The sequence below is a fragment of the Flagellimonas ochracea genome, from assembly GCF_009903685.1.
Classification (GTDB): Bacteria; Bacteroidota; Bacteroidia; order Flavobacteriales; family Flavobacteriaceae; genus Flagellimonas; species Flagellimonas ochracea.
This window is the reverse complement of sequence record NZ_JAAABI010000003.1, coordinates 173,014-255,124: the sequence shown is the minus strand read 5'-3', so window position 1 is coordinate 255,124 and position 82,111 is coordinate 173,014. Positions and strand designations below refer to the sequence as shown.

The following is an 82,111-nucleotide window of genomic DNA, read 5'->3' as shown; positions in this document are numbered from 1 at the left end:
CAACGAGATACAGGACCTTGATCTGAACACAAACACACTTTCGCTTTCAGGCGACCCCACTACCGTTGACCTGTCCCCCTACCTTGATGACACCACATTGGACGAGGCGGCCGTGGACGCCTTCGTTGCCAACAACGGATATCTTACCGCAGAAGTGGACGGAGACGCTTCCAACGAGATACAGGACCTTGATCTGAACACAAACACACTTTCGCTTTCAGGCGACCCCACTACCGTTGACCTGTCCCCCTACCTTGATGACACCACATTGGACGAGGCGGCCGTGGACGCCTTCGTTGCCAACAACGGATATCTTACCGCAGAAGTGGACGGAGACGCTTCCAACGAGATACAAAACATATCAGCTGGAACTGGAATTACCGTCACTCCTTCTGGCCAAGATTTTACTGTAGCAGTTACCAATTCTGTAATTGCAATGGGAAAGATAAATTTAGATGGTACTTCAACCAATATAACAGGAGCTACAGTTATAAGAAATGGTGTCGGTTCTGGAAACTATACCGTTACCTTTAACGTAGGAGTTACAACAGATGCCAATTACATTGTTCAACTTACCTTATTGGGTGCAGGTCCAGAAGCAACTATCGAAATATTAAATGTTCCTGCAACTGGAAGTTTTGATGTTCAAATCTCCCAGCTAAGTGTTGGGGCTGGGCCTTCTTTAACCTCATCTCCACTAGATGCACAGTGGTACTTCACTGTAACCGATTTCTAATTTTGAAAAAACTCCTCTACATACCATTTTTGTTCTTTGCAGTGATAACCAACGCCCAAAACGGCCTTTACAATGGTAGTGGAAACATCCGCATCCATACCGATGGCAATTTGGGTTTTCATACAAACCTCATCAACAATGGGCCATTTGATCAAAACCAAGGTTTGGTCGGTTTCTATGGAGGGAGTGCGCTGCAGGTATTGGGAAATACGGTTGCATCATTTAACGATATAGAAGTCATGGCTCCGGGCAGTGTGATTTTACAAAACGCCATGGCGGTAGAAAACAACATGAACTTTGTGGATGGGGATATTATAAGTTCCAAAGGAGACAAAAACATATTCCTCAATTTTGGCGATACGGGCTTTTTTACCGGAGAAAATGACGATTCTAAAGTAACAGGTTTTGCGGCCATAACAAATCAAGATTTTTTCTCCTTTCCCGTTGGGGATGTGGACCAATTAAGACCTTTAGTTTTGGAGTCGGAGAATCCACCTCCCATGGCTCTTTGTGCTTATTTTTTCGAGGACCCCTCAGACCCTCCTTCTCTGCTTGAGAGTTTTAATGTCTTCGAAAAAAACAGGGAAATTGGAAATGTCTCCAATAGGGAATTTTGGGTCGTGGAAAGCAATGTCCCAGGAAGGGTAACCATCAGTTGGAATGCAAGAAGTGCATTGGGCGGCATTCCCAATATTACTTTCGAGTCCATAATCGCTGTCGGTTGGAGCAAAGTGACCAACCGATGGGAAATAATCGGAAACTTTGCACAAAGTGGGGACATCAATCAAGGTTTTTTAACATCCCAAACCTTTGTGCCCAGTGATTATGCCGCCATTACCTTTGGAACGGTTCCGCTGCCCAAGGACACATTTGCCGTGAACAACCCAACCTTGGGCAACTACTTTTTGAGTCCCAATGGAGATGGGGTCAACGATTTTTTGATTATTGACGGTATGTCTGATTCTCCCAATAACAACATCCAAATCTATAATCGCTTTGGCCAAAAGGTCTATGAAAGAAATAATTATGTGGATGAGTTTACGGGAACAACCAATACTGGTAGTTTAATAATGAGTCAAGATATAGGGTTGCCTGAAGGCATCTACTATTATTTGGTCTCCTTAAACGATTTGGAACTGCAATACACAGGATTTGTTTTTCTAGACCGTTGAGTCTAAAAACAACATCGGCCATATCTGAACTATTTTCTTAAACTTTTGGTTATCTTTGTAGCAACATGCAAAATGCATGTTTTATCTCCGCTACTACTAAACATTTTTTACCTCAGCCTTACGTTTAATCATGGACAAATGAAAAAAATTCTTTTTCTATTGGCCTTGGTAGGACCCATGGCTGTTTTTTCTCAAGTTAAAGTAGGTGCCAATCCGGAGATTATTGACCCTGGTTCCATCATGGAATTGGAAAGCACCAATAAAGCTTTGGTACTCACTAGGCTCAACAATGAGCAAATGGCAAATCTAAATCCACTTAATGGCGCATTGGTATATAATGTAGACACATCCTGCTTGCATTATCACACCGGGAACCAATGGGTAAACCTTTGTGAACTTTCTTCAGGTATCTCATTCACCAATAATGGGGACGGGACAGTGACTCTGGTAGACGGTCAAGACAATGAAATAACCTTTAATGGTGCCGAAGAAACCATCACCACACTAACTGATAATCTGAACAGTACTTATACCTACACCAATGAGGCAGGAGACCAGACTCAGATAACAACCAATGATTTTGATGGTGAGTGGGCATCTCTTAGTAATATCCCTCCTGATATTGTTGATGGAGACGACAATACCGTCACGTCGCTGACTCAAGATAACGTTACCGGCTTAATTACATATACCAATGAATCTATGGTCAACCAAACAGCAGAAGTTGTTTCAGCTGATGCAAACAACGAGATCATTCCAGGATCAAATGGTGGTGCTTTTTATCAAAGTCCAATAAAGGCTTTTGGAAAAATCGCTGGAGATGGTACCTCCGTTCGGGTTACACCTGGGGTTACCGTGACCAAACTTGCTGGCGCTGGACATTATCGGGTAAATCTACCAATAGGGTTGGTCGTTGATGCTGACTACATCATCCAAATTGCACAACCAAGTAGGGAAGGCACTGGAAACGATGACCCCAGCATCTCATACCTAAACCAAACCAATGCTGGTTTTGAGGTAATAATTGGTGATAACGACAATGGAGGAACCGACACAGGTAGGTTTGACTCGGAATTTATGTTTACCATATTTGATTTATGAATTCTTTTAGCACTATTCATCAAACTAAAAGGAAGTGGCTTTTTGTCGTCTCAATGACATTTGGCATTACAATGACAATGGCCCAAGAGGCCTTTCACAACTTCGGTAGCCTCCAGCTTCATGAGAACGCCTTGGTTGGGTTTCATACCAATTTGACCAATGATGGCCCCTTTTACAACAATCGGGGACTTGTAGGGTTTTATGGGGCGGATGCCTTGGAATTTTCAGGAGTCATTACACCCGTTTTTAACGACTTGGAAATAGTTGCTGAAAAAGGCCTGAATTTATCCAATACAATGCGTGTTGCCAATAATGTTAATTTTATTTTAGGCAATCTTTCCACACAGAAAAATGCATCTAGCATTGGTATCAATTTTATGGATTCGGCGTTCTTTGTTGGCGTGGGAAATGCTTCGCATATAAATGGGTATGCAAGTGTGACCAATAAAGAACTCTTTACCTTTCCTGTGGGCGATGGAGCTCGACTGCGAAGCCTTACCCTGGCTTCAACAGCCGTCAACGAATTGGCCAAATGTGCCTATTTTAATGAGAATCCCAATAATCCAACTTTGTTGGATGAACAATTTGGTACTGCATTAAAAGAATCTGAGGAATTGCAAATAAGCGAAGTGGAGTTTTGGAAATTGGAAAGCAATCTCCCTTCTGTGGTTACTTTTCGGTGGGAACCGGAAAGCCTTGCATCCCTTTTGTCCGATGATGCTCAAAATCTAACTGTGGTCGGTTGGAGCAAAACATCTAACCAATGGGAGAACTTAGGAAAATCTGCCATTACCGGAGATTTAGAAAGCGGAAGTATCACTTCAGAAATTTTTATACCAGATAACTACGCAGTCCTTGCTTTGGGTGGATACAGAGACCCTTTGGAAACGCTTTCCACAACATCAAACAACTACATCATTACTCCTAACCATGACGGTATAAACGATTTTTTGAAAATAGAGGGTCTTGAAAATAATCCAAACAACATCCTGAATATTTATAACCGATATGGCATTTTGGTGTACTCCAAGATTAATTACGCCAACGAATTTGACGGTATATCCAACCAAAATATGGTCATCAATAGAAATGCTGGATTGTCAAGCGGAGTATATTTCTATTTTCTTACCCTAAAGGACAAACAAGAAAAAATGCAGGGTTATGTTTACATAGCTCGATAATGGCACCATCCTTGCAACCGATTTAATCAGAATCGCTTACTGAAAAATTGTTATTAACTTCGTTTTAAAATCATTTTCATGAAAAGAAGGACATTCCTTAAAAACACATCCCTATCTGGTTTAGCATGCACCTTACCCCCTTTTTTTGTCACAAATCAAGAAGTGGATTACAGCACTGGGGAATTAATGGGCAAAGCTGATATAGAACTCTTTGGAGAGGGCATCAATCTGAGGAAAGAAGCTTATGAGGCTTTTGTGAAAATGAAAAAAGCCGCCTATTCCGATGGTTTCGATATAAAAATGATATCCAGTTATCGGGATTTTTACAGGCAAGAGGGTATATGGGAGCGCAAATACCTCCGATTTACTGAAGATAGCGGTATAGCTCCTTTGGAGGCCATTGATAAAATTATTGAATATTCCACGATTCCAGGAACCAGCAGGCATCACTGGGGTACTGATATCGATATAATAGATGGATACCCCAAAGTATCTGGAGATGTGTTGGTTCCCGAAAAATTTGAAAGTGGAGGTCCTTTTGAAAGCTTCAAACTTTGGTTGGACCAACATTCGGAAGAATATGGATTTTATCTGGTGTATACCGATGACCCCAGACGTCGGGGATTCAAATATGAACCCTGGCATTACAGCTACGCCCCACTTTCCATACCCATGCTCACGGCTTATCGGAAGCTGAACGTGCTAAAGTTGATGCAAAAAGAGGAATTTTTGGGGTCTGAACACTTCACAACGGGCTTTATAAGAACCTATATCCAAGACAACATTTTGGACATTAACCCCGCACTTTTATAACCCTTTTTTTGTATCTTGAGATAACCTTCAACCACCGTCGCCATGAGAAGAGGAAGCTGGAAAATCCGAATTTTAATTGGACTTGCGATAGTCGCTTTTGCACTCATCCAACGTTGCAATAATCAAGAGGAAAACCCATATACCGGGAGAGTGCAAAACATAAATATGACCGAGGAACAGGAAATTGCGATAGGGTTGCAAAGTGCACCCCAAATGGCGCAACAACATGGTGGACTTTATCCAGATGAACGCATGCAAGCCTTCGTGGACGCGGTAGGTCAAAGACTTGTAAATAACAGCATTGCGCGAGAAACTCCTTATCAATACGATTTTCACCTGTTGGCAGATGACAGCACCATTAATGCCTTTGCCCTGCCTGGGGGACAATGTTTTATTACCTATGCCCTTTTTTCACAATTGAATGAAGCCCAGTTGGCCGGAGTGCTGGGGCATGAAATTGGACACGTAATCGGTAGACATTCCGCTGAGCGTATTGCAGAGAGCAGTTTTTGGCAAACGTTGGCTACGGGTGCTTCGGTGGGTGGTGATATGGGCAACCTGGTTAGTGGTATAGGGCAAAATACGTTGCTCAAAAATGGACGGGGCGATGAATTGGAGAGTGATGAGCTTGGTGTGCTCTTCATGATCCAATCCGGATACGATCCTTACGAAATGATCAAGGTGATGGAAATACTTAAAACGGCAGCCGGACCAAATCGGGTGCCGGAATTCCAGAGTACCCATCCAGACCCTGAAAACCGAATAGAAAAAATAAAAGAAGCTATCAAAAAATATTCAGGTCGATAGATTCGGCACGTTCATCGATTATAGCGTAGAGTTGATCAGATTTCATTAACTTTGGGTAACCTCAAGTCTTTACCTGTTTCTTATTATCCCATTTGTGCTGTGCAATACGAGAACATATGGGAACACTTTTACACTTTAAACATCTGTATACAGAAGCGTTTGATGATTGCAAGCCGGGATATTTGGTATTATTCTTAAAAGGATATTCCATTTTTTGTGCAATAATGCTGTTTATTGCTTTTTACGCTTTTTTGTACAGGGCATTTACCGGTTTTGATTTTTAAAGCATTGTTTTGTTATACTCTTTTACAAGAACACTGATACGTAAATGAGCCAAAAAGGCCCATCCGATCGGATGGGCCTTTTGTTTTGGATGAATAAACTCCTTTTCTATTTTTTCATAGCCGTTTCAATAACTGCCAAGGATTCCGTTGCATTGGACATTTCAGCATGTTTTTTTGCCGTATATCCCTTGCTGCAACGTTTATTTAATTTAGCGCCATTTTCAATAAGCAGCTCAAGAATTTCTGCCTGGTTGTAACGTGCAGCAAAGTGAATTGGAGCCATGCCCAAAGACCTTCGGTTTACGTCTTCTCCCGATTCAATAAGTTTTTTAACGGTGTCTACATCGCCTTGCATGACTGCTTTGCACAGCGCATTGGGCTCTACAGAAACAGTTGTGGACTCACTGTTTGCTGATAATTCAATTTCGGCGGCTTGGACACCGGTGACAACCAACATACAGATGGCTACCAATGATAACATTGTTTTTCTCATGATGAATAATTTTTGATTATAGATTAACTGATATAAAAGTAGACTGGAATTACCGGCAGATGTTACAGCATTAACAGTTAAATAACCGAACTTTAACAAAGTCACATTTTTTCTTACGAAAAATTAACAAATCCATATTCAGAAAACCGCCTAAACACTAGGGGTTTGCGTCAAATCGTCCTATTTTTGAAATTCAACTTGCTAGCATGAACAAAAAAGTAATCCTCATGATTTTGGATGGATGGGGCAAATCTCCAGATCCAAAAGTTTCGGCCATTGAACAAGCCAACACCCCTTTCATTGATTCGCTTTATAACCAATACCCAAATGCCACGCTTTTAACGGATGGCATGAACGTGGGATTGCCCGAAGGTCAAATGGGTAATAGTGAAGTAGGACACATGAATCTGGGCGCAGGGAGAATTGTATATCAGGATTTAGCCAAAATCAATAAGGCTGTGCTAGAAGACACGTTGAAAGAAGAGCAGGTGCTCAAAGAGGCCTTTTCCCATGCTAAAACCAATAACAAAGCAGTTCATTTTTTGGGCCTTGTAAGTGACGGTGGGGTCCATAGCCATATAAATCACCTAAAAGCGCTAATAAAGGCCGCCCATGATACCGGTGTGAAAAAGTCCTTTGTGCATGCCTTTACCGATGGTCGGGACGTGGACCCAAAAAGTGGAAAAGCATTTTTAAAGGATATCGTTGACTACTGTGAAGATAAGAATACCCAATTGGCCACAGTTGTTGGGCGTTATTACGCCATGGATCGTGACAAACGTTGGGAGCGGGTCAAATTGGCCTATGATGTAATGGTCAACAATGTGGGGAAAAAATCCAGTGATGTGGAAAAAGCCTTTCAAGGGAGTTATGATGAAGGTGTGACGGACGAATTCATAAAGCCACTGGTTTTGATTGACACCCAGGGAGAACCCATAGCTAAAATAAAAGAGGGTGATGTGGTCATCTTCTTCAATTTTAGAACGGATAGAGGACGAGAACTTACCCTGGCCCTAAGTCAACAGGATTTCCATGAGCAAAACATGCATAAATTGGATCTCTACTATGTGACCATGACCAATTACGACGACACCTTCGAAAATATCAAGGTTGTATATGACAAAGATAACATCAAAGAAACCCTGGGAGAAATACTTGCCCAACACAACAAAAAACAGATTAGGATAGCTGAGACTGAAAAATACCCTCATGTCACCTTTTTTTTCAACGGCGGTCGAGAAGAACCTTTTGATGGCGAAGAGCGAATCCTTTGCCCTTCCCCAAAAGTGGCCACCTACGATCTGCAACCTGAAATGAGTGCTTATGAAGTGCGTGATGCCATCGTAGCCGAATTAAAGAAAGAGGAAGTAGACTTTGTTTGTCTCAACTTTGCCAACCCAGATATGGTAGGTCATACAGGGGTTATGGAAGCGGCCATTAAAGCTTGCGAAACCGTAGATGAGTGTGCGAAGGAAGTTATAACCACTGGCCTGGAACACGGGTATTCCACTATCGTAATAGCCGACCATGGCAACTGCGACACCATGGTAAATCCCGATGGAAGTCCCAATACGGCGCATACCACCAATCCTGTACCACTGATTTTGGTTGATGATGACATCAAAACAATCAAAAGTGGGATTTTAGGGGATGTGGCACCTACCATACTAAAACTCATGGGCATATCCCAACCCAAAGCAATGACTCAAGAATCCCTTGTATAAAACCATTAAAATGAACAAGCTGTTTTTATCCCTTCTGTGCATGATACCCATTTGTGCACTTTCGCAAGAACTGGTATCCCCAAATTCCCAACTTACCATGAATTTTGAGTTGGAGAATGGCGTTCCTACCTATCAACTGTCTTTAGAGGGTAAAGAAATCATCAAACCAAGTAGTTTAGGTTTTGAACTCAAGGATATAGAAAATCTGTTGGACGGTTTTTCGGTTGTGGATACAGAGTCAACCACCTACGACGAAACGTGGCGTCCGGTTTGGGGAGAACAATCGGAAATAAGAAATCATTACAAAGAACTCTTGGTCAAATTAAAGCAAGATGCTACAGACCGCTACATGAACATTCGATTTAGGCTATTCGATGAAGGATTGGGTTTTCGATACGAATTCCCGGAACAGGCCAATTTGATTTATTTTGTCATTTCTGAAGAGAAAACGGAATTTGCACTTACGGGAGACCATAAGGCCTTTTGGATACCGGGTGATTATGATACCCAAGAATACGATTACACCACATCCAAGCTTTCCGAGATTTCCAGTCTCATGAACAAGGCAATCACCCCAAACGCTTCTCAAACGCCATTTTCAAAAACAGGGGTACAAACAGCACTCATGTTGAAAACGGATGATGGCATTTACATCAACATTCATGAAGCTGCTCTCGTGGAATATGCATGCATGCATTTGGAGTTGGATGAGGATACTTTTGTTTTTGAGTCCCATTTGACCCCTGATGCTGTAGGCAATAAAGGATATATGCAAGCGCCAAGGAATACACCATGGCGCACCATTATGGCCAGTAAAAATGCCGGTGATATCCTATTATCAACTATTACTTTGAATCTAAATGAGCCTTTGGCCTATGAAGATACCTCTTGGATTAAGCCTGTAAAATATATTGGTGTCTGGTGGGAAATGATTACCGGAAAAAGTACTTGGGCCTATGCTGACGTACCCAGCGTAAAGTTGGAAGATACCGATTTCGAAAATTTAACGCCGAACGGGAAACACGCCGCCAATACGGGAAAAGTTAAACGCTATATAGATTTTGCGGCCGAACATGGATTCGCCCAGGTTTTGGTTGAAGGCTGGAACGTAGGCTGGGAGGATTGGATTGGGAAATCCAAAGATTATGTCTTTGACTTCTTGACCCCGTATCCAGATTTTGATTTGGAAGGACTGCGGGATTACGCGGCCCAAAAAGGAGTACGTTTAATGATGCACCATGAAACTTCCGGCTCTATCAGAAACTACGAACGGCACATGGATGCAGCTTATCAATTTATGGTAAACCACAATTATAATGCCGTAAAAAGTGGCTATGTGGGCAATATTATCCCCAGAGGAGAGTACCACTATGGCCAGTGGGCGGTCAATCACTATCTGTATGCCGTAAAAAAAGCCGCTGAATATAAAATCATGGTCAATGCACATGAAGCGGTGCGCCCGACGGGCTTATCCAGGACCTATCCCAATTTAGTAGGAAACGAATCTGCAAGGGGCACTGAATTTGAGGCCTTTGGTGGAAACAATCCGGACCACACGACCATTCTTCCGTTTACAAGGTTGATCGGTGGACCTATGGACTATACACCCGGAGTTTTTGAACAGGACATGAGCGTTCATAATCCAACAAACAATTCGTGGGCCAACACTACCATCGCAAGACAATTGGCACTGTATGTCACCATGTACAGCCCTCTGCAAATGGCAGCCGATCTTCCCGAAGTATATGAAAAGCACATGGACGCTTTTCAATTCATCAAGGATGTTGGATTAGACTGGGATAAGAGCATAGTTCTTGAAGCAGAGCCTGGTGACTACATTACCTATGCTAGGAAAGAGAAGGGCAAGAACAATTGGTTTGTTGGGCGTACCAACGACGAAAAACCCAGAACATCCAATATTTCTTTTGATTTCCTGGATGATGGCAAGGAGTACCTGATGACCCTTTATGCTGATGCCAAGGATGCCCATTACAGGAAAAATCCCAAGGCGTATCAGATTGCCAAGTATAAGGTCAATAGAAAGTCCAAGTTGAACCAATTCTGTGCTCCAGGCGGTGGATATGCCATTAGTATCATTGAGGTTGACAAAGACAAATTAAAAGGACTTAAACGACTTTAAACTTCCGTTGGAATACAGCTAAATTTATTTTTCTAAATCCATGTATCTTTGCAGCCATGGTAAAAATCAAGACTTCGGAAGAAATTGAATTGATGCGTGAAAGTGCATTGGTAGTCTCACGTACGCTTGGTCTGTTGGCCTCCGAAATAAAGCCCGGGGCCAATCCCCTGCAATTGGATAAAATGGCCGAGGAGTTTATTCGGGAACAAGGTGCTGAACCTGGATTTTTGGGAATGTACGACTTTCCAAATACTCTAAATTGGAGTCCCAACGCCCAAGTGGTCCATGGTATTCCCAATAGCGAACCCCTAAAGGAAGGTGATATCATTTCAGTTGATTGTGGTGCCCTAAAAAACGGGTTTTATGGAGACCATGCCTATACTTTTCAAGTAGGTGAAGTAGCCGAAGAGACAAAAAAATTATTGCGGGTGACCAAAGAATCGCTATATGTCGGAATCCGACAGTTTAAAGAAGGAAACCGTGTAGGCGATGTCGGTTATGCCATCCAAAAATATTGTGAAGACCATGGATATGGTGTTGTTCGGGAACTGGTAGGTCACGGTCTTGGTAGGGAACTGCATGAGGATCCACAAATGCCCAACTATGGAAAACGAGGCCGTGGAAAGAAATTCGTCAATGGAATGGTCGTTGCCATTGAGCCTATGATCAATATGGGAACTAGACGTATCAAACAATTAAAGGACGGTTGGACCATTTTGACCGCCGATGGAAAACCTAGTGCCCATTTTGAACATGATGTGGCCCTGATAAATGGGAAGCCCGAACTGCTTTCCACATTCCAGTATATTTATGATGCATTAGGAATTACTAGCGATGAGGAAGATGAATTTAGAAGCGAAAGGTTGGTCCTGTAGACACGAGTTTTCTGAATTTCCCAAATCAAAAAGTAGTTTTGTAATTTTTAGAGCAAATTTGTGTGATTCGTGTCAAACATTTTCAAGTTTTTTTTAAATCTAATTCCAAGACCCTTACTTATTCGATTAAGCTATTGGGTGCGACCTTTGGTTGCTTTTTTTCTTAAAGGAAATACCTATACAGACCCCATCGATGGAAAAAGCTTCAGAACCTTTTTACCATATGGCTATGAAAATCCTCGAGAGAACGTGCTCTCCCCTTCCACCCTCTCTTTGGAACGACACCGCCTTTTATGGCTATATTTAAAAAATGAAACGGATTTCTTCACCAATGAACTCAAAGTGCTTCATTTTGCTCCTGAGCAGGCTTTTTATGAAAGATTCAAAAAGCTAAAAAAAATTGATTATACGACCACGGACCTGAATTCACCCTTAGCTGATGTAAAAGCAGATATATGCAACCTTCCCTTTGAGAACAATGAATTTGACGTAATTCTGTGCAACCACGTCTTGGAACATATTCCCAATGACATCCAAGCCATTCGGGAATTACATCGTGTTATGAAGCCAGGTGGCTGGGGTATTTTTCAAATACCACAAGACCTCAGCAGAGCAAAAACCTTCGAAGACGATTCCATCACCGACAAAAGAGAGCGTGCCCGTATTTTTGGGCAATATGACCATGTTCGAATTTACGGAAGGGACTATTTTGATAAACTTAGGTCCGTTGGGTTTACTGTGGAAGAAGTTGACTTTACCCAACAATTTACTCAAAAAGAAATCGAGAAGTACAACTTGGCCAAAGGGGAAATTATACCCTTGGTCCGAAAATAATTATCTAACAATAAGTTTTTTGAATCCTTCGGTCATGTATTCTTGTACATTCCCCTCCTCATCTAAGTAGATGATATAACCCTCCAATTGCGCTTGATTTTCCAAAACTTCTTTGGAATCGGACAAGTCCATCGCCATAAACGCGGTTGCAAAAGCATCTGCTTCTGCACAGGTGTCAGCTACAACGCTGGTAGCCAAAACATAGGAGTTTTTGGTATAACCCGTTTTTGGGTCAATGGTGTGTACATACTTTTCTCCTGTTTCAGGGTCTACCCTAAACTTTCTATAATTCCCCGAAGAAGCCATCGCCTGGTCTTCCAATGCAACCATTAGTTTGAGCTTTCTACCCACTTCCGCTTGCGGGTCATCAATTCCTACGGTCCATTTTTTTCCAGATACCAGATTGGTACCCTTGGTCAAAACTTCCCCTCCGACTTCCACCAAATAGTTTTCGATACCTTGGGCGTCCAAAAGAGCTCCCACACGATCTATGGCATATCCCTTGGCAACGGCATTAAAATCAAATCGGACGCTTGGATGGTGCTTTTTTATAGTATGGTTCTCCATCAATTTCACCTTATCCCAACCCACATAATCCAAGAGACTATCCACGCGGAGACTATCCAACGCTAGCTGTTTTCCTGGCCCAAACCCCCAAGCATCTGCCAAAACGCCCACGGTGGGGTCAAAATATGCATTGGACACTTTATGGACTTTACTTGAAATTTCAAATACTTCTTGAAACATATGGTCCACCACAATGGTGGAATCACCGTCATTAATTTTTGAAATGTCCGAAGTGGGAATGTAAGTTGAAAGTGATTGGTTGATTACTTGAAATACGGAGTCAATTTCCTTTTGAAAATCCAACAGTTCCTCAGAAATATATAGGATGGAATACGTGGTTCCCAAGGCATTGCCCCGATTTTGGTTTTTTACCCACTGGGTCTCACATCCGAATAACAATATGGCAATTGCAAATAGGGGTAAAGTCTTTCTCATCTATATTTCAATTAATCCTTGATAGTCCACAATATACTCCTCATTTAAGTAGACCGGCTCGTTTTGGTCGGAGGCATTGGAGAGCCCTACTCCGGCAAAGTAGGTCTTGGCCTCAAATTTCAAAGCGTGGTCTTTAACTTTCTGCATGAGCTGTTTATCGTATTGTTTCGGATTGTCTGGATATGCGACGTTTCTAACTACAATAAAGTGAAGATGTTTTTCTTTAAGACACACGTATTGTGGGTTTTTTTTAAGCTTACTGTTGATGGCCATAAATTCAAATCCATCGGCTTCCAACTCCCTGCCCACAATATTCATGGCCAAATTATGAAGTTCTTGTTCTGATAGTTTTCGTCCCATAACTAATGATAAAAAAACCGATACTTTAATGGGTATCGGTTCTATTTTATTAAGATTCCTGCCTTCGCAGGAATGACCAATCAAACATTATCCTCCAAAATCATCGAATCTGATATTCTCATCTGGAATACCAAAATCCTCTCCCATTTTTTGAACAGCCTTGTTCATCAACGGTGGTCCACAGAAATAAAGTTCGATGTCCTCAGGGGTTTCATGATGATTGAGATAGTTGTCTATCACACAATTGTGAATAAATCCAACAAACCCATCGCCTTCTTCATCATTAATGTCTTTTTTCACTTTCCAATTGTCTTCCTCCAAGGGCTCTGAAAGGGCCATGTAGAATTTGAAATTTGGGAACTCTTTTTCCAACTGCTTAAAGTGGTCGATGTAGAACAACTCTCTTTTCGAACGCCCGCCATACCAATAGGTTACTTTTCTATCTGTTTTTAAGGTCTTGAACAGGTGATAAAGGTGCGATCGCATCGGTGCCATTCCTGCTCCACCTCCTACATACAACATTTCGGCATCGGATTCGTTAATAAAGAATTCGCCAAATGGACCCGATATGGTCACTGGATCACCTTCTTTAAGACCGAAAATATAAGATGAAGCGATACCAGGATTTACATCCATCCAACCGTTTTTAGAGCGATCCCATGGCGGTGTGGCTATACGCACATTTAACATGATTTCTCGTCCTTCTGCAGGATAAGAGGCCATGGAATAGGCGCGTTCAACAGTCTCTGGATTTTTCATCACCAAGGGCCAAAGATTGAATTTATCCCATTCTGCTTGAAATTTATCAGGGGTTTCATGCTCTTTTGGGTGGGCAGTGATATCGATATCCTCATACTTCACTTCGCAGGGTGGTATCTCAATTTGGATATAGCCCCCTGCCTTGTAATTCATCTCTTCCGGAATTTCGACCACAAACTCTTTGATGAAAGAAGCCACGTTATAGTTACGCACTACCTTGGCATCCCATTTTTTAATACCAAAGACCTCTTCAGGAATGGTTATTTCCATATCCTGCTTCACCTTTACTTGGCAAGCGAGCCTGGCACCTTCGTTCAATTCCCTTTTGGAAAAGTGTGGGGTCTCCGTTGGTAGGGCCTCTCCCCCTCCAGAAAGGACATGGCACTCGCATTGAATACAGGTTCCTCCACCACCACAAGCAGATGGCAAAAACACTTTCTTGTTTCCTAGTGTGGTCAACAGGGAGTTCCCCGATTCCACTTCAATTTCTTTTTCCCCGTTGATGGTAATGGTGACAGGACCTGATGGAGATAATTTTTCTTTAGTGAACAATAGCAGGGCCACTAATAATAAGGTGAGCACCAAGAATGCCACTATAGTGATTAAAATAGTACCTCCGGTTGATGTAGCTAATATCATTTTTATTCTTTTATAGCATCATTATAAGAGATTGCTTTCTCTTCGTTTTCAATCTCTTCCTTAACTTCTTTTTCTTCTACGGTCTTGGCTGTCGTCGTTGATTCTGGTGTTTCTGGTGGCTCATTATCGCCAGTCAACATGCCCCCAAAACTTTGAAAGCCTATTCCCATTAATCCGGTGATGATAAAGGTAATGCCCAATCCTCTCAACGGCGCGGGTACGTTAGAATATCTGATTTTTTCACGAATCGCGGCAATGGCTAAAATTGCCAAGAACCAACCGATTCCCGAGCTGATTCCATAGTTTAATGCAAGGCCTAGGGAAGGGATTTCGCGAGCTTGCATGAAAAGTGAGCCTCCCAAAATTGCACAGTTCACAGCAATCAATGGCAAGAAAATACCTAAAGAATTATAGAGGGCAGGGGAAAATTTCTCCACCACAATTTCAACCAATTGCACCATGGTGGCGATAGTGGCGATGAACAGGATGAAGGAAAGAAATCCCAAATTATAGTCTGCATATTCAGGTCCCAACCATGCTAAAGCACCGTCACGCAATAAATATTGATCTAATAGCCAGTTCAAAGGAACAGTGACCCCGAGCACAAATATTACGGCAGCTCCAAGACCTACGGCTGTACTTACCTTCTTCGACACGGCCAAATACGAGCACATTCCCAAGAACACGGCAAAAACCATGTTATCTATAAAAATGGACTTAAAGAATAATTCTACATGTTCTAACATAATACCAATATTTATGCTTCTTCGATTAGTGCTCTATTTCTGGAACGTTGTACCCAGATAATAATTCCTACAACAATCAACGCCGCAGGCGGGATAATCATAAATCCATTGTTCTCATAACCGATGGAATACAAACCGGTTTTTGCGATGGGGTCTCCCAGTACAGGAATTCCAAATAGTGTTCCGGAACCCAAAAGTTCCCTAAAAAAGCCAACGATAATAAGAATTACCCCATAGCCCAGGGCATTACCAATACCGTCCAAAAACGATCTGCGAATGCCATTACCCAGGGCAAACGCTTCAAAACGTCCCATGATAATACAGTTTGTAATTATCAGTCCAACGAATACTGAGAGTGTTTTGCTCAATTCGTAAGCAAAAGCTTTTAAGACTTGATCTACGATAATCACCAAGGTAGCAACAACAATAAGTTGTACGATAATTCTAATTTTTGAAGGGATTACATTCCTTAGCAAGGAAATCACCACATTCCCAACTCCCATTACAAAGAGTACGGATATGGCCATTACCACCGAGGCCTTCAATTCTGCGGTTATCGCCAGTGCAGAGCAAATACCCAATACCTGGATAGTAATAGGGTTATTGTCCGCCAAGGGATCTAGAATAAGATTTGCATCTTTTTTTGAAAGTAGTGCCATCCTAATTTTTTCTGATTGTTTCTAAATACGGTTTGTATACGTTCAAGGTTTCCTTGATCATGGCAGAAACTCCATTGCCAGTAATTGTAGCCCCAGCCAAGGCGTCGACTTCATTGTCGTCTTTGTTGTTGTTCAATGGATCGTTGTTTCCTTTTGCAACATCTATTCCAGCATAGCTATTTCCCTCCAATAAAGACTCTCCTTTGAAATCGTCCATGAAAAAGCGCATTTTAATATTAGCACCCAATCCAGGGGTTTCGGCCTTATGGTCAAAATACACCCCCTGAACTACCATATTGTCATCCACAGAGATGAAACCCCATATGGCGTCCCAAAGTCCTTTTCCATGCATGGGAAGGATATATGACTTTTCACCATTCTTTTCACCTACAAAGACAGGCAACCTTGCATCGTTACCATTTTTGATCTTGTTCAATTCTTTTTTCATGTCTATTAGAAAGGCTTCATCATTCGGAACTTTTTCACCATTGACCAACACGTATTGTTCTATGATATACTCATTGAACTTTTCTTCCACGATGTCAGTTGGAACAAAGTTGACCCCACTATCTGGGGTGTTCTCGTTCACGCCCATGGCGTACAGAATGTTCTGTTGCTTTTCAAACCTCTCGTTTTCGTCAATTCTAGGTCTCAATCCTGATGCCAGATAGGCCAGAATGGAACCAACGACCACTACCATAACGATGGCAAATATGACAGTGTAGCTGTTTTTTTCGGTATTCATCGCCATAATTTATACAGTTTCAGCTTTTAATTCAGCTCCGGCACCATCCACGGTATCCGGCAATATGGTTGCATTTTTCATACGTTTCATTCGTCGCCTTACGTTGCCACGTATTACATAATGATCAATGGTTGGTGCAAAAACATTCATTAGCAGAATGGCCAAGAAAACACCTTCGGGATAACCAGGATTGAAAACCCGGATCATCACGGAAATAAAACCGATCAGGAATCCATAAATCCATTTTCCCTTGTTGGTCTGTGAACCGGTTACGGGGTCCGTGGCCATATAAACAATTCCAAATGCCAATCCGCCTACAATAAGATGCTGCCAGAAATCAAAACTCATCAATCCGTAGAACTTGCTGTATTCGGGAATCCAGCCAAAATCTACCACCATATTGAAAATTAAGCCCATGGCCAAAGATCCCAGTACGGCGCTCAACATAATTCTCCAACTTGCTATTTTGGTGAAAATCAGAAAGAGACCTCCCAGAAGTATTAGTAAAGTTGAAGTTTCTCCGACAGAACCGGGAATAAATCCAAAAAACATTTCGGAAAGGTCGTATTTGGCATACATTTCTGTATTATTTCCTTGTGCGAGATAACCTAGAATGGTCTCTCCCGAAATTGCATCGGCCGTTCCTGCGCGTTCAACGGCATCGTGCACCCATACTTTATCACCGCTCATCCACGTAGGATAGGCAAAAAACAGGAAGGCCCGAATGGTCAAGGCAGGATTCAAAATGTTCATACCCGTCCCCCCAAACACTTCTTTTCCGATGACGACACCAAAAACAACTGCAACAGCCAACATCCAAAGCGGTGTATCAATGGGCACGATCAACGGAACCAACATTCCAGTTACCAAATAGCCCTCTTCTACTTCGTGGCCCTTGATCACGGCAAAAATAAATTCCACTAACAATCCCACCCCATAAGAAACCACAACTAACGGCAAAACCGTTGTCGCTCCCAAAATGAAGTTTTCCCAATTGATAAAATGCTCAAAAAGCGAGAAGTTTTCTGGGAAACCATTAATGGCTGAATAATGTTGATATCCTGCATTGAAGATTCCGAACAACAAGCAAGGAACCAAGGCCAAAATGACCGTGTTCATGGTACGCTTCAAATCGTCCACTGCTCTTAAGTGACTACCTGAGTGTGTCGTTTCATTAGGTGTGAACAAAAAAGTATGGAAGGCATTAAAGGCTGGAGCCATTTTTTTGCCCTGATACTTTAATTTGATTTCATGCATTTTTTCTTTCAATCCCATAACTTATCCTATTTCTTCTTGTAATAAATCCAATCCTTCCCTGATTATTTGTTGATGTGGTTGTTTTGAGATACATATAAATTCAGTTAATGAAAAGTCCTCGGGCGCCACTTCGTAGAGTCCCAATTGTTCCATTTCATCCAAATCCTTTACCATACATGCCTTTAAAAGTTGCAAAGGATAAATATCCATTGGGAAAACCTCTTCATAGCGGCCCGTTACCACAAAAGCTCGGTGTTCTCCATTGGTATTGGTATCCAAGTCGTATTTCTTATTGGGTTGCAACCAAGAGAAGGTCAATGCCCTTGTCGAGGAGATTTTATCAAAAACAGGTTTGTTCCACCCAAAGAATTCATAATCGTCGCCTTCTGGTATCGCCGTAACGGTATTGTTGTAAAACCCTAAATATCCTTCTGTATTTGTTTTTGATCCGGTGAGCACATCACCGTTGATCAATCGGAATTTTTCCTGCTTTACACCACTTGCATATAAGAATGTGGAAATCTCAGCACCAATTTTAGTGACATAGTATTTTGGGTTCTTAATTACCGAACCCGCCAAGGCCACAACACGTTCTGCATTGAACTTTCCTGTCAACAACAATTCGCCCATAATCACCAAATCCTGTGGGGTGATGGTCCAAACGACCTCTCCTTTGTTCACTGGATCAATTTTATTGATTTGGGTACCCACCAAACCTGCAGGATGAGGTCCAGAAACCTTGTGGAGTTCAACACCTTTCATTCTTTCCAAAACAGAATCTCCTTTCTTGCCCACTGAGACATGTATCTTTCCAGGGGTGAGCTTGGCAAGTGCTGTAATGGCCGCTTGCATTTCTTGTCTTTTATCCTGCAATACATAATCCAACTCGGCTGCCAAAGGTGCTGTGGTATATCCGGAAATAAAAATCGCCTTTGGGGTTTTTTGGGGGTTTGCGATAATGTCATAAGGACGTTGTTTGATGAAAGGCCATCCTCCTGTCTGCAACAAATAGGTTTTGAGCTCTTCAGCATCCGCAGTATCCAAATCAGGAACTTTGTGAATCATGTAATCCTGCTCTTTGTCAGCCAATACTTTGAGCGTAAGTATACGTCTTCGTGCCCCGCGCACAATCTCCACCAATTCTCCGCTCACCGGGGAAACAAAGTGCATATCCTGCATTTTTTTGTCATAGAACAAAGGCTCCCCTGCTTTCACCTCTTCTCCTTCTTTAACCAGCATTTTGGGAGTAATCCCGTGAAAATCGTTTAGGTTTAGGGCATATGTGTTGCTAGAAACGGCTTTGGAAGTAGTATGTTCTGCTGCCCCTACGAGATTGATGTTCAACCCCTTTTTAATCCGGATGTCTTTGGACATATTGTTGTAGACCTTTTGTTATCGAAATTGGCGCAAATTTAGTACTTAAAGGATTGTTTTCATAATTATTATCCATTAAAATTGGAATTACATCGAGTCAAATTTGATGGGCATACTTTTTGTTTACCTTTACCTCCAAAATATGCCCTAAATGCGTTTTTTGATCAAACAAGTTTTATTGGTTTTTTGTGCTACAGGACTTTTTGCCCAGGTGCAGGAAGAAGTCAATCCCCCATACCATATTAAAACAGTTATTTTCAAAGGCCCTACCGAAGATCAATTTCCAGTGGTGCAACTCGGCGAGAATATTTTGCTTGAATTTGATGATCTTACGGCCAGTGAGCAAGACTACTACTATAAAATAATCCATTGCGACTACGACTGGACCCCATCCCAACTGTTGAAATCGCAATACCTGGTTGGTATGGACAATCAAAGAATCATCAACTACGAAAACAGTTATAATACCCTTCAGCCCTATTCCAATTACCGATTGACCCTTCCCAATGAAAATGTACGGCTTAAAGTAACTGGAAATTATGTCTTGGAAATTTACAACAGCTATGGGGAAATACAGTTTTCGAGACGTTTCGTAGTATACCGCAATCCAGTTTCGGTCTCAGGTACGGTAAAGCGTTCCCGGGATTTTAACTTCTTGATGGAGAAACAGGTGGTTCAGTTTTATATCAATACGGCTGGCTTCCCTGTGGTCAATCCAAAAAGAGAGATAAAGGTTGCCATAATCCAGAATCATTTTTGGCCTACAGCACGCTACGACATAAAACCACAGTTTACCATTGGTACCGAATTGGTGTATAAATACGATCAAGAAACGAGCTTTTATGGTGGAAACGAGTTTTTGAATTTCGACACCAAAGACCTTCGGTCTCCCACTTTTGCCGTTTCCAAAATTGAGTTTAAGGAACTCTACCACCACTATCTTTTCCCGAACGAATACCGCTATGATCAGTCTTACACCTACTTTCCGGACATCAATGGTGATTTTGTGGTGCGAACGTTACAGGGAGAGGATGATTCCCGCGAAGCCGAGTATTCCAAAGTGCATTTTAGCCTGCCCTATTCCAATGAAATTGGTTTGGACAATGTTTTTGTTATCGGAAAATTCAACAACTATGATCTTGGGGAAGAGAATAAGATGGTCTTCAATCCAGAAAGTGGCAACATGGAACTTACCTTAACCATGAAACAAGGCTTTTACAATTATAAATATGTGGTTGAACGTTCTGATGGCAACATTGACCTGAACTATGTGAGCGGCAATTTTCATTTCACCGAGAACAACTACCTTATTCTAGTTTATTATAGGGATTTCGGTGAGCTCTATGACAGCATCATCGGGATTGGTTCGGTCAATTCTAGAAACATCAGCAATTAATTATCTTTAGGAAAAATATTTTTCCGTGGGCAAAAAAAATGGTTTAATCTCCAAAGGAAGGTACGAACTCAAATTTAGGGGTACGGAATGCCTAAACTGTGGCCACATTTTGGATATAAGCGATAAATACTGCCCCAACTGCTCTCAGGCCAACAGTACCAAGAAACTGGTTCTTAAGGATTTTTTTGATGAGTTTTTTTCAAGCCTTATCAACTACGATTCAAAGCTGCTAAAGACACTTTATTCCCTTTTGCTGAGACCCGGCAGCATCACAAAGGACTATGTACTGGGAAAACGGGTGACCTACACCAATCCATTTCGATTTTTGTTAAGCCTGGCTTTCCTTTATTTTTTGATGTTCAGCTATAACAACAGTTTCAGTAGCTGGGACAAAGCAGCGAAGAGCTTAGAGGGAGGACCAAACAATAGCAATCCTTTTTCTTTTGATATGTCCACCGGTAAAATCTCTGCGGATAATGCTGAGATTCAAAAGCAAGCAGAGAAAGCACTCCTGAAGCTCGATTCCTTGGGTGCCAAAAATGCCGAGGTAGTGCAAACGATGGAGCAACTGGATTCCTTGGGAGTTTTTGAGGCCAACATACAGGAAATTGAGCGAGATTCTTTAATGCTGGCCGACCCAAGGGGCTACTTTCAAACCATTAAGCATGGTTCTGGAGTCAATGGATTATCTTCCAAAATGGAATTTTTCTCAAATATGATACGCCATGATGGACTGGAAAGTTTTGATGATTCCATGGAAAAGTATGGTGTCGACAATACGTTGAACAACAAAATGGCATTCAATTTCTCCAGCAGTCTGTTGAAGGTTATTCGGCAACCGGGAAGTTTCATCAATGCAACCCTGTCCAAGCTGCCTTTTGTTATATTTTTCTTTTTGCCGATCTTTGCGGTGTTCATTTCGTTGGTCTACATCAGAAAAAAATATACCTACACCGATCATCTGATCTTTAGTTTCCACAACCAATCATTATTGTTTATATTGCTTCTCCTTAGCTTGATAATAGACACAATTTTTGATACATCGACCGCTGGTATTTTTTTGTTGGTTTTCGGAATATATCTGTACAAGGCGATGCGAAAATTTTATGGGCAAGGAAGATTTAAAACGATTTTGAAATACCTCTTTTTGAACACGGTGTTTACCATTTTGGCATTGTTTGCGGTAATCATGTTGTTAACTGGGAGTGTTTTTACCTATTGAATTATGTTCACGCAAGTTACCAAAGGGATAAAGGTTTCGGTTAAAACCACATTTGAAGGCACTTTTTTTAAAAACTACAAAATGCACTATGCTTTTGGGTATAACATTACCATAGAAAACCTAAGCAAAGACACCGTTCAATTGACCGCAAGACATTGGGACATTTTCGATGCCCTTAAAGAAATGGAGACCGTAGATGGCGAGGGTGTTGTTGGCAGAAAACCAGTAATCAAACCTGGAAAATCCCACACCTACAGTTCTGGCTGCCTTTTAGCCTCTCCCATTGGTGCCATGCAAGGGTTTTATCAAATGGTGAACTTTACCACAACCGAAGAATTTGAGGTGGACATACCCACTTTTAAGTTTGCTGCTCCTTTTGCCATAAACTGATCAAAGATCTTTTTCTATTCGCTGTTCGATTCACTACCTTTGATGGAATTTTTAACACCAAAAAAGCAACATCATGGGAAACGGTTTTTTTCAAGTTCCAACAGCCTTTAACGAACCTGTAAAAAGTTATGCCCCCGGCACACCAGAACGGGAAGAAGTCCTTCAACAATACAATGCCTATTATACGGGAAATGTGGAAGTTCCCCTTTATATTGGGTCCAAGGAAATAAAAACAGGAAACACCAAACCAATGTCCCCACCTCACGAACATCAACACGTGGTCGGGCAATACCATTTGGCTGAAAAAAAACATGTTGAGGAGGCCATTGCCAATGGGCTTGAAAGCAGAGAAGCGTGGGCCAACCTGCCTTGGGAACAACGTGCCGCCATCTTCTTAAAAGCAGCCGAGTTATTAGCAGGTCCCTATCGGGCAAAAATAAACGCCGCCACCATGATGGCGCAATCCAAGACCATCCACCAAGCAGAAATAGATGCGGCATGTGAGCTCATTGATTTTTTGCGCTTCAACGTGGAGTTTATGTCCCAGATATATAATGAACAACCTGAATCCTCCGAAGGTATTTGGAACCGTGTGGAATACCGTCCGTTGGAAGGCTTTGTTTATGCTATAACCCCATTCAATTTTACGGCCATTGCGGGTAACCTTCCGGCCAGTGCGGCCATGATGGGCAATGTGGTTATATGGAAACCCAGCGATAGCCAAGTTTTCTCTGCAAAGGTCATCATTGACGTATTTAAAGAGGCCGGACTTCCGGATGGTGTAATCAATGTACTTTTCGGTGATCCGGTTATGATTACGGACACCGTACTTTCCAGCCCCGATTTCTCGGGACTACATTTTACGGGTTCAACATTTGTATTCAAAGAACTTTGGAAACAAATCGGGACCAATATTCATACCTATAAAACCTATCCTAGAATTGTTGGGGAAACAGGAGGCAAAGATTTTATTATTGCCCACCCCTCAGCAAAACCAAAGCAAGTGGCGACCGCCATTACCCGTGGTGCTTTTGAACTACAGGGGCAAAAGTGTAGTGCCGCTTCAAGGGTCTATTTACCAAAGTCCATTGCCAATGAAGTATTAGAATTGGTAAAAGCGGACGTTGCCTCTTTCAACAAACCGGGATCTCCGGCAGATATGAGCAATTTTGTTACAGCCGTAATTCATGAAGGCGCTTTTGATAAACTGGCCAAATATATTGATCAAGCCAAAAAGGATAAAGATGTTGAAGTTATTGCTGGTGGCGTTTACGACAAGTCTGTGGGTTATTTTATTGAACCCACTGTGATCTTGACCCAAGATCCAAAGTATACCACTATGTGTACTGAGCTTTTCGGTCCGGTTGTGACAATTTACGTTTATGAGGACAAAGATTGGTCCGATACTTTGAAATTGGTAGATGGCACTTCGGAATATGCTTTAACAGGAGCTGTATTATCCACAGACCGCTATGCCATTGAAGAAGCTACCAAAGCATTGCAAGACTGCGCTGGTAATTTTTATATCAATGATAAACCCACTGGTGCTGTTGTGGGTCAACAACCATTCGGTGGAGCACGAGCATCGGGCACCAACGATAAGGCAGGTTCAGCACAGAATTTGTTGCGCTGGGTATCTCCTAGATTAATCAAGGAAACTTTTGTTACTCCCGAGGACTATAGATATCCGTTTTTGGGATAACACTTTAACTAATTCATGCGTGCTTTCTTCCTTGTTCCGCCCGAAGTCCAGCTTTTGGACATCACTGGTCCGGCCCATTTATTTTATGAGGCCAGGGAATATGGAGCTGAAATAGAAACGCATTACCTAGCGATGGGCAATAGCGTTGAAGAACGATCCAGTGCAGGAATTGCATTGGGCAATCTTCAACCCTATTCCCATTTTTCTCTTTTACAGGACGATTTACTTTTCATTCCAGGGTTGGAATCATACCTTCTTTTTGCTAGCAGTTTTAAAGAAAAAAATCAGCGTTTTTTTGATTGGCTCCAAATTCAGAATCAAAATAAAGCCAAAATTTGTTCTATATGTACTGGGGCCTATGTTTTGGCCATTGCTGGATTATTGGATGGAAAAGAATGCACTACCCATTGGAAGTATTTCGAGGATTTTGCCCAAAAATTCCCAAAGGTTAACCTTTTACAGGACCGATTACTGGTAAAAGATGACAACTTGTATTCCAGCGCAGGGGTATCCTCAGGAATTGATTTGGCTCTTTTTATACTAGAGGAACTCTATGGTTCGGTCTTTGCTTCCAAAATTGCCAAAGAAGTGGTCATCTATCTTCGTCGTTCTCCAAGCGACCCCCAACTCAGTGTTTTTTTACAGTACCGCAATCATATTGAAACTCGAATCCACCAAGTGCAAGATGCCTTGGCCCAGAATCTGGACATAAAAAAATCCATCGAAGATTTGGCCGAAAAGGTACACATGAGTCCCCGAAATCTTACTCGCCTCTTCAAAAAAACCACTGGAATAACCATTGGCAACTATCTGGATAAACTTAGGGTGGAAAAAGCGGTGCAATTACTTTCCAAAGGAGAAAAGGTAAGTGCCGTATCACTGGCATGTGGGCTAAGAAGCACTACTCAACTTCGGACACTACTCAAAAAATATACGTCTTCCCTACCTAAGGAATTAGCACTCTAAAATGTCCTTATTCTGAGGACGGTTGTCTCTGCAATTTTGATGACCGTGGTCTAATTTTGCTTTCTAAATAATCAAAAAATGAACAGGTTCGTTTACATATCTCTTTTCCTTTTAAGTATTGGTTTTGCAAAAGCACAACAGGCTCAGGCTACTGAATCAAAGTACATCTGTCCTCCCTGTAACAGTGAATGTGATGAGGCGGTACATGACCAGCCTGGAGTTTGTTCACACTGCAATATGGTTTTGGTCAAAAAAAGTGATTCAAAAACCATTGCCTTTTATCTTCAAGATGGTGTGGAAGTATTAGATTTCGCTGGACCAATGGAGGTTTTCTCATATGCCGGATACAAAGTATTTACAGTTTCGGAAACCAAAGCCCCCATTAAATCGCAGGGCATTTTAAACGTAGTTCCCGATTATAGTATTGAAGATGCACCGCAAGCGGATATCTTGGCTTTTTTCGGCGGCAATGCATCAAGCGCAGCTCAAAACCCAGAGGTGATTGAGTGGGTCAACAACCAGAAAGATGTACAATATCACTTTTCAGTATGCACCGGAGCCTTTGTATTGGCAGAAGCAGGAATTCTTAATGGAAAAACCGCAACCACTTTCCATAGTGCATTGGACAACCTGGAATCCAGCTATCCTAAAATAGATGTGAGAAAAAATGTTCGATTTGTGGACAATGGCAACGTAATCACCACTGCGGGCATATCTGCAGGTATAGATGGAGCACTTCATATGGTTGCAAAACTACAAGGGCTGAATGCCGCCAAAAGAACGGCATACTATATGGAGTATGATAATTGGAAAATTGGTGATGGACTCATCTTGACCCAAGAAAACCCTTATAAAAAAACCATTTCAGCGACCGATCTGAAACCATTTATAGGCCGTTATGAATTTGAGGATGGCTCACATGTTGAAATTAGGTTAAATGACCAAGATGTGCATCTTTATGCCCGAATTCAAAAGGTGAATTATCCCATTTATCACGAAGTGGGCGATACTTTCTCCAATGTATTGAATGAGCCTGTTTTTTTCAAGAGGGATATTTCCAACCAGGTCATCGGATATGCCTTGTCGCAAAATGGAAAGGTTTACAAAAAACTGAAATAAGAAAGACAACACTCCGCTTATAGGGTATCCTCTTCAGGGCTAATGACCAGCATTTTGTCAATTGGGATTTCCCCCTTGGATTTGATTCGAGCATATTGTTAAAAGCTTTCAATCTAAATCTTCATGTTCCAAGCATTAAATCGATATATTTGGGTACAACCATAATCATTTAAATCGAATCAAATCTCAAGAAAATGAAAAAACTAACAACCCTGTTATTCAGCTTGGTTTCACTTGTGGCATTTGCCCAGGGTGACAACACGGTCCAGGCTTCCATTAAAAACATGCTTGCCTATAATCAAGGACAGGTAATTCAGCTTGCAGAAGCTTTCTCGGAAGAACAATATGATTGGAGACCCATGGAAGGGGTCAACTCCGTCGGAGAAGCATTGATGCACATCGCAGGAGCCAACTATTATCTGGCCTCAAAAATGGGATTTGCCCCTCCTGAGGATGTAGATATGATGAATCTTGGAAAAGTTACTGGAAAAGAAAACATCATAGCCGCCCTAAAAAAGTCGAACGAGTTTGTTCTTGACAAAATTGGGATGGTGGAATCTGAAAATTTTGATGAAGAAGTAGACTTCGGCTTTGGCAAATTTAACCGACTTTCAGGCCTGCTCATTATTATGGAGCACAATGGAGAGCATAAGGGGCAATTGATAGCCTACGCTCGTTCCAACGGTGTGGTTCCGCCTTGGAGTGCAGCTCAATAGTGTTAAAGCCCCATTCTGGGGCTTTTTTGTTCAAATTAAATATTGATTCTCGAATAAGGCAATCATTTGATTTCAGAGTCCTCCTGACAATATCACTCTTCTTGATTTCAATTTTTTAAAAACAATTTCATTTTTTATCGTTAAGTAATTGTAAGGAAATTGTAAATTCATTGCTCCAGATGTAACAGGTTTTATGCAATACGGTTTTGGAGAAATAGTAACCTTGCTAGGTTCGCTTGGATTGTTTCTTTATGGAATGAAGGTCATGAGCGATGCGCTCATGGAGGTTGCCGGTGACAAAATGAGGCAGTTTTTGGCCTCCATGACCTCTAATCGGGTCTTTGCAGTTTTTACGGGGTTTTTGATTACTTCCGTAATTCAGTCCTCTTCTGCCACTACTTTGATGGTGGTAAGTTTTGCCAATGCTTCCTTGCTCACCCTCACAGAATCAATTGGTGTAATTATGGGGGCGAATATTGGAACTACGGTAACCGCCTGGTTGATTACACTTTTGGGTTTTAAGGTAAATATTGGTGCAATAGCCCTTCCTTTGGTTGGGCTTGGTTTCATTTTTACTTTTTCAAAGAAAAAAAAGGCAAATCAATGGGGGCGTTTCATTATTGGCTTTGCCATTTTGTTCATCGGACTTCAGTTTTTAAAAGATGCCGTACCAGATATTGGTAGTAACCCCGAGGTTCTTGCTTTCTTGTCAAAGTATACCCAACAGGGCTTTTGGTCTGTGCTTCTTTTTTTGTTGATTGGCACCTTGTTGACCGTCATCCTGCAATCTTCAAGCGCAACCATGGCCTTGACACTTGTAATGTGCTATGAAGGTTGGATTCCCTTCGATATGGCCGCTGCAATGATTCTAGGCGAAAACATCGGTACAACAATCACGGCTAATCTCGCTGCTTTGATCGCTAATTTTGAAGCCAAGCGAACCGCTGCTGCACATTTAATCTTTAATATAATTGGTGTAATATGGGTACTTCTTCTTTTTTACCCAGTTTTGAACACCATTGAATGGTTCGTCACCAGGGACGATGGATTATCACCGTTTGTAATGGCAACTGCCATACCCGTGGCCCTATCGGTATTTCACACTGCATTCAATATTACCAATACCTTATTGTTGATTTGGTTTGTTCCAGTAATTGCGAAAATTGTTGAAAAGGCAATCCCGGAACGTATCGACCCGGAAAAGGAGATTGACCAACCGATGTACCTAAACAAGGCTGATCTAAAATACCCTCAAACAGGTATTGCCGCATTATTAAAAGAATCTACCAGACTATTTGAGAAATCGGCCTACAAAGCGATTGCCCATGGCATTCATGTGCATAGGGAAGACATTCAATCTGAAAAAAAGGCCAAGGCCATTGTAAAGGAAAAGGAAGAGATTGAATTAGACCTGGACGAGTTATACTATCTCAAGATCAAGTTGATCTACAGTAAAATTGTAGAGTATGCAACCATTCTTCAGAGTCGATTTGAGTTGAATAAAAATCTCATTGAGGTAATTCGGAACATTCTTATCGCGAACCGACATATAGTTTCGGTGGTTAAAGCCATGAAACCAATCCATAGAAACCTTGCTAAGTACATGGATTCTGAAAACCCCTATGTAAAGAAAGAGTATGACAAGCTCCGTAAAATAATAATCAAGGTTATGCGCATTATTACGGATATACAGAAATCTGAGAATCCATCAGCTTATCTGGCCAAAATGGACAAATTAAGGGACAAGGCCGATAAGAGCGATGTTATCATGAATGGCTCCATTAACCAACTGATTCGGGAAAATCGCATTACCAATGAAATGGCCACTTCATTGATCAACGACAGTGATACGGTGATTGAAATGGTCAAAGATTTAATTTCAGTTGTTGAACTTTTGTACATCACCAAGGATTCCATCTTAGAAGAGTCAAAACTACCGGAACAACTGGAGTTTGAAAAAGGTATCTTAAGTGAGAATGGTCAGGATTCGGTGAGTTCCGAGGTACATTCATCTCCTAATTAAAAGATTTTATCAACCCTACCGATAAGACATTTCAAAGAACAAAGTGTCTGGCCAACCTCTATTGAATTTTGTAAAAAAACATCCAATTCGACGTAGTTCCACAATTTATATGTAAATTTAACGTTAATTAATTGTTTATTTAACGTAACCCAATTAATTCGATAGATAATGGCAAAGCTAATTCACTCGCGGATACAAGTGATAACCGACAGGCTTGAGCGTGTTTGGAGCGACCTTAAAACCTACTCAAGAAAATGCAGGGGCGTATACCATAGGGTATTGAGCACTTAACGTTTTTGGTACTTTCTGGGAAGGTACACGACCTTTTTGGTTTCAAAAAAATCCTCGTCAAAATATTCGTTCAAATCAAAGATTTGAGCGGATTTGTATTGCTTTAACTCCTCCGTCAAATCACCCCCTTTTAGATACAGGATTCCATTTATGCGTTCATGGGCAGAATCCTTTTTTATCTTTCCCTTGGTCCAGTGCACAAAAGTGGGCATGGCTGCAACCGCTCTGCTGATAATGAAATCGAACTGTCCATCTATATCCTCAACCCTGGAGTGCAATGCCGTTACGTTGTCCAACTGCAACCCCTTCACAACATCCTGTACTACCTTAATTTTTTTACCTATCGCATCGACCAGAGTAAATTGTACTTCTGGGTACAGAATGGCCAAAGGAATCCCAGGAAATCCACCACCGGTGCCCACATCCAAAACTTCGGCTCCCTCATTAAAGCGCTGAATTTTTGCTATGCCCAACGAATGTAGTACATGACGTAGGTATAGCTCATCGATATCCTTTCTGGAAACAACATTTATTTTTTGATTCCAGTCTTGATAGAGGGCTTCCAAACGGACAAAAAGGTCTCTTTGTGCATCCGTAAGACCATCGAAATATTTGAAGATGATATTGGCGTCCATAATAAATCCTGTTAATTTATTGGTAAAACTAATACTTTTGGACACCTTTACAGCGTTCAATAAGGTGATTGTCCGTCTTGATGGATCAATATTGGTTACCTTTACAAAAAATTATTTTATGGATAAGAATACCATCCGGTTTTCAAGAAAAGATTCAGCGCAGTTTTTTAGAACCTTGAACAAGCGAGTTAATGATTATTTCAACGAAAACAACATAAAGAAAACCGGCAACTGGAAACTTCACCTAAAGACCATAGTGATGTTTTCCATTTTTTTGGCCCCCTATTTTCTAATATTGACCCTTAACTTGCCCTTTTGGGCCTATCTCCTATTGTCCATTGTGATGGGAGTGGGAATGGCTGGTGTGGGAATGAATGTAATGCACGATGGCAATCATGGTTCCTATTCCAACAAAAAGTGGGTGAACAAGATAATGGGCAGCAGCATTTATATTTTGGCAGGTAATGTTTACAACTGGCAGGTGCAACATAATGTGCTCCACCATACCTATACCAATATCCATGAGCATGATGAGGACATGGAAGCAGGAAGAATATTACGCTTCTCCAAACATGCTGAATGGCAAAAACACCATAGGTTCCAACATTATTACTCGATATTTCTTTACGGTCTTTTGACCTTTAATTGGGCCATAACCACGGATTTTCAGCAAATGTACAGGTACATGAAAAGAAAACTTTCCTACGGAAAGCTGCCAAACCCCGTAATCAATTGGAGCACATTGGTCATTACCAAGGTCCTCTATATTACTGTTTGGATTGTGTTGCCCTTGATTTTCGCCAATATCCTTTGGTGGCAGGTACTTTTAGGATTTTTCATCATGCATTATGTCGCCGGAGTCATATTAAGTGTCGTGTTTCAATTGGCACATATTGTGGATGACGCGGAAACCCCGCTCCCCGATGAGAGTGGCACCATGAAAAATACATGGGCCATCCATCAGTTGTTTACCACCGTAAACTTTGGTACAAAAAACAAAATTGTCAATTGGTTCACGGGGGGACTCAACCATCAGGTGGAGCACCATATTTTCCCTAATATCAGCCACGTTCATTACACAAAAATCTCCCAAATTGTGAAACAAACGGCGAGGGAATTCAATTTACCTTATAACGAGTACAAAACTACCAGAAAAGCTATAATTTCGCACTTCAAACATTTAAGGGAGCTGGGTAAGAATCCAGCAGTTCAGTACCAATAAAATAGCACATCGATGAGCAACCATCTATCTGATCGGGTCCAAAAAATGTCCACATCGGCTACGTTGGCTATGGCCGCAAAAGCTAGGGAACTACGAAATGAAGGGAAAGATATCATTGGATTGAGTTTGGGGGAACCTGACTTTAACATTCCAGATTTTATCAAGGAATCAGCAAAACAGGCCATAGATGATAATTATTCCAGCTATACACCTGTTGACGGGTATGCTGATTTGAAAAAAGCGATATCCAATAAATTTGAACGCGACAATAATTTGGAATATGCTCCAAATCAAATCGTAGTATCCACCGGTGCCAAACAATCGCTGTTCAACGTTGCCATGGTGGTATTGAATCTTGGGGATGAAGTAATTCTTCCAGCACCATACTGGGTCAGTTATAGTGATATTGTAAAATTGGCCGAAGCAGTTCCCGTTGAAGTGAAAACAGGAATAGAAACCGATTTTAAAATGACACCGGCTCAGTTGGAGGCTGCGATCACCCCAAGAACGAAAATGCTTTGGTTCAGTTCGCCTTGCAACCCCAGTGGTTCGGTATACAGCAAGGCGGAACTCGAAGGCTTGGCCGAAGTTCTGAAAAAGCACCCTAATATTTATGTGGTTTCTGATGAAATCTATGAACACATCAATTTCAGGGGAGGTCACGTGAGTATTGCAGGTATTGATGGCATGTTCAACAGAACGATTACGGTTAACGGCGTATCCAAAGCCTTTGCCATGACTGGGTGGCGTATCGGTTACATAGGTGCACCAGAATGGATAGCAAAGGGGTGTACCAAGCTACAAGGTCAGGTTACCAGCGGGGCAAATGCCATTGCACAACGTGCCGTGATTACCGCTTTGGAGGCTCCCAAGAGTAAAATCCAATACATGATTGACGAGTTCCACAAGCGAAGGGATTTGGTCCTGGAACTTTTGGGTGAGATTGATGGATTTAAGCTGAACGTTCCCGAGGGCGCTTTCTATGTTTTTCCAGATGTTTCCGCATTTTTCGGAAGAACGTTGCATGGTGTTGCTATCAATAACGCATCCGATTTTGCCATGTATCTTCTTGAACATGCTAATGTAGCCACGGTCACCGGAGAGGCCTTTGGAAATCCAAATTGTATCCGTATTTCTTATGCGGCTTCGGAAAAAGAGTTAAGAGAGGCCATTTCTAGAATAAAGGCTGCAGTTTAGAAAAAAATATAACCTTTTTAAAACTCCTCTTCCAGCATTGTTTGAAGAGGTTTTTTTATGTTTTCTTCCAGAAATAGGGTACAAACAATATCAGCACGGTGAAGAGTTCCAACCTGCCCAAGAGCATCAAAAACCCGCACCACCATTTGCCAAAGGCAGGTAAAGCACTAAAATTCACTACCGGGTTCAACTCACCCAAAGCAGGACCCACATTGCCCAATGAAGAGGCGGCGCCTCCAATGGCGGATTCAAAATCCAAGCCCAAATAACCCAATACCAAAGCTCCTATGATAAAGAGCAACATATACAGCACAAAAAAGGCAATGATGTTGTATACTATATGTTCCGATACGGTTTTTTGGTTATAGCGAACGGGAATAATGGCATTGGTATGCAAAGTGCGCTTGAATTCCAAAATGCCATTTTTAATTATTAAAAGGTGTCGCATCACTTTAATACCGCCTGAGGTGGAACCCGCTGAACCCCCAAGAAACATCAAACCGAAGAAGAAAACGGTCAAAAATGGGGTCCAATTGGTAAAATCGGCAGTAACAAACCCTGTTGTGGTAACTATAGCAAGCACCTGAAACAAGGCATGCCTAAAAGCACTTTCGCCATCTCCTAAAACTTTGGGATGATACTCCGATATAGGTACGTTAGCCTGAAAATAAACAATGAGCCCGGCTATAATAGTAAATACAATTATTAGCAGGGTATAGGCCCTGAACTCTTCATCTTTTATAATGCGTTGCACCTTACCTGTAAAGGCAAAATAGCTTATCACAAAATTAGTCCCAGCCAAAAACATAAAGAAGATGATTATGTATTGGATGATGGGTGTATCGTTCCAATAGGCTATACTTGTATTCTTTGTAGAAAAACCTCCTGTAGAAAGTGTGGACAGTGCATGATTGATGGCATCAAAAAAAGACATCCCGGCAAGCTTTAGCAAAATGGTCTCCGCGACAGTATAGCCTAAATAAATAAGCCATAAACGTTTTGCCGTATCGGTTATTCTCGGATGGAGCTTATCCCCTCCCGGACCCGGTGCCTCAGCAGCAAACAACTGCATTCCCCCTATACCCAAAAGCGGTAGTATGGCAATAGCCAACACGATTATTCCCATTCCTCCAATCCAGTGGGTTAAACTTCTCCAAAGAAGAATACCTTCGGGCAGGGATTCTATGTCGTTTAAAATGGAAGCACCAGTGGTGGTATATCCCGATATGGTTTCAAAAAAAGCATTGGTAACCGAGGGAATAGCCCCAGAAAAAAGATAGGGCAATGTTCCAGAAATGGACATGACTACCCATCCAAAGGTTACAATCATGTAGCCCTCTTTTCGTTTCACCTCTTTCTTATGACCACGAGTATAAAACATGGCCATAACCCCAAAGAGCATAGTGACAATGGCTGCCAGAGCTATGTCTAACGTAGCGCCATCTTGGTAAATTCCGCTTGCAAAGGTCGCCAAAAGCATAAAAGAACCATTGCATAACAACAACAGCCCCATGATGTGAACAATTATTCGGGCATTTAACCTCATTATAGGAAGAGCTTTTCTATTCTAGGGATTGCTTTGGGAAGACAACAGACCACAACCTTATCTCCTTCCATAATTTTGAAATCTCCAAGGGCGATGATTCCTTTGCCATCCCTGATAACACCACCAATACTTGCTTCGCGTGGAAAGTTAAGCTCCTTTATAATCTCCCCGTTCACTAAGGAAGTGGGTTTCACCTCAAATTCCAAAATTTCGGCATTGAGATTATTCAATCTTGTGAGTGCCAACACCTCTCCCCTTCTTATATAGCGAAAAATATTGTTGGCCGCCAATAGTTTTTTGTTTATCAGGGTATCGACACCAATAGAATGGGATAACTGAAAATAATCCATATTCTCAACCAGTGCTATGGTCTTCTTAATTTTTTTCGACTTGGCCACCAAACAAGACATGATGTTAGTCTCCGAGTTTCCCGTAACGGCAATAAAGGCATCCATGGAATCCAAACTTTCCTCTTCGAGAAGTTCCACATTCCTACCATCACCGTTTATGATCAATGCATGAGGAAGCTCATCGGCCAAGTCCAAAGCTTTTTCCTTGTTTTTTTCAATCAGTTTAACATTGAATTTCTTGTTACAAAGATCTCTAGCAGTTTTAAATCCAACCTTGCTACCTCCCAAGACCATAACATTCTTAATCTCCTTCTTTTCCATGCCCGTGAGTTTATACAACTCATCTACCCCCTCATCACAAGTGATAAAATATACTTGGTCTCCTTCTTTAAAAACTGTGTCTCCCCTTGGAATCAATGTAAATTGCGTACCCATACGCTGCAGGGCAATGGGCATGAAGTGGATTCCTGGGAATATCTGTGCCGCCTCTTTGACCATCTTACCGACAAATGGTGCCGATTTGGGCAGAAATACCCCAATCATGGTAAGTAACCCTCCCTCGAATTGATAGGTGTCATTAAACGCGGATTGGTTAAGCAACAGTTCAATTTCTGTAGCTGCCAATTCCTCCGGAGAAATGAGTTCATCAATTCCCAATTCTTCAAATTTGATGAGCTCTCGGTTATCCAAAAACTCGGTGTTGGAAATTCGGGCAATGGTGCGCTGACTTCCCAGCTGCTTTGCCAGAAAGCAAAGGGTGATATTGGTTGTTTCAGAGGCAGTAACCGCAATTACCAAATCTGAGTTTTCCACCCGGGCTTCCCTCAAAATTTCTATGGATGTGGCATCTCCGCGGAGTACTCGAATGTCCAAATGGTTATCGGCATACGCCAAGCTTTCCTTGTCCGTATCGATTAATGTAATATCCTGGGCTTCGTAAGACAGAAGTTTTGCCAAATGAAATCCCACTTCACCTGCTCCCGCAATTATAATCTTCATTGATTGGAATAAGATGTGTTCAAAATAACTATGTTCCGTCTATGGCAAACGGTTGAAAAAGAATAGCAACTGTAGTCCAAAAGGCAGCTCGTTAACATATATGGAAAAGCTTTCCCATGTGCGGGACAAAATTACATAAATATTTTGGTACCCCTGACATAAGGCGATATTGTATATTTGCCAGCAAATTTGTTCAATGTCCGAAAAAGTCAAACCATACAAAGATTCCAATCTTGGGAAAAAAGAGCAGGTAAGGCAAATGTTCGATACCATTTCAAAAAACTATGACGGTCTTAACAGGGTCATATCTTTTGGCATTGATGTTAAATGGAGAAAAAGGGTGGTAAAGCTCCTTCAACAACAAAAACCAAAAAACATTTTGGACATTGCCACCGGTACTGGTGACCTGGCCATAGCCATGATGGATACTGGAGCCGAAAAAATTGTAGGTTTGGACCTTTCGCCACAAATGTTGGAGGTAGGGAAATCGAAAATTTTGAGCAAAAATCTACAAAAGACCATTAAAATGGTGGTGGGTGACAGTGAAAATCTTCCTTTTGAAACAGCCTCTTTTGATGCCGTAACCGTGGCATTTGGCGTTCGAAATTTCGAAAATTTGGAAAAAGGCCTGCAAGAAATCTACCGGGTAATGAGGCCTGGGGCGCATTTGGTTATCCTTGAAACCTCGGTTCCCACAAAAACTCCTTTTAAACAAGGCTATCATTTTTATACCAAATATATATTGCCTTTAATTGGAAAACTTTTTTCCAAAGACCGCTCTGCCTATGCTTATTTGAGCGAATCTGCCTCCGTTTTCCCACATGGGGAGGAATTCAACAATATTTTGGGCAAAATTGGGTTTATAGGTATAGAGAACAGACCCCAGACTTTTGGGGTGGCATCCATTTATGTCGCTACAAAATAATTTGATGAGAAACATCTTTTTCCTCGTTGGACTTATACTATTGACAAGTTCAAGCTCACTGGCCCAATTTAATAAGGACCCCATTTTAAATCTTCAGAACGAAGACAAAAGGTTCTTGAATTGGGGTTATTATCTAGGATTCAACCAATACGATTTTCAGTTTGAGTACCAAGATGATATCGGACAAGATATTTTGGTGGATAAAAGCTTTGGTTTTAACGTGGGATTGATTGGGGAAATGCGCATCAACGAGTTTTTGGATGCTCGTTTTGAACCCGGTTTGCTCTATACGGCAAGAACGTTGGGTTTTCCTGGTTTTACTTCCGAAGTGGATGCCATAAGAGAGGTTAAATCGACCTATATTCGATTCCCATTGCTGTTAAAGATGAGCGCTCGCAGATTTGGTAACTGGAAACCCTTTGTCACTGGAGGGGTTTATACTTCTATGAACCTGGGAAGCAAAGAGGATAGTTTGGATGACAACAGCAGTGGCGAATTCAGAATGAAAAAGAACGTTTATGGCTATGAGCTGGGCTTTGGATTGGATATTTATACGGAATATTTTAAGTTTTCCCCTTCCATACGGGGAGTTTTTGCCCTTACGGATGAATTGGTTCCCGACAATGACCCGAACAGTCCATGGACCGGTAACATCAATGCGATGCGAACAAGAGGGTTCTTCATTAATTTCACATTTGAATAGTTAGCTTCTTTTTTTTCCTAGCTTCTTCTAATCTCATTCAATAAAATGGCAGTGGCAGTGGCAACATTCAAACTTTCGGTGGTCCGCGTGCCAAACTGCGGAATGGCAATACGCTCAGTAATCAAGGCTTCTATTTTTGTTGAGATTCCGTTGGCTTCGTTGCCCATAACCAATATTCCCTTTTCGGGCAATACCTTGTCATAAACACACTCACCTTCCGTAAAAGCTCCATAAATGGGCAATGGGGCCTGCTGTAAAAACTCGGCCAAGTCAACATATTTGATGTTCACCCTAGCTATGGATCCCATAGTGGCCTGTAGCACTTTTGGGTTATAACAATCCACAGTATCGTTGGAACAGATTAGATTTTTCACACCAAACCAATCGCATAATCGTACAATGGTTCCCAGATTGCCAGGGTCACGCACGGCATCAACAACAACAATCCAATCGTCATAATTTATCCGGTCGGTCTCTGGCATATAAAACACCCCGAGAACACCGCTTGGGTTCACTTGACTGCCCATTTGTTTGATTACTGCGGAGGATACCACCTCGGCCTCAGGAAATTTCTCAATCTTGCCTGCTGTGTCCACAACTAATTGGTAGCTTCTGCATCCCGCTTCCAAGAGCTCGTTAACGGTCTTTGCACCTTCAACCATAAACAGACCATGTCGAGTTCGGTACTTTTTTTGCTGTAAGCTTACAACTAGTTTAATTTGGTTTTTGGTAACCATCTAAATCGTTTATTTTTGGCATCTATGAGGGGTTATTCAGGTCTAATGTGTCACTGGGCAAAAATAGTATTATTGTCGCTTATAGTAACCCTCTTAGGTTGCAACACCCTTAAAAAGGTTGGTGATGACGAATTGCTGCTCACCAAGAACACCCTTTACGCTGATGAGGAAAAAATAACTGACAGCGATATCAAAAGTCTTATTGCGCAAAAACCCAACAGCACCGTACTGGGATATCCGTTGCGATTGAATCTTTACAATCTTGCTAAGGATAACCCCGATTCGTTGTTTCAGAACTGGTTGCACCGAAAGGAAAAAAGAGAAAAAAGACTCAACAATTTGCTTTCCAAAAAACAGGTTCACCGATTAAAGGAGTCCTTTCTTGTTAGTGGAGCCAGCGAATTTTTGAAGAGAATTGGCGAACCTCCAGTTATAATCGATACCACCCTAACCAACAAATCACTGGAACGGCTTGAAGCCTATTACAATAGCAAAGGGTATTTCAACAACTCCGGTGCCTACGATATCGTCACCGGAAAAAGAAAAAAGAGAGCGCAACTAGCCTACAAGATAACGCTTCAAAAACCATATATAATAGATACGGTTCAAAAAAACATTACCTCGCCGCAACTGGATTCCATTTATGGAATTACTACCGAAAATTCTTTGGTAAAAGCCGGCGAACAATTCGATTTGGCCAAATTCAATCAAGAACGGGAACGTCTTACATCACTTTTTCGAAACTCGGGTGTATACAATTTTCAAGAGAGTTCCATCAGCTATGATATTTTAAGGGATACCTCTTTGGTCGCTGATGACCAATTAATGGATGTGCAGTTGAACATTCAAAGACCTCGAAGTGCAAACGACACCAGTGTCAACAACAATGTTTATAGAGTTAACCGTTTCAAAAAAATAAACATCTATGCCGATTATTTAATTGGTGGCAACCCCGACTCCCTACAAAGTGTGGATTACGACAACTATACCATCTTTTACAACGATGAACTTAAATACCGTCCAAAAGCATTGACAGATGCCGTTTTTTTTGAAAAAGATAGCATTTACCGAGATTTGGATCGGATACGTACCTATCGGCAAATTACAAACTTGAACACCTTCAGATATCCCAATATTGAATTTATACCCGATTCCACCCAAACCGAATTGACCTCAAATATATATTTGGCTCCCAGGCCCAAGTTTTCGTTGAACCTTAATTTTGATGTGACCCATTCCAACATTCAGCAAGTGGGTACTGCCTTTAGTGCAACTGTAATCACAAGAAATGTATTTGGTGGCGCCGAGACCCTGAATGTTTCAGCAAGAGGATCTATTGGTCTATTGAGTGACGCCTCTTTGTCCGATGAAACATTTACTTCTGAAATTGGAGGTGACGTCAATATTACGTTCCCCAGAATATGGTTTCCGTTGAACACTGAAAAAGTAATTCCCTACTATATGCTCCCACAAAGTAGGTTTTTGGTAGGTACCAACTTTCAGCGGAACATTGGACTGGACAAGCAAACACTGAATACGATACTTTCTTACAACTGGTCGCCCAATACTAGATTGAAACATACTGTGGAACTGCTTAATGTGGAGTTTGTTCGAAATGTGAACCCCGATAATTTTTTCAATGTTTATCAAAACACCTATAGGAGTTTGGACGATATCTCTGACGACTTTCAAGACGACCCTCAATATGCATCCTTTTTTGAAGACACCAATAGTATTGTCGACCCACTTCGTTTGACGATTCCCGAGGGTACCACCGATTTTACAGAAGCTGTTTTAAACAACGAAATACCGGTATCAGCAGAGCAAAGAAATGAAGTGAACAGTGTTGAGGAAAGAAGACAGCGGTTAACAGAAAACAACCTCATTTTTGCCAGTAACTATACTTTCTCAAAAAACAGTAAGACAGATATCAATGATCTCGATTTCTTTCAATATCGGGTTAAATTGGAAAGTGCAGGTAATCTACTTTCCCTGATGGCCAATGTGGTCCCTTACAACGAAAATGACAATGACCAACTTTTGGTGTTCGGTGTACCTTTCTCCCAATATTTTAAAACCGAGTTCGATTTTATCCGCCATTGGGGCATCGGTAACTCGAGCGTATTAGCTTTCAGAAGTTTTATGGGACTTGCCGTCCCATACGGAAATTCAGAAAGCATCCCCTTCGTACGAAGTTATTTTGCCGGGGGCTCCAATGACAATAGAGCATGGAACGCTTATGAACTGGGCCCCGGAAGCACCGAAAACATTAACGATTTTAACGAAGCCAATTTCAAGCTCGCTTTCAATTTGGAATATCGATTTCCCATTGCCGGTGATGTAAAAGGAGCCCTTTTTGCCGATGCCGGCAACATTTGGAACGTGTTTGATAGCGAAAATAATCCTGATGCCATTTTCAGCGGATTCAGTTCTTTGGAGGACATTGCCTTGGGAACCGGACTGGGTCTGCGTTACGATTTTACCTATTTTGTTTTCCGTGTGGACACTGGTTTTAAAACCTACAATCCGGCAAGAGAAGGATCAGATCGTTGGTTTAGGGGGTACAATTTAAGAAACGCCGTGTTCAACGTCGGAATCAATTATCCTTTCTAGAGTAAATATTTTATTACTTTTGCTTACTAATTTAACCTGAAACTAACTAAATATGTCCCACAATATAAAGCCGGGAGTTGCCACAGGTGACGAAGTCCAGGCTATCTTCAAGCACGCCAAGGAAAATAACTATGCCCTCCCGGCCGTCAATGTGATTGGCTCTAACTCGATAAATGGAGTAATGGAAACAGCAGCATCCCTTAATGCTCCGGTCATAATACAGTTTTCAAATGGGGGTGCCCAATTCAATGCGGGAAAAGGTCTTTCCAACGAAAATCAGAGAGCGGCCATATTAGGTGCGGTAGCCGGTGCCAAACACGTGCACCAACTTGCTGAGGCTTATGGTGCCACGGTTATTTTGCACACCGACCATTGTGCCAAAAAACTATTGCCTTGGATTGATGGCCTTTTGGATGCCAGTGAAGTGCATTATAAGGAAACGGGAAAACCGCTTTTCAGCTCACATATGATTGATTTGTCCGAAGAGCCCATTGAAGAAAACATAGAAATATGCAAAGGCTATTTGGAGCGCATGAGCAAAATGGATATGACCTTGGAAATTGAACTGGGCATAACAGGAGGTGAAGAAGACGGGGTGGACAATACCGATGTGGATGACTCCAAGTTATACACCCAGCCCGAAGAGGTGGCCTATGCCTACGAAGAACTTTCTAAAGTTAGCCATAGATTTACCGTTGCCGCAGCCTTTGGTAACGTACACGGGGTCTACAAACCAGGAAACGTGAAGTTGACACCTAAAATTCTGAAAAACTCGCAGGAGTTCATTTCCGATAAGTATGGTGTGGAACATAACCATATTGATTTTGTTTTTCATGGTGGTTCTGGTTCGACCGTGGAAGAAATCAGGGAAGCTATTGGATACGGTGTAATCAAGATGAATATCGATACCGACCTTCAATATGCCTTTCTAACTGGGGTTAGAGACTATATTCAAACCAAGTCGGATTATTTACAATCGCAAATAGGAAATCCTGATGGTGATGACCAACCCAACAAAAAATACTATGATCCTAGAGTATGGCTTCGTGAAGGGGAAAAGACTTTTGTAGAGCGTTTGAAAAAAGCCTTTGAGGATTTGAACAACGTAAACACCTTATAAATCTTTCGTTTAATTTAATTTTGATTGCATGTCGTCTTGGTTTAAAAGAAAGGAAAAAGGAATACAGACCTCCACTGAGGAAAAGAAAGACACGCCCAAGGGGCTGTGGTATAAAACTCCGACCGGAAAAGTTGTAGAGTCCGAAGATTTAGCTAAAAACTTTTACGTAAGTCCCGAAGATGACTACCATGTAAGGATTGGCAGCAAGGAATACTTTGAAATTCTCTTTGATGACAACAAGTTTAGGGAATTAGATGAAAAACTCTCCTCCAAGGATCCCCTAAAATTCGTGGACACCAAAAAATATTCCGATCGCTTAAAGGCAGCCCAGAAAAAAACGGGGCTGAAAGATGCCGTAAGGACTGCCGTGGGGAAATCCATCGGCAAGGATTTGGTTGTGGCTTGTATGGATTTTAGCTTCATAGGAGGTTCTATGGGAAGCGTGGTAGGTGAAAAAATAGCTAGGGCCATCGATGTGGCCAAGAAAAAGAAAATTCCCTTCGTGATGATTTCCAAATCAGGCGGTGCACGGATGATGGAAGCTGCATTTTCGCTAATGCAATTGGCCAAAACCTCCGCAAAATTGGCCCAATTGGCCGAAGCCAAGGTACCTTATATTTCATTATGTACAGACCCTACAACTGGAGGGACCACCGCTTCTTATGCCATGCTGGGTGACATCAATATTGGTGAACCTGGAGCGCTCATTGGTTTTGCCGGACCGCGTGTAGTTAAAGACACCGTGGGAAAGGACCTGCCAGAAGGGTTCCAGACCTCAGAATTTTTATTGGAACACGGTTTCTTGGATTTTATCTCGCACAGACGAGATTTGAAAAAGAAAATCAACCTCTATATTGATTTAATAACCAATCAACCCGTTAGAGCATAAAAAAAGGCCCCAAAAATTGGGGCCTTTTTACTTTTTCAGTTTTAAACACAGTCGAGAACGACGTGTCAATAATCCCATCTGCACTGCGTTCAATGTGAAGATCAGCAGATTAATTCTTAAATCGACGCAAGAAAATATCTTTTTCAGTTCCATCAGGGTAGGTCAATACACCCTTGGCATCACAAGTACCGTCTCCAAAATCCAAACTGGCCGTATTGCCGTTTCTTGAAATTTCAAGCACACCGCTCACAATAAATCGACAAGCCAGTTCTCTACGCAATGGAACCATCACTTCCTTGACGTATTCATTGCCCAACCTGCCAATGTACGTTCTCTTTCCTGTGATTAGGAACACATTGTCCCCCCAAAATCCAGAACCATAACCCTCAATCCACTCGCGAGTACGCGTGCCCATAAAAGAAGCGATATTGCCATCGGGCCATGTGGCAGTAAATCCTGCGTTGGAAGTACCTTGTGGATTTCCATTTTCGTTGGAGCGAACACGAAGTATGTCGGCCGTACCTACGATGGCCACCGCATTAAATGTGAAGTTTTCTAAAGTGAGTGTAATGGTTTTAGAAGCAGCTTCCATATCCAACGCATAGCTCAAGAGAATTTTTCCGCTCAACACATTTCCATTGGGCAATTCACATCCTTCGCCAAAATCAATGGTCTTCTCACGGGTAGTATCAGTAACCACTGTGGTTATGGTTACACATTCAGGCAGAAAATCGGGTGTGTAGTCATTTTTTGAGGTCAACGATATCTCCTCGGCGGCATATACATCCTCGGCAATGGCCGTTACCTCTTCGGATATCATTTCAGTTTCATCACTAAATTTCAATTCCGTTGCCGAAATAACTTCGCTATTCGACAATGAATCCGAAGTAGATTCATCTTTGCTACACGAGACAGTGGTGATCAACACTATTCCAAAAAGTAGTAGGGCAATTAAGTCGATTTGTTTGAGACGCTTTTTCATAATGATTGTATTTTAAAGTTTGCATCTATGACCACATGAAAAACAAAAGGTTTAATTTGTCCTTAAAATTTTTCCTTTTAAAAAAAGAATTATCTTTGCACGCTGATTGCTTGTCCTGAGCATGTCGAAGGAACTGACAATCATATACATAAAAATCATTTAAATAAATATTGGAATGTATTTAACAAAAGAAGTAAAGGCCGACATTTTTAAAAAACATGGCGGTTCGGAAACCAATACGGGTTCCACGGAAGGGCAAATAGCTTTGTTCACACACCGAATCAACCATTTGACCCAACACCTTAAAAAGAACCACAAGGATTATAACACCGAGCGTTCTTTGGTGAAATTGGTAGGTAAAAGACGTAGTCTTTTGGATTACCTGAAGAAAAAAGACATTGTAAAATACCGAGAATTGATTAAGGAATTGGGTATTAGAAAATAAAAATGAAAGGGAAGCATTGGCTTCCCTTTTGTTTTGCTTGGGGAAGTTCCAACGCAAAAAGTCCCGATTAAAAAGTCGGGCAAACACAAAAAGCTTCAAATAGTTTTTCATTGGTCAGTGCCGAAAGGCAAACACAACAACACAACCCGACCGTCCGGATGGCGGTAGACCAAATGTTTAACGACCCACAAAGTTTTAGTGGGTAAGACTAATTTTATGATTCCAAAAACTTTTAAAGAGGTCATTGACCTCGGTGACGGTAGGGAAATTTCTATCGAAACCGGAAAATTGGCAAAACAGGCCCATGGTTCTGTTGTTGTTCAGTCTGGCAAGTGTATGCTATTATGTACAGTTGTTTCCAATTACAAACAAAGTGATGTCGATTTTCTACCCCTTACGGTAGACTATCGTGAAAAATTTGCGGCCGCTGGACGCTATCCGGGTGGATTCTTTAAGCGTGAGGCACGCCCCAGTGACGGTGAAGTGTTGACCATGCGTTTGGTGGACCGGGTATTACGCCCGTTGTTTCCAAAAGACTATCATTCTGAAACACAGGTAATGATTCAGCTAATGTCGCATGATGAAGATGTTATGCCCGATGCAATGGCCGGTTTGGCTGCTTCCGCAGCGATTCAACTTTCAGATTTTCCTTTTGAATGTGCAATTTCCGAAGTACGTGTTGGTAGGGTTAATGGTGAATTGATCATCAACCCGACAAGAGCACAACTACAAGAATCTGATATTGATATGGTCATTGGGGCTTCAGCAGATTCTGTAATGATGGTTGAAGGTGAAATGGATGAAATTTCAGAAGAAGAAATGGTGGAAGCCATTAAGTTCGCCCATGAAGCCATTAAAGTACAATGCGAAGCCCAACTTAAGCTGGCCGAAGCTTTCGGAAGGAAAGAAGTACGTGAATATGAGCAAAAGGTAGAAGATGAAGATTTGGCAAAAAAAGTGCACGACCTTGCCTATGATAAGGTATATGCCATTGCTAAGGCAGGTTCTGCCAAACATGAGCGAAGTGCTGCTTTTGATGCTATAAAAGAAGAGGTGAAAGCAACATTTTCTGAAGAAGAATTGGAAGAAATTGGAGATCTTGTCACAAAATATTTCTATAAAACCGAAAAAGAAGCCGTTCGTAACCTTACTTTAAATGAAGGTCTTCGTTTGGATGGGCGTAAAACGGACGAAATCAGACCCATCTGGTGTGAAATCGATTATTTACCGTCCGTTCATGGCTCAGCCATCTTTACCCGAGGTGAAACGCAGGCTTTGGCGACGGTAACCCTTGGTACTTCAAGAGAGGCAAATCAGATTGATATGCCATCTTTCGAAGGCGAAGAAACATTCTATTTGCACTATAACTTCCCTCCTTTCTCTACAGGAGAAGCGAGACCCATACGTGGAACTTCCAGAAGAGAGGTTGGCCATGGTAATTTGGCCCAACGGTCACTTAAGGGAATGATTCCTGAAGATTGTCCTTACACAGTACGTGTGGTATCCGAAGTTTTGGAATCCAACGGTTCCTCTTCCATGGCCACCGTTTGTTCGGGGACCATGGCCCTAATGGATGCCGGTGTTCAGCTTAAGAAACCTGTCTCCGGTATTGCAATGGGATTGATTACCGATACTGAAACGGGCAAGTACGCTGTTCTTTCTGATATTTTGGGTGATGAAGACCATTTGGGTGACATGGACTTTAAGGTGACGGGTACCGCAGATGGTATCACTGCTTGTCAAATGGACATTAAAGTAAAAGGACTTTCTTACGAAATCTTGGTAAAAGCATTGATGCAGGCAAAGGATGGAAGACTGCACATTTTGGGCAAATTGACCGATACCATTGCTGAGCCAAGAGCAGAGGTAAAATCCTATGCTCCAAAAATTGTTACCAAAATCATTCCAGGAGATTACATCGGTGCTTTGATTGGTAAAGGTGGCGAAGTCATCCAAGAACTTCAAAAAACTACCAAGACTACCATCGTAATCAATGAAGATCCAGATACCGAAGAAGGTATTGTGGAAATCTTGGGTACGGACCAGAACGGGATTGATGCCGTACTGGCCAAGATTGACTCATTGATGTTCAAACCAGAAGTAGGCAGCGTTTACGAAGTAAAAGTTATTAAAATGCTAGATTTTGGTGCTGTGGTGGAATATACCGAAGCACCTGGGAACGAAGTACTGTTGCACGTATCCGAATTGGCTTGGGAGCGTACGGAAAATGTTTCCGATGTTGTGAACATGGGAGATGTTTTTGACGTAAAATACTTTGGTCTTGATCCTAGAACCAGAAAAGAAAAGGTTTCCAGAAAAGCTCTTTTGCCAAAACCAGAAGGCTATAAAGAAAGACCTCCTAGAAACGATAGAGGTAATGATCGCAGAGGTGGTGATCGTAGAGGTGGAAATCGAGACAGAAAACCGAGAAGGGACTAAAGACCCCATCATACATACCAATTTTAAACCCTGGGCACACCCCCAGGGTTTTTTATGAAATAAAATTTACCAAATTGTAACTTTTTGTTTTTTTCTACGTATAACTTAATGAGCCCAAGCTCAAAAAACTTAATTGAAAGGGAATTTTAGATGAGACAGTTAAAAATCACAAAACAGGTTACTAATAGGGAAACCGCCTCGTTGGACAAATATTTACAGGAAATCGGCAAAGTGGATTTGATCACTGCCGATGAAGAAGTAGAGTTGGCACAGCGAATCAAGGCGGGAGACCAAGTAGCCTTAGAAAAATTGACTAAAGCCAACCTCAGATTCGTGGTTTCTGTTGCAAAACAGTATCAAAACCAAGGATTGACACTTCCTGATTTGATCAATGAAGGAAATCTGGGATTGATCAAAGCGGCACAACGTTTTGATGAAACCCGTGGATTTAAATTTATTTCTTACGCTGTTTGGTGGATTCGTCAATCCATTCTTCAAGCATTGGCAGAGCAATCCCGTATTGTTCGTTTGCCATTGAACAAGATTGGTTCCATTAACAAGATTAACAAAACATTTGCCTTCTTGGAGCAAGCGCACGAGCGTCCACCATCTGCAGAGGAAATTGCCAAAGAATTGGACATGACCGTGGAAGACGTGAAGCAGTCCTTGAAAAACTCAGGTCGCCATGTATCCATGGATGCTCCATTGATCGATGGTGAAGATTCCAACCTTTACGATGTATTACGTAGTGGGGAATCCCCTAATCCTGACAAGGAATTGTTGCACGATTCTTTGCGAACCGAAATAGAGCGTGCCTTGGAAACTTTAACCCCAAGGGAAGCCGATGTGATCCGACTATATTTTGGTTTGGCCGGCCAGCATTCCATGACTTTAGAAGAAATTGGTGAAACTTTCGATTTGACCAGAGAACGTGTTCGTCAAATCAAGGAAAAGGCTATTAGAAGATTGAAACACACATCCAGAAGTAAAATTTTAAAGACTTATTTGGGATAATCCCGATTGCTGTCGGGACCTTCAAATTACAGTTAAATTCGTCTTAAATTGTTTTTTTGGCAGGAAAATTGTAATTTAGTTACCTACAACAGTTTATCATGACTGTTCGTTTTTTGATTGATGAATAAACTCCGGCTGATTACCGGAGTTTTTTCATTTATGTACCTTACCCGTTAACAAAAAATCGTGTTTGACGTATTTTCTGTTAAATTTTGAAAGTTGCGGACTTTTAAACTTCTCCTTTCGTAAATACCATATAGTCGATTGACTTTTTAAGAAAACCCCAGATACTATGAGCTTTAACATTGATATTCGGTTTTTAGGAGGACTGACTCCCAGTCAAGAAGTGGTTTTTGACGACGCATCGGCCCGCTGGGCAGAGATTATAACGGGAAGCCTGCCGCGTGTGCAACTCGCCAATGGCGAAATCGTGGAAAATGTTAGAATTGATGCCCAAGGCACCAGTATTGATGGAACTTCAGGAATCTTAGGTCAGGCTGGACCAACACAACTTAGGTCGGGCAGTTTCTTGCCAGCTACAGGTTTAATGCGTTTTGATACGGCGGATTTAGCACGATTAGAGGCCGAAAATGCACTAAAAGATGTGATTATCCATGAAATGGGCCATGTATTGGGATTTGGAACCCTTTGGTCGACTGAGCTTTTGAACCTTATTTTGGCAGAAGGAACCGAAGACCCTCGATTCATTGGGAAAAATGCTATTCGTGAATACCAAACGCTGATAGCTGATTCCAATACAACTTCTGTCCCATTAGCAAATACAGGGGGAGCTGGTACCCGAGATGGGCATTGGAGGGAGCTAGTCTTTGACCGTGAACTGATGACAGGTTTTATCGATGACGGCAACAATCCTATCAGTAGATTGTCCGTAGCTGCCTTTGAGGATATGGGATACGAAGTAAATTATATTGTTGCAGATGATTATTCCCTACCCGACCCCCAACTTTTGGCCCTAAAGTCCCTTGACGAAAACAGACAATGTAAAATGTGCAGTAGAAAAATTTTGAGATGTGAGCCCATAATTTTACCAGAAAGTGCCTACCTATGATAGATTTTAGTTCTACAAAGTACAATCTGTGAAGGGAAAAAGCATTTGCTTATTTTTGTAGGGATATTTAGCTTTTATGAGTTCAAAGATTATTGCTCCCTCCCTATTGGCATCCGATTTTGCCAATCTTCAGACAGAAATTGAGATGGTCAACCAAAGTGAGGCCGATTGGTTTCATCTCGATATTATGGACGGTATGTTCGTGCCCAATATTTCTTTTGGAATGCCCGTGATAAAAGCCATGGCGGAACATGCCAAAAAACCTTTGGATACCCACTTGATGATCGTGGACCCGGACCGATATATCAAAACCTTTGCTGATTTGGGCGTGCACAACCTTTCGGTACATTATGAAGCGTGCCCCCATTTGCACCGTACCCTACAGGCCATAAAAGCTGAAGGAATGAAAGCGGGAGTCGCATTGAATCCCCATACTTCGGTAACATTGTTGGAAGACACAATTCAAGATATCGACATTGTAGTGGTAATGAGCGTCAATCCAGGGTTCGGAGGACAAGCTTTTATTGAGAATACCTACCAAAAAGTGGAAAATCTTAAAAATCTGATTGAAAGGAAAAATTCCAAAGCCCTCATAGAAATTGATGGAGGGGTAAATGCGGACAATGCCAAAAAATTGGTTGATTCCGGAGCAGATATCCTAGTGGCGGGCAGCTTTGTCTTTAAAAGTCAAAATCCCATAGAAACCATCAAAAGTCTAAAACAACAAGTGAAATAATGCAGATGTTCGATGTGATCATTATTGGAGGAGGGCCGATTGGCATAGCTTGTGGTTTAGAAGCCAAAAAGCAAGGACTTTCCTATGTAATCATAGAAAAAGGGCCCATTGTCAATTCCCTATTCAACTATCCCATCAACATGCAGTTTTTCTCCTCTTCGGAGAAATTGGAAATTGACGAAATCCCTTTTATCAGTAAAGAAGCAAAACCCAAACGTAACGAAGCGTTGGAGTACTATAGAAGGATAGTAACCTCGAACAAATTGAATATTCATCTTTTCGAAAAAGTTGAGGACGTCGGTAAGCAAGGGGATCATTTTAGGGTGAAAACGCAGAAAAATCAATATACTGCTAAAAATGTGGTTTTGGCCACCGGGTTTTACGATTTGCCCAACAAAATTAATGTGCCGGGAGAGGACTTACCCAAAGTTTCCCACTATTACAAGGATCCGCATTTTTACGCCAGTCAAAAATTAGCCGTTATCGGAGCCAGTAATTCTGCTATTGACGCAGCCTTGGAATGTTGGCGAAAGGGCGCCGAGGTCACGTTGATCATTCGTGGACCAGAGGTAGGCCGTCGTGTAAAGTACTGGGTGCGACCTGATATTATCAATCGTATTGAAGAAGGAAGCATCAAGGCATATTTTGACTCAACGGTAAAGGAAATCAAGTCTACCGAGCTTGTAGTGGATACACCGGAAGGTGAAGTTATACTGGAAAATGACTTTGTGCTTGCCCTAACGGGATATAGACCTAATTTTGAATTTCTGGAAAATTTGGGCATAGAGCTTTCCAATGATGAAAAAAGGCTGCCCTCCTATAATCCTGAAACCATGGAAACCAATGTCCCGGGATTGTTTTTGGCAGGAGTTATCTGTGGTGGGATGGAAACCCACAAATGGTTTATTGAAAATTCCAGAATCCATGCGCCAATAATTGTTAGAGCCATTCAAGATAAGCTTCAGTTAGTAGAAAAAGACACCTAAGAGCAGCCTATTTTTTTGTATTTTATGATGGACGCTTAGATTTCAATATGAAAATGCTTCATCAACTTCATTTGGCCGCTCAATATTTAGCCACAGCGGGAAAAAGTTTCATACCACACCGCGAGGATGACAGTCATACCAATTTGGCGTTCTCGACCGCAGAAAAAAGTCTTTTTACCAGGCCGTTGGATGACGCTGGCACCTTGTTGGGATTAAATTATAACACCTTTTCACTAAATTGGAAGTCGAGCAACCCTCAATTTTTTTACCTAAAGGGAAAAACTCATAAGGATATCATTGCCTGGATTTCGGAAATGACCAAGACTACTGGTTTAGAAAAATCCTATGCTTACAATCTCCATTATGACCTCCCCTACTCCTTGGAAGGCAATGAATCGTTTGCACTATCAAGTGAGGGTGAGGTCCAGGAACTGATCCGTTTGCGAAGCTTGGCACAAACCGTACTCACTAAATTTTTGAAGGAGGAAAACTTGGAATCTGAAGTACGTGTATGGCCACATCATTTTGATACAGGTGCTTTTGCCCATCTTCATGACGGTTCGGGAAAATCGATAGGCTTTGGCATGGCCATTCCAGACAACACAGTGGACGATTTGTACTTTTATGTTAGTGGATATCGTGGAAGTTCGGTCTGGAACACCTGGGCTTTTAAGCCACTGACTCACGGAAAATGGATCAACAATGGATTTAAAGGTGCCGTTTTAGCTGCTTCACAAACCAGTGAAGAAAACACTCTTTATTTTTTAAAGGAAGCACTGGCAGGTTACAAAAACTGGATACAATAATTTTTTCTAGACTTTTCCAAAATGGTTGTAACAAATTGGCCATTTGGTCTTCTTATGGTATATAACCACAACCCATCAATATATGAAAGCCACCAAAAAGTCAGGAAGAACACTTGGAGTTCTTTTTTTATCAACCATTGCATTAGGTGTTATAGGAACCATATTTAGGGGGCTTTCCGGAACTGATATCGATACCCTGGATTTTCTTTCCATGGTAGCAGAAAAAGCAAATGAAATGAAATGGGCCATTGGTTTGGACATCGTTGGCAGCGCTACCATGTTGGTTATCACCCTGTTTCTTTTTCCTCTTATCAAAAAATTTAGCCCCAGATTGGCGTTGGGGTATGTTGGACTTGCCATCATCAATTTTGTAATCATAGTCGTAAGCAACATCTTGCATGTTATGCTTCTATCGCTTAGCACAAATATCTCAGCAGACGCAACCATACCAGCCACTGAAAATTTGATAGCCACTGGAAAAATGTTGTATGAAAGCTATTATTGGACCCATTTTTTAATGTTGGTCCTTTATAGTATTGCCAATTCCATGTTATTCTATTTCCTGCTCAAAGAGCAGTATCTCCCAAAATGGTTATCCATTTGGGGCCTTATGGCTTCAGCTTTGGTTTTTGTCGGAGGGGCTTTACAATTGGCAGAAATTGAAGTTTCGTTTCTTTTGTTCGCGCAAAATGGGATTTTTATGCTTTTCTTCACGGGTTGGCTACTGATTAGAGGATTCAAAGACCCCAGCTCAACAGGGAGCTTTGCTAAAATAGAATGATTTTCTACAACTGGATTCTTACCTGTTTGGTTGGTAATCAATCTAAGTTAGGAAACTTATCTTTGTAGGTATTCCCTGTTTCCCATTACTATGTTGATTGGTATTCTTATAGCCCTTTATGTCATCATCGCCCTTAGCGTAGTGGTCAGTTTGCTCATAAACGGAGTAAGGCCCAGTAAAACCTTGGCCTGGCTTCTCGCCATCTTTACCATACCAGTAGGTGGTTTTCTGCTTTATCTGATGTTGGGAAGAAATAGAAGGAAGAACAAGTTGTTTTCCCTTAAAAGTGATTTTTATAAAAAGCTAGAGCCTTCAAAGACATATGAACAAGTATCTGATTTACAGGAGTACCAAAAAATTATACAACTTATACAAGAAACTTCCCAATGTCCTGTGACACAGCAGAACCAAGTCACACTGTTACAGGATGGAAAAGCGACCTTTGAGGAAATCTTTGATGCCTTGGAAGATGCACAAGATCACATTCACCTTCAATATTACATTTTTGAAGAAGGAGTTTTGTCCGAGAGGTTAATGGACATTTTTGAAAGGAAAGTGGCCGAAAGTGTAACAATCAGATTATTATATGATGGGATTGGAAGCTATTCCCTCAGCAAAAAGTATCTAAAACGACTTAAAAAAATAGGGGTTAAAGCTGAGCAGTTTCTTCCTTTTAGATTTGGTAGGTTTTTGTCCTCCTTAAATTATAGAAACCATCGAAAAATAATAGTTGTCGACAATAAGGTGGGATTTACTGGAGGTATTAATGTAACTGACAAATATTTAAGGGAAGACCCCTATCCTGGAAAATGGCACGACACCCATTTAAAAATTGATGGGGAAGCTACCCACTTTCTGAATCAGATCTTTTTGACGGATTGGTACTTGGCAACCGAGGAAGATATAGACCTGTCCCAATTCAAAATTGAAGGCACTATTAACAAAGGTACCCCCGTGCAAATAGCATCAAGCGGTCCGGATGATGATTTTGCAGTTATGGAACAAGTATATTTTTCCATAATCAATAGTGCCAAGAAATACATTTACATCACCAACCCCTATGTTATCCCAAACGATGCCATCATGCAGAGTCTTCAAACTGCATCCTTGAGTGGCGTTGATGTCCGATTGCTCATGTCGGCCACTACTGATATCAAATTGGTTGATTGGTGCGTTAGAGCCTATTTTGAGTCCTACTTAAAGGCGGGCATCAAAATTTATTTGTATACAGACGGTTTTTTGCACAGTAAGATCATGGCCTGTGATGATAAAATTGCCAGTATAGGCACCGCCAATCTGGACAACCGTAGCTTTCAACATAATTATGAGTCCAATGCGGTGCTGTACGATGCTGATCTTTGCAAACAGTTGAAGAAGGAATTTTTTGAAGACTGTAAGAAATCCACATTGCTTGATGACCATGAAGCCTTCAATAATCGTCCATGGTGGGATAAACTTCTTGAGGGAATGGCCAAATTATTGAGTCCTTTGCTTTAGCTAAATGCAACTGTCGAGATTTAGTCTCCAGTTAGGCAAAAAAACGAAATGTTCGGCTAAAAGTATTGATTTCCAAACTTAAAGAATTCTTTGACCAGGGCCTTAAATTGGTTTTTGGTCATGCTGTCCACTTTTTGCTTGGTCTGCACCTTAGCAGCCAACGTCGGATAATCCTCTTCCAAGGCTTTTATAAATTTATCGGGCGCCTCCGCAGGACCAAAAATGGCCAATTCATCAACATCTCCTAGGGTATCCACTATGTTGTCAAAATATCTTTTTAGTTGATGTTTTTCGGTTTCCAGATATTTGCTGTCCTGAACCACATCTTGCGGACCCCATCGGGTTTTGGACCTTGAACCTCCTTTTGGGTTGAAAAAATCCAGTTCTGAAGAAATTGAGAATTCCCTCTCTTTATTGTTTTCTAAAATCAAGCCTAATGCTTCTCGTTTATCCAGCCAAATTCCTATTTGCTTCATAATCCTGTTTTTTCAGTTATCATTTAATTCTAAAATGGGCACTTTGGGATCATAACCAATTTCCTTGACCAAGGGATTTGAGAGTATACTTCCAAAAAACAGATGTCTTCTATTTAGGAAAGCAATCATATCCCCGCCCTTGCTCTCCACAAAAAGATTAATGCCATCGCTAGTTTTTGTGGCTGTGAGGAAATGCATTTCATAATCCGTACCATCCAAAATATCCTGTAGTAATAGTTTGTTGGACTCTTCTTTTTTGTTGAGTTGTCCATCTTTGTCCCTATCAATGTGCACTACATTGATTTTGGAATCGTGCAATTTTGCTATCTCTTTTACATGGTCTATTTCCTTTTCTTTGTATTTGGATTTATAATCTGTTGGGAAAACTATTTCTTTTGGGGGATTAAAGACATACTCGCTGGGCACTGCTATCACTGGACATGCCTTTATGCGCTCCATTACAGCAACTGTACCGGTACCAAAAATGCGGGCTTTGGAAGCGGTTACTCCCTTGGTACCCATGACGATAATATCTATATCCTTCGAAGCCACGATATTCTTTACGGCCTCCACCAAACCGTTGAAAGTGCAAATCGTATGAAATCGATGTTTTGGATTTTCTGGATGAAGCTTAAGTATTTCCAGCAAACGATTCATACCTTCCTCCGATTCATGCTTTGCCATCTCATAAAAACGTTCCCCGGGCTCGGGCACCATCATACTGTCCAGCGTATATCCCGAAGCCTGAAAGGCATTTACCAGGTAAAAATCACACCGAACTTTAGCATATAGCTGCTGGGCATACCTAATAGCATTCAGTGCATTTTTTGAATAGTCGGTGGGCAACAATATTCTTTTATCCATGAAAACCTGTTTTTAATTAAAAATACGGCTTAAAACCAAGTGCATTTTTCGTTTTAAACCAATTTAACCATTTGATAAAATCAAAAATGGCACGGTCAATTTTATGTTAAGTTCTTTTATTATCCCTTTGCCGATAAACTCCAGAAAGAAATGGTGGGGGTAATATACCATGCAGAGCATATCTATATTCCAAAGGTCGACAAACTCCAAAATGGTTTTTGTTTTATCCTTAAATACGGGCAATACCACCTCCTTGGAAACATCCAATGAAAACTCTTCTAAAAAAGCTTCCTTGCGGTCCAAGATGGTTTTGTTTTCGGTTCCATCTTCAATGGTCATAGGCACTAACTCGGCCTTTGCGATGGAGGAGATCCATTTTAGGGCCTTTACATTATCCACAGAAATGGGTTGACTGTAGTTTGAGATGAACGCAATCTTGTCAACCTTTTTGAAATCAATCTCCAAGGGTACGACAAGAATGGGACATTGAATTACTTCTCGCACCAGTTGCATGGCATTGTTACCGAACAGAATGTCCTTTACCTCATCTTTCCCTTTATTTCCTATGACCATGATATCCGCCTTGTTATGGGAGAGGTAATCCACGATCCCTCTGATCAATTCTGCCTTCAATGCGATTTTTTTCAGTTCGTGGTTTTTGTTTTTGCCCACATCCCTGATGAGTCTGTGTACAATGGCTTCCAGACCCTCCATAGATTGATTGTAGGCCGCATTGCCTTCTTCATTGTATATATGGACGACATGGAATGTGCATTGTTGTTCTTTGAACAAATGGGCTGCATAAAATAGTGCGTTGTAGGCGTTGTTCGTAAAATCCGTGGGTACTACTACGTGCATCATAATTTAGTTTTTAGGATTAGAGGGCAATACCAAAAAGGGAATTTCGGTGTGCAATCCAATGGTTTTGATAACGGGTTCTCTTACCAAACGTTCGAAAAAAGAATGCTGATTTTGCATCATGACCAAAAGTTGAATGGACCATTCTTTCTGAAATGCATTAATGGCATCTGTCAATTCTTGGTCTGGAAGATCATGAACTTTATAGTCAAGTCCGGTCAACTTTTTCTCGAGATTTTCTTTATTACTTTGTTGGGCTGCCGTTAAACCTGTAGCAGGCGTAACATGCATTACATTTAAACTTGAGTTCCAAGTATTGGCAAGCTCAAGCATGGTGTCCAATATAGGGTCCGAGTAATCTACTTTATAATCGGTTGCAAACAGGATTTGATTCAGTTCATCAAACTCATAAGCCTCGGGGACTGCCAAAACAGGCACATCGGATTCCCTAAACAACTGAACCGTGTTGGAGCCAAATAAAATATCCCCTGCTCCGGTAACACCTTGGGTCCCCATTATGATCAGGTCTATATTTTCATTTTTAACCATACGTTTTACCTCCATTTTCAACGTGTTCAAAGCAGCATGGGAGACGAAAGTGTGGCGGGAATCATGAAAATCCTTTTCTATCTGGCTTTGCAGTTTTTTAAGGGCCGTTTCGGCTTTTTGTTGATAATTGTCTGGAAGACCCAACTGCCCCGGGCTACCCAAAGCATAGTCCACCCGATACAGTTCTGGAGTATAAGCGTGCATTAAGTAAAACACACAAGTTGAATTCTTCATAAGCTTTACCGCATAACGGATGGCGTGCAAAGCATTTTCAGAAAAATCGGTAGGTAACAGAATACGCTTCATTGCTATTATGGTTTTTGGATTTGATGACTTAAAGCTAATCCATGTCAACTTCCCAAACTATGACATACATCAATTGCCATAAAAAATAGATCTTATACCTTGTTATTCTATTCGTTGACCTATGAAAGCAAATTTTTCAGATTTAATAAACACTGACCAATTAGTGCTTATAGACTTTTATGCGGATTGGTGTGGGCCCTGCAAGATGTTGGCTCCCATTTTAAAAGAGGTGAAAGCCCATATGGGGAACACCGTAAAAATTGTAAAAATCGATGTGGATAAAAACCAGACGTTGGCCCAGAAATATCAGGTGAGGGGTGTGCCTACCCTAATACTCTTTAAAAACGGGAAACAACTCTGGCGGCAGTCAGGTGTGTTACAAAAATCGGGGCTGGTCCAAGTGATAGAATCATTTCAATAAGTATTTACCACTTCTTTTTTTGCCCTGTTGTAATCAGTCGAACAGGTGTACCACCATAAACGGCACCGCGGTGTTGAACGAAACCTTTTTGATTACGGGTTCACGGGTCAATTTTTCAAAAAAACTGTGCCAATAGTTTACCATAGCGACCATGTGTATGTCACCATTCCCTTCTATCATTTTTTGAATGGTGTCATTTACCGAACTTACTTTATCGACAAATACAAACTTATGGGATACAGCATCCAATTGTTTGTCCAATGCTTCTTTTACACCCTGTTGCTGTGTAGTTAGGCTTGCTTCTTCACCAACATATGTGACCCAAACCTTAGTGTCACAGAGTTTGCCAATTTCCACAATGGGTTTCAATTCTTGGGGATTGAACAGGTGTTCGAAGCCCGTTGCCAACACCAGCGTATCTGGACATTCATACACCTCAAACTCGTCGGGCACCAAAATGATGGGGCAAGAATGTATCTCCCTGATTATTTTATGTGCATTACTCCCTAAAAAGACTTCCTTGAGGCCTGTGGCTCCCTTGGTTCCCATAACTATCAGGTCAATTTCTTTGCTATTTACGGTCCGTGCCACAGCATTTGTCAAAAGATCGGCAATGGAAAAGGTTTTTATGCTGTGTTTGGGACTTATTCCATGTGCTTCCATCTTCTTAAGTGTGTTTGCCAATCCTCTTTCCGATTCTTCCCTCAACAACCGATAAAGTCGGGTTTCGTTGGCCCTTCCCATTTTGGTGGTCAAACCGGATGACCCTACTTGAAATGCATTTATAATAAAAAAAGCACATTCGCTGTCTCGGAATAAGGATAGCGCATAGCGTATCGCATTCCACGAGTTTTTGGAAAAATCGGTGGGCAACAGTATATTTTTCATCTTATTATGTTTTGGTGCTATCCAAAATCTGGAAGAACCATCAAGGGCACTTTTGTCCTGAAGGTTACTTTTTTGACCACAGGTTCTTGGGTTAGCTTTTCAAAGAAATCATGGGAATAGTTTGTAAGTACAATTAAATCTGCTCTTTGTTCTTCTGCAAAATTTCTGATGGCTTCAGCAACCGTCGTTTTTATCACAACTTGATTTACAGTAGTCGGATGATCTCTAAATCTTTTCTGCAAGATTTTCATGTTGGATTTTTGTTCTTGGGATAGCATGAACTCTTGGGCTACGTGAAAAATCTTGATTTCCGGTTTCCAGTCTTGGGTCAGTTCCAGTAACGGCATCAACACATATCTCGGCATAAAATGTGTATACTCGGTCGGGAATACCACTGAATTCAGCCTTTGAAAATCAAAAGAACTTGGTACGGCAATAATGGTGCAGTTTTTTATGTTTTTGAGCACCTTCACAGTCCAGCTTCCCATAAAAATCTGCTTGGCCCCCGTTGATCCCTTTGTTCCCATTACCAAAGTATCCAAATCGTAGCTGGAAATACATTGATGAATCGCATCTAGCAAATCTCCAGATAAGGAAATGGTTTCAAAACTATGTTTTGGATTGAAGTGATTTTCATCCAAATACTGTTTCACCTTTCCCAATTCCTTCTCTGAAGCCTCAGGTAAGGATTTGTAAACATCACCTGCCCTAGTGCTGCTTTTAAAGCCAGTTATGTTTTGCGTACTTGGCTCGTAAGCATTTAGCAAATAAAATTTGCATTCCATCCAGGCATATAATTTTACCGCCGTTAAAATGGCGTTCCATGAATTTTTGGAAAAATCGGTGGGCAACAATATCCGTTTCATAACTTGCTATTTAAAAATCATCGGTGTAGGTTTTGCATGACCAAAAAGGGAACTTTAACCTTCAGTCCCAGTAGATCTACTGTGGAACGATAGAGCATATCCTCAAAAAATGAGTGCCTGGAATTTACCATGACCAACATGCTCACTTCCTTTTCTTCAATATAATCCATAATTGCTTCTGCCCTATTTTTGACCCCTGTGGTTTCAAAAAACAGATAGGCCCTTTGGAGTGCATCCTTCAAAAATCGTTGGTTGTCCTCTTGCCGCGCACTTAAAACATCAAAATCAGTAATGTAAAGACAATGAACCTCCGATTTGAAATCACCTGCCAAATCACCTAGCAGCTTTAATTCACGCCGTTTATAGGGCAGCATATAATCTGTAGGGAACAATATGGTCTTGGGTTGTTGGTATTCGAAATCTTCAGGAACGGCAAGCACTGGACATTGTACATACTTAAAAACTTCAATGGTATAACTGCCAAAGGTGGTTTTATGGTCACTTGTTTCCCCTTTTGTGCCCATGATGACCATGTCTATGTTTCTGTCCTTTACAAAATCATTTACGCCATCCACCAAGTTGTCGAAGGAAGCAATGGTCTCAAATGTATGTAATGGATTTGGAGGTTGCCCTATTACGCCTTCAACCAAATCGTTCAGCTTCTTCTCGACTTCCCTTCGTTTTTTTATTTCCAGTTTTTCCAGTTCATCCTCCGGTGTCGTCTTATATGCGCCATAAACTTCATCGGCAAAAGCATGCAACAGATAAAAACAGGCTCGCTTACATTTAAAGAGCTCTTGCGCATATTGCAAGGCATGTAGTGCATTTTTAGAAAAATCAGTAGGAATAAGTATGGTTCGCATAACCTCGCTTTTTCCAAAGTTAAAGCCATGAAGCACCACAAAAAATGACATTGGTCAGCTAGTTGCTAACAACAAGATGTATTGTTCCTATTTATTGGATGCAATTTAGTCGCAGAAACTAATAGGTTATTCTGCATACTGACCAAACTCATGTTTTAAGCCATTTTTTTATTAGTAATTTGAAGTGCATTCAAAAACCAAAAATGAAGTACTCACCTTTTTATTTGTCACTGCTATTATTGTTGGTTTGCTGTAACACCAAAAAGGAAAAGATTTATCCAGAAACCATGCCCTTAACAGAATCTGTGTACGCTTCGGCAACCGTTCAACCAGATAGCCTATACCAAGTGTATTCGGTGGTCACAGGTATATTGGATGAGGTTTGGGTGGAAGAAGGCGATGTGGTCGCCAAAGGAGACCGAATTCTTCAAATCACAAATACCTCTCCAGAACTTAGTATGAAAAATGCTGAACTGGCTCTAACGTTAGCCAAAGAGAATTATACCGGAAGTGCCGCAATTCTTAAAGGACTTGAAGATGAAATCCAATCCGCGGAACTTACATTGAAAAATGATTCCATCAATTTTTTCCGACAAAAAAACCTTTGGAATCAAAACATTGGTTCCAAAGTGGAGTTCGACAATCGAAAATTGGCCTACGAGCTTTCCCAAAACAAATTGAATTTGCTAAAGCGGAACTATCTGCGCACAAAGAATGAACTGCAAACCCAACTGAAGCAGGCCGAAAACAACTATAAAACCTCAATGACCTTAAACAAGGATTTCACCCTGACCAGTAAAATCAATGGAAAAGTGTATGCCATTTACAAAGATCCCGGTGAAATCATCAACTCCATGGAACCGGTAGCGGCTATAGGTAGAAGTGACACTTTTGTAATCGAGCTGTTGGTTGACGAAGTGGATATCGTAAAACTAAAAATTGGTCAAAAAGTGCTCGTCACTTTAGATGCTTACAATTCCCAAGTATTTGAGGCGAAGCTCAATAAAATTTACCCAAGAAAAGACGAACGTTCCCAGACCTTTAAGGTGGAAGCCCTTTTTAACGATGCACCTTCCACGTTGTATCCAGGTCTATCTGGAGAGGGCAATATAATCATTGCGCAAAAAGAAGAAACGTTGACCATACCCAAGGAATATCTTATTGGAGAATCTAGTGTACTTACTGAAGATGGAGAGATTCCGGTAACGATAGGTCTCCAAAATTTGGATCGCGTGGAAGTACTTGAAGGTATTGATAAGAATACAGCTTTACTTAAACCTGAGGAATGATCAATTGGAGCGTCATATTGGGTATTGCCAAAACACACTTGATTACCAAGATGAAATCGACGGTAACCGCGACCTTGGGCGTTACTTTTGGTATCGGCGCCTATATTACCCTAGTGAGCTTTATGACCGGACTCAATACCTTGTTGGACGATTTAATATTGAACCAAACCCCACATATACATCTTTACAACGAAATAAGACCTTCTGAAAAACAGCCTGTTGCCATTTTCAGTGATTTTAAAAATGGGCTCAACATTGTGCATTCCATAAAGCCCAAACAAAGCCAAAAGAAAATTCACAATGCCCTCCCAATTCTGCACCATCTAAAAACACATCCCAATGTAAAGGGGGCCACACCACAGATTAGGGCTCAGATTTTTTATCTATCGGGCTCTATTGAACTTGGAGGTAATTTGGTGGGGGTGGACATTATGGAAGAGGTTAGGCTTTCGAATATCCAAGATAATATTGTGGATGGTTCTCCGGTTGATCTGAAAAACAACGACAATGGGATTCTTTTAGGCGCAGGCCTGGCCGAAAAGATGTCCCTATCTGCTGGTGACAGGGTACAGATCAGCACTGTTGCTGGCAATGTATTCCCTTTAAAGATCGTGGGCATTTACCAAAGTGGGATTGCGGATATTGACAACATCCAAAGCTTTGCCAACCTGAATACGGTGCAACGAATACTTGGTGAAGCTGAAAACTACATCACCGACATAAACATTAAGTTGTTGAACATATTGGAAGCTCCCAACATGGCCCGGCAGTTGGAAAAGCAGTTCAGTGCCAAGGCCATGGACATTAACGAGGCAAACGCGCAATTTGAAACCGGTTCCAATATCAGAAACATGATCACCTATGCCGTATCTGTTACCCTGCTCATAGTAGCCGGATTTGGCATCTACAATATTCTCAACATGTTGATCTATGAAAAAATGAAGGATATCGCCATTTTAAAGGCCACTGGATTCTCGGGTCTTGATGTTCAGTTAATCTTTATGAGCCAGGCAATAATCATTGGCTTTATTGGAGGCATATTGGGTTTGTTGATTGGTTTTATCCTGTCGCATATCATAGATCAGGCACCATTTGAAACGGAAGCCTTGCCCACCATCACCACATATCCCGTAAACCACAATATGGCCTATTATTTCATTGGAATTACCTTTGCTCTGATATCCACGACGGTAGCGGGTTACTTGCCATCGAAAAGAGCTAAAAAGATAGATCCGGTTAGAATAATAAGGGGAACGTAACAGCGATTATGAGTTTTGTCCTAGAAGCTAAAAACATTAACAAACACTTTCACAAACCGAAGGACTTTCATGTGCTTAAAAATATCTCCTTTTCGGTTAAAAGAGGAGAATTTGCTTCAATTATGGGCAAATCAGGATGTGGAAAATCGACATTGCTGTATATCCTTTCCACCATGGATACCGATTATACAGGGGAGTTGTACCTCAACGACGAATTGGTTACCGGAAAAACCCATCAGGAACTTTCACAAATCCGTAATAAGAACATCGGTTTTGTTTTTCAATTTCATTATTTGCTATCCGAGTTCAGCGTGCTGGAAAATGTTATGCTCCCAGCCAAAAAACTGGCCGAAAAGACAGAGGCGGAAATTGTTAGGGATGCCCAAGAAAAACTGGATATGTTGCATATAGGTCATTTGTCTCAGCAAAGGGCATCTAGAATTTCCGGAGGAGAAAAACAACGGGTGGCCATTGCCCGTGCACTGATCAATAACCCTACTATTTTGATGGGTGATGAACCCACTGGAAATTTGGACAGCCATAACTCTGAAAACGTTTTTCAGATTTTTAAACGATTGAAAGAAGAACAGGGACTTTCCTTATTGGTAGTTACCCATGATGAAGATTTTGCCAAACGAACGGACCGCATCATCCAAATGGAAGACGGCACCATATTGGACGAATAAACTATAGAAACAGATTTTTATTGAAGGTCAATAAGGGGACATTTCCTTTGGAAATCATTTGCATTACCTTATCCCCTTGGATAAGTGAAGTGAAAAAACCTTCTTTTTCTCGCTCCAACATGACCAAAACATCTGCCTTGGTATCGTTTACTTGTTTTAAAAGCGTGCCGAACACATCCTCCGAATGGGTCATTTCAAAAGTAATTCCATCATAAGTAACCTTTTGGCCAAGCATTTCTTGAAACCATTGCATTTGGTCTTCACCGGCATACTCATTTTTTGTGCCCACATGAAACACATGTAACGATGAACCAAAGGGTACCGCCAAACTGTTGACCAGCCAATCAATGGATCTTATGTCCGCTTCTTCAAAATCTGTAGCATATAAAATATTTTCCATTTCATATTTTTCCCAGCTGGAAGGTACGGCCAAAACAGGACAGGGACTTGTATCTACCATTCCCTTGGTGTTGCTTCCCATAAACACCTCCTTAAGCATACTTTTACCTTTAAGTCCCATCACCAACATACCAGCACTGTTTTCTTTAATAGCCGCATGTATTCCTTCTTTCACAATGGCATGTTCTTTAACCTCAAATCGAAGATTCTTTTCGTCTTGCGCAAGATTCAAATGCGTATTGCAAAACTCTTTCAAGGCTTTTCCATGTCTTGCAAAAGCTTCCTTTTCTTTTTTGGCATGGGTGAGGCTCAACGGATTCGCAATGGTCAAATTCATATCGAAAACATGAAGAACCATCAGTTTTACGTCAAGTTTTTGACTAAAGGCATACGCCATTTTTAAGGCGGAAACGGAGTTTTGGGAAAAATCGGTGGCATATATAATGGAATCCATAATTTATTTTTTGATTTTGATGAAACTAGAACATTTATCAAGAAGCAGAAATGATATTTGTCAACAAAAAGACAGATTTTATTTAACCTCAATTTATGAAATCAACCTTATTCAAACCTGTTTAGTCTACGTTTTAAAGCAGCTACTTCTTGCTGAAGATTTTCAACTTTTTCCAACAACCTATATACCGCTTGTATCCCTTCTGGATTAATGTCCAATTCTTTGTTGAGTCGTACCATTTTTTCTAAAATGGGCAGCTCCTCAATGGGAAAAACTGCCTCCGAACTTTTGGATTCAATGGTAACAAGTTCAAATTCGTGCATGGTATGTATAAAGGATTCTTCCACCGCATGATGTTTGCAGAATGTTTTGATGGATATGTAGTTTTCTGGGTTCATGATTAGATCTAATCTAAATTGGTCTTCTTTAAATCTTCAAAAAGTTTCTCCTGTTCTTTTGTAAGTTTGGCAGGTATCGCAATTTCATAGGTCAAAAATAAATCGCCAAACTGCCCTTCTTTCTTATATTTCGGAAATCCCTTGCCCTTAAGCTTGACCTGTGATCCGTTCTGTGTTCCCGATTTCACTTTCAACTTTACTTTTCCAGATAAGGTTTCCACCAGAATCTCTCCCCCCAAAACTGCGGTTGTAAGAGGAATCTTCACAGTTTTATACAGATTACTACCCTCGCGTTTAAAAGAGGTATTGTTTGCGATTGAAAAGGTAATGTATAAATCGCCAGAAGGACCACCTTGGACGCCTGGACCTCCATGGCCTTTTATTTTAATGGTCTGTCCATCTTCAATTCCGGCAGGGATGGTTATGCGAATATTCTTATTATTGACGGTGAGCGTTTGTTTCTTTGTAGTATACACATCCATAAGGGAGAGTTGTACCTGTGCATGGTAATCCTGTCCCCTAAACCGTACCTGCTGTCCTTGGGAGCCAAAACCAGCAGCCCCTCCGAACATTGCCTCGAAAAAATCCGAAAAATCCCTGTCATCGTCGGCGCCGGAATACGTATAGCCAGTAAATCCACCCGTTCGACCTCTGGATTTTTTGGCTTTCTCAAACTCTTCGGCATGTTGCCAGTCCTTTCCATATTCGTCGTACTTCTTTCTTTTTTCCGGATCGGACAATACCTCATTGGCCTCATTGACCTGTTTAAATTTCTGTTCAGCCTCCGTGTCATTAGGATTAAGATCGGGATGGTATTTGCGTGCAAGTTTTCGGTATTGTTTTTTAATTTCGTCGGCAGATGCCCCCTTACCAACACCCAAAACCTTGTAGTAATCAATAAATTCCATAGACGATCAGTCTCTTTTCTAAAATATTGAAAAAATCCATCAATACTGAATCACAAATCAAACAACCCCATTTAAAAGTATGGTGGAGTCCAAGATTTCATGGCAATGTATGTGCTGATGAAAATGATTCCTATGACCAAAATCATTTCAAACAAGGAAAAGCATTGAAAATGTTGGTTTTTAATGCATTTAGAATTTTAGCTTCTCATCCTTATCCCAAAGCCCCCAATACGCACCAACATCTCCTTCAGCACCCACTTTCCAAGACTCATCAAAAGAAGAGAAATAGAACACTTCGACGTTGTTCTTGGCGGCCCAAACCTGCGTATTAATGAAATACCTCATGGCATTTTCCTCCGAGGAAACCGCTCCTTTTAGGGTTTCTCCTTGGCTGGGCCATCCTGTTTCGGTGATGATTACCTTTTTTCCTTGTCCTGCATCCGTGGCCTGACCGAACATTTGTTGCATGTGGTTCAAAGAATATTCAATGGGACATCCTTCCCAAAATGGATAACAATTAGATAGGATTACATCGCAAACCTCGGTAATTCTGGGTCGATGTGAAAACTCGTAGTAGGCATCCACATAGCCCACAGGTATGTCGGGGATGGCCTCTTTGACTCGATGAATGTATTCCAATAACTGGTCCTCTGTCAAATCCCCTCGATACATGACCTCGTTGCCGACAGCAGCTATATCCACATATCCATTCTTGGCTAGATCAATCAAGCCCTCTATTTCTTTTTCATTGAGTTCCATGTCATGGCCTAACCAAGCACCCACCAAAGTTTTTATTCCAAATTCCTTGGCCACCGTAGGCACATGCTCGTTGCCCTCAATACAGGAAAAGGACCGAACCCATTCCGTATAAGGCTTAATGATTTGCATTCTCCGTCTTACCTGTTCTTTGGTGATGACATCACCTGGACTTTGTCCGTCTTCATAAATACTGAAGCAGAGGCCATGCATACCACTTTGAATGGTTTCCAACCAAAGTTGTCGTAATTCATCGGGCGATATTTTACTGAAATCAACCCCGGCATATTCTGTGTATCCCGCTTTCGATAATGAAAATTGATGGTCTTTTCTATAAGACATGTGTATATCTATTTGATTTTTTTTGTTCTATTAATTCTAGAGCTCTCCTCTGCGTGCTACCAGTTGCTCCTTGATCTCTTTCGCTCGTGCTTCTGACAGACTATACTTCCACATTACCCAAATGGCCAAAGCGGCGGTCAATGATGGGATAATTATATCTGCAATCCTCAGTCTGTTCATGGTATCCAATGTTTGTTCTGTAACATTAGGGTCAAAACCTACAATTTTCAAAATCAAGCCTCCTAAAACAAGTGCAATTGCCTGTCCTAATTTGACCATCCACCAATATATAGCACCAAAAGTACCTTCTTTTCTAGGCATTCCATTTTCCAGTTCGTCCAAATCACAGACATCGGCCGTCATGGACATCATCAAGGTGAACAATCCTCCCATTCCAAATGCAAACAAGGGAATTGGTAAGAAGATCAGCCATGGTATATCGCTGCCTGGATCTATGGAGAACCAAGACATTCCCACATTATCCAATATAGGGTTCAAATATTCGAAAAGAGATCCTACGGCGGAGTTCAAGCCCTTTCCAAAACCGGTTTCGTTAAACTTAGCGTTCAATTCCTTGTCGAAGCCCCACCATTTTAACAAATACCCTACGACGGACAAGGCCGTAGAAATAATGAAGGCCTTTTTCTTTCCCCATCTATCCGACATTCTTGAGATGATCGGTATCACCAAAAACGCCGTTATCATGGCATTTATAGTATTGAACCAAGCTGGCCAGGTACCTGCCATTTCATAACTCCCGTTATACATGTAGAAAACGATAATGAATACACCGAATGCCGCCACAAGTTGGAATCCATTAAAGACCAAGAACGTAGCTCCACAAAGTTTCATAAAAGGCTTGTTTTTGGAGACTTGCACAATACCGGCGAACAAGTCTTTCATGTTGGACAAGAGTGTTTTGAAAGTGATTTCCTTGCGATTTTCCATGTGTGCAGAATCAATACCCTTACAAAAGAAGGCGGGCAGAATTCCAAAAACCACACACATGGCCCCAACAATCAGTGCCATGGTACGAACACCCTCTGTTTGGGTATTAAAAGTATTTGAGTCTGGAATAATAACATAAAGCCATGGCACAATCATCCAAGCAATCTGGCCCATGCTGTTTGCAAAGCTCATCAATCTTGTTCTTTCATTGTAATCAGAAGTCATTTCGTAACCGAGACCAACCAACGGGGTGGCAAACATGGTATTCCCCACAAGAAATAGAATTTGAATGACCATCACATGCCAAATGATATAGGATTGTGAAGCGTTATCATCCAATTGCCACATTAAAAAGAACAGTATTCCACTTATTATGGCTCCCAAGAAGATATAGGGCCTTCTTCGTCCAAATCTGGATTTTGTATTATCAGAAATGAAACCCATTATCGGGTCGGTAACGGCATCGAATATTCGGGGCAATCCACCCAAAAGTCCTGCCCAAAGTGGGTCAACTCCCCAAGCGGTCAGTAAAAAAAACTGAATGAAAACTCCCAGTGTTCCTGGTAAAATATTCAGAATGAAGTGGCCCGCTCCAAAGGCGGCCTTTTGTCCTACTGGGACTTTGTCTTTCGGAAGCATTTTTACTTGACTCATAGTTGTTTATTTTGTTGGTTATTTTTGGTGCCTTGGATGTCCGGTTCCACCATTACGGTTTGTATCGCCTGCCCATTAATAGGAACAGTAGTTGTGTTTTCAGCTATTTGGAAGTTAACCTGCTTTGATGTAGAGCCCTCATTAAAAACAACAATGGCAATGGAACCATCAGGATTCTTGGCAGCTGTTACCATCAAAGAATCGTCAGAGGGTTTGACCCCTATTCGTACAGCTCCAGGTCTTATAAATTTACTGAAATGTTTAAGTGCATGATATAGTGGGGTGAAGTACACTTCATCTTTCTCTGGATCAACAATCACGGGTGCAACACACCAGTTTTTGAACCAGTTTGGCCCTCCTTGTTTATCCAAGACCATATTCCAGTCCACCCAACCATCGACCCAATTGTTCAGGCATCCAATGATGTCACGAGCATATCTATTTACGGGGGCATATTTTGGGTGTAAGTGCTTTTCGCTTTCCGGTGCCCAATCCCAACCCCAGTCTGTTGCCTCTTTTTGCCAGTACCATGAATCGTTCTGCCATTGCGGAATTTCAGCATCCACACAGGCCTCGGATTGAATCAAATGTTTATCGGGTGCTTTTTGATGGGCATATTGCAACGCTTCGGGGAAAACTTCATAGGTACTGGCATACCAATGTATGGCCGTTCCTGAAAAATACTTTGATGTTTCTTCATTTTCGAACATGGTATCCACCCATTCGTTAAGGTGTTCCCGGTTTTGATCATAGCCCAATATTTTAACGTTGCCCTTCCCAAGATTTTCTAAGGTAGGTCCTAGATGATTTTGCACAAACTGGGTCATTTCCTCAGGAGTATAATGCATGCTCTCCCAATTGTTTCCATTGCCCAGGGGTTCATTTTCAACAGTTAATCCCCAGATGTCTATGCCCTCCGCCTTATAAGCATCAATGTATTTAGAAAAGAACAAGGCCCAAGTATCGTAGTATTCTGGCAATAGTTTGCCCCCTACCCAATCTTTGTTGTCCTTCATCCAGGGTGGTGCTGTCCAAGGAGAAGAAATAATTTTAAAACCGTCCTTGGAAATGGCCATCGCCTCCTTAATCATGGGTATGATGTCCTCTTTGTCCTCCTCAATAGAAAAATGTTCCAAATTCACATCTCCTTCTATAGGTGCATAGGAATAGTTGCTCAAAGCAAAGTCACAAGAATTGATGTGTGTTCGTGTCAAGGAATATCGAGCTCCTTCTTCACCAAAATAAGCTTCCAAAACTCTTTGCCTATTGGCTGCACCCAATTGGTTCAATAAGTGGGCCGAAGCCTCTGTAAATGACCCTCCAAATCCGGTTATGGTCTGAAATTTTTCCTCGGGTACTATGATAATTTGCGTATCATATTCATCGGAGGCGGATGGGTTTACTTTCTCAAAAGTGTTGCCATTGGACGCGGTTTCGTATACCTCCACTTCCAATTGTGGTTTTTCTTGAACACAGCTTGTCATCATTAGTATTGCAATTAGCCCTAGACAATGTAAACGTCTTTTCATTGTTTCTTGCTTACGGGGTTTCAATTCTTTCACCAGTGGGTGGAACAAGAACATCAGCCATCAATGCTTCCATATCACCACTATATGTCTTGGTAATTGGGTTACCATTTCTTGTCATTCCATCGAACGTTCCTTTGTCCACCATTTCCCATAAAGCATATTTGGCTTTGCCATCCACCGTGAAGAGTCCGAAGTGGTTCTCTGATCCTTTTGGGTTGTGTGAATCTTTCCATGGTTCGTTAAAAGCTTCAAAGTAAAAGCATGAAATACCGGCATTAGTGGTCCATTCCCTCATAAGATCATGGTACAGGGCCTGTTTGTACTCATCAGTGGCCTTGGAACCATTCGGCCCATAAAATCCATTGGAAACGCTGGCCCAACCTGTTTCACCGATATGAATTGGCTTTTTAGCCCCCAAACTTTTCATGTAATTGGAAACACTATCGTATTGTTTTTGGGCAAATAGCAACGCCCGCTGCATGGCTTCATCCACCTTTTCCTTATCTGAAAGTTCACCTTCCTGATCAGGTTGTATCCAAAATTCCGGATTGTAATGGGTGTTGTGGTAGGGGTAGGTGTGTATAGAAATATAATCGACCGCTTTCACCAGAGCCTCTAAATCGGGGACATGATACTCCGCGTCACCTCCACCCCATGAAGCGAAATCGTCGGAGCTGGTGATCCAAAGCTCCTTGGGCAGTTTACCTTCGGCCTTGAGGTTTTGTAAATGATTGACCCATTTTAGAATTACATTGGGCTGTACATAGTAGCTGGTGGCCCATTTTACCATGGCCTCGTTGCCAACGGCCACTACCTTTACAATATCTGAATATTGATTGGCCAACGCCACCGCACGCCCAATCTCGGCCGCATTGGCCTCACTTTCCACGTTGTGATCTGGTTCCTGGCCGGTCCATGCATTTTTGCAATCTATCCAGGCACCCAACATCACAAACATTTGAAAATTGGGATCCTCCTTTTTGAGTTCCCGAATAGCTTTTAGCACATTGGATGCATGTGGAAATTGCACATTGTAGGTGCGAATGAAGCCAATGCCCATTGCGGAAAGGATTTTCATATCCTCCTTCAACTCAGCTATGGTGGGTTGTACTTCCCTGGTTTTTTGTCGATATCCTCCGTAAGAAATGGCCATATATTCTGGATTCCCCAGAATATCCTTAGCGGTAATATTCAGCTCTTGATTCACTGTATTGATTTTGTCTTCTGGTTTGTTTTGGTTTTTACATGCAAAGCACAAAAAAACCACCAAAAAAATACTGATTGTTTTCATTTGTCCTCTCATGTATTCAAACCATTTGTATTTGATGGAATATATTATAGCTACTTCAATCGTTTTTCATCTACCCATACCTTAATGCCTTCTATTTCGCCTATTCTGCCAAACAACATGCTGCTATGGGTTGCATCCAAGTCCAGCCCATCAAGATCCTTTTGGGAGCCATCTTTAAAAGACACTTCTACATGTTCTTTTTTAGACAAACGATATTGAATAGGAACCTGACAATAGGTAAAGCCCAACGAACCTTTTTCGAGCATTATTTTTTTGAATTCCCCATCCACATTCACATAATTGAATTCTGAGGATTGCTCCAAGAACTCATCCTTTCGGAGCATACAGGGATTGAAAAAGAGCTTTCCTTCGGAAACGAAAACCCCCAGTTCACCAAACCGACTTAAAATATCTTCTTTTACTTGACCGGTCATCCCTGGTTGTTGTGCACCCTTGCCTGCCGGGGTATGCGAATAGGGGTCTGTTGGGAAAGCCCCATAAAGTTTCGGTGGCTTATGCACGCCTATTCCTTCATTTATTTCATAAAAATGCTCTAAAAGTTTCCCGATGACCACTTCGTTTTCACCATTTATAATTGCCGACAAACAGGTTTCCTGTACACTCAAAAGTAATTTGGAGACCATATGCCAATAAATAGATCCTAAACCTTCATACCCATAGAAAGTTCCCGATCTTCCGGTAAAGGATTTGTGGTCGAAAATCTCTTCAAAAGTGTTCAATAACAACTTTCTGTCGTTTCTTGCCAATTCGCCATATTCTTCATCCGGCAGCTGCGACAATGCTTCTTTAAGACTATCGGCATTATTAAAAGAGCCATTGAAATGATATGTGTTGTCAATGCTTTTTTCAACTATTGAGGTGTTTCCTTCTTTTACAAGCTTTTGAAGCAGTTCGGATTGCTGGACCTTTTTGGGAGGAATGGAATTTTTTTCACAAAAACGCGGGAGTGCTTTATTTGGATACAATAAATAACTGTATTGATCCTCCCTAAACAATGCGCTGGATTTAAGCGCATCAAGTACCTCCAACGATTTTTCACCGTTGAGATAGCCAGAACTTAAAACGGCAACCTGCCCCTCTAACATTTCGGATAAGTAGGAGATGGACACCTCCGTATCACTTTCAACCGTCATTATGTTATAAGCATGGTACAGTTTATCCTTGCGCTGATTGGCATCTATACTGTGTTCCAAATATTTCAAGGTTACATCAATAAATTGTTGTAGGTCCTTTTTAGCTATTCTTTGCGACTCGTTTTTAAATCCTTCGGCATAAATTGTATTTCGGAATTCACTTCCTGCCATGCCCAAAGCATCCATAATGAATCTTCTATCGGCATCGGAAATTTTTCCGGAAAGCTTTCCTTGGTTTTCAATCAGGGCTTGTAATACCGCATTGAAAAAGGTTGCCATTTCTTCTGAAACGGTAAACTCTTCCTGTTCCATACTTTCGGTCAACTCTTGGAAAAAACTCAGGAAACGTCTCAAATAATACAAAGTGACCATCGAAACACCATTGCCTACCAGGGCATTGTTGGCATCGTTCCACTCTGGTCGCTGCGTGTTCATCCAAATACCGCCTTCTGGGATGAAATTTGACATTTTCGAAAGAACGGTCGCCAATATTTTCTCCAATAGGGTCACATGATATATGGAAGCATTTCCGGTGGTGAGAAATGCTGCATCCGCTCCGATCTTTTCCCTTTGTTTGTTGATTTTATGGTCCAAATCTGAATCAAAAAGAATAGTATCCTTCGGGTCTTCTAGAATTTCCTCGTAACTCTTTATTTTATAGGGTACATTGGCATACACAAATATTTTTTCAAAGAAGGATTTACCCAGTTCATTGGGATAATGGCTTTCCATCAACTCCAATAGTTTTAGGAGATAAATAATCTGATGGTCTCCCCAATAACCTATGTAAGACCAAGGGTCATCCGGTTCAATAACCTCCCAATCAAATCCATCCTTGGTAACACGATAGGGATTGTAGCCGTCAAATGTGGAGGCATTCAAGAACTTGTAGATCATGCTTTCCAAGAATGCGGGATAGGAAAGGGCCAAGGCCTCCCAGTTCTGGAAAATATCCCTCCAATTGCCCTCATAATCGAGCACCTTGCTCCCATCATCTGCACGGGTGTTGATAGAAAACCTGTTCCAAGGCCTACTGGGGTCGCCATGGCGTCTGCTAAATTTAAGGGGCAAGTATTCCAAGGCCAATCGTCTAAAATCGGGGTTATCATCATCATCGACCTTCTTGCGTAAAAATTCCAAAGAAAAATGGGAAGGAAGCCCATTGAGCAATACCCTTTTTTCCTGGAAAAGCGGCTTATTTGCTTTTTTGATATATAATGTGAAATCTCTTTTTTCAAGCTGATAGCCATCGTCGAAGATACCCCCCCTCATTATGTTGAACAAGGTATTGGAAAAGTGTCTGGCATCCCTCATGCTATCGGAAGTGCACTGAATGGCATCAGACGCCGCGGCCAATTGCAACAACTGTTTGGAGCCTTCGTCAATATCAGCCTCGACTTTCTCGAATAAATTAGTAGTGCTCTTGATGGTGTGGCTAATCTTACTGACATCTGCCCTGGATTTGTTCAAATCGGCAATGATCATCCAATTTTTTTCGGCTTTGGGTTCCAAACTCACTTCTGTATGGATAAAATAGGCTCCCTTCTCTGCTTTGACATCAGTTTCTTGTGCAATCTTGTTTCCACGCCTAAAAGTGTCCAATTGTAGGGATGAAACCAGATATTTTACGTCATCCAATCCGGTGGACCACACCGTAGTGGCCTTTAGCGCCTCACTGGGTTCAGCCCTGTCCACAATGATGGCACTCAATGCAAAGATTCCCAGCCCTATTTCAGCCTCCAATTGGTTTCTTTTGTAAGCATCCACCAAATTGCTTCTATCGTTCTGTGTGGAAGAGGGAACACCATAAGGCAAAATATTTTGAATTCCGTCCAGCAGAGCACATTTCACCGTTTGGTCACCATGGTTTATCAAATTGGATTTCTTCACAAAACCATAGGTCTCACTAAAATTCCAATGGTACCTGAACGTAAGCCCCAAATCCTTGTTTACTTCTTCAAAAACAATTTTATTGCCGTGATTGCTCTTATACAGATTCCTTTGGATAGTATAGACCCCTGCACAGGAATTTGAAAAAGGTTCCCACAAATAGGTTTTTGATCCAACTTGGGCATGGATTATCGTTTTGTTTCCAGTTATGTTGGCGGATTCTGTTACCTTATCATCCGTGTAATAGGGAAAAAGGGCAGACTCGGGATTTTTCCTTCCAGCGGTAAGCCCTCCATTGCTTGAAATGAACATCCAATGGTCGGAATGGCTCACAATACTCATAAAGAAAGGGCGCATGCCATCGTAGTTGGAAATCTTATAGTAGTTTTCGTTTTCGAATACTACGGATTCGCCTACAACTTCTTTGGCCCCATGATTCATTTTGGTACTTGCTAAATAGATATCTGTTTGGCTCATATACCAATATATTCCTTTTTTGTTAGTGATTGATGAAAAAAGGCTGGCAAATTGGCTTTTTTGCCAGCCTTGAAAAATCAGAACTTATTAATCCTTATTCTAAAACTACATCATCTATATAATAGGTTTCCGAACTCGAAGTTGGATTATTTCCCGTGTCAAAATCAGGGATTATGACAATCGCATTGTAAATGTTTGGATTAAATGTTCCTGGTACTATAGCACCGAAATCGAAGGTCAGTTCTACCCATTCATTCGCATTCGTTACTGTTTGTTGTATGCTGTAGTTTGGAATACCAGGATCTGTGGGTCTTGACTGTAATTCAAACTGAACTACAACATTCGGTTTGGAGGAATAAATTTTAACCTTAAAGGTTCTGGTCGTGGTCAAATCCAAAGGACTTGCGAATACATTTTCCATTCCACCATAGAATTCAGTTCCCACTGGTTTATTGAACTCATACACATTGGCAGAAGTATTAATTCCTCCAGAAACCGGATTTGCAATAATGGATCCATTTACACTTGCGGGTTCGAAAACACCGCCAAACTCTTCACCACTTTCAAAATCTGCCGGTAAAGATGACAATGGAGTAAGGCCGCCGCCTCCACCGCCGCCAGAATCATTATAAAAATAAATATTGTCCACATAAACGGTACCAGTAACCCCAACAACATCTAGAATCAGCTGGCTAAAGTCAGTAGGCGTTGCAGTAAAACCACCTGTTTGAAAATCGGCTATTGAAACATCTATGGAGGTCCATGATCCGGCCGAAAGGTTCGTTGTTTCATCACCCTGGGTATCATTGCCACCACCAAATCCATCTCCAGCAAAGTCTACAACCCTTGTTAAAAAGTCAACTGAATTTTGCGACCACACATCGATATGGAACATGGTCATGCTGGAAAGATCTACACTGGCGCTAAGTGTTTCAACTCCGGCAAAGTCTAAATCCGTGTAAAGTTTGGTATCATTTCCAGCCACCTGCACATCGCTTACGCCACCACCAACACTAAAGGCTGCATAAAACGTATCCACTGTAATATCTGTATAGGCGTTACTAAAGAGCGAAATAACATCTCCAGGATCCCTAGCAGGAGGTGTTGGAGCAGCACTAAAGGGCATACTTGGATCTACCACGTTTACTGTTCTTGTCACTTCTGCCGCCGCGTTCCCTGCAGCATCACTAACATTATACGTAATTATATAAGTATCGATAGTATTGGTATCCACAGTATCTCCTCCTACAACAATATCACCGGTTATCGGACCATCCGTATCATCGGTAGCGGTCGCTCCTGGATCCACAAAAGAATCGCCTACATTTACATTAACGACAGCATCCCCGTTCAAGGTGATTACGGGAGGTGTAGTGTCGCCCCCTCCTGAACTTCCGTTACTGCAAAGCCTAATATTATCGAATTGAATGGTCCAATCCGCACTGCCATCACCGACGGTGCCATTGTCCATGATCAATGTAATGGCCGTAACAGTACCCACATTGCCCCCAACTGGGCTAAAGTCATAGGTTATGGTCTCCCAGCCTGTGCCAGAGGTGGGAACAATTACCTCAATATTGAGTCCTTCCAACTTGAACAGCAGCTGTCTCACTGCCTCAGAGTAGACATCAATCGAGAATACCCCTGAATCAAAAGCGATATCAGGATCTACCTCAATCGTGATTCCGGCAAAATCCGCACCGGCATTCTTAACGTATTGGCCTACTTTAGCACTTGTGTTCACCGAGGTGTCGGGATTGTCTATTATGGTACCTACCCCACCTCCAAAGTTGGCGAAGATGGCATCGGTATCGGTTTCAAAATCATTGACCAAATCGCCGCCACAGTCGTCCAGGGAAGCACCACCTCCGCCGCCACCGCCAGAAGTGCCAAGGGATAGATCATCGATATAATACGTACCACCTTCCGCTACTGGATCAGTGATGCCATCTGGATTGTCTGGTTTTATAACCAATTGATTATAGGCCATTGGTCCACCTGGTAAGCCTGTAAAGGTAAACTCCACTTCCGTCCATTCATTGGCATTGGGTATGGTAACAAATACGGGTGTAGGATTTCCAGTTGGGGGTACTGTTTGTGGATTTAGTGCAAGTTCAAATCGGAAGACAACGTTGGCCTTTGTAGAATACACTTTCAAGCTAAATACGTCTGTGGTTGTAAGATCAAAATTACTTTCAAAGGTATTTTGAACTCCAGCAAAGAAACTGGAACCTGTAGGTTTATCGATTTGTAAAACAAAGTCGGAGGTATTGATACCCGTTTTAAATGGATTTTCCACCAGCTCAGAAGTAATTCCATCACCGAAATTCTCTGAAGAAAGGAAGGTTTCGCAGCCTTCAAAGTCTACAGGAAGCGCAGTAGCCGCAATCAATTCATCCGTACATCCAGAAGGAGCAGGTTCTGCAGTGGTTTGAATAATATTATCCACAAGGAAAGTACCCTCAACTCCTGGGTCGGCACTGAACCCTATAAACAATATGATTCCACTATATTGACCATCTGGAACCAGCGCTTGGCCATTTTGGGGATCATCTTGAATAAAACTAGCGACTCCATCCGTTGCAAAGTCAAAACTTAAGGTTTCCCAACCTGAACCGGTATGGGTAGTTAAAACCTCTACATCTCGTGCTCCGGCAGCACCATCCTCAAACTTGACCAAAACATCGATTGCTGTTGATGCGAATAACTCCAATTGAATTGTCTTATTATCACCGCTGAAGTCCACAGCAGTTCCCAACGGGAATTGTACATTTTGGAATTGACCGCCACCGGTTTCCATTTGTCCAACATTGGTATCGTTTCCATTACCGGTTTCGGGGTTGGCCACTACTGAGAATCCGATATTGTCACCCACAATGTCACCATAAGCCACATTGGTACCGTCAAAATCAATGGGCAAGGCCAATGGCGTGGGAGGTATTGGGATATTAATGGTGATTTCACTTTCAAAAGTGTTGGAAGCTCCGGCAGTATTGAACGCTGTTAGCACTACGGTATAGGTGCCGCTAGCGCCATAGGTTTTTACAGGATTTATTTCGGTTGAGGCATCCCCATCTCCGAAGTCCCATTCGTAACTCGTTGCTTTTTCAGATATATTGATGAATTCCACTGTACCAGTATCTTCATCCAAGTTGAAGGTAAAGCTCGAAAGCACCTGTGGCAACAACGTATTGTCGTCGTTTTCACATCCCAAAAATAGGGCCAAGATGAATACGGATATCAGCTTGGTTTTTGTTAGTAATTGCTTCATAATCGTAATAGTTAGTTTAGTTTATCTCGTTATACTCGTATACTCTTACATAGTCCACCAACATGGTTTGTGGAAATTCTGTTTCTGCGTTAGGGGAACCTACGAAAGTACCCCCGACTGCCACGTTCAATAAAATATAGAAAGGTTTATTAAATATCCATACCCCTTGGCCATCCGTTTCTTCATCCACATCTTCGGGAGTAATTTGATTGTATAGTACATCATCCACATAATAGTTGATATATTCCGGACCCCACTCGATTCCAAAAACGTGAAACCCTGTATCAAAGCGATCGTTTTCCAACGTGTATTCCTTTGATATGGCATCACCACCAAAGTACCCAGGACCATGCACACTGCCAATAAGTATTGATGGGTCTTGTCCCCGGTATTCCATGATGTCTATTTCCCCAGCTCCTGGCCAGGGGTTTTCATCATCATCAGCTCCGAGCATCCAAAAGGCAGGCCATATGCCTTGCCCCCAAGGTAAGCGTATACGCGCTTCAAAACGACCATATCGCTGTTCGAACTTGTCTTTGGTAATCAACCTGGCAGAAGTGTAATTGGATCCTTCGAAGGATTCCTGGTTTGCTGTAATCAATAAAATTCCATTTTGGGCCTTAACGTTCTCCGGCCTGTCGGTATAGTACTGCAGTTCTTTGTTTCCCCATCCATCCTCACCAGTACCGATATCAAATCCCCAGATACTGCTATCAGGTGCACCATCCGTATCGAATTCATCGGACATGGTCAGTTGGGAAAAAGTTGCCACGGTCTGTGTATCATCCGTTTCACACCCGAAAAAGGAAATTAAGCAAGCGACAAAAAGATATTTCAAAGCCGCTGACGTTGTTTTCTTTGTTTGTATATTTTTCATGTTCATTTTTTTGAAGTTGATTCCGATACCTCACTACTCTGTGTAGAAATAAATATTGTCCAATGTAAAGTTTGGACCGTCTATTAGAAGGAGGGCTCCCAGATTGTTCTTTTGATTGGCTATATCCCCATCCAGAGGAATATCAAAGGATGTCCATTGTCCTGCGACCAAACCTGTAAAAGTAAATCTACGATCTTTATCATCCCCGATGGGAAGCCCATTACCCAAGTCGGTGTTAATTTCTCCATTTGCTCCAACATCCCTTATCTGAATTTCAAACTCAGTCCCCGCTTGGTCTACATACACATCCACATGCAGGAATGTCAGGTCAGAGGCATCCACTGTATTCTCGAAGACTATTCCTGAAAAGTTGTTATTGCTGTAGGATACAATAGTGTCATCATTCAGTGTGTTGAACGCAAATTCGGTCGTTGAACCTCCGAATCCGGGGTTAAAGTTGCTTTCAGTTTCACTTACATAGGCGTCACTGAATATCGATTTTACATTTTCGGAAGGTCGGGTAGGTGTGGGTGCTGCCTGAAAATTGCCCGTAGAGGTAACTTCCAAGGAACCCGCTGCACGAACCCCCGCAACTGTGGCGGAAATCGTCGCAGTACCTGTTCCAACCACATTAATTTGTCCCAGTTCATTTACGATTGCCACTCCAATGTCCGAAGATTCAAAACTATAATAAGATGGTGCGATCAAAACAGTTTGGTCAATCCCATTACCAAGATTAAACGTTTGGGTAAGTCCAGTAACTGGAATGTTTGAGCCTATAAAAGTCTGTTCTTGCAAATCATCACCTGAAAATATAAAAGGTCTGGGTTGGGCAATAGTTCCCAATTTTTCAAAACGCAACTCATCAATCCAAAAGGTAAACCCTAAACCACCAGTACTTTGGCTACCCGCAGAAAAGAAAAACATACCTCTTTCCTGTACTAATTTTGATGGATCTGGTATGGGAATAATGACTTTCCGCCAATCTGTTGACAAACGAATATTTGGGGCAATTACAGCGAATTTATCTTCACCAAAATCAGTTCCAAAGCCTACTTCGCCAATGGTAGCGGTTGTAGAACCCTTGGCATAAAAAGTCAGGGCATCAAAACCGGTGAGGTTTCTACCATCGCCGCGATCCAAGAAAATACCGCCGATGAAGCTTCCATCGGGGTCATCGGGAGCAGGAACGTCAATTCGTATGGAAGATTGCCCTTCAAAGGCGACGTTATCATCAGTACCAAAACCTTCTGGATTTGCAGGATTAGCACCCGATGGGTCAAAAGAGTCGAAGAACTCATCCGTAAGACCTACAGGTTCATCGGTAAATATGTCTCCATTGGTCGTGAACGTATCAAACTCCACATCATCAGAAAAGTCTCTCTCACAACCCAAAAATAGGGCAATTCCCAAGCTTAAAATTAGCGATGAACGTATCTTGATATATGTTTTATTTTTCATGTTGCTTTATTTTTAATTCCCGATATTGATGTGAACGTATGTCATGATCTCCCATTCGTTTCCATTATCAAAACCAACTGGACTTATCGTCGGTTCGTTAGAAAACTCTCCGGACACTTGATTGGGAAGATATCTTGGCGAGAATTCGTTCAATGATCTCCATGTCCCTCGAATTCCGATTTGAGTACTGGGAAGAATAAACCAATCTGGTTTGCCTAGCGTGGTTGAAATATCGAGCATCAACTGCACCGGGTAGGTAAGGTTAAAATCACGATGGTAATCGTAAGGTCCCCAATCATTGATCTGCTGGGTGTAGCGCAATCTGAACTTTTTATAAATCATTCTAATGTCTCCACCAAAACGATAAATCAATCTGTCCGAATCACCATTGCCCTGTCCATTTCCATAATAGAAATTTCCAATAATCCCCAAATCTGGTCCAATTTTAGAAACCATTCTGGAATGCACTTCCCATAGGTCCTCAGCTGGAGCTGAATTTGGAAAAGCGAAGAATGTACGATTAGCCTGGAAACCGATATGCGCATCCATTGTAGTTGGGAGATGACGATATACAAAGCCCAAATTCATGGCAAACTTAGCATCTTCTGCCCTATCGTTGTCCCACTCGTACATCCAAGTACCTGGAGTTGGGTCATAGGTAATCAGTATTTCACCCGCCGTAGTTTCACGATTTGCCCGGACTGCAAAAGGGTCATCAATAATATTTCTTAACCGTGCAGGTCCTTCCGCATCCTGGGGCATGGCTTCGACCAATGGCTTTTGCCACATGAAATTGGGTGCAATCTGAAAATTGCCAGTGGCATATGTAAACCCAGATAAAACATTGACCTGATTGCCACTTCCGGTATCTCTTAATTTCCAACCTGTAAAAGTTAAGGTTTGGTCTGCACCCCCATTGGCAATGAGTCCCATAGCTGCGGTTTGGCCGTACCAATTGAACTTACCCCCTTCATAGGTCACTTTGAATTTACCACCCCAATTATCAGATTCTTGAATTCTGTCACGAAAAACCACATAGTTCCCGGGAGTGCCCCTAACGTCTTGAAATCCAATACCATTTAAAGGACTACCAGCCCAAATACCTCCTATTTCAAAACCAAATTTTCCAAATTCCCTTTCTACGGCAAGTGCTGCCCTTTCTGTTGGCCATGGAGGAATCACACCACTTCGTGTCTGATTGACATCCAGAACTCGTCTACCATTTTCATCTAAAACAACATTGGTCTCAAAATCCCGATGATAAATACCCGTAACATTGAACTTTCCTATGTGTCTTCGATATTTGAACAACATGGTTGGATTGGCACCCCACCACAATTGGGGGCCTACTGCAACTTTTAAACCTTTTAAAGGGCCTTTCCCATCTATTTCAGCTCCAAGAATTTCACCATTGTATATATCTAGGTTTGGTCCATAATTGGCCTCAGGATAAAAACCAAAAAAGTCTCCTTCATATCCCCAATGGTAATGACCCGTCCTGTAGAATCCTCGTAAATCAAATTCTTTGGCTTTCCATTCAAATTCTGCCTGGTACACTCTAACCCTGTTCACATCAGAAACGACCACGTCGCCTTGATCGGTACTTACATCGATTGGACGTGCATTATTCTCATAAAATATTTCATTAATAGGATTTTGGGCAACGTTTCCTACCACATTTACATTGACTTCGGCCCGCATATTGGGTGCTGGATTGCCCTCAACTCCAATAAAATAGGATTGCATATGATCAAAGCCCAGTTGATTTGGAAACGTATTAGGATCCTCGGGATCGGGTGTGTCCGGTGTCGTTATAAGCGAACCCCCAGTACTAAAGGTTGCAAGTTTTGCCTGAAGATTACTGATGCGCAGCAGGTTGCTTTGTTCGCCTTGAAGTGCTGCTTTGTCCCCTCTAGCTTTCAAAACAGCCTCCATTAATTCGATATTCTTAAAGTGATTTTGAACGAATTCCGCATCAACACCATCGGCATAGGGGTTGAGTTGGTGCGCTTCTTTCAATGCGTAATATGCCGCTCGCGGATAAAGGTCATAGAGACCTCTAGGGTTTGTAGCTCCCTTGGCACAAATCCCAAACCATTCTTCATTCATGTTGTTGGCTCCTTCATAGGCCAGGTCACGTGCATATCCTCCATTGGACCATGAGGCATTGTTGTCATGAACATCTGCGTTCTCCCTGTCATCAAATCCATATTTCCACCAACCATCACTGAATTGGAAGGTAAAACCTCCAATAGAATTTCCGACCTTGCCCAAGCCTGCAGCATTCTCATATATTTCTTTCCAGTTACCAACCATATAATAGGCTTGGGAAAATTGGTCTTCTTTGTTTTCAACGGCATTGAATGCATCAGCACCAAATTCGGTGAACATTACAGGTTTGTTGAGTTTGTCCTTAACTACTTGAAACATGTCTCCGAATGAAACTCCACGATAGGTGTTGGTTCCGTAGATATCCACGTCCTTGCATTCCTCTGCAACGATATCAATAAAGAGGACATCTCCATTACAAATAGCCACTGGATGTGAAGGGTCCATGGCCTTCATTTTTTTCGCAGCCTCATTCATCAAACGGTACATAGGTCTTCCTCTGCTTTCGCCAATGAAATCTATCCTCCCTTCATCATCGGGAAAATCTTCTGTTTCGGCTCCAGCCCAGAACAGCCCATAGTTATTTTCATTACCTAATAAATACAGTAATAGACCAGGGGTATCTTTGTATCCTTTGACCAATTCTTCCAT

Annotated in this window: 72 protein-coding genes (1 of these 72 cut by a window edge); 39 read left to right on the top strand and 33 right to left on the bottom strand. The window is 41.6% G+C overall.

Features of this window, described 5'->3' with window-relative positions:
* The 7 genes from GTQ34_RS11155 to GTQ34_RS16950 form a co-directional block, all read left to right on the top strand.
* Positions 1-736: hypothetical protein (locus GTQ34_RS11155; protein WP_208103880.1), on the top strand; the 736-nt coding region annotated here is incomplete at its 5' end.
* Between the two features lie 2 nt (positions 737-738).
* Positions 739-1,908: a gliding motility-associated C-terminal domain-containing protein gene (locus GTQ34_RS11150; protein WP_166523887.1), complete on the top strand. Its 1,170-nt coding sequence runs from the start codon at positions 739-741 to the stop codon at positions 1,906-1,908.
* Between the two features lie 138 nt (positions 1,909-2,046).
* Positions 2,047-3,009: a hypothetical protein gene (locus tag GTQ34_RS11145; protein ID WP_166523886.1), complete on the top strand. Its 963-nt coding sequence runs from the start codon at positions 2,047-2,049 to the stop codon at positions 3,007-3,009.
* A 53-nt stretch (positions 3,010-3,062) separates the two neighbouring features.
* Positions 3,063-4,190, top strand: a complete 1,128-nt coding sequence (locus tag GTQ34_RS11140) for a gliding motility-associated C-terminal domain-containing protein (RefSeq protein ID WP_235915025.1) — start codon at positions 3,063-3,065, stop codon at positions 4,188-4,190.
* 78 nt (positions 4,191-4,268) lie between these two features.
* The gene (locus tag GTQ34_RS11135) at positions 4,269-5,003 is read left to right on the top strand and encodes a M15 family metallopeptidase (RefSeq protein ID WP_166523885.1); all 735 of its coding nucleotides are present in this window, start codon (positions 4,269-4,271) and stop codon (positions 5,001-5,003) included.
* A 42-nt stretch (positions 5,004-5,045) separates the two neighbouring features.
* Positions 5,046-5,810 carry a M48 family metalloprotease gene (locus GTQ34_RS11130; RefSeq protein WP_166523884.1) on the top strand — a complete coding sequence of 255 codons (765 nt, stop codon included), beginning with the start codon at positions 5,046-5,048 and terminating at the stop codon, positions 5,808-5,810.
* Between the two features lie 116 nt (positions 5,811-5,926).
* Positions 5,927-6,094, top strand: coding sequence for a DUF6747 family protein (locus GTQ34_RS16950; RefSeq protein ID WP_313790451.1), 168 nt, complete (start codon positions 5,927-5,929; stop codon positions 6,092-6,094).
* Between the two features lie 106 nt (positions 6,095-6,200).
* On the opposite strand, the gene GTQ34_RS11125 is transcribed toward GTQ34_RS16950, so the two are convergent.
* The gene (locus GTQ34_RS11125) at positions 6,201-6,587 is read right to left on the bottom strand and encodes an ankyrin repeat domain-containing protein (protein WP_166523883.1); all 387 of its coding nucleotides are present in this window, start codon (positions 6,585-6,587) and stop codon (positions 6,201-6,203) included.
* Positions 6,588-6,793: 206 nt separating this feature from the next.
* Between GTQ34_RS11125 and gpmI the strand changes: the two genes are divergently transcribed.
* The 4 genes from gpmI (at position 6,794) to GTQ34_RS11105 (ending at position 12,160) form a co-directional block, all read left to right on the top strand.
* Positions 6,794-8,311, top strand: a complete 1,518-nt coding sequence (gene gpmI / locus GTQ34_RS11120) for a 2,3-bisphosphoglycerate-independent phosphoglycerate mutase (protein WP_166523882.1) — start codon at positions 6,794-6,796, stop codon at positions 8,309-8,311.
* Positions 8,312-8,321: 10 nt separating this feature from the next.
* On the top strand, positions 8,322-10,451 hold the full coding sequence (locus tag GTQ34_RS11115; protein ID WP_166523881.1) for a glycoside hydrolase family 97 protein: 2,130 nt from the start codon (positions 8,322-8,324) through the stop codon (positions 10,449-10,451).
* Positions 10,452-10,507: 56 nt separating this feature from the next.
* Positions 10,508-11,326, top strand: coding sequence for a type I methionyl aminopeptidase (gene map, locus GTQ34_RS11110; RefSeq protein ID WP_166523880.1), 819 nt, complete (start codon positions 10,508-10,510; stop codon positions 11,324-11,326).
* Between the two features lie 69 nt (positions 11,327-11,395).
* Complete coding sequence (locus tag GTQ34_RS11105) at positions 11,396-12,160, top strand: class I SAM-dependent methyltransferase (protein ID WP_166523879.1); 765 nt, start codon at positions 11,396-11,398, stop codon at positions 12,158-12,160.
* On the opposite strand, the gene GTQ34_RS11100 is transcribed toward GTQ34_RS11105, so the two are convergent.
* The 8 genes from GTQ34_RS11100 to GTQ34_RS11065 form a co-directional block, all read right to left on the bottom strand.
* The gene (locus tag GTQ34_RS11100; protein ID WP_166523878.1) at positions 12,161-13,162 is read right to left on the bottom strand and encodes an FAD:protein FMN transferase; all 1,002 of its coding nucleotides are present in this window, start codon (positions 13,160-13,162) and stop codon (positions 12,161-12,163) included.
* Positions 13,163-13,522 carry a Na(+)-translocating NADH-quinone reductase subunit F gene (locus tag GTQ34_RS11095; protein WP_166523877.1) on the bottom strand — a complete coding sequence of 120 codons (360 nt, stop codon included), beginning with the start codon at positions 13,520-13,522 and terminating at the stop codon, positions 13,163-13,165.
* Between the two features lie 87 nt (positions 13,523-13,609).
* A complete protein-coding gene (gene nqrF, locus GTQ34_RS11090) occupies positions 13,610-14,920 on the bottom strand; it encodes an NADH:ubiquinone reductase (Na(+)-transporting) subunit F (protein WP_166523876.1) in 1,311 nt (436 codons plus the stop codon).
* 2 nt (positions 14,921-14,922) lie between these two features.
* Entirely contained in the window at positions 14,923-15,666 is a 744-nt protein-coding gene (gene nqrE, locus GTQ34_RS11085; protein WP_166523875.1) for an NADH:ubiquinone reductase (Na(+)-transporting) subunit E, read from the bottom strand.
* Positions 15,667-15,677: 11 nt separating this feature from the next.
* Positions 15,678-16,325, bottom strand: a complete 648-nt coding sequence (locus GTQ34_RS11080) for an NADH:ubiquinone reductase (Na(+)-transporting) subunit D (RefSeq protein WP_166523874.1) — start codon at positions 16,323-16,325, stop codon at positions 15,678-15,680.
* Between the two features lies 1 nt (position 16,326).
* Positions 16,327-17,076, bottom strand: a complete 750-nt coding sequence (locus tag GTQ34_RS11075; RefSeq protein ID WP_166523873.1) for a Na(+)-translocating NADH-quinone reductase subunit C — start codon at positions 17,074-17,076, stop codon at positions 16,327-16,329.
* Positions 17,077-17,079: 3 nt separating this feature from the next.
* Positions 17,080-18,345 (bottom strand): NADH:ubiquinone reductase (Na(+)-transporting) subunit B, encoded by a 1,266-nt coding sequence (locus GTQ34_RS11070; RefSeq protein ID WP_166523872.1) that lies wholly within the window; start codon positions 18,343-18,345, stop codon positions 17,080-17,082.
* Positions 18,346-18,348: 3 nt separating this feature from the next.
* Positions 18,349-19,701 carry a Na(+)-translocating NADH-quinone reductase subunit A gene (locus GTQ34_RS11065; RefSeq protein WP_166523871.1) on the bottom strand — a complete coding sequence of 451 codons (1,353 nt, stop codon included), beginning with the start codon at positions 19,699-19,701 and terminating at the stop codon, positions 18,349-18,351.
* A 151-nt stretch (positions 19,702-19,852) separates the two neighbouring features.
* Between GTQ34_RS11065 and GTQ34_RS11060 the strand changes: the two genes are divergently transcribed.
* The 8 genes from GTQ34_RS11060 (at position 19,853) to GTQ34_RS11025 (ending at position 29,235) form a co-directional block, all read left to right on the top strand.
* Positions 19,853-21,097: a type IX secretion system plug protein gene (locus GTQ34_RS11060; protein ID WP_166523870.1), complete on the top strand. Its 1,245-nt coding sequence runs from the start codon at positions 19,853-19,855 to the stop codon at positions 21,095-21,097.
* A 25-nt stretch (positions 21,098-21,122) separates the two neighbouring features.
* Positions 21,123-22,319: a DUF3667 domain-containing protein gene (locus GTQ34_RS11055; protein ID WP_166523869.1), complete on the top strand. Its 1,197-nt coding sequence runs from the start codon at positions 21,123-21,125 to the stop codon at positions 22,317-22,319.
* A gap of 3 nt (positions 22,320-22,322) precedes the next feature.
* Positions 22,323-22,709 carry a Co2+/Mg2+ efflux protein ApaG gene (gene apaG, locus GTQ34_RS11050; RefSeq protein WP_166523868.1) on the top strand — a complete coding sequence of 129 codons (387 nt, stop codon included), beginning with the start codon at positions 22,323-22,325 and terminating at the stop codon, positions 22,707-22,709.
* A 73-nt stretch (positions 22,710-22,782) separates the two neighbouring features.
* Complete coding sequence (gene pruA, locus GTQ34_RS11045) at positions 22,783-24,411, top strand: L-glutamate gamma-semialdehyde dehydrogenase (RefSeq protein WP_166523867.1); 1,629 nt, start codon at positions 22,783-22,785, stop codon at positions 24,409-24,411.
* A gap of 15 nt (positions 24,412-24,426) precedes the next feature.
* Positions 24,427-25,377 (top strand): GlxA family transcriptional regulator, encoded by a 951-nt coding sequence (locus GTQ34_RS11040; protein WP_166523866.1) that lies wholly within the window; start codon positions 24,427-24,429, stop codon positions 25,375-25,377.
* Between the two features lie 78 nt (positions 25,378-25,455).
* Positions 25,456-26,496, top strand: a complete 1,041-nt coding sequence (locus tag GTQ34_RS11035) for a DJ-1/PfpI family protein (RefSeq protein WP_208103879.1) — start codon at positions 25,456-25,458, stop codon at positions 26,494-26,496.
* A 194-nt stretch (positions 26,497-26,690) separates the two neighbouring features.
* A complete protein-coding gene (locus GTQ34_RS11030; RefSeq protein WP_166523865.1) occupies positions 26,691-27,212 on the top strand; it encodes a DinB family protein in 522 nt (173 codons plus the stop codon).
* Between the two features lie 193 nt (positions 27,213-27,405).
* Positions 27,406-29,235, top strand: coding sequence for a Na/Pi cotransporter family protein (locus GTQ34_RS11025; protein ID WP_166523864.1), 1,830 nt, complete (start codon positions 27,406-27,408; stop codon positions 29,233-29,235).
* Positions 29,236-29,522: 287 nt separating this feature from the next.
* On the opposite strand, the gene rsmG is transcribed toward GTQ34_RS11025, so the two are convergent.
* On the bottom strand, positions 29,523-30,161 hold the full coding sequence (rsmG, locus tag GTQ34_RS11020) for a 16S rRNA (guanine(527)-N(7))-methyltransferase RsmG (RefSeq protein WP_166523863.1): 639 nt from the start codon (positions 30,159-30,161) through the stop codon (positions 29,523-29,525).
* A gap of 118 nt (positions 30,162-30,279) precedes the next feature.
* Between rsmG and GTQ34_RS11015 the strand changes: the two genes are divergently transcribed.
* Positions 30,280-31,383, top strand: a complete 1,104-nt coding sequence (locus tag GTQ34_RS11015) for a fatty acid desaturase family protein (protein WP_166523862.1) — start codon at positions 30,280-30,282, stop codon at positions 31,381-31,383.
* 12 nt (positions 31,384-31,395) lie between these two features.
* Complete coding sequence (locus GTQ34_RS11010) at positions 31,396-32,580, top strand: pyridoxal phosphate-dependent aminotransferase (RefSeq protein ID WP_166523861.1); 1,185 nt, start codon at positions 31,396-31,398, stop codon at positions 32,578-32,580.
* A 55-nt stretch (positions 32,581-32,635) separates the two neighbouring features.
* On the opposite strand, the gene GTQ34_RS11005 is transcribed toward GTQ34_RS11010, so the two are convergent.
* Both GTQ34_RS11005 and trkA read right to left on the bottom strand, forming a co-directional pair.
* Positions 32,636-34,126 carry a TrkH family potassium uptake protein gene (locus GTQ34_RS11005; RefSeq protein ID WP_166523860.1) on the bottom strand — a complete coding sequence of 497 codons (1,491 nt, stop codon included), beginning with the start codon at positions 34,124-34,126 and terminating at the stop codon, positions 32,636-32,638.
* The gene (gene trkA / locus GTQ34_RS11000) at positions 34,126-35,475 is read right to left on the bottom strand and encodes a Trk system potassium transporter TrkA (RefSeq protein ID WP_166523859.1); all 1,350 of its coding nucleotides are present in this window, start codon (positions 35,473-35,475) and stop codon (positions 34,126-34,128) included. The genes GTQ34_RS11005 and trkA overlap by 1 nt, the downstream gene beginning before the upstream one ends.
* Positions 35,476-35,671: 196 nt before the next feature.
* Between trkA and ubiE the strand changes: the two genes are divergently transcribed.
* Positions 35,672-36,400, top strand: a complete 729-nt coding sequence (gene ubiE / locus GTQ34_RS10995) for a bifunctional demethylmenaquinone methyltransferase/2-methoxy-6-polyprenyl-1,4-benzoquinol methylase UbiE (RefSeq protein ID WP_166523858.1) — start codon at positions 35,672-35,674, stop codon at positions 36,398-36,400.
* Between the two features lie 4 nt (positions 36,401-36,404).
* The gene (porT, locus tag GTQ34_RS10990; protein WP_166523857.1) at positions 36,405-37,103 is read left to right on the top strand and encodes a type IX secretion/gliding motility protein PorT/SprT; all 699 of its coding nucleotides are present in this window, start codon (positions 36,405-36,407) and stop codon (positions 37,101-37,103) included.
* A 17-nt stretch (positions 37,104-37,120) separates the two neighbouring features.
* Here the strand turns inward: porT and GTQ34_RS10985 are convergent, their stop codons facing one another.
* Positions 37,121-37,840, bottom strand: coding sequence for a TrmH family RNA methyltransferase (locus tag GTQ34_RS10985; RefSeq protein WP_166523856.1), 720 nt, complete (start codon positions 37,838-37,840; stop codon positions 37,121-37,123).
* Positions 37,841-37,912: 72 nt separating this feature from the next.
* Between GTQ34_RS10985 and tamL the strand changes: the two genes are divergently transcribed.
* From tamL to accD, 3 genes are read left to right on the top strand one after another with little or no spacing between them, the layout of a single operon-like run.
* On the top strand, positions 37,913-40,453 hold the full coding sequence (gene tamL / locus GTQ34_RS10980; protein WP_313790449.1) for a translocation and assembly module lipoprotein TamL: 2,541 nt from the start codon (positions 37,913-37,915) through the stop codon (positions 40,451-40,453).
* 52 nt (positions 40,454-40,505) lie between these two features.
* Entirely contained in the window at positions 40,506-41,573 is a 1,068-nt protein-coding gene (fbaA, locus tag GTQ34_RS10975) for a class II fructose-bisphosphate aldolase (protein WP_166523854.1), read from the top strand.
* Between the two features lie 28 nt (positions 41,574-41,601).
* On the top strand, positions 41,602-42,462 hold the full coding sequence (gene accD, locus GTQ34_RS10970; RefSeq protein WP_166523853.1) for an acetyl-CoA carboxylase, carboxyltransferase subunit beta: 861 nt from the start codon (positions 41,602-41,604) through the stop codon (positions 42,460-42,462).
* A 109-nt stretch (positions 42,463-42,571) separates the two neighbouring features.
* Here accD and GTQ34_RS10965 read toward each other — a convergent pair whose 3' ends face one another.
* Positions 42,572-43,444, bottom strand: a complete 873-nt coding sequence (locus GTQ34_RS10965) for a hypothetical protein (RefSeq protein WP_166523852.1) — start codon at positions 43,442-43,444, stop codon at positions 42,572-42,574.
* Between the two features lie 175 nt (positions 43,445-43,619).
* Between GTQ34_RS10965 and rpsO the strand changes: the two genes are divergently transcribed.
* The 9 genes from rpsO to cls all read left to right on the top strand — a co-directional run bounded on the left by rpsO (position 43,620) and on the right by cls (position 53,217).
* Entirely contained in the window at positions 43,620-43,889 is a 270-nt protein-coding gene (rpsO, locus tag GTQ34_RS10960; protein WP_166523851.1) for a 30S ribosomal protein S15, read from the top strand.
* A 216-nt stretch (positions 43,890-44,105) separates the two neighbouring features.
* The gene (locus GTQ34_RS10955; RefSeq protein WP_166523850.1) at positions 44,106-46,328 is read left to right on the top strand and encodes a polyribonucleotide nucleotidyltransferase; all 2,223 of its coding nucleotides are present in this window, start codon (positions 44,106-44,108) and stop codon (positions 46,326-46,328) included.
* 150 nt (positions 46,329-46,478) lie between these two features.
* Positions 46,479-47,342, top strand: coding sequence for a sigma-70 family RNA polymerase sigma factor (locus GTQ34_RS10950; protein ID WP_100817395.1), 864 nt, complete (start codon positions 46,479-46,481; stop codon positions 47,340-47,342).
* Between the two features lie 292 nt (positions 47,343-47,634).
* Entirely contained in the window at positions 47,635-48,411 is a 777-nt protein-coding gene (locus GTQ34_RS10945; RefSeq protein WP_166523849.1) for a leishmanolysin-related zinc metalloendopeptidase, read from the top strand.
* Between the two features lie 76 nt (positions 48,412-48,487).
* The gene (gene rpe / locus GTQ34_RS10940) at positions 48,488-49,147 is read left to right on the top strand and encodes a ribulose-phosphate 3-epimerase (RefSeq protein ID WP_166523848.1); all 660 of its coding nucleotides are present in this window, start codon (positions 48,488-48,490) and stop codon (positions 49,145-49,147) included.
* On the top strand, positions 49,147-50,133 hold the full coding sequence (locus GTQ34_RS10935; RefSeq protein WP_166523847.1) for a YpdA family putative bacillithiol disulfide reductase: 987 nt from the start codon (positions 49,147-49,149) through the stop codon (positions 50,131-50,133). Before rpe ends, GTQ34_RS10935 begins: the two co-directional genes overlap by 1 nt.
* A gap of 53 nt (positions 50,134-50,186) precedes the next feature.
* Complete coding sequence (locus GTQ34_RS10930) at positions 50,187-50,939, top strand: hypothetical protein (protein WP_166523846.1); 753 nt, start codon at positions 50,187-50,189, stop codon at positions 50,937-50,939.
* Positions 50,940-51,021: 82 nt separating this feature from the next.
* On the top strand, positions 51,022-51,720 hold the full coding sequence (locus GTQ34_RS10925; protein ID WP_166523845.1) for a DUF4386 domain-containing protein: 699 nt from the start codon (positions 51,022-51,024) through the stop codon (positions 51,718-51,720).
* A 90-nt stretch (positions 51,721-51,810) separates the two neighbouring features.
* The gene (gene cls / locus GTQ34_RS10920) at positions 51,811-53,217 is read left to right on the top strand and encodes a cardiolipin synthase (RefSeq protein ID WP_166523844.1); all 1,407 of its coding nucleotides are present in this window, start codon (positions 51,811-51,813) and stop codon (positions 53,215-53,217) included.
* Between the two features lie 56 nt (positions 53,218-53,273).
* On the opposite strand, the gene GTQ34_RS10915 is transcribed toward cls, so the two are convergent.
* The 4 genes from GTQ34_RS10915 to GTQ34_RS10900 all read right to left on the bottom strand — a co-directional run bounded on the left by GTQ34_RS10915 (position 53,274) and on the right by GTQ34_RS10900 (position 56,270).
* Positions 53,274-53,693 (bottom strand): hypothetical protein, encoded by a 420-nt coding sequence (locus GTQ34_RS10915; RefSeq protein WP_166523843.1) that lies wholly within the window; start codon positions 53,691-53,693, stop codon positions 53,274-53,276.
* A 12-nt stretch (positions 53,694-53,705) separates the two neighbouring features.
* On the bottom strand, positions 53,706-54,557 hold the full coding sequence (locus tag GTQ34_RS10910) for a universal stress protein (RefSeq protein WP_166523842.1): 852 nt from the start codon (positions 54,555-54,557) through the stop codon (positions 53,706-53,708).
* Between the two features lie 63 nt (positions 54,558-54,620).
* Positions 54,621-55,418, bottom strand: coding sequence for a universal stress protein (locus GTQ34_RS10905; protein WP_166523841.1), 798 nt, complete (start codon positions 55,416-55,418; stop codon positions 54,621-54,623).
* Between the two features lie 3 nt (positions 55,419-55,421).
* Complete coding sequence (locus tag GTQ34_RS10900) at positions 55,422-56,270, bottom strand: universal stress protein (RefSeq protein WP_166523840.1); 849 nt, start codon at positions 56,268-56,270, stop codon at positions 55,422-55,424.
* Between the two features lie 121 nt (positions 56,271-56,391).
* Here GTQ34_RS10900 and trxA point away from each other — a divergent pair, with 121 nt between their 5' ends.
* Positions 56,392-56,691 carry a thioredoxin gene (gene trxA, locus GTQ34_RS10895; protein ID WP_166523839.1) on the top strand — a complete coding sequence of 100 codons (300 nt, stop codon included), beginning with the start codon at positions 56,392-56,394 and terminating at the stop codon, positions 56,689-56,691.
* 33 nt (positions 56,692-56,724) lie between these two features.
* Here trxA and GTQ34_RS10890 read toward each other — a convergent pair whose 3' ends face one another.
* From GTQ34_RS10890 to GTQ34_RS10880, 3 genes are read right to left on the bottom strand one after another with little or no spacing between them, the layout of a single operon-like run.
* A complete protein-coding gene (locus tag GTQ34_RS10890) occupies positions 56,725-57,579 on the bottom strand; it encodes a universal stress protein (protein WP_166523838.1) in 855 nt (284 codons plus the stop codon).
* A 17-nt stretch (positions 57,580-57,596) separates the two neighbouring features.
* The gene (locus GTQ34_RS10885) at positions 57,597-58,445 is read right to left on the bottom strand and encodes a universal stress protein (protein WP_166523837.1); all 849 of its coding nucleotides are present in this window, start codon (positions 58,443-58,445) and stop codon (positions 57,597-57,599) included.
* Positions 58,446-58,462: 17 nt separating this feature from the next.
* Complete coding sequence (locus GTQ34_RS10880) at positions 58,463-59,308, bottom strand: universal stress protein (RefSeq protein ID WP_166523836.1); 846 nt, start codon at positions 59,306-59,308, stop codon at positions 58,463-58,465.
* A 203-nt stretch (positions 59,309-59,511) separates the two neighbouring features.
* On the opposite strand from GTQ34_RS10880, the gene GTQ34_RS10875 reads away from it, so the two are divergent.
* The 3 genes from GTQ34_RS10875 to GTQ34_RS10865 are packed head-to-tail and all read left to right on the top strand — an operon-like array spanning position 59,512 to position 62,542.
* Positions 59,512-60,597, top strand: coding sequence for an efflux RND transporter periplasmic adaptor subunit (locus GTQ34_RS10875; protein WP_166523835.1), 1,086 nt, complete (start codon positions 59,512-59,514; stop codon positions 60,595-60,597).
* Positions 60,594-61,856, top strand: a complete 1,263-nt coding sequence (locus GTQ34_RS10870; protein WP_166523834.1) for an ABC transporter permease — start codon at positions 60,594-60,596, stop codon at positions 61,854-61,856. Before GTQ34_RS10875 ends, GTQ34_RS10870 begins: the two co-directional genes overlap by 4 nt.
* A gap of 8 nt (positions 61,857-61,864) precedes the next feature.
* Positions 61,865-62,542, top strand: a complete 678-nt coding sequence (locus GTQ34_RS10865; protein WP_166523833.1) for an ABC transporter ATP-binding protein — start codon at positions 61,865-61,867, stop codon at positions 62,540-62,542.
* Position 62,543: 1 nt separating this feature from the next.
* Here the strand turns inward: GTQ34_RS10865 and GTQ34_RS10860 are convergent, their stop codons facing one another.
* The 12 genes from GTQ34_RS10860 to GTQ34_RS10800 form a co-directional block, all read right to left on the bottom strand.
* Positions 62,544-63,395, bottom strand: a complete 852-nt coding sequence (locus tag GTQ34_RS10860) for a universal stress protein (RefSeq protein WP_166523832.1) — start codon at positions 63,393-63,395, stop codon at positions 62,544-62,546.
* A gap of 107 nt (positions 63,396-63,502) precedes the next feature.
* Positions 63,503-63,793: a chaperone modulator CbpM gene (locus GTQ34_RS10855; protein WP_166523831.1), complete on the bottom strand. Its 291-nt coding sequence runs from the start codon at positions 63,791-63,793 to the stop codon at positions 63,503-63,505.
* An 8-nt stretch (positions 63,794-63,801) separates the two neighbouring features.
* On the bottom strand, positions 63,802-64,701 hold the full coding sequence (locus tag GTQ34_RS10850) for a DnaJ C-terminal domain-containing protein (protein WP_166523830.1): 900 nt from the start codon (positions 64,699-64,701) through the stop codon (positions 63,802-63,804).
* A 189-nt stretch (positions 64,702-64,890) separates the two neighbouring features.
* Positions 64,891-65,799 carry a glycoside hydrolase family 17 protein gene (locus tag GTQ34_RS10845; RefSeq protein ID WP_166523829.1) on the bottom strand — a complete coding sequence of 303 codons (909 nt, stop codon included), beginning with the start codon at positions 65,797-65,799 and terminating at the stop codon, positions 64,891-64,893.
* 36 nt (positions 65,800-65,835) lie between these two features.
* Entirely contained in the window at positions 65,836-67,401 is a 1,566-nt protein-coding gene (locus GTQ34_RS10840; RefSeq protein WP_166523828.1) for an MFS transporter, read from the bottom strand.
* Positions 67,398-68,930 (bottom strand): glycoside hydrolase family 30 protein, encoded by a 1,533-nt coding sequence (locus GTQ34_RS10835; RefSeq protein ID WP_166523827.1) that lies wholly within the window; start codon positions 68,928-68,930, stop codon positions 67,398-67,400. The genes GTQ34_RS10840 and GTQ34_RS10835 overlap by 4 nt, the downstream gene beginning before the upstream one ends.
* Positions 68,931-68,940: 10 nt before the next feature.
* Positions 68,941-70,233 carry a glycosyl hydrolase family 17 protein gene (locus GTQ34_RS10830; protein ID WP_417936278.1) on the bottom strand — a complete coding sequence of 431 codons (1,293 nt, stop codon included), beginning with the start codon at positions 70,231-70,233 and terminating at the stop codon, positions 68,941-68,943.
* Between the two features lie 38 nt (positions 70,234-70,271).
* Positions 70,272-73,742, bottom strand: coding sequence for a hypothetical protein (locus tag GTQ34_RS10825; protein ID WP_166523825.1), 3,471 nt, complete (start codon positions 73,740-73,742; stop codon positions 70,272-70,274).
* Positions 73,743-73,836: 94 nt separating this feature from the next.
* Complete coding sequence (locus GTQ34_RS10820) at positions 73,837-77,013, bottom strand: immunoglobulin-like domain-containing protein (protein WP_235915024.1); 3,177 nt, start codon at positions 77,011-77,013, stop codon at positions 73,837-73,839.
* Positions 77,014-77,029: 16 nt separating this feature from the next.
* Positions 77,030-77,890 carry a glycoside hydrolase family 16 protein gene (locus GTQ34_RS10810; RefSeq protein WP_417936277.1) on the bottom strand — a complete coding sequence of 287 codons (861 nt, stop codon included), beginning with the start codon at positions 77,888-77,890 and terminating at the stop codon, positions 77,030-77,032.
* 33 nt (positions 77,891-77,923) lie between these two features.
* On the bottom strand, positions 77,924-79,351 hold the full coding sequence (locus GTQ34_RS10805; protein WP_166523823.1) for a glycosyl hydrolase family 16: 1,428 nt from the start codon (positions 79,349-79,351) through the stop codon (positions 77,924-77,926).
* A gap of 12 nt (positions 79,352-79,363) precedes the next feature.
* A protein-coding gene (locus GTQ34_RS10800) for a glycoside hydrolase family 2 TIM barrel-domain containing protein (RefSeq protein WP_166523822.1) crosses the window boundary here: on the bottom strand, positions 79,364-82,111 show its 3' portion. It continues 441 nt past the right edge of the window; the window shows 2,748 of its 3,189 coding nt (coding positions 442-3,189); its start codon lies beyond the right edge, outside the window; the stop codon is at positions 79,364-79,366.

Bases quoted from the DNA above. Each gene is read 5' to 3' on its own strand.
- GTQ34_RS10840 (WP_166523828.1), bottom strand. From the start codon at position 67,401: ATGAGTCAAGTAAAAATGCTTCCGAAAGACAAAGTCCCAGTAGGACAA.
- GTQ34_RS10855 (WP_166523831.1), bottom strand. From the start codon at position 63,793: ATGAACCCAGAAAACTACATATCCATCAAAACATTCTGCAAACATCAT.
- GTQ34_RS11125 (WP_166523883.1), bottom strand. From the start codon at position 6,587: ATGAGAAAAACAATGTTATCATTGGTAGCCATCTGTATGTTGGTTGTC.
- GTQ34_RS11025 (WP_166523864.1), top strand. From the start codon at position 27,406: ATGCAATACGGTTTTGGAGAAATAGTAACCTTGCTAGGTTCGCTTGGA.
- GTQ34_RS11065 (WP_166523871.1), bottom strand. From the start codon at position 19,701: ATGTCCAAAGACATCCGGATTAAAAAGGGGTTGAACATCAATCTCGTA.
- GTQ34_RS11130 (WP_166523884.1), top strand. From the start codon at position 5,046: ATGAGAAGAGGAAGCTGGAAAATCCGAATTTTAATTGGACTTGCGATA.
- GTQ34_RS10810 (WP_417936277.1), bottom strand. From the start codon at position 77,890: ATGAAAAATATACAAACAAAGAAAACAACGTCAGCGGCTTTGAAATAT.
- accD (WP_166523853.1), top strand. From the start codon at position 41,602: ATGTCGTCTTGGTTTAAAAGAAAGGAAAAAGGAATACAGACCTCCACT.
- pruA (WP_166523867.1), top strand. From the start codon at position 22,783: ATGGGAAACGGTTTTTTTCAAGTTCCAACAGCCTTTAACGAACCTGTA.
- GTQ34_RS11040 (WP_166523866.1), top strand. From the start codon at position 24,427: ATGCGTGCTTTCTTCCTTGTTCCGCCCGAAGTCCAGCTTTTGGACATC.
- GTQ34_RS11140 (WP_235915025.1), top strand. From the start codon at position 3,063: ATGACATTTGGCATTACAATGACAATGGCCCAAGAGGCCTTTCACAAC.
- GTQ34_RS10930 (WP_166523846.1), top strand. From the start codon at position 50,187: ATGCTTCATCAACTTCATTTGGCCGCTCAATATTTAGCCACAGCGGGA.
- GTQ34_RS10905 (WP_166523841.1), bottom strand. From the start codon at position 55,418: ATGATGCACGTAGTAGTACCCACGGATTTTACGAACAACGCCTACAAC.
- GTQ34_RS10845 (WP_166523829.1), bottom strand. From the start codon at position 65,799: ATGTCTTATAGAAAAGACCATCAATTTTCATTATCGAAAGCGGGATAC.
- GTQ34_RS16950 (WP_313790451.1), top strand. From the start codon at position 5,927: ATGGGAACACTTTTACACTTTAAACATCTGTATACAGAAGCGTTTGAT.
- apaG (WP_166523868.1), top strand. From the start codon at position 22,323: ATGTTCACGCAAGTTACCAAAGGGATAAAGGTTTCGGTTAAAACCACA.
- gpmI (WP_166523882.1), top strand. From the start codon at position 6,794: ATGAACAAAAAAGTAATCCTCATGATTTTGGATGGATGGGGCAAATCT.
- GTQ34_RS11115 (WP_166523881.1), top strand. From the start codon at position 8,322: ATGAACAAGCTGTTTTTATCCCTTCTGTGCATGATACCCATTTGTGCA.
- GTQ34_RS11010 (WP_166523861.1), top strand. From the start codon at position 31,396: ATGAGCAACCATCTATCTGATCGGGTCCAAAAAATGTCCACATCGGCT.
- GTQ34_RS11005 (WP_166523860.1), bottom strand. From the start codon at position 34,126: ATGAGGTTAAATGCCCGAATAATTGTTCACATCATGGGGCTGTTGTTG.
- GTQ34_RS10950 (WP_100817395.1), top strand. From the start codon at position 46,479: ATGAGACAGTTAAAAATCACAAAACAGGTTACTAATAGGGAAACCGCC.
- GTQ34_RS10925 (WP_166523845.1), top strand. From the start codon at position 51,022: ATGAAAGCCACCAAAAAGTCAGGAAGAACACTTGGAGTTCTTTTTTTA.
- GTQ34_RS11075 (WP_166523873.1), bottom strand. From the start codon at position 17,076: ATGGCGATGAATACCGAAAAAAACAGCTACACTGTCATATTTGCCATC.
- GTQ34_RS11100 (WP_166523878.1), bottom strand. From the start codon at position 13,162: ATGAGAAAGACTTTACCCCTATTTGCAATTGCCATATTGTTATTCGGA.
- GTQ34_RS10805 (WP_166523823.1), bottom strand. From the start codon at position 79,351: ATGAAAAATAAAACATATATCAAGATACGTTCATCGCTAATTTTAAGC.
- GTQ34_RS10835 (WP_166523827.1), bottom strand. From the start codon at position 68,930: ATGAAAAGACGTTTACATTGTCTAGGGCTAATTGCAATACTAATGATG.
- GTQ34_RS11015 (WP_166523862.1), top strand. From the start codon at position 30,280: ATGGATAAGAATACCATCCGGTTTTCAAGAAAAGATTCAGCGCAGTTT.
- GTQ34_RS11070 (WP_166523872.1), bottom strand. From the start codon at position 18,345: ATGGGATTGAAAGAAAAAATGCATGAAATCAAATTAAAGTATCAGGGC.
- GTQ34_RS10955 (WP_166523850.1), top strand. From the start codon at position 44,106: ATGATTCCAAAAACTTTTAAAGAGGTCATTGACCTCGGTGACGGTAGG.
- porT (WP_166523857.1), top strand. From the start codon at position 36,405: ATGAGAAACATCTTTTTCCTCGTTGGACTTATACTATTGACAAGTTCA.
- rsmG (WP_166523863.1), bottom strand. From the start codon at position 30,161: ATGGACGCCAATATCATCTTCAAATATTTCGATGGTCTTACGGATGCA.
- GTQ34_RS10880 (WP_166523836.1), bottom strand. From the start codon at position 59,308: ATGCGAACCATACTTATTCCTACTGATTTTTCTAAAAATGCACTACAT.
- GTQ34_RS10875 (WP_166523835.1), top strand. From the start codon at position 59,512: ATGAAGTACTCACCTTTTTATTTGTCACTGCTATTATTGTTGGTTTGC.
- GTQ34_RS11135 (WP_166523885.1), top strand. From the start codon at position 4,269: ATGAAAAGAAGGACATTCCTTAAAAACACATCCCTATCTGGTTTAGCA.
- GTQ34_RS10890 (WP_166523838.1), bottom strand. From the start codon at position 57,579: ATGAAAAATATACTGTTGCCCACCGATTTTTCCAAAAACTCGTGGAAT.
- trxA (WP_166523839.1), top strand. From the start codon at position 56,392: ATGAAAGCAAATTTTTCAGATTTAATAAACACTGACCAATTAGTGCTT.
- GTQ34_RS10865 (WP_166523833.1), top strand. From the start codon at position 61,865: ATGAGTTTTGTCCTAGAAGCTAAAAACATTAACAAACACTTTCACAAA.
- rpe (WP_166523848.1), top strand. From the start codon at position 48,488: ATGAGTTCAAAGATTATTGCTCCCTCCCTATTGGCATCCGATTTTGCC.
- cls (WP_166523844.1), top strand. From the start codon at position 51,811: ATGTTGATTGGTATTCTTATAGCCCTTTATGTCATCATCGCCCTTAGC.
- GTQ34_RS11095 (WP_166523877.1), bottom strand. From the start codon at position 13,522: ATGGGACGAAAACTATCAGAACAAGAACTTCATAATTTGGCCATGAAT.
- GTQ34_RS11060 (WP_166523870.1), top strand. From the start codon at position 19,853: ATGCGTTTTTTGATCAAACAAGTTTTATTGGTTTTTTGTGCTACAGGA.
- GTQ34_RS10985 (WP_166523856.1), bottom strand. From the start codon at position 37,840: ATGGTTACCAAAAACCAAATTAAACTAGTTGTAAGCTTACAGCAAAAA.
- GTQ34_RS10945 (WP_166523849.1), top strand. From the start codon at position 47,635: ATGAGCTTTAACATTGATATTCGGTTTTTAGGAGGACTGACTCCCAGT.
- fbaA (WP_166523854.1), top strand. From the start codon at position 40,506: ATGTCCCACAATATAAAGCCGGGAGTTGCCACAGGTGACGAAGTCCAG.
- GTQ34_RS10830 (WP_417936278.1), bottom strand. From the start codon at position 70,233: ATGAGAGGACAAATGAAAACAATCAGTATTTTTTTGGTGGTTTTTTTG.
- GTQ34_RS10870 (WP_166523834.1), top strand. From the start codon at position 60,594: ATGATCAATTGGAGCGTCATATTGGGTATTGCCAAAACACACTTGATT.
- GTQ34_RS10935 (WP_166523847.1), top strand. From the start codon at position 49,147: ATGCAGATGTTCGATGTGATCATTATTGGAGGAGGGCCGATTGGCATA.
- rpsO (WP_166523851.1), top strand. From the start codon at position 43,620: ATGTATTTAACAAAAGAAGTAAAGGCCGACATTTTTAAAAAACATGGC.
- GTQ34_RS10860 (WP_166523832.1), bottom strand. From the start codon at position 63,395: ATGGATTCCATTATATATGCCACCGATTTTTCCCAAAACTCCGTTTCC.
- GTQ34_RS10910 (WP_166523842.1), bottom strand. From the start codon at position 54,557: ATGGATAAAAGAATATTGTTGCCCACCGACTATTCAAAAAATGCACTG.
- ubiE (WP_166523858.1), top strand. From the start codon at position 35,672: ATGTCCGAAAAAGTCAAACCATACAAAGATTCCAATCTTGGGAAAAAA.
- GTQ34_RS11035 (WP_208103879.1), top strand. From the start codon at position 25,456: ATGAACAGGTTCGTTTACATATCTCTTTTCCTTTTAAGTATTGGTTTT.
- GTQ34_RS11145 (WP_166523886.1), top strand. From the start codon at position 2,047: ATGAAAAAAATTCTTTTTCTATTGGCCTTGGTAGGACCCATGGCTGTT.
- GTQ34_RS11030 (WP_166523865.1), top strand. From the start codon at position 26,691: ATGAAAAAACTAACAACCCTGTTATTCAGCTTGGTTTCACTTGTGGCA.
- GTQ34_RS10915 (WP_166523843.1), bottom strand. From the start codon at position 53,693: ATGAAGCAAATAGGAATTTGGCTGGATAAACGAGAAGCATTAGGCTTG.
- GTQ34_RS10850 (WP_166523830.1), bottom strand. From the start codon at position 64,701: ATGGAATTTATTGATTACTACAAGGTTTTGGGTGTTGGTAAGGGGGCA.
- GTQ34_RS10900 (WP_166523840.1), bottom strand. From the start codon at position 56,270: ATGAAGCGTATTCTGTTACCTACCGATTTTTCTGAAAATGCTTTGCAC.
- GTQ34_RS10825 (WP_166523825.1), bottom strand. From the start codon at position 73,742: ATGAGCCAAACAGATATCTATTTAGCAAGTACCAAAATGAATCATGGG.
- GTQ34_RS10885 (WP_166523837.1), bottom strand. From the start codon at position 58,445: ATGAAACGGATATTGTTGCCCACCGATTTTTCCAAAAATTCATGGAAC.
- GTQ34_RS11080 (WP_166523874.1), bottom strand. From the start codon at position 16,325: ATGGCACTACTTTCAAAAAAAGATGCAAATCTTATTCTAGATCCCTTG.
- nqrF (WP_166523876.1), bottom strand. From the start codon at position 14,920: ATGATATTAGCTACATCAACCGGAGGTACTATTTTAATCACTATAGTG.
- trkA (WP_166523859.1), bottom strand. From the start codon at position 35,475: ATGAAGATTATAATTGCGGGAGCAGGTGAAGTGGGATTTCATTTGGCA.
- GTQ34_RS10820 (WP_235915024.1), bottom strand. From the start codon at position 77,013: ATGAAGCAATTACTAACAAAAACCAAGCTGATATCCGTATTCATCTTG.
- map (WP_166523880.1), top strand. From the start codon at position 10,508: ATGGTAAAAATCAAGACTTCGGAAGAAATTGAATTGATGCGTGAAAGT.
- GTQ34_RS10965 (WP_166523852.1), bottom strand. From the start codon at position 43,444: ATGAAAAAGCGTCTCAAACAAATCGACTTAATTGCCCTACTACTTTTT.
- nqrE (WP_166523875.1), bottom strand. From the start codon at position 15,666: ATGTTAGAACATGTAGAATTATTCTTTAAGTCCATTTTTATAGATAAC.